Origin of the sequence: Chitinophaga horti (genome assembly GCF_022867795.2) — a bacterium.
Taxonomy (GTDB): Bacteria; Bacteroidota; Bacteroidia; order Chitinophagales; family Chitinophagaceae; genus Chitinophaga; species Chitinophaga horti.
On the sequence record NZ_CP107006.1, the window covers coordinates 2,940,448 to 3,055,790 of the forward strand.

General features: G+C 51.4%; 78 protein-coding genes and 3 tRNA genes (2 of these 81 only partly in view). 33 read left to right on the plus strand and 48 right to left on the minus strand.

What is annotated here, in order from left to right:
- The 6 genes from MKQ68_RS11865 to MKQ68_RS11890 form a co-directional block, all read right to left on the minus strand.
- A protein-coding gene (locus MKQ68_RS11865) for a SusC/RagA family TonB-linked outer membrane protein (RefSeq protein WP_264283479.1) crosses the window boundary here: on the minus strand, positions 1 to 2,940 show its 5' portion. It extends 399 nt beyond the left edge of the window; only the first 2,940 of its 3,339 coding nucleotides appear in the window; it begins with the start codon at positions 2,938 to 2,940; its stop codon lies off the left edge, out of view.
- A 230-nt stretch (positions 2,941 to 3,170) separates the two neighbouring features.
- A complete protein-coding gene (locus tag MKQ68_RS11870) occupies positions 3,171 to 4,316 on the minus strand; it encodes a FecR family protein (RefSeq protein ID WP_244844527.1) in 1,146 nt (381 codons plus the stop codon).
- A gap of 83 nt (positions 4,317 to 4,399) precedes the next feature.
- Positions 4,400 to 4,981, minus strand: coding sequence for an RNA polymerase sigma factor (locus tag MKQ68_RS11875; RefSeq protein WP_264283480.1), 582 nt, complete (start codon positions 4,979 to 4,981; stop codon positions 4,400 to 4,402).
- A gap of 373 nt (positions 4,982 to 5,354) precedes the next feature.
- Positions 5,355 to 6,743, minus strand: a complete 1,389-nt coding sequence (locus tag MKQ68_RS11880) for a TlpA disulfide reductase family protein (protein ID WP_244844523.1) — start codon at positions 6,741 to 6,743, stop codon at positions 5,355 to 5,357.
- 262 nt (positions 6,744 to 7,005) lie between these two features.
- Positions 7,006 to 7,587, minus strand: coding sequence for an RNA polymerase sigma factor (locus MKQ68_RS11885; RefSeq protein ID WP_264283481.1), 582 nt, complete (start codon positions 7,585 to 7,587; stop codon positions 7,006 to 7,008).
- Between the two features lie 348 nt (positions 7,588 to 7,935).
- A tRNA-Lys gene (locus MKQ68_RS11890) sits at positions 7,936 to 8,008 on the minus strand.
- Positions 8,009 to 8,350: 342 nt separating this feature from the next.
- On the opposite strand from MKQ68_RS11890, the gene MKQ68_RS11895 reads away from it, so the two are divergent.
- Together MKQ68_RS11895 and MKQ68_RS11900 are read left to right on the plus strand one after the other, a co-directional pair.
- Positions 8,351 to 8,686, plus strand: coding sequence for a sensor histidine kinase (locus tag MKQ68_RS11895; protein WP_264283482.1), 336 nt, complete (start codon positions 8,351 to 8,353; stop codon positions 8,684 to 8,686).
- Between the two features lie 242 nt (positions 8,687 to 8,928).
- The gene (locus MKQ68_RS11900) at positions 8,929 to 9,819 is read left to right on the plus strand and encodes a LysR family transcriptional regulator (protein ID WP_264283483.1); all 891 of its coding nucleotides are present in this window, start codon (positions 8,929 to 8,931) and stop codon (positions 9,817 to 9,819) included.
- A 70-nt stretch (positions 9,820 to 9,889) separates the two neighbouring features.
- On the opposite strand, the gene MKQ68_RS11905 is transcribed toward MKQ68_RS11900, so the two are convergent.
- A tRNA-Lys gene (locus tag MKQ68_RS11905) sits at positions 9,890 to 9,962 on the minus strand.
- A 227-nt stretch (positions 9,963 to 10,189) separates the two neighbouring features.
- Here MKQ68_RS11905 and MKQ68_RS11910 point away from each other — a divergent pair.
- Complete coding sequence (locus MKQ68_RS11910; RefSeq protein WP_244844512.1) at positions 10,190 to 11,017, plus strand: SAM hydrolase/SAM-dependent halogenase family protein; 828 nt, start codon at positions 10,190 to 10,192, stop codon at positions 11,015 to 11,017.
- Positions 11,018 to 11,021: 4 nt separating this feature from the next.
- Here the strand turns inward: MKQ68_RS11910 and MKQ68_RS11915 are convergent, their stop codons facing one another.
- On the minus strand, positions 11,022 to 12,038 hold the full coding sequence (locus tag MKQ68_RS11915; protein ID WP_264283484.1) for an SDR family NAD(P)-dependent oxidoreductase: 1,017 nt from the start codon (positions 12,036 to 12,038) through the stop codon (positions 11,022 to 11,024).
- 333 nt (positions 12,039 to 12,371) lie between these two features.
- Here MKQ68_RS11915 and MKQ68_RS11920 point away from each other — a divergent pair, with 333 nt between their 5' ends.
- The gene (locus MKQ68_RS11920) at positions 12,372 to 12,671 is read left to right on the plus strand and encodes a putative quinol monooxygenase (RefSeq protein ID WP_264283485.1); all 300 of its coding nucleotides are present in this window, start codon (positions 12,372 to 12,374) and stop codon (positions 12,669 to 12,671) included.
- 108 nt (positions 12,672 to 12,779) lie between these two features.
- The gene (locus MKQ68_RS11925; RefSeq protein ID WP_264283486.1) at positions 12,780 to 16,019 is read left to right on the plus strand and encodes a glycosyltransferase family 117 protein; all 3,240 of its coding nucleotides are present in this window, start codon (positions 12,780 to 12,782) and stop codon (positions 16,017 to 16,019) included.
- 64 nt (positions 16,020 to 16,083) lie between these two features.
- Here the strand turns inward: MKQ68_RS11925 and MKQ68_RS11930 are convergent, their stop codons facing one another.
- Both MKQ68_RS11930 and MKQ68_RS11935 read right to left on the minus strand, forming a co-directional pair.
- Positions 16,084 to 16,503: a putative quinol monooxygenase gene (locus MKQ68_RS11930; RefSeq protein WP_264283487.1), complete on the minus strand. Its 420-nt coding sequence runs from the start codon at positions 16,501 to 16,503 to the stop codon at positions 16,084 to 16,086.
- Positions 16,504 to 16,655: 152 nt separating this feature from the next.
- A complete protein-coding gene (locus tag MKQ68_RS11935) occupies positions 16,656 to 17,498 on the minus strand; it encodes a sugar phosphate isomerase/epimerase family protein (RefSeq protein ID WP_264283488.1) in 843 nt (280 codons plus the stop codon).
- Between the two features lie 177 nt (positions 17,499 to 17,675).
- Here MKQ68_RS11935 and MKQ68_RS11940 point away from each other — a divergent pair, with 177 nt between their 5' ends.
- The 5 genes from MKQ68_RS11940 (at position 17,676) to MKQ68_RS11960 (ending at position 24,990) form a co-directional block, all read left to right on the plus strand.
- On the plus strand, positions 17,676 to 18,770 hold the full coding sequence (locus tag MKQ68_RS11940; protein WP_264283489.1) for a vWA domain-containing protein: 1,095 nt from the start codon (positions 17,676 to 17,678) through the stop codon (positions 18,768 to 18,770).
- A gap of 21 nt (positions 18,771 to 18,791) precedes the next feature.
- Entirely contained in the window at positions 18,792 to 20,300 is a 1,509-nt protein-coding gene (locus MKQ68_RS11945) for a magnesium chelatase ATPase subunit I (protein ID WP_264283490.1), read from the plus strand.
- Between the two features lie 151 nt (positions 20,301 to 20,451).
- Positions 20,452 to 21,750 carry a Gfo/Idh/MocA family protein gene (locus MKQ68_RS11950; protein ID WP_264283491.1) on the plus strand — a complete coding sequence of 433 codons (1,299 nt, stop codon included), beginning with the start codon at positions 20,452 to 20,454 and terminating at the stop codon, positions 21,748 to 21,750.
- Positions 21,751 to 21,848: 98 nt separating this feature from the next.
- Positions 21,849 to 22,511, plus strand: a complete 663-nt coding sequence (locus MKQ68_RS11955) for a 3-keto-disaccharide hydrolase (protein WP_264283492.1) — start codon at positions 21,849 to 21,851, stop codon at positions 22,509 to 22,511.
- Between the two features lie 85 nt (positions 22,512 to 22,596).
- Positions 22,597 to 24,990: an alpha-2-macroglobulin family protein gene (locus tag MKQ68_RS11960; protein WP_264283493.1), complete on the plus strand. Its 2,394-nt coding sequence runs from the start codon at positions 22,597 to 22,599 to the stop codon at positions 24,988 to 24,990.
- A 488-nt stretch (positions 24,991 to 25,478) separates the two neighbouring features.
- Here the strand turns inward: MKQ68_RS11960 and MKQ68_RS11965 are convergent, their stop codons facing one another.
- A complete protein-coding gene (locus MKQ68_RS11965; protein ID WP_264283494.1) occupies positions 25,479 to 26,222 on the minus strand; it encodes a LytR/AlgR family response regulator transcription factor in 744 nt (247 codons plus the stop codon).
- Between the two features lie 7 nt (positions 26,223 to 26,229).
- Positions 26,230 to 29,064, minus strand: a complete 2,835-nt coding sequence (locus MKQ68_RS11970; protein WP_264283642.1) for a sensor histidine kinase — start codon at positions 29,062 to 29,064, stop codon at positions 26,230 to 26,232.
- A 157-nt stretch (positions 29,065 to 29,221) separates the two neighbouring features.
- Between MKQ68_RS11970 and MKQ68_RS11975 the strand changes: the two genes are divergently transcribed.
- The 3 genes from MKQ68_RS11975 (at position 29,222) to MKQ68_RS11985 (ending at position 33,489) form a co-directional block, all read left to right on the plus strand.
- Positions 29,222 to 29,920: a DUF92 domain-containing protein gene (locus tag MKQ68_RS11975; protein ID WP_264283495.1), complete on the plus strand. Its 699-nt coding sequence runs from the start codon at positions 29,222 to 29,224 to the stop codon at positions 29,918 to 29,920.
- Positions 29,917 to 30,747, plus strand: a complete 831-nt coding sequence (locus MKQ68_RS11980; RefSeq protein ID WP_264283496.1) for an SGNH/GDSL hydrolase family protein — start codon at positions 29,917 to 29,919, stop codon at positions 30,745 to 30,747. The genes MKQ68_RS11975 and MKQ68_RS11980 overlap by 4 nt, the downstream gene beginning before the upstream one ends.
- A gap of 153 nt (positions 30,748 to 30,900) precedes the next feature.
- Positions 30,901 to 33,489 (plus strand): tetratricopeptide repeat-containing sensor histidine kinase, encoded by a 2,589-nt coding sequence (locus MKQ68_RS11985; RefSeq protein ID WP_264283497.1) that lies wholly within the window; start codon positions 30,901 to 30,903, stop codon positions 33,487 to 33,489.
- Here MKQ68_RS11985 and MKQ68_RS11990 read toward each other — a convergent pair.
- The 3 genes from MKQ68_RS11990 to MKQ68_RS12000 all read right to left on the minus strand — a co-directional run bounded on the left by MKQ68_RS11990 (position 33,484) and on the right by MKQ68_RS12000 (position 37,986).
- A complete protein-coding gene (locus MKQ68_RS11990; RefSeq protein WP_264283498.1) occupies positions 33,484 to 34,581 on the minus strand; it encodes a Gfo/Idh/MocA family protein in 1,098 nt (365 codons plus the stop codon). The genes MKQ68_RS11985 and MKQ68_RS11990 overlap by 6 nt on opposite strands.
- Before the next feature lie 97 nt (positions 34,582 to 34,678).
- Entirely contained in the window at positions 34,679 to 36,421 is a 1,743-nt protein-coding gene (locus tag MKQ68_RS11995; RefSeq protein WP_264283499.1) for a carboxypeptidase-like regulatory domain-containing protein, read from the minus strand.
- A 35-nt stretch (positions 36,422 to 36,456) separates the two neighbouring features.
- Positions 36,457 to 37,986, minus strand: a complete 1,530-nt coding sequence (locus tag MKQ68_RS12000) for a hypothetical protein (protein WP_264283500.1) — start codon at positions 37,984 to 37,986, stop codon at positions 36,457 to 36,459.
- Between the two features lie 316 nt (positions 37,987 to 38,302).
- Between MKQ68_RS12000 and MKQ68_RS12005 the strand changes: the two genes are divergently transcribed.
- The 5 genes from MKQ68_RS12005 (at position 38,303) to MKQ68_RS12025 (ending at position 46,762) form a co-directional block, all read left to right on the plus strand.
- Positions 38,303 to 40,408 (plus strand): glycoside hydrolase family 43 protein, encoded by a 2,106-nt coding sequence (locus MKQ68_RS12005; protein ID WP_264283501.1) that lies wholly within the window; start codon positions 38,303 to 38,305, stop codon positions 40,406 to 40,408.
- A gap of 13 nt (positions 40,409 to 40,421) precedes the next feature.
- Entirely contained in the window at positions 40,422 to 41,444 is a 1,023-nt protein-coding gene (locus MKQ68_RS12010) for a glycoside hydrolase family 43 protein (RefSeq protein WP_264283502.1), read from the plus strand.
- A 10-nt stretch (positions 41,445 to 41,454) separates the two neighbouring features.
- The gene (locus MKQ68_RS12015; protein ID WP_264283503.1) at positions 41,455 to 44,016 is read left to right on the plus strand and encodes an alpha-L-arabinofuranosidase C-terminal domain-containing protein; all 2,562 of its coding nucleotides are present in this window, start codon (positions 41,455 to 41,457) and stop codon (positions 44,014 to 44,016) included.
- Positions 44,017 to 44,023: 7 nt separating this feature from the next.
- Positions 44,024 to 45,826, plus strand: a complete 1,803-nt coding sequence (locus MKQ68_RS12020) for an NPCBM/NEW2 domain-containing protein (RefSeq protein WP_264283504.1) — start codon at positions 44,024 to 44,026, stop codon at positions 45,824 to 45,826.
- Between the two features lie 336 nt (positions 45,827 to 46,162).
- On the plus strand, positions 46,163 to 46,762 hold the full coding sequence (locus MKQ68_RS12025; protein WP_264283505.1) for a hypothetical protein: 600 nt from the start codon (positions 46,163 to 46,165) through the stop codon (positions 46,760 to 46,762).
- A 63-nt stretch (positions 46,763 to 46,825) separates the two neighbouring features.
- Here MKQ68_RS12025 and MKQ68_RS12030 read toward each other — a convergent pair whose 3' ends face one another.
- The 7 genes from MKQ68_RS12030 to MKQ68_RS12060 form a co-directional block, all read right to left on the minus strand.
- A complete protein-coding gene (locus MKQ68_RS12030; RefSeq protein ID WP_264283506.1) occupies positions 46,826 to 48,112 on the minus strand; it encodes a TCR/Tet family MFS transporter in 1,287 nt (428 codons plus the stop codon).
- A gap of 190 nt (positions 48,113 to 48,302) precedes the next feature.
- Positions 48,303 to 50,120, minus strand: coding sequence for a glycoside hydrolase family 35 protein (locus MKQ68_RS12035; RefSeq protein ID WP_264283507.1), 1,818 nt, complete (start codon positions 50,118 to 50,120; stop codon positions 48,303 to 48,305).
- A gap of 10 nt (positions 50,121 to 50,130) precedes the next feature.
- On the minus strand, positions 50,131 to 51,624 hold the full coding sequence (locus tag MKQ68_RS12040) for a glycoside hydrolase (protein ID WP_264283508.1): 1,494 nt from the start codon (positions 51,622 to 51,624) through the stop codon (positions 50,131 to 50,133).
- Between the two features lie 61 nt (positions 51,625 to 51,685).
- A complete protein-coding gene (locus tag MKQ68_RS12045; protein WP_244844413.1) occupies positions 51,686 to 53,386 on the minus strand; it encodes a RagB/SusD family nutrient uptake outer membrane protein in 1,701 nt (566 codons plus the stop codon).
- Positions 53,387 to 53,403: 17 nt separating this feature from the next.
- The gene (locus MKQ68_RS12050) at positions 53,404 to 56,523 is read right to left on the minus strand and encodes a SusC/RagA family TonB-linked outer membrane protein (protein ID WP_264283509.1); all 3,120 of its coding nucleotides are present in this window, start codon (positions 56,521 to 56,523) and stop codon (positions 53,404 to 53,406) included.
- A 193-nt stretch (positions 56,524 to 56,716) separates the two neighbouring features.
- A complete protein-coding gene (locus tag MKQ68_RS12055; protein WP_264283510.1) occupies positions 56,717 to 60,751 on the minus strand; it encodes a hybrid sensor histidine kinase/response regulator transcription factor in 4,035 nt (1,344 codons plus the stop codon).
- Between the two features lie 81 nt (positions 60,752 to 60,832).
- On the minus strand, positions 60,833 to 61,840 hold the full coding sequence (locus MKQ68_RS12060; protein ID WP_264283511.1) for a sialidase family protein: 1,008 nt from the start codon (positions 61,838 to 61,840) through the stop codon (positions 60,833 to 60,835).
- Between the two features lie 116 nt (positions 61,841 to 61,956).
- Between MKQ68_RS12060 and MKQ68_RS12065 the strand changes: the two genes are divergently transcribed.
- The 3 genes from MKQ68_RS12065 to MKQ68_RS12075 all read left to right on the plus strand — a co-directional run bounded on the left by MKQ68_RS12065 (position 61,957) and on the right by MKQ68_RS12075 (position 63,838).
- Complete coding sequence (locus tag MKQ68_RS12065; RefSeq protein ID WP_264283513.1) at positions 61,957 to 62,433, plus strand: DUF3347 domain-containing protein; 477 nt, start codon at positions 61,957 to 61,959, stop codon at positions 62,431 to 62,433.
- Positions 62,434 to 62,587: 154 nt separating this feature from the next.
- Positions 62,588 to 63,124, plus strand: coding sequence for a GNAT family N-acetyltransferase (locus tag MKQ68_RS12070; protein ID WP_264283514.1), 537 nt, complete (start codon positions 62,588 to 62,590; stop codon positions 63,122 to 63,124).
- Positions 63,125 to 63,127: 3 nt separating this feature from the next.
- Complete coding sequence (locus tag MKQ68_RS12075) at positions 63,128 to 63,838, plus strand: AAA family ATPase (RefSeq protein ID WP_264283515.1); 711 nt, start codon at positions 63,128 to 63,130, stop codon at positions 63,836 to 63,838.
- 431 nt (positions 63,839 to 64,269) lie between these two features.
- On the opposite strand, the gene MKQ68_RS12080 is transcribed toward MKQ68_RS12075, so the two are convergent.
- The 8 genes from MKQ68_RS12080 to MKQ68_RS12115 form a co-directional block, all read right to left on the minus strand.
- Positions 64,270 to 65,334, minus strand: coding sequence for an alpha/beta hydrolase family protein (locus MKQ68_RS12080; protein ID WP_264283516.1), 1,065 nt, complete (start codon positions 65,332 to 65,334; stop codon positions 64,270 to 64,272).
- Positions 65,331 to 67,310 carry a redoxin domain-containing protein gene (locus tag MKQ68_RS12085; protein WP_264283517.1) on the minus strand — a complete coding sequence of 660 codons (1,980 nt, stop codon included), beginning with the start codon at positions 67,308 to 67,310 and terminating at the stop codon, positions 65,331 to 65,333. Before MKQ68_RS12085 ends, MKQ68_RS12080 begins: the two co-directional genes overlap by 4 nt.
- A 32-nt stretch (positions 67,311 to 67,342) precedes the next feature.
- On the minus strand, positions 67,343 to 68,875 hold the full coding sequence (locus MKQ68_RS12090) for a PKD-like family lipoprotein (protein WP_264283518.1): 1,533 nt from the start codon (positions 68,873 to 68,875) through the stop codon (positions 67,343 to 67,345).
- Between the two features lie 27 nt (positions 68,876 to 68,902).
- Positions 68,903 to 69,661: a DUF4843 domain-containing protein gene (locus tag MKQ68_RS12095; RefSeq protein ID WP_244845470.1), complete on the minus strand. Its 759-nt coding sequence runs from the start codon at positions 69,659 to 69,661 to the stop codon at positions 68,903 to 68,905.
- Between the two features lie 25 nt (positions 69,662 to 69,686).
- Entirely contained in the window at positions 69,687 to 71,099 is a 1,413-nt protein-coding gene (locus MKQ68_RS12100; protein ID WP_264283519.1) for a RagB/SusD family nutrient uptake outer membrane protein, read from the minus strand.
- A gap of 11 nt (positions 71,100 to 71,110) precedes the next feature.
- Positions 71,111 to 74,416 (minus strand): SusC/RagA family TonB-linked outer membrane protein, encoded by a 3,306-nt coding sequence (locus MKQ68_RS12105; RefSeq protein ID WP_264283520.1) that lies wholly within the window; start codon positions 74,414 to 74,416, stop codon positions 71,111 to 71,113.
- A 242-nt stretch (positions 74,417 to 74,658) separates the two neighbouring features.
- The gene (locus MKQ68_RS12110; RefSeq protein ID WP_264283521.1) at positions 74,659 to 75,819 is read right to left on the minus strand and encodes a FecR family protein; all 1,161 of its coding nucleotides are present in this window, start codon (positions 75,817 to 75,819) and stop codon (positions 74,659 to 74,661) included.
- 75 nt (positions 75,820 to 75,894) lie between these two features.
- Positions 75,895 to 76,485, minus strand: a complete 591-nt coding sequence (locus MKQ68_RS12115) for an RNA polymerase sigma factor (RefSeq protein ID WP_264283522.1) — start codon at positions 76,483 to 76,485, stop codon at positions 75,895 to 75,897.
- A gap of 127 nt (positions 76,486 to 76,612) precedes the next feature.
- On the opposite strand from MKQ68_RS12115, the gene MKQ68_RS12120 reads away from it, so the two are divergent.
- The 3 genes from MKQ68_RS12120 to MKQ68_RS25825 all read left to right on the plus strand — a co-directional run bounded on the left by MKQ68_RS12120 (position 76,613) and on the right by MKQ68_RS25825 (position 79,643).
- On the plus strand, positions 76,613 to 77,131 hold the full coding sequence (locus MKQ68_RS12120; RefSeq protein ID WP_264283523.1) for a hypothetical protein: 519 nt from the start codon (positions 76,613 to 76,615) through the stop codon (positions 77,129 to 77,131).
- A 114-nt stretch (positions 77,132 to 77,245) separates the two neighbouring features.
- Positions 77,246 to 78,235, plus strand: a complete 990-nt coding sequence (locus tag MKQ68_RS12125; protein ID WP_264283524.1) for an ABC transporter permease — start codon at positions 77,246 to 77,248, stop codon at positions 78,233 to 78,235.
- Positions 78,180 to 79,643: an ABC transporter permease gene (locus MKQ68_RS25825; RefSeq protein ID WP_349773820.1), complete on the plus strand. Its 1,464-nt coding sequence runs from the start codon at positions 78,180 to 78,182 to the stop codon at positions 79,641 to 79,643. Before MKQ68_RS12125 ends, MKQ68_RS25825 begins: the two co-directional genes overlap by 56 nt.
- Here MKQ68_RS25825 and MKQ68_RS12135 read toward each other — a convergent pair whose 3' ends face one another.
- Both MKQ68_RS12135 and MKQ68_RS12140 read right to left on the minus strand, forming a co-directional pair.
- A complete protein-coding gene (locus MKQ68_RS12135) occupies positions 79,644 to 80,477 on the minus strand; it encodes a hypothetical protein (RefSeq protein WP_244845461.1) in 834 nt (277 codons plus the stop codon). It abuts the gene before it with no gap.
- A 56-nt stretch (positions 80,478 to 80,533) separates the two neighbouring features.
- On the minus strand, positions 80,534 to 81,412 hold the full coding sequence (locus MKQ68_RS12140; protein ID WP_264283525.1) for a nucleoside phosphorylase: 879 nt from the start codon (positions 81,410 to 81,412) through the stop codon (positions 80,534 to 80,536).
- A gap of 76 nt (positions 81,413 to 81,488) precedes the next feature.
- On the opposite strand from MKQ68_RS12140, the gene MKQ68_RS12145 reads away from it, so the two are divergent.
- The 8 genes from MKQ68_RS12145 (at position 81,489) to MKQ68_RS12180 (ending at position 94,780) form a co-directional block, all read left to right on the plus strand.
- A tRNA-Cys gene (locus MKQ68_RS12145) sits at positions 81,489 to 81,562 on the plus strand.
- A 241-nt stretch (positions 81,563 to 81,803) separates the two neighbouring features.
- Entirely contained in the window at positions 81,804 to 82,394 is a 591-nt protein-coding gene (locus MKQ68_RS12150) for an RNA polymerase sigma factor (protein WP_244845460.1), read from the plus strand.
- Between the two features lie 84 nt (positions 82,395 to 82,478).
- The gene (locus tag MKQ68_RS12155) at positions 82,479 to 83,639 is read left to right on the plus strand and encodes a FecR family protein (RefSeq protein WP_264283526.1); all 1,161 of its coding nucleotides are present in this window, start codon (positions 82,479 to 82,481) and stop codon (positions 83,637 to 83,639) included.
- A gap of 211 nt (positions 83,640 to 83,850) precedes the next feature.
- On the plus strand, positions 83,851 to 87,294 hold the full coding sequence (locus tag MKQ68_RS12160; RefSeq protein WP_264283527.1) for a TonB-dependent receptor: 3,444 nt from the start codon (positions 83,851 to 83,853) through the stop codon (positions 87,292 to 87,294).
- Between the two features lie 16 nt (positions 87,295 to 87,310).
- The gene (locus tag MKQ68_RS12165; protein WP_264283528.1) at positions 87,311 to 88,987 is read left to right on the plus strand and encodes a RagB/SusD family nutrient uptake outer membrane protein; all 1,677 of its coding nucleotides are present in this window, start codon (positions 87,311 to 87,313) and stop codon (positions 88,985 to 88,987) included.
- A 36-nt stretch (positions 88,988 to 89,023) separates the two neighbouring features.
- The gene (locus tag MKQ68_RS12170; RefSeq protein ID WP_264283529.1) at positions 89,024 to 91,888 is read left to right on the plus strand and encodes a SusC/RagA family TonB-linked outer membrane protein; all 2,865 of its coding nucleotides are present in this window, start codon (positions 89,024 to 89,026) and stop codon (positions 91,886 to 91,888) included.
- An 11-nt stretch (positions 91,889 to 91,899) separates the two neighbouring features.
- Positions 91,900 to 93,561, plus strand: a complete 1,662-nt coding sequence (locus tag MKQ68_RS12175; RefSeq protein WP_264283530.1) for a RagB/SusD family nutrient uptake outer membrane protein — start codon at positions 91,900 to 91,902, stop codon at positions 93,559 to 93,561.
- Between the two features lie 13 nt (positions 93,562 to 93,574).
- Positions 93,575 to 94,780 (plus strand): glucuronyl esterase domain-containing protein, encoded by a 1,206-nt coding sequence (locus tag MKQ68_RS12180; RefSeq protein WP_264283531.1) that lies wholly within the window; start codon positions 93,575 to 93,577, stop codon positions 94,778 to 94,780.
- A 51-nt stretch (positions 94,781 to 94,831) separates the two neighbouring features.
- On the opposite strand, the gene MKQ68_RS12185 is transcribed toward MKQ68_RS12180, so the two are convergent.
- The 8 genes from MKQ68_RS12185 to MKQ68_RS12220 form a co-directional block, all read right to left on the minus strand.
- Complete coding sequence (locus MKQ68_RS12185; RefSeq protein WP_264283532.1) at positions 94,832 to 96,463, minus strand: NTP transferase domain-containing protein; 1,632 nt, start codon at positions 96,461 to 96,463, stop codon at positions 94,832 to 94,834.
- A gap of 10 nt (positions 96,464 to 96,473) precedes the next feature.
- Entirely contained in the window at positions 96,474 to 97,613 is a 1,140-nt protein-coding gene (locus MKQ68_RS12190; protein WP_264283533.1) for a cysteine desulfurase family protein, read from the minus strand.
- Positions 97,613 to 99,826, minus strand: coding sequence for a xanthine dehydrogenase family protein molybdopterin-binding subunit (locus MKQ68_RS12195; protein WP_264283534.1), 2,214 nt, complete (start codon positions 99,824 to 99,826; stop codon positions 97,613 to 97,615). Before MKQ68_RS12195 ends, MKQ68_RS12190 begins: the two co-directional genes overlap by 1 nt.
- 12 nt (positions 99,827 to 99,838) lie before the next feature.
- Positions 99,839 to 100,816 carry an FAD binding domain-containing protein gene (locus tag MKQ68_RS12200; protein WP_264283535.1) on the minus strand — a complete coding sequence of 326 codons (978 nt, stop codon included), beginning with the start codon at positions 100,814 to 100,816 and terminating at the stop codon, positions 99,839 to 99,841.
- Positions 100,813 to 101,403, minus strand: coding sequence for a (2Fe-2S)-binding protein (locus MKQ68_RS12205; protein WP_264283536.1), 591 nt, complete (start codon positions 101,401 to 101,403; stop codon positions 100,813 to 100,815). Before MKQ68_RS12205 ends, MKQ68_RS12200 begins: the two co-directional genes overlap by 4 nt.
- Positions 101,404 to 101,605: 202 nt before the next feature.
- Complete coding sequence (locus MKQ68_RS12210) at positions 101,606 to 101,839, minus strand: thioredoxin family protein (RefSeq protein ID WP_244845442.1); 234 nt, start codon at positions 101,837 to 101,839, stop codon at positions 101,606 to 101,608.
- 5 nt (positions 101,840 to 101,844) lie between these two features.
- Positions 101,845 to 102,729, minus strand: coding sequence for a dihydrodipicolinate synthase family protein (locus tag MKQ68_RS12215; protein ID WP_264283537.1), 885 nt, complete (start codon positions 102,727 to 102,729; stop codon positions 101,845 to 101,847).
- A gap of 16 nt (positions 102,730 to 102,745) precedes the next feature.
- Positions 102,746 to 103,255 (minus strand): cupin domain-containing protein, encoded by a 510-nt coding sequence (locus tag MKQ68_RS12220; RefSeq protein ID WP_264283538.1) that lies wholly within the window; start codon positions 103,253 to 103,255, stop codon positions 102,746 to 102,748.
- Positions 103,256 to 103,358: 103 nt separating this feature from the next.
- Here MKQ68_RS12220 and pdxR point away from each other — a divergent pair, with 103 nt between their 5' ends.
- Positions 103,359 to 104,777 carry a MocR-like pyridoxine biosynthesis transcription factor PdxR gene (gene pdxR / locus MKQ68_RS12225; protein WP_264283539.1) on the plus strand — a complete coding sequence of 473 codons (1,419 nt, stop codon included), beginning with the start codon at positions 103,359 to 103,361 and terminating at the stop codon, positions 104,775 to 104,777.
- Between the two features lie 4 nt (positions 104,778 to 104,781).
- Here the strand turns inward: pdxR and MKQ68_RS12230 are convergent, their stop codons facing one another.
- The 8 genes from MKQ68_RS12230 to MKQ68_RS12265 all read right to left on the minus strand — a co-directional run.
- Positions 104,782 to 105,927 (minus strand): FAD-dependent oxidoreductase, encoded by a 1,146-nt coding sequence (locus MKQ68_RS12230; RefSeq protein WP_264283540.1) that lies wholly within the window; start codon positions 105,925 to 105,927, stop codon positions 104,782 to 104,784.
- Between the two features lie 25 nt (positions 105,928 to 105,952).
- On the minus strand, positions 105,953 to 106,708 hold the full coding sequence (locus tag MKQ68_RS12235) for a helix-turn-helix domain-containing protein (protein ID WP_264283541.1): 756 nt from the start codon (positions 106,706 to 106,708) through the stop codon (positions 105,953 to 105,955).
- Complete coding sequence (locus MKQ68_RS12240) at positions 106,705 to 107,199, minus strand: cupin (RefSeq protein ID WP_264283542.1); 495 nt, start codon at positions 107,197 to 107,199, stop codon at positions 106,705 to 106,707. Before MKQ68_RS12240 ends, MKQ68_RS12235 begins: the two co-directional genes overlap by 4 nt.
- Before the next feature lie 31 nt (positions 107,200 to 107,230).
- Positions 107,231 to 109,132 (minus strand): hypothetical protein, encoded by a 1,902-nt coding sequence (locus MKQ68_RS12245; RefSeq protein ID WP_264283543.1) that lies wholly within the window; start codon positions 109,130 to 109,132, stop codon positions 107,231 to 107,233.
- Between the two features lie 248 nt (positions 109,133 to 109,380).
- On the minus strand, positions 109,381 to 110,028 hold the full coding sequence (locus MKQ68_RS12250) for a hypothetical protein (RefSeq protein WP_264283544.1): 648 nt from the start codon (positions 110,026 to 110,028) through the stop codon (positions 109,381 to 109,383).
- A gap of 172 nt (positions 110,029 to 110,200) precedes the next feature.
- Positions 110,201 to 111,397 carry a purple acid phosphatase family protein gene (locus MKQ68_RS12255; RefSeq protein WP_264283545.1) on the minus strand — a complete coding sequence of 399 codons (1,197 nt, stop codon included), beginning with the start codon at positions 111,395 to 111,397 and terminating at the stop codon, positions 110,201 to 110,203.
- A gap of 10 nt (positions 111,398 to 111,407) precedes the next feature.
- Positions 111,408 to 112,988, minus strand: a complete 1,581-nt coding sequence (locus tag MKQ68_RS12260) for a RagB/SusD family nutrient uptake outer membrane protein (protein ID WP_264283546.1) — start codon at positions 112,986 to 112,988, stop codon at positions 111,408 to 111,410.
- Between the two features lie 11 nt (positions 112,989 to 112,999).
- Positions 113,000 to 115,343, minus strand: the 3' portion of a protein-coding gene (locus tag MKQ68_RS12265) for a SusC/RagA family TonB-linked outer membrane protein (protein ID WP_264283547.1). Its footprint extends 893 nt past the window's final position; only the last 2,344 of its 3,237 coding nucleotides appear in the window; its start codon lies beyond the right edge, outside the window; it ends in the stop codon at positions 113,000 to 113,002.

The following is a 115,343-nucleotide window of genomic DNA, read 5'->3' on the forward strand; positions in this document are numbered from 1 at the left end:
AAAGTTGAAACCAGCCCAAGCTGCGTTAAACCCAAAGTTGCCATTCAGCTTTGGCAGTGCATCGCCGGCTGCGATCTGGTCGGCCGCATTCCAGTCAAATACCGGTTTGCCATCGCGGGAGAGGTACAACTCGCGCCCCGTTGCAGGATCAATACCCAATGACTGCACCGCCCATATAGTGTTTACAGACTGCCCCTCTACAAAACGAACGCGGGGAATGGTCGCATCTTTCAGATTAGTGTTATAGCCCTTACTATCCTGCTCGTCATTAAACGAACGCAGTGAGTTGGAAAGTTGTTTGAGGATGTTTTTGTTATGCGATACGTTAAAGAACACGTTGAATGCGTTGCGCGTTTGCGTATTGTAGTACAACCGGTAGTCGAAACGGACATCGAAACCTTTGTTCTGCAGTTTACCCAGGTTGGCTTTGTAGGTATAAAAACCGCTGGACAAGGGCATGGTAATATCCGTAATAAACCCGTCGGTATTACTTACATAGTAATCTAACCGCATGTTCAAACTTTTAAACAGGCCCAGGTCTATTCCGATGTTATTATCCTGCCGGCGCTGCCAGCCCAGATCGGGATTATCGAGCCCCATTAAATAAGCGCCATTGGCACCGTTATAAGATTTATCGAGGTAATACACATAGGTAGCCATGCTGATGTAAGAACTGAATGACTGCGTACCGGTGTAACCTGTAGAGCCTCTCAGACGGAACTGGTTGATAGCGCCCAGCGATTTGATGAACGCTTCGTGATGCAGGTTCCAACCCACCCCCACAGACCAAAGGTTACCCCAGGGATTGTTGGTGCCCAGTTGAGACGACCGGGTGGCACGGTAGCTGAAGTCGGCGAGGTAACGCTCGTCGTACGAGTAGTTACCCGACACGATAGCACTCAGATCGCGCACGGTGTTTTCAAAACCTGTAGGACGCGAGTCTTTCATGTACTGCAGCGCCATGGTCACCTCATCGAGCCGATCGTTTGGAAAACCTTCCACGATATAAGTAGCCGCATCGTTCTGGCGATTATTCAACTCACCGCCACCGTTTAGGTTCAGCAGATGTTTACCCAGCGATTTGGTATAGGCCAGCAGCACGTTAGCCGTGTAGTAAAACTGCTTACCATTACTGCGGGAATAGCTGCCCTTGCGGAAAGCTTCATCTCCTGCATAAACCGACGAGGTAAAATCAGTATGATCTGCGGGCTTAAACACATCTGCCTGTGTAAGCTGTTTCGTGAGGTTAAAACGGCCGGTGGCACGCAACCCCGGTACGATCGTCCAGTCTACACTAAAGTTATTCGTGATGTCCGTATACGCATTATCGTCGCGCATTTTCAGTGTAGCATTATAAGCAGGATTATATACCGCTGTTACCGTTGTGGCGCCGGCCCCGCCGCCGCCCTGCAGCACACGAAAATTGCTGATCTCTTTCAGGATACGGCCGTTATCGTCGTAAAAAGGCAGGTAAGGGTTCATATAAGCGTACTGGCTGAATGCGCCCCAATTTGAATTATATCCCTTGTTATCGGTGATGGTAAGAATGTTATTGAAGGAGAAAGTCCTGACGCGGTACGACAGATCGATGGCGCCGGAGAGCGTATTCCTGTCCGACCCTTTCATCACCCCCTTCACGTTATTGTACATAAGGTCGATGCCATAGCGGAAGCCAAGGTCGCCACCTTCGAGCCGCAGTGAGTGGCGCTGACCGACGCTGTTACGGAGCGGTTTAGACAACCAGTCGGTATTGATACCACTTTCCACCATCGCCAGTTTAGCGTTATAATCCTGCATCATCAGGTAATTAGACTGAGGTGTGGTACCGGTGTACACACCGCCTGCCAGTTCTACTTCCAGCTTTTCGCGGGCATTGGTAAGGTTGTAGCTGGTGAGGTCGGGTGTTTGTATATTAACGTTGCTGTTATAGGTAAGACGCACTTTCCCTGGTTTAGGCCTTTCCGTTTCTATCACCACCACACCGTTAGCCGCGCGTGATCCATAGATCGCTTTAGAAGCGGCATCTTTAAGCATGGTGATGCTTTTTACACGGTTGATGTCCAGGTCTACCACCTTCTGCAGGGTAGTTTCGAAACCATCCAGAATAAACAGCGGCAGGTTGGGATTGCTCTGGTATTCGCCTTTAATGTCCGGCAGGCCGCTTTGTCCGCGAATCTGGATGTCGGGCAGTGCGTTAGGGTTAGAACCCAGGTCATTGTTATCGATCACCAGCATGGAAGGCTCGAGGTTACGCAGGCTTTGCAGTACGTTTACCGAGCCCACCTTCATCAGGTCGTCTTTACTGAATGTTGTGGTGGCGCCGGTGTAAGTATCGGCTTTACGGGTAAACATCCCCGTTACCACGACATCTTTAATGGCCGTTTCCGATACTGCCATGCGGATGCTCAGCGGACGAGTGTCTGCCACCCTGATTTCGCGTGGCTGGTAACCGAGGAACGTAATCACCAGCACTTCGCCAACGTTTACATCCAGGCTGAATTTACCATCGATGCCTACAGTAGCGCCACGGGAGGTGCCTTTCACCTTTACAGATGCGCCAACAAGCGGACCTTCGGGGCCTGTTACATCTCCCTTCAGCACAAATGGCGGAGGGGGTGACGCAGCAGCAGGAGCGGCAGGCAGCTGCTCTTTTTTGTTGATAAAAATGGTTTTGTTCCTGATCTCATACTCCAGCGGCTGATCGGCCAGCACACTGCTAAGGAAGGCCGGCAGCGGCATAGTGGCGGCCGAGGTGGTTACCGGTTTGGAGAGTTTTAACAAGTCGGCATCATAAAAGAACACGTAACCGGTTTGCTGTTCCACGGCTGAAAATACGCTCTTTAAGGGTACGTTTTTACCGGTAAAGCGGACGTTCTGGGCATGACTGCTGGCCGATACCTGTAGTATAGCAGTTGTAAGCAGTAGTGTCAGTAGTTTCATGGTCCTGATGATTTTGGTTGATAGGCAGGGCTGTCCCCTTCGCATTTGGCACAAAGCGGTGAAATACATAATTTTGATTGATAGTGAATAAATCCGTTTTCCGACGATTTTTCTCTTATGCGGTGATGTTAGCGCATCACCGTTTTTCTTTGTTACGTGTGTTATTTTACAAGCTTTCTGTTACTGGTTGATTTTTAGTGATAAATTCTAGTTATTTAAATAGTTGGTTTTTAAGGCAGCACAATTACTTTTCCACCTTCGATTTTATAATGCACGCTATTTTTCCCGAGATTAGATAATACGTCTTGCAGTGACAGGTCGCGGCCTATTTTGCCTTCAAAGCTCCTTGGCCGTACCAGGCCTTCATACGCGACATCCACATCGTACCAGCGGGAGAGTTCCCGCATTACTTCCTGCAGACTGGCACCGGAGAAATGGAACAGCCCATTTTTCCAGGCCAGCACTTCGCTTACATCAGCTGTTCCGAAAGTTACTTTACCATTTTCCAGCAAAGCCTGCTGCCCGGGCTTCAACACCTGCGAGGTGGTACCGGATATGTAGCGGATGCTGCCCTGCACCAGGGTAGTTCTTTGTATGGGCTCATCTGCATAAGCATTAATGTTAAAACTGGTGCCCAGCACTTCCAGCCGGGGGCCGTTCGTTACCTGCACGCGAAAAGGCTGCCGTACGTTTTCAGCAACCTCCATATAAACTTCACCGCTCACTTGCACCAGCCGCTCGTTACCTTCAAAGGCGGTGGGGAAAGTAATGGAGCTGGCGGCATTCAGCCAAACCTTTGTACCATCTGGCAACTGCAGCCTGAACTGCCCGCCGCGCGGCGTAAACAACGTATGCTGCTGTGCGGCGCCGGAAGCGTCGTAGTGCAGGCTACCGCCCGATTGTTGTGCCGTTACCGGGCCGCTAACGATCTGCCTTTGCGCGGCACTATCCAGCACCACCTTCGAGCCGTCGCCCAACGTGAGCACTGCTTTGGCCCCGCCCGACATCACCGGTGCATTATCGGCTATAGGGGCCAGCACCTTTGGGGGAGCCGGCGGTAGTTGTAGTGCCCAGAAAATTCCTGACGAAGTGGCCACCAGTGCAGCTACTGCTGCGGCCAGCAGGTATGTGCGACGGCGGCGTACCGGTTTTTTACCGGAGGAAAGGATGGCATTTAGAATAGAACCGGCAGCCTGTTCATTCATTTCCACCACAGAAGTATCGGCGAACGAAACAATGTATTCGTCCACCAGGTCACCCAGCTGCGAGGTGTCCTGTGCAGTTTCCAGCCACTCGTAAAAAGCGGCCTTTTCAGCTTCCGTAATATCCTTTTGCGCGTACTTGCGAAATAACTGTTCTCCGCTGGCTCGGTCCATCAGCAAAAATTAAATGGGAAAAAACTCCCGTTAATAGAGACAATCTCAAAAAGCCGTTGGGGGTGTGCGGGATGAAAAAAAATCTAATCAAGCAGAATGCTGATCAGCAGGAAACCCAACAAGTCGAGGTTTGCTTTGCAGTAGGCGCGTATGCTGCGCATAGCGTCGGCGAGGGAGGATTTAACGGTTTCAGGCGATATATTCAGCAAGGCGGCCACTTCTTCACGTTTAAGGCCATCTTCACGCACCAGGCGGTAAACCTGTTGCTGCCTGGCAGGAAGCCGCGTAATAGCCTCCCGCATCACCGTTTCATATTCCTTGCTTAGCAGTGCCTCGTAATTTGTGGTGTCGTAATCAACGGGCAAGGCTAGTTCCCGGGCAATGCGCTCTTCGGTTGCCTTCTTCTTCAGCGCATTAATAACAACGTTTCGTGCCGTGGTAAAGAGATACGCACGAAAATGCGCCACTTCGCCCAGCTGCTTTCTTTTCAACCAAATATTGAGAAAAACGTCCTGTACGATTTCTTCCGCCAGAAAAGCGGAGTCGGTTAGTTCCAGGCCAATGGAGTAGATTTTGTTGCGGTAACGGTGAAAAAGGCTGGTGAAGGCATGTTCATCATCCCTCTCCAGCAGGTGCAGCAAGGCTATATCACTCATTTCCTCCATTCCCTGATATTCAATCCTAATTAACCTTAAAAATATAAAAAAAGGAGAATACTCCTTAAGGCTAAAATATAGCCAGTATATGGTATTATCCTGCCAGATGATCAAAGCCGGATTTTTTGCTGATTATCTGTGCGGATAAATTGGACTATAACGCTTAACATTATACGACCGGCATTATCGAAAGCGCCGGTCGTCAATTGCAATCGTGATTTTCACCTGGCCCCCTTTCTCCACAATTTACTGACAATCATTCGATAGTGACTAGTCGGCGATAGTGCATCACATAGAAAGTCCCGGCAAAAAATGCCAGGACCTCTTCTTCTGATTCATATCAACCATGAGTTTAAACTATCAGCCGCATTTTTCTAATTTATCACGATGGATGCATTTTGGCGAAATCAATCATAGCCGCAACCTCTTCCGATGATGCGTCATCTCCGCCGGAAAAGCCCGTCACTTTAAAACGGATATTCCCTGCGGCATCAATTACGAACTTGGCGGGAATGCCTCTCACACCGAACGCCTCTACTGCCCTCTTTTTGCTACGGTCCACCGGCGCAAGATCCATGTACAATGGAAAAGGATAGTTATTGGCCGTCAGGTATGTTTTTGCGTCCTTCTGTGGGTCTTTTACCCGTTCCATAGTATGGATAAAAAGGAATTTCACTGCCGGGTCCTGCTGATACTTTTCTACCGCCAACTTCATCGCAGGAAAAGACGCTTTGCAGGGGCCGCACCAGGTGGCCCAGAAGTCCAATACGATGATCTTTCCACGAAAATCGGAAAGGACAACCTGCTTACCCGATTCGTCCAGCAATGTGAAAGCTGGTGCAGCCTCCTTTATGGCCAGCTTTTCGATGTCCTTTCGGATATCTGCATTCAGTTCATGTTGAATGGCTGTCACATACGCCTGACCATCTTTTCCGGGATATACTTTCGTATAAGCCGAAGCCAGGGCTGACCGGAAAACCGGATTACCAAGACCGCGCTTCACCAGCGTATCCAGTACAGGGTATGCTTCCTCCAGCAACCCTGCGCTAATGAGCGCATTAGCATAGGATCTGGTGAGGTCATCGCCCGGCTTACGACCATTTTTATAGGCAGCACGCAGGTACTTTATCGCCTCTTTGTTATCGCCGGACTTTTCCAATAACTGAGCATACAGCTCGTATAATTTCAGAGAGGCTTCATCCGTTTTGCCCCCATTATCCAACAGGGCGCCGGATCGGGACAGTTTGGATTGCAGTGCGGTGCGAGCCCCATTATAATCAAACTCCGTTACCATCTTATAAATAGCGCTGAAAAGCTTTGGAAAATATTCAGGAGTATGAAGACTATCGGCGTATTGCAACGCTAAATCCCCCTTTTTCTTCGAAGCTAACTGATAGGCGATCCAGTGATGAATATCGTCATAGTCTGCAGCCGGAAAATCGTGTTTATACGTAGCGAGGAGCTGCTGTTGTTTAAGTGGATCTTCCTCGCGCGAAACCACATCCTTACGTGCTTCTGCCGCCCAACGCCCGCGCGGGAAACGCGAAGCAGCAACCTTAAACAGACTATCCACCTTCTCCGGGTGCGCTTGCCAATGGTAACCGATTAACTGGTCAAACTGCTGCTCCGTGCCCTTACTAAGTTGCTGCAATTGCTGCTGTAGCCGCTGCGGGTTCTTTTCCGCCAATAACGCGGCCACTACAGTATCCTGCTGCTGCCCTCGGGCAAAAGCCGAGAGCAACAGCAGGCATATCGATATGATATACTTCATGTGATGCGTGTTTATTTTTTAGCAGCGGCCCGGTATTTCTCCAACGCCCTCTCATATTCTGTTACTGTGGTGCTGAGGATGGTGCCCAGGTATTTCCCTTCCTTCAGGGCGCTTTTTGCTTCGGCTACCGCCTTTTCTTCGGCACTTATAGCGGCGACTAGCGCGCGAATAGTTCACGAAAGCTGGTTTCGGCCATTTTACAATAATTGTTTTATTAAGGACGAAGCTGAAAAGGAGAAAGTAGGTAGTGTATTCAAAAATATTACGAGAAAATTTTGAGGATGCTCAAAATAGCAACGCCTAAGCCGGCTTTTTGCTTGATATACAGCGTAATAGCGTTTACGGACAGCTGCATATATGATTTTACCGTGGATATGGAAATTCCTAATAATTCCGCTATTTCGGCTTGTTTGAGCCGATCGCGCCGTGCAAGCAGGTAAACCTTTTGCTGTTGTGGCGGCAGGCGGTTAACGGCCTCGTCTATTAATGTATGGTAATCTGGCTCCTGGTCGGCTTCCGTTTGCGCTAAGCCCTGACCGAACGCCTGTTCCCGCGCTACGCGCGAGGCTGCTTTCCGTAACGCATCTACCGCCATATGTTTGGCCATTACCCAGAGGAATGGTTTAAACCGAGTGACGTAGGCCAGCGATTCGCGGCCCATCCATATTTTCAGAAATACCTCCTGCACCACTTCCTCCGCCAGCATCTCGGACCGGGTAACCCGAAGTACCAGAGTGGACAGCAAGGGATACCAGGTGTTAAAAAGGGTGGCGAAAGCGGCTTCATCTCCTCCAGCGATGCGCTGCAGGAGTTCACTTTCACTATTTAGATGGTTGGTGGTCAATATTTCCTACAATTTTAATAGGCAATTGCAAGTTGCGAAAAAAAAGTGAAAGGTAAAGGTAAAATGTTAATGTAAACGGTGCAATTGAAATGACCAAAACTGACATAAACGCATAGGAAGCCTATCATTGGCAGATCTCAGAGCTGATAAATAAAATCGTTCAGGAATGCGATGAGAGGTGTCAGAGACGTAGAATTCTTTCTCTTCAGGCTGAATAAATTGTATGCGTAGACATTCAATCCCTCAACTTTTCAACTTGATCCACATTCAGGTTGAAACGAAACTAGTCTGCCGTCGTTTGCTGAAAGCAGAAAAGCCGCACCAATCTTACGACTTATGCGGCTTTCGTGATTTCGCTGGGACTCGAACCCAGGGCCCATACATTAAAAGTGTATTGCTCTACCAACTGAGCTACGAAATCATTCCCTTTCCTAAAATTGGGATTGCAAAGGTAGGAAAATAGAGATCACTTCCAAATATTTAAGAAACTTTTTTCATTTGCCGCAATAGCGGATGCCAGATGTACACTAAACGTTACGCCCCAAACCCTTTACCAGCCTAATTGCGGTCAAGTATCCACACTCTCGGTTGATGCCCAGATAGATAACATACGTGTTGAAATTAATTAGTACTTTCCCACACGTATGAACTTTCACTTCTCACAGCAACACGGAAACGTACACTTTTTTTCAGGCGACAAAGTGATGTCCGAAATACTTGACGCACACGACTGGCAGGCTCCTCCCCTGGGCGCAATGGAGCAATGGCCGCAGCGCTTACGGCATATTGTAGCAATCCGCCTCAGAAGTCCGGCCCTCCCTGGTATATGCGCTCCAACGAAGACCTGCAGCAATTCGCACATGTGGCCTCGCACGACCTGAAAGAACCGCTGCGGAAGATCAAGTTCTTCATCAATCGTTTACAGAATGACGCGGAGACACACCTTTCCGATAACGGAAATGTGTTTCTTGACAAAGTTATCGCATCGGCACAGCGGATGTCATCGATGATAGAGGGCGTATTATCTTACTCCTCCACCACTTCCACTGAGGTACCGACCAGCCTCGTTAACCTGAATGGCGAAGATTACTTTAAGTGATAATGGCATTGGCTTCGAGCCGCAGTATGCGGCGAGCATCTTCCATACTTTACCCGCCTTATATATCCCACCTCCTATTAAATATTTAATAGCAACGCTCCATATTATATATACCCTCACCCGACACTCCATATTATATATACTACTGTCATTCTACTCATCATAATCAACCATCGGTTATTAACAATCAGTATCTTAATAAATAATGTGGATAACTATTAAAATTTTAATAGTTTTGTAAGGTGATAAATCTGGAATGGTATAGAACTTTTATTGCGATCTATCAGCAGGGCAATCTGACGAGAGCCGCTGAGGAACTGGTGATTTCGCAGCCGAATGTGAGTGTGCATCTCGCAGCACTTGAGCAATACGTGGGTGGGAAGTTGTTCGAGCGACTGCCCCGGCAGATGTTGCCCACCGAAATGGGGAAACAATTGTATACCCAGGTGGTACGGTCTGTAGAAAATTTGGGCGCTGTAGAGAGATCTTTTCAAAAACCAACACGCAGCAAGCGGCCGACTATTCGTTTAGGCGCTCCGTTAGAATTCTTTGATGTAAGGCTTAGCACCCGTATGAAAAAAGTCCCCTCGAGACTGGACGTATCTTTCGGTGTAGGAAAAGAGTTGCTGCAACAGTTATCAGAAGGAGGACTGGACTTCGTGATAGCCAGTCGCAAAGCCACCGACAAGAAACACCTGGTATACGAACCGGTGCTTACAGAGAAGCTGGTGATCGTAGCCAATAAGAAGACAGACCTGAAGGCTTTTCGGCAGCAGGTGCGGAATGAGGACTACGAAGCGATGGAGCAATGGTTATTGGCGCAGGATTGGTTTGCATACAGCAACGACCTGGCGTTGATCAGGCGTTTCTGGTTAACGAACTTTAATAAACGGCCGGTTATTACACCGAAATGTATCATTCCTAATTTGAGTGTGATATTAAAATCGATCAGTGAGGGCAAGGGTTTTAGCGTAGTGCCGGACTTCCTGGCGAAAGACTTTGCAAAGCAGGGTAAGATCACAATTGTGTGGGAAGGGATAGCAGATGCCTGCGATACGTTATACTTATCGTACGACAAGAGCAAAGTATCAGCGGCAAGAATAGAAGAAATGAGAGCGTTGGTAAACCTGTAGAAGCGCTACAGGAAAGGGATACACAGTAAGAGAAAAGCCGCATACATCTTGCGATATATACGGCTTTATGTGATTTCGCTGGGACTCGAACCCAGGGCCCATACATTAAAAGTGTATTGCTCTACCAACTGAGCTACGAAATCTTTCACTTTCGCACCGCTCTTTCTCAGATGCGGAGTGCAAAAGTAGGGATTATATGAATCACTCCAAATAATTTTTTAAGAATTTCCAAATCGTTTAATCCACATCGTTGAAATCTGAATAAAAAAAACACGGCTCAAATGCACGCCATTGCAAGATTTGCACGTTCTTTGCATTCGAATCCCGAATTGGTTTTTTAAGCAGGAAAAAAGGAAAGTAACGCTCGAAAATGTCTGTAGTCACACTCACATCCGATATAGGTTTACAAGATTATCTGGTAGCAGCCATGAAAGGCCAGCTGCTGCAAACCTGTCCGGATACACGTGTGATGGACATTTCACACCGCATCTCCCCTTTCAACCTGCCGCAAGCCGTGTACATTTTCAAAGGTGCATTCGACTACTATCCGGCTGGTACCTTTCACATCGTACTTATTAACCTGTTCGATAAGAAGCACGACCACATGCTGATTGCGCGGTTTAAAGATCAATACATCTGTTGTGCTGATAATGGTTTTATCACAATGATCGCAGGCAACCAGGCGCAGGAAATTATCCGATTGAATCTTGATCCGACGCTTTCGAAGACTACACTCAATGTGAGCGCTGCTTTTGCAGAAGCGATCAAAAGCATGTGTAATGGCGCTGCATTGTCGCAACTGGGGCCGACAGCGGAAGACATCATCGTAAAGAACAACCTGCAACCACTTACCGGTGCAGATTATCTCGAAGGACAAATCATTCACATCGACAATTTCGAAAACGTGATCGTCAACATCACCCGGGAACAGTTTGAAACGCACCGTGCAGGCCGCCGTTTCGCGATCATGTTCCGCAGGAATGAAATGATTACGACCATCAGCGAAACTTATGCGGATGTACCGGAAGGACAGAAAGTCGCCATGTTTAACTCCGCCGGCTACCTCGAAATTGCGGTGAACAAAGGTAATGCTGCCGGCCTCTTTGGTCTGCAGGGCTTCAGTCGTGAGCAACTCGTACAGAGTGCCACCTATCAACAGCTCGCCTACTATCAAACTGTAAGAGTCGCTTTTGAATAGGCGACTATTTCCGCTTATTGCGTTTACGCTCCCGGTTCTCTTGCTTAATCCTTTTCTTCACACCATCGTCAATCCCCCTGCCAGCCTCCATAGGCTTGAATAAAGCGCCCGAGGTATCCGGTGCAGGCGGCGCATCTTTTATCTGATATTTATGTGCAATATTAGCCGATAACCACTCGGTGAAATGAGGCGCCATGTGATGGGAATGATAAGACATGCGTGCTTTCCAGCCCACAGCCAGCTCCTTACGGCGATGCAGCGAAGCATAAATGATCGCGTTCACCACCTTATCTGGCTTATCGGGGGCGGCCATGCGTGGCGTACCGCCACTGTGATTCCCTGCATGTCGCCACCACGGCGTGTCCGCAGCCCAAGGCATAATTGTTACGACACGAATATACCTTTCATTGTTCAGGCGCAACTCCTGGTGAATGGCCTGTCCGAGGCTACGCACGCCTGCTTTCGAAGCGGAATACGAGCTTTGGTAAGCCAGGGGCACCTCGCTATCGATGGAACCAGTGTTAATCAGCGTGCCGAATTTTTGACTGCGAAACAAACGTATAGCCGCGTAACTACCATAAATCACGCCTTTGAGGTTAACGTCGATGAGTCGCGAGTGTTCTGCCAACGGTATTTCCCAGAAGCGACCGATGCTGCCTACTCCCGCATTATTGATCCATACATCCACCTTTTTAAATACAGCGACAGCAGTATCTGTCACCCGTTGAATGTCGTCTTCATTGCTTACATCGGCCGTTACTACCAGCGCTTTACCGCCCGCGGAGTCGATCCGCGCAGCGATTTCCTTTAGCAGCTCGGTACGACGGGCGACCAACACGACGGAGGCCCCGTACGTACCCAACTCTTCCGCTACGCCCCGCCCGAAGCCGCTGGAGGCGCCGGTGACTACGAATACTTTACCTGCTGTTTTACGCTGACCGGACTTACTGAGGTTGGCCGTGGCACAGCTGCCCAGCAAAACGGCCACCAGCACTAATGCGATGGGTGAGATCATTGACATGTTGCATCTTTAAAAGCTAGCATGCGCAAATGTTACACCGCGCTCCTACTCTTCCGCACAGAGTGGCCACAGGCTATCAACGGGCGATTACATGCCTGAACGAATGTCGCAAGAGGCTGCCGGGTAAACGGCGTGTTTTTACCCTATCGGCGGGCAAAGTTTTGCCTGCTCGCCTTCGATCGGCTCATTTGCACAAGTCGTTTCTCTTCCTATCTTACCTGCTCGTTTTACGGGCCTTTGGTGATACCGTTCAGCTGATGCACAAATGGTTACGGCCGGCTTTGACGGAAAAAACGTACTTTGCCGGCCGTAAATCTATAAGCTGAAACCAAAATGATCCTGCGTATCGTTAAAATGACTTTCCAGCCGGAGAGCATCACGACCTTTACCTCCCTGTTCGATAAACAGAAATCTGCCATCCGCCACTTTCCCGGATGTACCCACCTGGAGCTCTGGAACGAACTGGAGGCTCCCCATGTGTTTTTCACGTATAGTCACTGGGAAAACCCCGAAGCGCTTGAAAACTACCGTAATTCGGAACTTTTCAGGGAAACCTGGGCGGCCACCAAAATTTTATTTGCCGGCAAACCGGAAGCCTGGTCTGTCCGCAAAGCCACCGCAGCAGAAGGATAAATCACTCCTCTAATACGAAAAAATATATTTAGAAAAAGTTAAAACTGTAGTCAGGCGTTTCTTAATTGCTTAGTTTTTCTATTTTTGTCCGAATCTTAAATTAACCTTATGAATTTTAACAGGACCAATAACATAGTGGGCTGGATCGTTTGTATCATTGCCTGCGCGGTCTATCTTATGACAATGGAGGCTACCGGCAGTTTGTGGGACTGCGGTGAGTTCATTTCTGCAGCTTACAAAGTACAGGTACCTCACCCACCCGGCGCACCTTTATTCGTGTTGATCGGCCGCCTGTTCACCATCCCGTTCTCCCCTTCTGAAGCAGCCTTGGGCGTAAATATTATGTCGGCCCTCTCCAGCGGCTTCACGATATTGTTCCTGTTCTGGACGATCACCCACTTTGCCCGCCGTATTATGATCAAACCAGGCGAGGTGATCACCGGTGAAAAAATGACTGTAGTAATGGGCGCCGGTATTGTTGGCGCACTTGCTTATACTTTCTCTGATTCTTTCTGGTTCTCCGCTGTGGAAGGCGAGGTGTACGCGATGTCGTCACTCTTTACCGCACTGGTTTTCTGGGCTATCCTGAAATGGGAGCACGAAGCCGACCAGAAGTATGCCGACCGCTGGATCGTGTTCATCGCTTACCTGATGGGCCTCTCCATTGGTGTACACTTATTGAACCTCCTCACCATCCCTGCGATGGTAATGGTATACTACTTCAAACGCGGTAAAGTTACCGGCTGGGGCGCCTTCTGGGCTTTCGTGATCGGCTGTTTGATCACTGGCCTGGTGCAGAAGTTCGTGATCCAGGATACGATCAAAGTATCTGGTATGATGGACGTGTTCTTCGTGAACACCCTTGGTCTGCCGTTCTTCTCCGGTTTCGCGTTCTACTTTGTGGCTATCCTCGCTGTAATGGCGTACGGTTATAAAAACCCCAAGTTCGGTGTGTATGCACCGATTATACTGGTAGCTTCCGTGATCGTGATCCCGGCTTTATCTTCCGGCGATAAAGGTATCGTACGTGTGTTTAGGGTGATACTGACCCTGGGTGTACTGGCCCTGCCTTACATCCTGAATATGTTCAACGTGCAGCTGACGTCCGAAAAGATCAAACATGCGGTTCGACTGACCACTGCTTCGATCATCTTCCTGCTGCTGGGTTACTCTACTTACATTACCACCATGATCCGCTCCACCGCGAATCCGTCTGTGGACATGTATAACGTTGATAACCCGATTTCCCTCGTAGGTTACCTGGGTCGTGAGCAGTATGGCGACTTCCCGCTGGTATATGGCCAGGTGTTTACCGCCAGCCCGACTACCTGGGAAGAGAAAGGCAACATCTACGCCCGTGGCAACGATGGTAAATATGTGGTAGCGGGTACCAAAATGGAGCCGGTATATGCCGCTAAAGATAAAATGCTGTTCCCCCGCGTTTGGGACGCCAGCAACGACCAGGGTCACGCGGAGTACTACCGCGCATTCCTTGGCCTGAAAGAAGGCGAAGCGCCTACATTTGCGGATAACATTACGTTCTTTGTCAAATACCAGGTAAACTTCATGTACCTCCGTTACTTCTTCTGGAACTTCGTAGGTAAACAGAATGATACCCAGGGCTTTGGTAACGTAAGGGACGGTAACTGGATTACGGGCATCGCTCCTATCGACAACTTCCTGTACGGCGACCAGAGCGCTATGCCTGACAGCCTGAAGAACAACAAGGCCCGTAACGCCTTCTTCGCCTTACCGCTTATTCTTGGCCTGATCGGCTTCTTCTATCATTACTCACGTCATCGTAAAGACACACTGGTGGTTTCACTGCTGTTCTTCTTTACCGGCTTCGCGATCGTAATATATCTTAACCAGGCGGGTAACCAGCCGCGTGAGCGCGACTATGCTTACGTGGGGTCCTTCTACGCGTTTGCGGTGTGGATCGGTTTAGGTGTGATGAGCATCTATGAACTGCTCGCCAGCAAAATGAAAGCGGTGAAAGTGGCGGCTCCCCTGGCAGTGGCAGCTTGTCTGCTCGCAGCGCCTGTATTAATGGGTGCTGTAGGCTGGGACGACCACGACCGTTCGCAGAAAGTGCTGGCCCGTGACGTAGCCAAAGATTACCTCGAGTCCTGCGCACCGAACGCGATCCTGTTCACCGTAGGCGATAACGATACTTACCCGCTCTGGTATGCACAGGAAGTAGAAGGCATTCGTCCGGACATCCGCGTGATCAACCTGAGCCTGTTGGGTGTTGACTGGTATATTGAGCAGCAACGTAAAGCAGTGAACCAGAGCCCGGCGATCCCGATGACCTGGGGACCTGAGAAATACCGTGGCGAACGTAATAACTACGTGCGGTTCTATGATGCAGGCATCTTCCCCCAGGATAAGTTCTACAACCTGAAAGAGGTGATCAACTTTATGGGCTCCGACGACGAGCGTTATAAAGCACAACTGCAAAATGGCGAGCGTATCAACTTCCTGCCGACCAAAAACCTGTTCATTCCTGTAGATAGGGAAACCGTGCTTAAAAACGGTACCGTTTCTGCGGCAGACAGCGCGAACATTGAGTCGCAGGTGGGCTTTGTACTGCCTGAACGCAAAAGCATCCTGTACAAAAACGACCTCGCTGTATACGACATCATCGCGACCAACGAATGGAAACGTCCGATCTACTTCACCAGCCCGACTGACCTTGGCCTGGGCGATTACCTTCGTGTAGACGGTCTGACTTACCGCCTGGTGCCGATCCGCAGACAGCCTAACAACGAGCCGCTGCCGGGCCTGAGTGATAATGTAAACATCCCGGTTGCGTACGATAACCTGATGAACAAGTTCGTATTTGGTAACGCCGATAAACCAGGTGTATACTTCGACGAGCCGAACCGTCGTATGCTGCAGGGCATCCGTAACACCTATACGAAAGTAGGTGTGGCGCTGGCAAAAGAGAACGACCGTGAAAGAGCGCTGAAAGTACTGAACCGTTCAGACTCGATGCTTAACTCACCTAACTTCCCTTACGCCATGACGTCTCCGGGCAACGTACACAACATGTACTCCATGGAAGTAGTATACGCTTATTACCTGGCGGGTGATATGAAGAAAGGTAATGAGGTGCATGCACAGATCACGAAAGACCTGCAACAACAGCTCACCTACTACGCCCAGCTGCCTGCCAACCGCATGACCAACGACCTGCAGGACGACGCTCAACGCGCACAGCAGTTCCTGTACATGTTGGATGACATGAAGAAGCAGTTTAGCGGTGATACCACGCGTCAACTCGAGGGCCAGAGCCAGTTCCAGACCGGACCTGGTGCACCTGCGGGAGATTCGGGTAAGCAATAAAACGTATTAATTTAAGATAGCAGAAAGCGAAGGTCGTGAGGCCTTCGCTTTTTTGCTTTCAGGATTACTTCAACTTGCTGAATATTTGCACCATGGCTTGTTTATCGAGCGGGTCCATTTCCACGAGCTTCAATGATTTTACCATTTTTGCAGTAGCCGTTTTATAATGCAGGAAATGAGGTGTTTTCAGATGCGCTTCATAAGCCTTCCTGTTCGCGTAAATCTCAACGATCCTGATCTGGTCAGGCTGCTGTTGTTCTGCCATTGGGAAAATGGCAATGACCCCAGCTTCGATTTTTATGGAAGCTGCGGCTTCTTCCCTGAGGATGTCTTTGTACGTTTCCAGGTGTTCGGGCACTATTTCTATTTCTGCTATGCGCACCATTAGCTGATCATCGGTCGCTGTTTTTTGTGCAATGGCATTTGACAAGCCGAACGATAAGAAAAGCGCTGATATGATCTTTTTGAAAGAAGCTGAGCTCATGTTATTGAAATTTTGACAATTCAAAGGTAGGGCTTATCGGGTTGATGCCGTTGAAGGGAGCGTCGCAACGGCGGGTGAATAGCGGGAAGAAAGCTGACTGCATAAAAAAGCCCCGGCTTCCGCCAGGGCTCTATAAATAAGTTAAGCAACGACTACAGCTTCTTTACGATCGCTCTGAAGTTCTCTACGCTTGCTTTTACTTCGGGCACGCTGTTGTACCAGTTGTGTTCGTACTCGGCGGAGAAAACGCCTTTGAATCCTTGCTTCTTCAGTTCCCTCATCACACCTTCTACGTTGCTTACGCCGGTGCCCCAGATTACGTCGTGGGCTTTGGGCGCTTTTTCGTTCAGGTCTTTAAAGTGCAGGCTGTGGATGTGACCTTCGAGTTTTTGGATGCACTCCACTGGGTCGAGGCCGGAGCGTACCCAGTGGCCGATATCGGCGCAGGCACCCATGAGCGGGCTGCGGCCTTTGATGGCGGCGAGTACGGTATCAGGATGCCAGTAGTGGCTTGGTTTCGGGTGGTCGTGAATCGCGAGTTTGATCTGGTATTTGTCGCAAAGGCCAGATACGATATCGAGGTGCTCTTTACGCGGTTCGGCGGTGATGATGCCAATGCCCATGTCTTTTGCGAACTTGAAGGTTTGCTCCCACTCTTCTGCGTTACGGGCGTTTACTACGCCAAATGCCACCGCCTTGATCTTATGGCTTTTCAGCAGGTCGAGCACTTTCTTTTGCGTGGCAGCGTCCATATCCACCCGCATTTTACCTTCGATGCCACCGCCGAGCGTTTGACCGGGATAACATTCAACGTAGCTGAGTCCGCAGGAATCCAGTTTATTGAGAGCTTCCGCCAGGGTAAAGCGGTTAAATGTGTAAGATTGTGCGCCGAGCTTCCAGCCGAGTTTGGCGGATGCCTTGTCTTGTGCCTTCGACGTGGATGGAACGGCCCACAGAGCGCCGGCCAGCGCCAGGACCATTGTCAGTTTTTTCATACGAAACATCATGTTTAGGCTACCAAAATAACCTGTTTAGGGGACTAATGCAACAAAAAAGCCCGCGCCGTGATGAACGGCAGTATTGTTCACAAAATGGCAGGGAATTGGACCGTCTAAATGCTTTGTATGCTTCCGGAAAATTATTTGTAATTTAGTTAAGATATAGGAGAGATTATGAGAGGAACCGCATTTTTTAAGTTTGATCCGGCAGACGGGGCTAAACCGCCCTTCGAAAGGCTACTAGAAACCTTTACCCAGCTTTTGACTTACACCAGCGGCGACGCTGCCGAGGCATTGCAGTGGCTCACCGCCCTGGATAAAGAATACCAGCTTACCGACAAGAATTACGGAATCGGGGACTTCGTGCAGGACCTGAAGGATAAAGGCTACCTGAAAGAGAATGAGGAGAACGGGGAGATAAAAATCACCTCCAAAGCCGAGCAAACCATCCGCAAGAAGGCACTGGAAGAGATTTTCGGCCGGTTGAAACGCAGTAATACAGGCGACCACAATACCCGCAAATCCGGCTTGGGTGACGAGCAGAATGCAGAAACACGACCTTTCGAATTTGGCGACGGCCTGGAAAAGATCGACGTTACGGCATCTATCCGTAATGCGCAGATCAACCATGGTGTAGACAGCTTCCGCATCCAGCAGGACGACCTGGAGATCCGCGAAACCGACTTCAAGACGCAGACTTCCACCGCGCTGATGATCGACATTTCCCATTCCATGATTTTGTACGGCGAAGACCGCATCACACCAGCCAAAATGGTAGCGATGGCGCTGAGCGAACTGATAACCACGCGGTATCCGAAAGATACGCTGGACATCATCGTTTTTGGTAACGACGCCTGGCAGATCGAGATCAAGGACTTGCCCTACCTGCAGGTGGGACCGTACCACACCAATACCGTGGCCGGCCTCGAAATGGCGATGGACATCCTGCGGCGCAGGCGCAACCCGAATAAGCAAATCTTTATGATCACCGACGGGAAGCCAACCTGTTTGAAAGTAGGCCGGCAGTATTATAAGAACAGCTTCGGGCTGGACCGTAAAATACTGAACCGCACGTTGAACCTGGCGGCGCAATGCAAAAAGCTGAAGATCCCGATCACCACCTTTATGGTGGCCACCGATCCGTGGTTGCAGCAGTTCGTGAAAGAATTTACAGAAACCAATAACGGGAAAGCCTTCTTTTCCGGTACCGATAAACTGGGACAATTCCTCTTCTACGATTTCGAAAACAACAAAAGAAAGCTATTCTAATTAAACACAGGAGAACAAGAGATGGAGCATATCAAAACACTTGGAGCGTTAAGGAAGGCGGGGTACCAACCGAAGAGCGTTAAAGAAGAGATCAGGCAGAACCTGATGTTAAAATTGAAGAAGAAGGAAAGTACATTTCCCGGCATCGTAGGATACGAGGATACCGTAATACCCGATACGGAAAGGGCCTTACTTTCCCGCCACAACATCCTGTTCCTGGGCCTTCGCGGACAGGCGAAAACGCGTATGGCGCGGCAAATGATCGACTTACTGGACGAATATATACCTGTAGTAGCAGGCTCGGAGGTGAACGACAATCCGTTTGAACCCCTCTCCCGCTATGCACGCGACCTGGTGGCCGAAATGGGCGACGATACGCCGATCGAGTGGCTGAGCAGGGACCAGCGCTACGGTGAAAAACTGGCTACACCGGACGTGTCTGTGGCAGACCTTATCGGCGACATTGATCCCATTAAGGCTGCCAACTTAAAACTGAGTTATGCGGATGAAAGAGTGATCCACTTCGGCATCATCCCACGCTCTAACCGCGGCATCTTCGTGATCAACGAGCTGCCCGACTTGCAGGCGCGTATCCAGGTATCGCTGTTTAATATCCTGCAGGAAGGCGACATCCAGTTCCGTGGATTTAAAGTGCGTATGCCGCTCGACATCCTGTTCGTGTTCACCGCTAACCCGGAGGACTACACGAACCGTGGTGCGATCGTAACGCCGTTGAAAGACAGGATCGAAAGCCAGATCATTACCCACTACCCGAAGAATATAGAAAACTCACTCGTTATTACCGAACAGGAAGCGCGTATACATGACGAACAAAAATCGCGTGTAACCATGGCTCCCCTGGTAAAACGCCTGGTGGAACAAGTAGCGTTCGAAGCGCGCAACAGCGAGCTGGTTGATAAAAAGAGCGGCGTATCTGCCCGTTTAACGATTGCTGCATTTGAAAATGCCGTGAGCGCAGCGGAACGTAGAGCCATCATCAACAACGAGAAAAGTACTTATGTACGTGTAACCGACCTGCTGGGCATTGTGCCGGCCATCACCGGTAAAATAGAACTGGTGTACGAAGGCGAGCAGGAAGGTCCGTTACAGGTGGCGTATAACCTGGTTGATAAATCCATCCGCAGTGTATTTGCCCACTACTTCCCGAACCCGGATTCGTTTAAGAAGAAGAAAGGCGGGGCCGACAACAACCCTTATCGCGCTATCGTACAATGGTTCGACGCAGGCAATGCGGTGCACCTCATGCAGGACGCGACCGACAAAAAGTACGAGGAATCGCTGAAAAAAGTAACCGGCTTATCCGAAATGGTATCTTCGGTATTCCCGAAAGCGACCAATAAGGAACTATTATTGTGGATGGAACTGGTGTTGCACGGACTGGCGGCACACAGCCTGCTCAGCAAAAAAACAGTGGAAACGGAAACCCGCTTCTCCGACCTGTTGGGTACGATGATGAATTTTAATACGAGCAACGACCGCGACCTGGACGAAGAGGAAGACCGCTTCTAAAAGGATCGCATTTAACTTATACAACGCCTTTCGTGGTTTACTACTGCGAAAGGCGTTTTAGTTAGATGTGTAGCCTGTTATCAAAATTATTATTCGTGTCAGAAAAACACTATATTGTTTCTTATTCCACATCACTGATAATTGATAAATCATGACACATTCCAGACGACAATTCCTGTCCACAGCCTCCATGCTGATGGCTGGAGCTGCCCTCCCCTCCGCCCTGCATGGCTTTCATCGCGTAGCGGCTGCCGATAAACTGAACGTTGGCGCCATTGGTATTAACGGCATGGGCTGGTCCGACCTCAATTCCATTCTTAAAGTATCCGGCGTAAACTGCATCGGCATTTGCGATGTTGATAAATCCGTCATCGATAAACGCCTGGGCGACCTGGCAAAACAAAACCAAAAGCCGACTGTTTACAGCGACTACCGCAAACTGCTGGAGAATAAAGATATCGATGCCGTGATCATCGGCACACCCGACCACTGGCATTGCCTGCAAATGGCAGACGCTGTTGCCGCCGGCAAACACGTGTATGTAGAAAAGCCGATCGGCAATTCCATCGCAGAATGTAACGTGATGGTCGCTGCACAGGAAAAAAGCGGCAAAGCTGTACAGGTGGGCCAATGGCAACGCAGCCAGAAACACTTTAACGACGCCATCGCGTTCGTGCACAGTGGCAAACTGGGGCAAGTAAGGCTGGTGAAAGTGTGGGCTTACATGGGCTGGATGAAACCGGTGCCTGTGCAACCAGACGGTACGCCTCCTGCAGGTGTAGACTATGCACAATGGCTCGGTCCCGCGGAAAAGAGACCGTTCAACCCGAACCGTTTCCACTTCAACTTCCGCTGGTTCTGGGATTATGCGGGCGGCCTGATGACCGACTGGGGCGTGCACCTGATCGACTATGCACTGTATGGTATGAAAGCAAAATATCCAAAGTCGGTGATGGCTTCCGGTGGCAAGTTTGCTTACCGGGACGATGCAGCGGAAACTCCAGATACCCTCACCACCGTGTACGAGTTCGACGGCTTCAATATGCTGTGGGAACATGCTACCGGTATCGACAACGGTCCGTACGGCCGCACGCACGGCATTGCGTTCGTTGGTAACAACGGCACCCTCGTACTGGATCGTGGTGGCTGGGAAGTGATTCCTGAGAAAGGTAAAATGGAAGCGGTGCCTTACACCAAATCCGTGGACAATGGCCTTGATCTGCATACCAAAAACTTTGTAGACGTGATCAGGTCGGGCAACCTCAACGATTTGAAGACCCCTATCCAAACCGGCGCGTTAGTTGCGGTAAATGCTCAAATGGGCAACATTGCGTATAAAACAGGAAAAAAGGTATATTGGGACGGTCAAAAAGGCCAGTTTACCGATAAAGACGCTAACAAATACTTGTCGGCGGGTTATCATAACGGCTATAAATTACCGAAAGTTTAAATTCTAATAATACCCACATCATGCAGAAAAGATTCCTATTAGGGGCCGCACTGTCCTTGTTTTGCGCAACAAGCTTCGCCCAGGAAAACAAAGCGAAAATGAAACCAGAAGACACAGAGGTTTGGTCACCCGTTCCGAAAAAAGTAACGCCTGGCGCTAACAATACCGCGCCTTCCGACGCGATCGTACTGTTCGACGGTAAAAACCTCGACGCATGGACGAAAGACAATGGCTCACCGGCCCATTGGACCGTTGGCGATGGCGCAATGACCGTTGCGAAAGGCGGCGGTATCAAAACCAAACAACAATTCGGCAGCTTCCAGCTGCATATCGAATGGCGCTCCCCCGCTAAAGTGGTGGGTGAAGGCCAGGGCCGCGGTAACTCCGGCATCTTTATGCAGGAATTGTATGAACTGCAGGTACTGGATAGCTACGAAAGCAAAACCTACTCTAACGGTCAGGCAGGCTCATTTTACAAACAACGCATCCCCCTGGTAAATCCGACCAAGGGCCCGGGGGAGTGGCAAACCTACGACGTAATCTGGACTGCCCCTGTGTTTAATGCAGATGGCATCCTGGTATCGAAAGCCCGTGCTACCGTACTGCTGAACGGCGTTCTGGTACAGAACAACGTGGAACTGGACGGCCCTACAGAATACATTGGTATTCCAAAATACGTGGCGCATGGCAAGAAAAGCATCGCGCTGCAGGACCACGGCAATCCTGTTAGCTTCAGGAATGTATGGATCAGGGAGTTGTAATTTTCTGATGAAAAATATGGAAGGGCTGGTCATAGACCGGCCCTTTTTTTATGCCGGGACATCAACTGATTTATTATCTTTCGGTATGCGACTAACCGCTTATCTCTTTCTCCTATTTACCACGTTGCCCACCATTTGTTTCAGCCAACAGGCAGATGAGCAACTGGAGCAGATCATTCACCGTTTTGGCGAAAAGAGCCGGGTGCGGGCGCTGCCTGCAGTGTACCTGCACCTCGACAAAACCGTGTACGTACGTAATGAACACATCTGGTTTACCGCTTACCTGATCAACGGGGCGCCTGAAACCGCCCATACCTTATATGTTTCCCTCACCGACCCGATGAAAAAGCGCACCGTACTACGCGAGCAATTTGTGCTGAGCAACTTCCTGGCACAGGGTTACCTGATGCTGCCCGACAGCCTGGAAACCGGGGAATATCGCCTCACCGCCTATACGAACAGCTATTTGCAAGACCAGCGACAGGAAGTATTTCAGCAGGCGATCAGTGTAAGGGCACCGGACAAAAGCCGGTTACAGGTGGCGGATATGAGTCAGCCCGGGGATTACGGGCAGCCGTTAAAAGTAAAATATAAAGTCACCAACTACGAACAAAAACCGGCAGATAAAGAAGACTTCGTGTATGCGTTATACATGAATAACCGGATGCTGGATTCCGGCCGTAAAAAGACCGATATATGGGGCGAGGTACCCTTGCAACTAAAGGCGCCGCCGGATACGGTGAGCGAACTTGTGTTGGATGTAAAAGCCTATTACAAAAACGAATCGAAATCTACCCGCCTGCCGGTGGCGATGAATGAACCGCTGCGTATGCGCTGGTTCCCGGAAGGCGGGCAACTGGTAGAAGGCAGAAGAATGCGCGTAGCTTTCGAGATCACCGAGAAAGGCCGGGCGTTGGCGGTTTCAGGCACCTTGTTCGCAGATGGGTTGCCTGTCACCACCTTCACCTCCAATACGGCTGGCCGCGGCTGGATGTATTTTGTACCGTTTGCCGGCAAAAAGTACACCGTACAACTAAACGACCGTAAAACAGCAGTAACGGCCGCGTTACCGGAGATTAAACCCGACGGGTACACGCTGTTCGTTACCACAGGCCTGCCAGGCGATACGCTCACGGCAGAAATCACGGCGCCGAAGGACGAAAACGATTGTTACGTTGTTCTGCACAACTACCACGAAGCCTTCTTTTCCGGCGCGGTAAACCTGCCGCAGGGCGCGGCACGCATCAAAATACCTTTACATGATATGCCGCGCGGCATGGCAAACCTTACCTTGTTCGATAAACAAGGCGAACCGGTGGCAGAACGGGCAGTGATGCTGCAGAACGCGAAACGCCTGAACGTGAGCATCACTACAGATTCTGCTGAGTACCATACCCGATCGAAAGTGAAAACGACAATCAAAGTCACCAACAATAAAGGAGAGCCGGTAAAGGCCGTACTATCAGTGGGCATGGCGCTCGACAAACGCATCGACACCTTACGTTTCCGGAATATTGACCGGTACTATTACTTCGAACAACACCTGCCGGCCGCTACCCTGTTGCCTGCACATCGTTTCTTTGAGAACGAGCAGCAGCTGGAAGAACTTTTGCTCACCAAATGCTGGACGCGCTATCAACCCAAAGCGGAGCCACTGCCAGCACCGCAGGTATACGACGAAAACCTGCATGGACAGGTATTGTTGCGGCAAAAGCCGTTGAGGCGGCCCGCTACGATGTTGTTACTGAGCACCGAAAGCTCTTCGCTCCTGACCACCGATTCGGCCGGACGGTTTCGCATTTCGTACGAGCAGCTGCGCGGGCCGGCAGATACAAAATTCTCCATCACCGCATTGGGCGGCGAGCGGCGTACGGAGCTGCAGGATTATTCAGTAGTGTTGGACAAGAACCCGCTGGACACGCTGAACAGGCAACTCACAGAAGTGTATATTCCCTATCAGCCTTTGAAAGAAGACATCTTATCCGCAGAAGAAAAAATAAAGATGAAGTCGATGCTGAAGGAAGTAGTGGTGAAAGCGCGCAACGAGGACTACTATAACGAGTTTCGCAGCAAGACCTGCAACGACTGGGTATGCATGTACAACGTGCTTAACTGCCGCAATCACCCTTACGGCACCAAACCGGAGAGCGGCATGCAATATAAATATGGCAGCGGCATGGTTACCTATCGCGCCTGCGCGCAGGACAGTGCAGCCGCTACGGCTTTCATGAAAAAGATACACGGCACCTGGTATACGAAAGAGTTTTACCTGGCGGACTACAGCACCTTTAATCCACCCGACCCCGAAATGCATACGACCATCTACTGGAACCATAGTGCGATGACCGACAATAATGGCGAACTGCATTTAAGTTTTTACACCAATGACCTTACCGGGCGTTTCGCCTTTATTGCAGAAGGTTTCAGCGACGAGGGTGTCATGAGCGGGCGGGGATGGATAAGGGTGGTAGATAAATAAACGGAGGCCGTGCCAGAGGGCACAGCCACATTTCTTTTGTGAATTTTTAATTCATTTGAGAGCACTAATAAAATTAACTGGCCTGGCTGAAAAGCGCGGGCCCTAACATAGTCTGTAAGCGAAGATTAAAAAATCTTAAAGTTGTCATATAACATCTAGGTATAGGGAGCAAATACATGTCCTAATCGTCAATTAAAATCTTAATATCATGCCCCCCACCCTGAACTTCAAGCCGTTTAATGCCGGGCGCCGGAGTGCCGGGCCTTAATCCGATTCAAAAAAAACAAGGGGGAGCCGTGATGTAACAAACAACGGTCTCCTGGAGACCGCAGGTCAACATTGGATGCAACTAAACTTCTTCGTATTGATTGACACAGGTACTTCTCTTTAACTACGATGTAAAAATATAGCAGCGATATCCTATTGTATAGTACAAATTGGCAGCTGTAGTGCTTTATTTTATAAGCGCGTCAAAAAAGAGATAGCTGTTATTTTAAGCGGGCAAGAAATTCGGCTTTTTTGCGGACAGATACTTCCAGCACCCGGCCGTCGGTCATTTCTACGCTGCCGCCTTTGCCGTTATGGTATTTCCTTACGTGGTTCAGGTTAACGAGGTGGGAGTCGTGGATGCGGCAAAACGTTTCTGACGGCAGCTGTGCTTCAAATTCCTTGAGGCTGCCAGACACCAGCAGGCTACTGCCCTTCTGGAACCCAAAGCGGGTGTAAGCGCCCTCCGCACTGCAATATAGTATTTCCTCGAACGCATAGAGCGTAAACCCTTCTTTATCGCGCAGCGCGATCTTACCCAGCGGTTTATCGGGCCGCAGCTGGGGGATTAATTCATTCAAACGGTTGCCAATGTCCTGCTCACGGATGCGTTTTTCGGCTTTGCTGACGGCACGGCGCAGATCGTCTATTTCGATGGGTTTGAGGATAAAGTCGAGGGCATTGTATTTAAAGCCTTTTACGGCGTAGTGATCGTGCGCGGTGACAAGTATCACTTCAAAATTTACAGGGCTTAAGCGATCTAACAGATCGAAGGCGTTGCCGGTATGCATTTCTATATCGAGGAACACCAGTTGGGGACGAACGGTGGCAATAACGTCTACCGCCTCATCGAGGGTCTCCGCTTTTCCCGATACGGTAATGTCCGGGCAGTATTGGTTCAGCATCTTCTTTAGCAGCGATAAATTTCTTGGTTCGTCATCTACTAATACGCATTTGATCATCATAACGCCTTTAATTTGTACCTCCAGTGATCAGCGGATAGCGCACTTCTACGCTCGTCCCCTGGCCGTCTGGCAGGTCATTCACTTTAATTCCGATACTGGAAGATATCGATTTATTCATCATACTGATGCGCTCCCTCGTAATTCTGGTACCCCAAGATACATGCCCCGATGGCCGGTCGCGGGTAGTGGCATTGCGCCCTACACCATTGTCGGTCACCATGCAGATGATATTACGCTGCGCCAGTTTAAATACGATCGTTACTTGTCCTTCCTTTTCTTTTAATCCACGAATGCCATGGTGCACGGCATTTTCAACGATCGGTTGCAACACCATGCCCGGCCACATGGCTTCCTCAACGTTAATACCCGCATCTACCGAAATAGAAAAACTAAAACGTTGCTGGAAGCGCATTTGTTCAAGCTCCAGGTAAGTACGCAGGTAACGCACCTCGTCCTGGATGGTGATATTGTGCTGCATACTCATGTCCAGCGTTTGGCGAATGAGGCGTGCAAAGCGGCTCAGGTAGCGGTTTGCGCTCTCCATATCCTGGTCGATAATAAACTCCTGCACGGAATTCAGACAGTTAAAAATAAAGTGCGGGTTCATCTGCGCGCGCAGGGCCTTTTGTTCCAGCTCCTGCAGCTGCCGCGTTACTTCCCTTTCTGCCGTTTCTTTTTTACGGAGGATGCGTAAACGCCAGCTGATAAACAACCATGTTAAACCTATAAGTAGCACGGCGGCGAGCAGCATAAACCAGAGATTCAGCCAGAACGGGCCTTCTACGGCCAGCGGCAGGGTAAGTGTGGCACTTTGCAAGCCGAAACGATTTACGGCGTACAACTCGAGATTGTAACGACCAGGCGGCAGCGAGATCAGGTCCAGCGATGTTTGCCGGATCTGCTTCCAGGAGCTGTCCTGCTCTTTCAGGCGGTAGTAATAAGTGATATCGCCTTCACTTTTGTAAGATAATGCGGCATATTCCAGGTGCACGTTGTTGTTGCGATAGTTCAACATCGGCAGGTTTGCCGGATCTTCCTTTTTACCATTGATGCGCACCATGAGCAAACGCAGGTCGCAGCGGGAATAGGGCGCTCCCATATGCCGGTCGAAGTAAGTGATGCCTTCCTGCGTGCCTGCGTAAATGCGGTCGCCATCCAGCAGGATGCTGTTCACCATATCAGACGCCAGCCCGTCAGCCTGCGTGTAGTGTACAACGTTAGTTCTCCTGCCGCTCAGTACCACATGGTCCAGGCCTTTATCCGTACCGATCCACAGCACCGAATCGTGTGCTTCTATGCAACGTACGTTATTACTGATCAATCCATCTTCTTTCGAGAGGTGCCGCACGATCTTGTTCCCCAGCAGGGCCGTCACACCCTTGTCGGTAGCTACCCATATCCACCCGCTCCCCTCTTTGATGGCGCGTACACTGCCTTTTAACAATTCGCTGGTATCGGAGAAGCGGAACACATCGCCACCTGGTTTAGGCAATAACTCCAGGCCGGTGAGCGCGCCGTAATAGATGCTGTCGTTCCTGTAATAGAGCGCAGACGCTGCGTTGTGGCCTAGCTGTGCGTGTATCTTATTCGGTTTGTCGATCTCCATGAGATGAATACCATCCGGTCCGGCGACAATTACTTCCCGGTCATTTTTAATCGCGAGGCCTTTGATCGGTCCGTAAGATGTTAGGGTATGCGGGGGACGATTACCTTTTTTTACCACGAGCGACTGCCCTAAACTTAACATCAGCAGATCGTTATGCGCGGCCATATGCGTTACCGGGCGACGAACGAATTGATCCTGTTCTACACTAAAGCCATCCTCCGTGGGTTGTAATGTAAAATAGCCAAGATCTGTACCGGAGTGAATTTGTCCGCCGTGTTTCTTCAGGCTGTATACAGACACCTTTTGATTATTCCCGGAAGTTTTGAGCACGTTGCGGAACTGATCGGAACTAATGCGGTATACACCGTCGTTAAGCGTAGCCACCCACACATTCCCTTCCCGGTCGCGCAGTACGTTACTTACATTTTTGTTGGGCAGATACGTGCTTACGACCTTACGCCGGATGATATTGAACACTTCACCGCCCCGGACCGAGTTCATAAGAATGAGCGAATCGTTAAGCCGGCAGGCCGTATTGAGCGCGGGCACATCCATCTCGTAATCGAGCCCGTACTTTGTTGATATAATGCGATAAACGTTAGGTCTGACAATAAAACCGAGCATATCATCCTCCATGATGCACTGCACGCCCGATACCATGGCGGAATGCGGCAGTTCGAATACGTGATGAAACCGGTTGTTTTTATATTCCAGTATGCCCCATCGGTACATGAAGTAATGCCGCCCGGTATGACTGATGCTCATGCTCACCATGCCGGCGCCAGTCATAACGAACCGCGTAGGGTACGATACCTTATCATCCGGCGTGATCTGGAACAGGTTACTTTTATCTATAATACTGATCTGCCGCTGCGCATTTTCAACGATGCCCACGATATAGCCGTTGAGGTACAGCTTATTCAGCATACTATCGTTCCGCTGCGTATGAATGTAGCCGTTTTGGTAATAGCACACGGAATGTTTGTAAGGCGCGAGCCATACCCGTCCTTTCGAATCGCAGAACAGGCGGATGATTTCATTATTGGAGAGGCCATCGGCCGTGGTAAAGTTTTTAAAATGGGTGCCATCGAAGCGGCTGACGCCCGTTTCCGTAGCGAACCACATAAAGCCTTCCTTGTCCTGTACCATGCTGTACACAACCGGGCCGGCAAGGCCATCGCGCTCATTGTAATGCCGATAATTAAACTCCTGACCGGCAGCGGGTTTTACGATCACAACAAGCAAACACAAACAGGATAACAGCAATCTCATTACCATCCAGGTGGATCTGTGGTTAGGTTAGTTTAGGCCGTGAAGATATTAACTGGGTTGTTAAAAAAACGAAAAATTTAGTAGCACGGGTAACAGGCACTTCGTAGCTTCGCTTCCGGTTATGAGAGATTTGCTCCTGTTACTTCCGCTATTGCTCGTTTTCGCACTGGTTGCCGTGCGGGCGGGAAAACTGACGATACCGGCCGCTGTGGCGGCCTGCCTTACCGGTGCACTTGTGTTTATGGGCGCAGGCTGGATAGGGATTGCTTTGCTCGGAGTGTTTTTTGTATTGGGGGTTGGGGCTACGGGACATAAGAAGAAGAAGAAAGCGGAGATGATGATGGGGGCCCGCACCGCCGGACAAGTATTCGCTAATGGCGGATTTGCCGCCATCATGGGCGCCCTTGCCTGGTGGTACGCCCCTACCTGGACGATATTTGATTTGATGCTCGCCGCCAGCCTGGCCGCAGCCACGGCGGACACACTTTCCTCGGAACTGGGCATGGTGTATGGCCGCCGGTTCTTCAACATCCTTAGTTTTAAGAGAGAAATGCCCGGCCCGGACGGCGTCATCAGCCTGGAAGGCACGCTGATCGGCGCAGCCGGGGCAGCCATCATAGCAGGGACGTATAGCCTCGCAGGCACGCCCGATGTGTTCTGGCCTGTATTGCTCGGCGGTGTCGGTGGCAATATCGTAGACTCGCTGCTGGGCGCCAGCCTGGAACGCCGCGGCTGGATCGGGAACAACGTCGTGAACTTTCTTAACACAACTGCGGGCGGCTTGATTGCCTGGGGGCTGTTCACTATATTTATACGATGAAAAAACTGCTGCTCCTCTGCCTGCTGGCCACTCCCCTGCTCTCCTTCGAAGGTAAACCCAAAACGTGGGTCGCCATTGGCGATAGCATTACCTACCTCAATGACCACCTTGACGAGACAGGCAACCGCGTCACCAAAGGTTATCTCACCCTGCTCAGCGAACGTTTTCCCGGACTGCGTTATTTGAACCAGGGGCATAATGGGTGGACCGCCATCCGCATCGCGCAGCAGTTCGATAAGCTGGGCATACAACCCGCCGATGTATACACCGTTTTTCTCGGCACCAACGACTGGTGGTCCGGTCAGCCGATTGGCACCTTTCGCGATTATAAGGACAGCACCGGCAACCATACCGTTTACGGCGCCTTCCGTACGATTATCGGGAAACTGCGGACTATCAGTCCGCAAGCACCTATCATCCTCATGACGCCTATGCAGCGGGTGGATTTCGTGTATATCGCCAATATGAAAAACAACGCATGGGGCTCGTACCGCGATAAAAACGGGCAGCAGCTCGCGCAGGTAGTGGCGGCGATCGACAGTATTGGGGCGTATGAGCATTGCAATGTGGTGGACCTCTACCACCAAAGCGGCCTCGAATTGAAGCAGCTCGTGAAATACAAACGCCTGAAAGACACGACCACCGGCCAGTACAGAAACTATCCTTACCCGAAATTCATCGGCATTCCTTTTCACCCCGAGCGGGACGAATACCCTTATCCCCTTGAAGCGGTGAATGTTACGTATGACGGACTGCATCCATCAGACAAAGGATATCGTATTATTGCGGATGCGCTGGCGAAGGAAATGAAGAAAATATACAAGTAATTCCCGCATATCGGCATCCCCCTCACCCCATGGAAACACCACCCCGTTTGTTTACCTTTGAAGCGGCCAACGCTTTAGAGACGTTTTATGGCCTTTTCGCAACAGCAGCCCCACTATCCCGACCACATGCAGTATCGGGAAAAACAGACGCATATGAAAAGGATTATAGTGAGCATCGTGGTGATACTGGCATGCCTGTGCCGCACTACTGCACAGGAGCAACCGTTACGGGAGCTGCCAGGTAGCAAACACCTGCCTGACAAGGCGGCTGCATTGATCAAACTCGCAGAAGAATACCGCAAGAAGCCCGGAGAGCTGGATAGCGACCTGTCGAAGGCTGCCGACTATGCACGGCAGGCTTTACACCTGGCGGAGCAAACGGACGACGAAACCACTAAAGCCCAGGCACACTCCTCACTCATTCTCACCCTGGGCGAACATAAGCGTTTTAACGAAGCTTACCGGTTACTTCCCTATCTCGACAAACACCCTCGCATCCAGGCCGAAGCAACCTGTGTACTGGGTTGGAATATGGCGTACCTGGAGAATGAGCGTACCGGGGAACTGGACACTGCACGATTGCTGGCACAGCAGACATTGGCCCTCGCCTTTAAGTTGAAGGATGATCACTACGAAGATGAAGCGCAACGCCTGATCGCGCGTAACCTGCTCAAACGAAAAGACCTGGTGGGTGCAAAAGCGCATGTAAAAAACCTGCTCCCCTCCAAACAAGGTGCATTTTTCATAGACATCGCCGAATGTTACGTACCCGAACTTACCAAAGGCAACAACCTCGACAGCGCCCTGGCAAACCTTGAGCGCGCGGTTTACCTGAGTGCCGCTTCGGATAGTTATCGTGACGAACTGCGGGCGATGATCCGTATTACCGATATTTCCTACTTCTATCCGAACGATGCCCGCTTCGACAATGTGCTGGCGAAGATGGAGAACGTCTATAAACGAAAAAAATATCCGCACCTGCACTATGTGTATTCGCGCCTGCGCCAACTCCATAGCGTGAGGGGCAATAAAAATATGCAGTTGTATTATGCAGAGGAGGCTGTGAAGAGCGCACTGAAAAGCAACGAAACTTACCTCACGGGGCAGCTGTTCATAGACCTTGGCACCGCTTACCGGGGCATTGGCGAGCATGAGAAGTCGCTGGAAGCACATCAGAAAGCGCTGCAATACTTTCCTGCCACAGAAGTTACGTACCAGTACATTGTTTACGAAGGCTGGATATTTGCCTTACGTAAACTCAAACGTTACCAGGAAGCCCTCGACATCATTCAACAGGTAGAGCGGAAATCGCCACCTGCGAAACAGCTGGATAAAATCATCCGCGACCGCGTGTACCTGAACGTTTATCGCGACATGGGCGAATACGCCAAAGCGGAGCCTTACGGTAAACGACTGCCTACCCACTATACCACCGACAGCCAGGAACATCTGGTGGCCACTACCAACCTCGCACAACTGTACGTGGAATGGGGCCAGTACGCAAAGGCCAAACCATTACTGGATCATGTATACAGCTTTCCACTGCCGCCAGCGGTAGATGTGCGCGGGCACTTTCATTACCTGATGTTTAAAACAGATTCGGCGCTTGGTCATTACGCATCTGCCATCCAACACCTGGTCATGAACAAAGAGGTAGACGACTCTGTTCTTACCGCCAGTAAAATGCGCCAGGTGCAGGAGTACAAAGTGAAATACGAAACGGAAAAGAAAGACCATGAACTGCTCATGCAGCAACAGGACATCCTGGAACTGCGGCAGCTGGCACTTTTACACCAAAAGAACCTGGACAGTATTAACCTGTGCCTCCTGATAGAAGAAAGCGCGCAAAAACAAACGCAGGCACAGGCTTCGGAAGCAGCGGCTAACCTGCGACTGGCACAGCAAAGCGTAGATTTATTGAAGAAAGATACGGAACTAAAGCAGGCACGCCTGAACCAGGCGAATATCCTCACCAATGCCACCATATCTGCGATTGTATTGTTATTGCTGATACTGGCGTTGATCATCAACTCGTACTTTTCCAAACAACGGAAGAACAGAGAGATCAGCCAGAAAAATGAAAAACTGGAACACCTGGTAAAAGAGAAAGAGTGGCTGCTGCAGGAAGTGCATCACCGGGTAAAAAACAATTTACAAACCGTGGTAAGCCTGCTGGAATCACAGTCGGGCTACCTGAGTAACGAGGCCCTGCGCGCGATTACGGAAAGCCGCAACCGCGTGTATGCCATGTCGCTCATCCACCAGAAATTATATCGTGCTACGCATGTGTCGTCCATCAACATGGCCTCCTATCTGCCGGAACTGATCGAACACCTGCGCAGTAGTTTTACCTCCAACCACATACAGTTCGATGTACAGGTGTCGCCGGTGGAAGTCGACGTGTCGCAGGCAATTCCATTAGGGCTCATCCTGAATGAGACCATTACCAACTCGCTGAAGTATGCCTTCCCGAACAGGAGAAGCAACAACCAGATCAAAGTTTGGCTACAACACCTTAGCAGCGGCGATGTCGAACTCCTGATTGCGGACAACGGCGTGGGCATGCCCTCCGGTGGCGGTAACAAAGGTTTAGGTTTAAAACTGATCACAGGACTGTCCGGCGAAATTGACGGCACGTTAACGATTTCCGGGAACAACGGTATGTGCGTACAGTTGCGGTTTAAACCCACGCTGGCGCTGCAATTGCAGCAACGCAGCGCAATGGCGGAACACGTACTATAACTTCAGCGCTACTTTTTTACCGGTCTTTACAGCCTCGTAGATGGCATCGATAATTTTCAGGTCTTTTAGCCCTTCTTCTCCATCCACCGGCACGATGGGCTGTTTGCCTTCCAGGATAATACCGGCCATTTCCTCCATTTGTATGGTTTGATGCGTGGCATGTGGCTGCGTTAATTCGCCCTTGTGCGTACGTCCTTTGATGGGGCCATAACCTGTGGATGGTTGCATCTCCGCAAAACCTTTATCACCATTCAGGAAGAAGCGATCGAGGTTGTTCATGCTGTACGACGACAGGCAGGAGGCCACTACGCCACTTGGAAAGCCCAGTTGGAACTGGATGGTTTCATCTACCCCTTCTTTAAACTTGACAGGATCCGTCTTCGTTTCCTGCGCGGTTACCCAGGCCGGCTCCTCGCCTACCATGTAACGGGCACCATTGATCGCGTAGATGCCAATATCCATCAACGACCCGCCGCCGGCCAATTGTTTGTTCAGGCGCCACTGCGTAGGATCACCAATGCGGAAGCCGCAGAGTCCCTGGAAGAACAGCACCTTACCGAAGTCACCATTGTTGCGCATGCGGATCACCTCTAACGTCTTAGGCTCGAAGTGCATACGGTAACCAACGAGCAGCTTCACGCCTGCTTTTTTACAGGCAGCGACCATTTCGGCGCCCTCCTTCGCATTCAACGCCATGGGCTTTTCGCAGATCACGTGTTTGCCTGCGGCTGCGGCCTGCAGCACTTGTGAGTGATGCAACGAGTTAGGCGTGGTGATGTACACCGCGTCGATGTCCGGGTTGTTCTTTATAGCAGAGAAGTTGTCGTAGTTGTAGCAATTCCTGGCGGGAATACCGTATTTGCTTTGCCATTCGGTAAGCTTAGCGGGCGTACCGCTGATAGCACCAACGAGTTTGGCTTTCGTGCAGGAACGCATCGCATCCGCCACACGTGTGGCGTAACCGCCCAATCCCATGAGGGCTACCCGCAACACTGGTCCGTCATACGGCTGGCGGGCCATAACCCAGGCTGGCAGGGGCAACAGGATAGCAGAAGCGGTTACTTTTTGCAGAAAATCGCGGCGAGTAGTCATAGTTGTTCTTTTTGCGTGGATAGATGAGGTACTAATACTACAAATTTTCCGCCATAAAAGAAAGAAGGCTGCCCGTGCAGGCAGCCTCCCCTATTCATTAATATCGTCTTACCTTAAAGCTGGCATTAAGCGGCTTCGTGGTCACCGAGTCTGAGGCAGTACCCGTAATCGTGCCTTCTATAAAACCACCCGGGGCGGCATCATAACGGGTTACAGTAATGGCCGGCGAAGCGGTGCTCCAGGTTTTATCCGGCAGCACATAATAGAAACTGCCTCCAAATGTACCTGTAGCGGCTTCCGTCGCATCGAAATAAAATTCCAGCTGGGGAACGGCATTTGCGATGTTGTGCGCAAATACATAAGTCCTGTCCGGATTGGTATATACGCTGATACTATCGTCAGGCAGCGTGAACGAAGTCGTTTGTCCACCAATATTGATGTTGATGAACTGATCCAGCGTTTCGCCGCAGACAATTATTTCTCCTGCGTCCACGTCCTGGCCGGTGACAGCTATATCTTTAGGTTCCGACATCTTTTGCTCGTCGATATCATCGGCGGTGATGGTGGCCATAGCCGCACCATTATTACAACGCGCCACCGCCAGGATGAAGCGGCCTTCATTGATTTTGGCGCGATAAGTAATCGCATCCACTCTCACTAACACGTTACCATTCAGCACCGGCTGACGGGCGCAGTTCAATACCGTACCCTGCACCGTAATCAGCGTAAAGCCGGCCTGCATGGATATTTCTCCCAGGTCTTTGTCAAAAAAGAGTGGGTCGATGGACTGGGTGAATACCAGATCGCCACACTTGTTGTACACGTTCATCGTCAGCTTCTGGTTGGCTGGTACCATGCCTACGAGTATGCCTTCGGCTGTGGTATAACCGCTGCCGGAAATATTGTTATCGCCTACTGCGGTAGTGATTTCCACCCTGGCATTAGCCAGGGGCGCATCCTCCGCAAATAAACGGGCTTTCAGTTTTACGACCTTAAAAGGAGCATCATAGTTCCAGAAAGAGAAGTGTGTAAGCACCCCAATGTATTCGTCGCCAATACGGCTGGCCGTGCCCTCTTCCTTCCACAAACCGGTGGTTTCGTTCAGGCTCCAGAGCGGGATGCTTACCGGCGCTTTATGTTTTAACCCGGTGGGGATGGGCATACGCCAGGTAGCCTTGGCGCCATCTGCCAGTTGCAATTTTTCTCCGTTAGCGGTGTATAATTCCGCCGCCAGCATACCGAAAGACTGTAGACCTACTACGCGGTTATCCAGGCCGATGCCCCTGAGCGTGCCAGGCATTACATCCTGGAAATTCGGTTGTTCGGGATTGATAGGTGCCGCATATACGGTCACCTGACCCTTATAAGGTTGTTTGGTAGTGGCGTTCACGAGCGCGTTAGGTGTAAACGTCAGCGAACCTTCGTTAGCTCCGACGTTGATCACCCCGCCGGCACTGCTTTCGAAGGTGCCGGATACGATCTTTTTTATGAGTTGAAGACTGGTGTTGTTATTATCGCCGGTTTCCAGCATCAGGGTTTTAATACCGGTAAAGTAACCGGCTTTTTCCACCTTGATCATGCCTGCCGTTCTGTCGAGCGACACGTCACTGAAATAGAAGTTACCATCAATGTCTGTTACCTGGCTGGCCGTGCCTGCGCTTACGGCGGCACCGCTTACCGGTACACCATCCACGTCCGTTACACGGCCGCTTACGGATACACGAACAAGATCAACAATATGTTCTCCGGTAGATTCCACGGAAGTTTCTGCTTTGCGGCAGCTGTAGTAGATTACAACCGGCAGTAGGATTAGCAGGGCTAGCATTCTGGACAATCTCATAATATAGGCTTGGCTTGCGCAGCAAAAGTACAATATTATTTGGCTTCTGACGAGTCAAGCAGCACGTCCAGCTGTTTTTGCAGGTTCTCCGGCTGATTAAGTGCGGCCGCATTGCCCAGTAGCACTCGCCCATTGCGGATCAGCAGGTAACGTGGAACAGGCACTTTGGCAGACAGGCCCTCCTGTTCGGGCACCTGCTGACCTTCGGGTACGGGATACCGTTTGGCGAGTGCATCCACCATAGTAGCGGACGCCCAGAAGTGCCGGCCTTCCAGCTTAAAGTGATCGGCCATCTTCCACACACCTAAAGGAGAAGTCTGATCATCAATACACACGAACGCCATTTTGATGCCCTTCGTTTTGAGCACCGACTGCCCCTCTGAAATATAGGCGAGCGCGTTATGACAGGCGGCGTCGTCCGGATTCCAGAAAGTAACGTATACAGTGTCTTTCTTGAACCGGTCCTGCAGATCGGCGATGGAGTACACAGAGTCTACGCCCGCTGGCAAAGCGGGCATCTCGGTTTTGCCGGGCTTGGGCTGTTTGGCCGCCATGGCATTCATGCCCGGCAGCAGCAGCCGGGTGTAGCTGCTTTTCGGATAACGCTCCTGGTAATAATCCCACACTTTTAGCGTGAGTTGTGGCAGTACCTGGCGCTCCGACAAACGAAGCAGCGCCGCAGCCAGTACGTACTCCTGCACCTGTTCGTCTTTAAAGTGCTGCTCCATGGTAACAAATCCTTTCTTCACCGAATGTTCCAGCATGGCATATTCATCCGAAAAACGCAGCGAGTCGCGGCGGACGGTGGTACCCGCGCCGAAGGTTGGGAAGTAATAGGTATTCATCAACCCGCAATAATCGAGGAAATAACGCGACACGCGATTCTTCGCGATGTTCAGGTTACAGAAACCAAGGATTTCCTTCCACTCTTCGCCCACCCGGTATATCTTTTCCTTATCATAGTCGGCGTGTTTGGGATCGAATACCAGCTCTTCAGTCAGCTTCACCTGGATAGCCGTAAGTGCACAGGCGTAATACGAGGTAAACAGGCGGTCCACCGCATCGTAAAATTCGGGGCTGATCTTTTCACTCCGCAGCAGTTTTTTGAATGGCAGCAGGCGTTCGTCACGATCTTCGGTGACTTTCCACTTATAATATTTGAAGTTGCGGTTTTTTGCCAGGTACATGGTAGCTACGTCCCCGGGTGCAGTGCGCAGGAAGCTCTGAAGCAGCTGCTGCCCTTCCACATCTTCGGCGGCCAGCTTAAAGGGCGTGCCCGTATTCAGTTCCAGCCGGTATCGCTTGCCGGGGCGGATATAGAAGTAATACATGCCCCGTGCCGTTTCGACTTCGAAAAAACCCGGAGCAGTCATGCCATCCGTGGATACGATCCATTTACCTTCATCCGGTTTGGCTTCGCGGGTATAATTATTAGGAAAAAAGGTGCCGTCTACCGGCCTTAAAACGATAAGCGGCCGGGTGATGCCGTCCGTCTTTATTTGAATTCCCGCATCCTGTCCAAAAAGGGCGATCGGGAACAACAGGCACAGGTATAACAATCTCATATTTAGTTGGATGCTGCGGATTTTGAGTGCAATTTATAACGTGGAAACGGCATCGGACCGTTGTTTATAATTTATTAACACAAGTTATGAAAAAAAATGGAGCGCGGGCTTACTTCCTTTACTCGAAAAGACGGACTTGGGACGATCGGGCACCGCCATTCAATACATGTTGCCGACGGATAGACTGGAGCGGAAGTTTGCTTCCCTGCGGTCGCAATGACGAGAGGTACATCCACCGTTCCTCATTTTAATTGTCAGATAAACACTTTTTATTTGTATTTTGTCTCTCCCTTAAAACGATAGAACGATTTCCGTTATGAAGAAAAGCTGGATTTACCTGTCATTCCTCCTTGCAGCGAACCTGCCATCACAGGCGCAGCGGAATGCTTACCTGTTCACTTATTTTACAGGCAACGACGAATCGGTGCGGTTTGCGCTGAGCAACGACGGCTATAACTTTAAAGCGCTTAACAACGGGCAGTCGGTACTGGACTCCGACAGCATCAGCGCTACAGGCGGCGTTCGCGACCCGCACATTTTGCGGGGCACGGGCGATAATAAGTTTTACATGGTGGCCACAGATATGCATACTGCTAAGAACGGCTGGGGCCCTAATACAGCGATCGTGTTAATGCGATCGACCGACCTGCTGGACTGGCGTACGCATTCCATCGACATCGCAAAACTGTACCCGCAGTTTGCAGCGGCAGACCGGGTATGGGCGCCGCAAACGATTTATGATGCGGCTAAAAAACAGTACATGGTATACTGGTCGATGCGACTTGGTGCACAGGACAGCGATAAGATCTATTACGCTTATGCAAACAAAGATTTCAGCGCACTGACCACTACTCCCAAAGTATTGTTCACACCACCGGCAGGCACGGTGTGCATTGATGCGGATATTATCCCGAAGGATGGTAAGTTTCACCTGTTTTTCAAACACGCCGGTGGCAGCAAAAATGGCATCAAGAAAGCAATATCCAATAAACTCACCGAAGGTTATGTGTTCCAGGATAAAACACTGGAGCAAACGACGGATGAAGTAGAAGGCTCCGGCATCTTTAAACTGAACAACTCCAACGATTATATCCTGATGTATGATGTGTACCGGAACGGCCGGTACGAATTTGCACGTAGCAGCGACCTGGAACACTTTTCCGCCATCAATGCAGCGGTGACTATGGACTTTAAACCGAGACATGGTACGGTGATGCCTATAACGGACAAAGAGGCCAGCGCACTCGCCGCCAAATGGCTTACACCGCAGCAGGTAATACTTTCTGCAGGCGGAGCAGGTCTGAAGCCGATCAATAGTTACCTGGATTCGGCTGCCAATACGTTACACCTGCAGTTACGTCCAGGTTCGGATGTGAGCAAGTTCAAACCTACGTTCGGCAAGTATCCCGGGGCGAGCATTACATCAGTTGGTGCAGATAAATATACCGTGGCGATCAAAGGTCGTAAGCCGGTCACGTTTATCGTGAAGGCGACTGAAACGCATAACGCTGCACTGGAAGGTTTTTATGCTGATCCGGATGTGCTGTATGCAGAAAAGACCGGTAAGTATTATATCTATCCTACCAGCGATGGTTTTGATAACTGGTCGGGCACGTACTTTAAGGTATTTTCGTCTGACAACCTGGTGAACTGGAAAGACGAGGGCAAGATCCTGCAACTCGGCACCGACGTCACCTGGGCGAACAAGAACGCCTGGGCACCCTGCATCATCGAAAAGAAAGTGAACGGCGCTTACAAATACTACTACTACTTCACCGCCGCCCAAAAGATAGGTGTGGCTGTAGCCGATCATCCCACGGGTCCGTTTAAGGATTCGGGCAAACCATTGATCGACAAACGTCCTGAAGGTATTAAAGGCGGGCAGGAAATTGACCCGGACGTATTTATGGACCCGGCGACCGGCAAGTCTTACCTGTATTGGGGAAACGGCTATATGGCCGTCGCAGAACTGCAGGAAGACATGATCTCTTTAGTTCCCGGATCTACCAAAATAATTACACCTGACAGGACCTTCCGTGAAGGCACCTGCGTGTTTGTCCGTAACGGCAAATATTATTTCACCTGGTCGGAGAATGACACCCGCGACCCGGATTACCGCGTGCGTTATGGTATTGCGGATTCTCCCACCGGTAAGATACAGGTACCGGCCAACAACATGGTACTGAATAAGGATGCGGCAGTGGGGCTTTACGGGACTGGTCACCACAGCATTTTGCAGATACCGGGTAAAGATGAATGGTACATCGTATACCATCGTTTCAACTATCCGAAAGGCATCAACATGGGGCGGGCAGCGGGTTACAACCGCGAGGTGTGTATCGACAAAATGACGTTTGGCAAGGACGGCACCATTATTACGGTTACGCCTACACATAAAGGAATCGATCCCTTATCTAAATAAAATTCCACCTGATATGAAATCTTTTTTCCTGGCACTGACAGGTTTGCTCTTAACGGCCGGCGCCATCGCGCAGCAAAAGAGCGCTTACCTGATGGTGTACTTTAAAGATGATACCCACGGCCTTTACATGGCGCTGAGCAAAGACGGCTACAGTTTTACGGATGTCAACAACGCGAAGCCAATTATTGCCGGTGATACGATTTCCTTCCAGAAAGGCATTCGCGACCCACACCTGTTTCGCGGGCCGGATGGAAGCTTTTATCTAGCCATGACCGACCTGCACATTTTTGCACAACGCTCGGGATACCGCAGCACCGAGTGGGAACGTGAAGGATATGGCTGGGGCAACAATCGCGCATTGGTGCTCATGAAATCGAAAGACCTGATCAACTGGAAACGGACGAACCTGCGGGTTGATCAGTCCTTCCCCGGCCTGGACAGCATCGGCTGCGCCTGGGCGCCTGAAACTACGTACGATCCTGCTAAGAAAAAACTGATGATCTACTTCACCATGCGGTATGGTAACGGCAAGAACGCCTTGTACTATAGCTACGTGGATAATGACTTTACAAAACTGGAAACGTTTCCGCAGCCGTTGTTCCACTACCCCACTCCGGGTAAATCGGCCATTGATGCTGATATTACCTATGCGAACGGCAAGTACCATATGTTTTATGTGGCACAGGATAATGGCAATGGCATTAAACAGGCAGTATCTGACTCGATCAACACCGGTTATATGTATGATCCGAAATGGTATGATCCCGAGCCGAAAGCCTGTGAAGCGCCGAATGTATGGCAGCGCATCGGCACCAAAAAGTATGTGCTGATGTACGACATCTTTGGTATTAAGCCGCACAATTTCGGGTTTAGTGAAACAGAGGATTTCGTAAACTTTACCGACCTGGGGCACTTTAACGAAGGGGTGATGAAAGCCACCAACTTCAGCTCTCCAAAACATGGCGCAGTAGTGCATCTCACGAAAAAAGAGGCACAGCGGCTAGCTAAACACTGGGGTTTAAATATGACATTCTAAGCGCATCAACATGAAGAAATTATTTATACTGATAGGTCTGGCCGTGAGCAGTAATGTTTTCGCCGGCGCCCATAACGAACCGGATTCCGTTTACCTTTTTTCGTATGCTACTACGAAAAACAGCAACCATAATGGCTTACATTTCGCCTGGAGCCGCGATGGTAAACAATGGCAACCCATCGGCAACGAATATCCTTTTGTAAAAAGCGATTACGGCCGCTGGGGCTCTCAAAAACGGATGCTCGACCCGTATGTAGTGCAGTCACCCGACGGGCAGTGGCATGCGGTATGGGCCTTAAACGAGAAAGAACGCCTGTTTGCAGCAGTATCCTCCCCCGACCTGGTATATTGGGGCAGGCAGACGTATCACCTTACAGAACATGGTGAAAACGTACAGAAGCCGGTGCTGGGCTATAACAATGGATTTAGCGTATACTATGCGAGTAACGGTAAATACTACCGTACCGACAGCCGCGATCTGAAGACCTACAGCGCAGTGAAAGAAGTATCAGCAAATGAATACCAATCGCGCAACGTAAGCATTGACTTGCCAGGCGGCAAAGCCACCGGGCAGCAACACAAAGTAGCCTGGAGCGTGGTGGCCAATATGCTGCAAGCCTACGACCTGCGTCAGTTCAAAGACCAGCGTTATGCAGAAAACACCCGCCAGGACGCGCATCGTTTTGCCGATCTGAAGCCGGTGAAAGCGAGCATCGTGGTACAAGCCGAAGCCGCCCGTCCCATCAGCGACCTGCTGTTCGGCGTATTTTTCGAAGACCTGAATTACGCTGCAGACGGCGGCCTGTACGCAGAACTCATTCAAAACCGTGATTTCGAATACGCACTGTCCGATAAAGAAAACCGCGATCCTCACTGGAACAGCAAACATTCCTGGTCAGTACAAGGCACTGGCAGCACCTTCAATATCGACAGCGCACAACCGATTCACCCCAACAATCCACATTACGCCGTGCTGGAAACATCCGCTACGGGTGCATCGCTCGTGAACAGCGGCTTTGACGGTATCGTTGTGCGTAAAGGTGAGAAGTATGTGCTCTCCGCCTTCCTGAAAGGTGCGGGTAAAGTGAAAGTGAACCTGGTAAATGCACAGAGGCAAATACTCGCAAGCGCTGTGTTAGCAGGCGGCGGCAGCTGGAAACAGTCGAAAGCGGTACTGACGGCCAGCGCTGATGCGACCGATGCGAAGCTGGAACTGCAACCATTGCAGACAGGCCGCCTTCAGCTGGATATGATCTCGCTGTTCCCACAAGCCACATTTAAAGGCCATACGAACGGTTTACGGGCCGATCTGGCACAAACTATTGCAGACATGCACCCGCGGTTCGTAAGGTTCCCAGGGGGCTGTGTGGCGCATGGCGACGGGCTGCACAACATCTACCAATGGAAAAATACCGTGGGTCCGCTGGAAGCACGCAAGCCACAGCGTAACCTGTGGGGCTATCACCAGTCGGCCGGACTCGGTTACTACGAATACTTCCGTTACTGTGAAGATATGGGAGCCGAACCTTTACCGGTTATTGCAGCCGGCGTGCCCTGCCAGAACTCCGGCGAAGTAGCCGGTTTAGGTGGCGGTCAGCAGGGCGGCGTGCCTTTCGAACATATGGACGAGTACATACAGGACATTCTCGATCTCGTGGAATATGCAAACGGAACGGCTACAAGCAAGTGGGGCAAGGTGCGTGCAGCTGCCGGTCACCCAAAACCGTTTAACCTGAAATATGTAGGCATCGGTAACGAAGACCTCATCTCCGACGTGTTTGCAGAACGTTATAAAATGATACTGGCGGCGATGAAAAAACATCATCCCGAAATCGTAGTGATCGGCACCGTTGGGCCCTTCTCCGAAGGAACCGATTATGTGGAAGGCTGGAAACTGGCAGACAGCCTGGCGGTACCGATGGTAGACGAGCATTACTATCAGCCCCCGGGATGGTTTATACACAACCAGGATTACTATGACCGTTACGATCGTTCCAAATCGAAAGTATACCTGGGCGAGTACGCCGCGCATTTGCCCGGCAGGCCTAACAACATAGAAACGGCGCTTGCCGAGGCCTTGTACCTAACGACACTGGAGCGCAACGGCGACGTGGTGCACATGTCATCGTACGCACCACTGCTGGCCAAGGAAGGGCATACCCAATGGAACCCGGATCTCATCTACTTTAACAACAGTACCGTGAAGCCAACCGTAGGCTATCATGTGCAGTCGTTGTACGGCCGTAATGCCGGTAACGAATACCTGCCCGGCGTAATGACGCTCGACAACCAACAAGACGCAGTGAAGAAACGTGTAGCCTATTCCGTAGTGCGCGATCAAAAAACGAAAGACGTGATCGTGAAGCTCGTAAACCTGCTGCCCGTTCCGGTCAGCACCAACGTAAACCTGAACAGCATTTCGCCGGCTGGCAGCGCAGTGAAAACCGTACTGCAGGGCCGCCCGGACGATAAGACGGCAGCACCGGTGACGAGCAATATCAATGTTCAAAATGAGTTCAGCAATGAACTGCCACCCTATTCGTTTACCGTGATACGCATCAAAACAAAATAACGTGAGTATGATCAAACATCTGCTGGCCGCGGGTTTGCTGAGCTTCAGCCTGCAAGCCGCCGCCCAAAAGCCTTTCCACCAATGGGCCGCAACGCCACCAATGGGCTGGAACAGCTGGGATTGTTTCGGGCCTACCGTAACGGAAGCCGAAGTGAAAGCGAACGCCGACTACATGGCCAAACATCTGAAATCATCCGGCTGGGACTACGTGGTAGTCGACATCCGCTGGTATGTATCCAACGACAAAGCGCATGGTTACAACGAAACCGATGCGCAATACAACATCGATGAATATGGCCGCTTTACGCCTGCCGTTAACCGCTTCCCCTCTGCGGCCGGCGGTAAAGGTTTTAAGCCTTTGGCAGATTACCTGCACAGCAAAGGCCTGAAGTTCGGCATACACATCATGCGCGGTATTCCCGTAGAAGCAGTGAAACGTAAGCTGCCTGTGAAAGGTACCAACGTAACGGCGGCTGATATTTACAGTCCTGAGGACCAATGCCGCTGGCTACGCGACATGTACACCATCGTTCCGGGTAAGACCGGTTCGCAGGAATACTACAATTCCATCTTCGAGATGTATGCCTCGTGGGGACTGGATTTCGTGAAGATCGACGACCTGTCGTCACCTATCTACTTTACCGAAGAAATAGAAATGATCCGTAAGGCGATTGACCGTACGGGCCGTAAGATCGTGCTGAGCACCTCCCCAGGCGAAACACCCCTGGACCATGCCGCACACGTACAACAACATGCGAACATGTGGCGTACCGTGGGCGACTTCTGGGATAGCTGGGAGCAGCTGAAAGAACACTTCGATGTGTTCGATCGCTGGAATAAATGGCGTACCACCGGCGCCTGGCCCGATGGCGACATGCTGCCCATGGGCCGTATCGGCATTCGTGCGGAGCGTGGCAATCCCAGGATGACTGCTTTTACGAAGGACGAGCAGTATACCATGATGAGCCTCTGGGCCATCTTCCGTTCGCCGATGATGTTTGGCGGTAACCTGCCGGATAATGATGCCTTTACGTTATCGCTGCTCACCAACAAAGGCATGCTGGAGGTATTGAAGCAAAGCCGTAATAACCGGCCGCTCTTCAACAACCCGCAAACCGCCGCCTGGACGGCCGACGGCCCTGGCAACAGTAAATACCTCGCTGTTTTCAACAAAGCCGACCAGGTATTGATCGAAGAGGATCGCGCTGTCTGGAAAAGCCAGCTGATCGACCGTAAAAATCAGTCACAACAGGCAGAAGCGAATATCAGCGGAGCGAAAAAACTGTACCTCGCTGTAACGAAGGGCGGTGACCAGATCGACTGGGACCATGCCGACTGGATACGCCCAACGATCTACAACGGTAAAGACTCGATCCTGCTCACGAAGTGGGTAAAAGCCAGCTCCGGTTGGGGGCGTGTGAGCCTGAATAAAGGCGTATCGGGTAGTCCGCTCGTAGTGAACGGGCAGCGTTACGAGCAAGGTATTGGCGTGCATGCCAACTCCGTAGTGGAGTTCGATATCCCTGAAGGCTACACGACCTTTAAGGCCCTTACCGGCCTTGATAATGCGGCCGCCATGCAAAATACCGGCGGCACCGTGCAGTTCTTCGTGTTTACCGAAAACCCTGCCGGTCCGGCGCCTGCGGAAACGACCAACGTACCTGTAAACCTGGGCGACATCGGCATCCGGGGCAAATACCAGGTGACCGATCTCTGGACGGGCAAAAAAACCGTTCAGACCGGCGGACAGTTCTCGCCCTTGATACCAAGGCATGGTGCGGGATTGTACAAGATTGAAGCGATTAAATAAAGATTTTTTCGGGCGGCGGATTCGTCGCCCGATTTTTTTATGAGTAGCCGAAGCTAATGCGGCTTCGTCCAACTGTCCGTTACACCTAACGTCTTGAGGAACGCCATCGGTCTTAACAACGCCGCCATTCGTAGGCCGATAATAGTAAAGGTATATCCATCGTACATGCTCCCTATACTCCCCGTCACGCCCATGGCGGGTTTTAGCGAATGAGCATATCCACTGGATATAGGATCGACATAGGAACAGCCTATTTGCCCATTATTTTTTCCACTATATGGTCCCCCCGAGCACATTTCGTCGTTTTAGACAGTGAGTAACCCTAACCATATCGCTATGTGTAACCTACTCAGATATACGAACCTACTACTGTTGTGGCTAGCATTGTCTGCTTGTGACGATGAGGTAGTGTTGCCGGAAGGCGGCGAGGGGCCCGATTTTGTGGAGGTAATCCGGCTAAGGGATTACATTCATAACCTGCGGGAATATGCGCCCATGCGGAACCAGATTGGCGGGACGCCACCACCGTCTCCGCCACTGAATCCGATACCGCTGCTGGACAGCCTGGTAGATGCGGCGCTGTTCGCAGATACGATACAGTTCCGGGGGATGGATACTGCTTACTTTTTGCCGCCGGAGCTGAAAGTGCAGCCGAAAGTGGAGGGATCAACGAGTTATCTTGACGTGACGATCCTATGCGATACGGTGACCAACCAGATACGGGGCGCCATTGTGAATATGGGCAAACGCGAATGTTACACGCATTACTTTGATACGGACCTTATCCCCGGGCGGCGGGGAAGCTTCCGGTTTTATATGCAGGAGACGTGGGATTACTCCACCCGTAAATTCAATGATAACGCAGTCGTGTGGGGCCACGTTGGCCAGAATACGATCACTTGTTATGCGATGATCTATACAAATATCTTCTTTTAGACCGATAACATTTGTTTATGAAAAAGGAAGGCCGGTATTGACCGGCCTTCAATTTTTTATTTGTTAATGCACGGGAGTGTTACCAACTCCGGTACTTCCCTCAATCACGCGCTGCAAATCGGGCCGTTCTTTCTTTTCGCGGCTGAATATCTGTTTAATGATCACGATGCTCAGCAACATACAAACCGCTCCTATCACAAAGTGGATGCCCGGGAAGTGGAAGGGGGCTTTTGCAGAAGTAAAATAGCTGAAAGTGCCGTTCATTAACAAAGGACCAAAGATCGTAGAGAGGCTCATCAGGCTGGTAAGGGAACCTTGCAGCTCGCCCTGCTGGTTGGCCGGTACATGACCTGCGATGACCGCCTGTAAGGACGGGCCGCAAATACCACCCAGGCAGTACGGCACCAGGAAGGCGAACATCATCCACCCTTCCGTGGCGACGGCAAACAGTAGCATACCAAGTGCATAAAGGCCCAACCCCAGGTAAATGCTCTTCTCATTACCTATTTTAGGGTTCACCACGCGAGTGAGTCCTCCCTGCACCGCGCCGACCAACACACCTACCACTGCAAGCGAAATCCCCACCATTGAATCGCTCCACTGGAAGCGGTAAATCGTAAAGAAGTTCCAGTTGCCCTGCACGGCCTGTCCGCCTAAGTAAATCAGGAAAAATGCGAAAGCAAGCCCGCCGATTTCGGGGTGTTTGGCCAGGAAGTTCAGCGAACCGATGGGATTGGCCCTTGACCACTCGAATGAACGACGTTTATCCTTCGGCAGCGATTCGGGCAGCAGGAAGTAACCGTACAGGCAGTTGAGCAGGCAAAGTGCCGCAGCCGCATAAAACGGTGCGCGAATGCCCCATACGGCGAGACCGGCACCCAGTGCGGGGCCGAGTGTGAAGCCGAGTCCGAAGGCGGCGCCTACCAACCCGAAGTTCTTGGCGCGGCTTACTTCGTCGGTGCTGATATCCGCGATATACGCAGAGGCCGTCGTGAAACTCGCCCCGGTAATACCAGCGATTACCCGGCCAAGGAATAGCCAGTTATAACTGGGGGCGAGAGCAAGAATCAGGTAATCGAGCCCGAAACCGAGCAGCGACAGCAGTAATACAGGGCGGCGGCCATAGCGGTCGCTCAGGTTACCGATGATCGGGGCGCATGCGAATTGCATCACGGCAAATACAGAGATGAGGTAAGCGCCATACTCAGCGGCCTCATTCACGGCTATCCCTTTCAGTTCGGCGATAAGCGTGGCCATTACGGGGATGATGAGTCCCCAACCCATCATGTCGATCAGCAGGGTGACGAAAACAAATCCTAAAGCAGCTTTCCGGTTCGATTTTAATAACATATGGCGTGTTTTTTAGGGTGCCGGCGCGTTGGCCGGTGTAATTAAGGGAAGCAAACTTACAACGAAATCGGCGAGGTGGAAAGGGGCAATTGAGACAAAAAGGGAGCGGATGGACACAAAAAAGGGAGAAGTAGAAACTTCTCCCGTCATTTAGCAATAGAATTGTATTAAAGTGAATGGATTGACTAGTTTATCTGCGCTCCGTGAGCACATCGAGGACCGGCGTACTGCGGCTGCGCAACACGTCCTGTTCCGGCTTCAGCAGTTCCAGCACCACAACTTCGTTGGCGCCTTTCTTCAGCCACTCTACCGGCACATAAATAGTTTGCTGCGGACCTATCTCCCAATATCTTCCCAGGTGATGCCCGTTGATCCATACACAGCCTTTACCCCAGGACGACATGTCCAGGTAAGTATCGGCAGGCGCATCAACATTAAACACACCACGTTTGATGGAAGGTGCTCCTTCGGCCGGTTTGTCCGGTATGTTCGCCGGGGCCTGTTCGAAAGGCAGCGGGGCCATTTGCCAGCCGGTAAGTTCGCGGCCGCCAAAGGTCACTTTGCCTACGATGCCTTTGTTATTTTTTAGCAGGTTCGGACCGTAGTTGATGCGACCCAGGTTTTCCACCAGGATGTCCAGCTGCACAGTGCCTGCGGGCAGCGTCAACTCCAAACTATCCAGTTTAAGTCTTCTGTCCAGCACGCCCACCCGTTTGCCGTTCACGAACACCAGTCCGTAGTCGCGCAGTTCTTTGACTGACAGCAGCCCGGATTTGCCGCCCTGCACTTTCGTGCGGTACAGTACAAAACCGTAAGGTTGCTTCAGCGCTTCGAACGTTTGCGGGCGTTGCGCGGTGCGCATAGCGGGCAGCATGGAGAACAGGGAAGCTGACTGTGTAAATTTAATATCGGGTAACGCGGTAGCAGGTTTGGCTGCAGGCACCGCTGTGAGTGTTTGCCCGGGTTGCAGGTGTTTGGCGATTACTTCGCGGAACTGCATGAACTTGGGTGTGGCATTGCCGGCTTCGTCCAGCGGTGCGTCGTAATCATAGCTGCTGGTTTGTGGTTCATAGAAGCTGGTATCGTAACAGTTAGCACCGTTCATATAGGCACGTGTGGTGCCACCATGAAACATGTACATGTTAACCGATAGTCCGTTTGCCAACAGGGTATCCAGCTTTTCTGCATACACATCCGCAGGGGACGTATGATGCTTTTCGCCCCACCAGTCGAACCAGGCCGGGTACCATTCCGCTACATAGAACGGGCCTTTGCCATTGTGATATTTACGTACCAGTGATTTTACACGTTCTGGTTTATCCAGCCCGTTTACCGCAGGCAGAAAGCCCGGCAGGTAGCCAGCTTCCACGTCCTTAGCGGGATCGCAGGTATACAGCAGGCAGTCGAAACCCGCCTGCCGGAACATTTGTTCGTTGATGCGCAGGTATTCTTTATCAGACCCATAAGAACCATATTCATTTTCCACCTGTACCATCAGTACATTGCCACCGTGGTTGACCAGGTAAGGCGATAACTGTTTGCCCACCTGGTTAATATAACGGCGGTAAGCAGCGAGGTATTTAGGCTCTGTGCTTCTTACTTTTAATCCGGGTTGATTCTGCAACCAATAAGGATAACCGCCAAACTCCCACTCCGCGCATACGTACGGACTGGGGCGCAGGATCACCCACATACCTTCTTCTTTTGCGATCTTCACAAACTCGGCAATGTCATGATTGCCTTTAAAATCGTATTGCCCTTCCTGTGGTTCGTGTACGTTCCAGAACACGTAGGTACCGATCGTATTCAGGCCCATCGCTTTTGCCATTTGTATGCGGTGACGCCAGGCCTCACGGGGTACGCGCGGGTAGTGTATTTCGCCAGATATCATCTGGAAGGGTTTACCATCCAGTAAAAAATGTTCGTCACTATAGGCGAACGTATGTTGTTGCTGCGCAAAGCCGGATAACTGCCATAACAGCGCCAGCGCTAATAACCATCCTTTCATCTGCCTGAATCTATTTTTTGTTGTTTATAACGAGGGTTACGATACTCTCGGGAGCTACTTCCAACACACTTCCTACATTAGCTTTGGCGAGTGCAGCGTTGGCGCTGGTGGTGTAAGTAACGGCTGCGTTTGTACCGGTATCAATACGCTTCGCGGTTTTACCCGCATTCACAATCACCACGACTGTCTGACGCGCCTTTTTATTTTTCCATGCGGATACGTACAGGTCTTTTTCCGCACCGGGCAGCTGCACGTCGATTCGCTGCATACCCGGACGAACGAAGCGGCTGTAGTTGCCCATGGCCCATAACATGTTACTGCTCTGTAACCAACCTCCGTCTTTCTTCTTTTCTACGTAGATGAGCCCATCTTTGTAATCGTAGGCCGATATGGCCAGCCACCATTGCCAGGCAGTAGCATTCGCTATGGCGAGATCGGTATGTATGGTGCGGGCTACATAAAGTGCCGCGGTAATACCTGTATCTCTTCGACTGCCATTAATATCACCATCATTGTCACCAAGGATGCAATATTCTGACTGCCAGAAGTCGAGCCCTTTCACAGCAGCTACACCTTCTTTCACACGCTGGCGTAGTGCCACGCCTTTCTCATAAGGCGAAGTACTGAAGTAGCTATGTGCAGCAGCCACCCGGGCCACCTGTGGCAGGTAACTTACGTCATTGGCCGATCCGGGTTTAAGAAGGTCGTTTACCTGGTTACCACGGCCGGGTTTATCATCATCTTCCAGTAAATATTTGATATGCCCTGCTTCAGGCACAATTATTTTCGTGTTGAGGCGCTGTTGCTTTAACTGCGCTGCCAGCTGTTTTACCAGGCTGCTGATCTCCCGGTTGGTATAGGGTGAACCTTCTTGTCCCCCATCGCTCCAATCCCATTGCGGTTCGTTTACCGGGCTAATGAAATCGAAACGGATACCTGTTTTGCGTTGCAAGCCTTTCAGCACATCGGTCGTGTAAGTGGCGAAGGCTTTGAACTGGCTGCTGTCGATATTACAAACACCTTTATCGGCAAAGGCTTTATGATTTTTAGTGAGGGTAACGGGCGGACTATTAAAGAACGCCAGGAAGTAAGGCACACCTCTTTGTTTGGCGGCCGTCAGGAACCATTGCTGGGCCGATTGCCTGTTCCAGTTATAACTGCCGTCTGCTTCAAGAAAAGATTCGGCGCGGCGCCATTCATCGCGGATACCGCTCTCACGGCCCTGTTGCGTGCTGCCGGCACCAAGATTCATACGCCACATCGTAAGACCAATACCTTTCGGTTGCCCGTTGGCGGTAGTATCCAGGCTAAACAACCAGTCGGCCATTTGGTTCCGCTGCGCATCCGGCCAATTGCCGGTAAACTGGCATGCCCAGGCGTCGGAAGCGCCGAAGTTATGTATAACCTGGTAAGTTTTGTGCTCATCGATTGTCAGCTTCAGCGGGGTTTGCGCTTTCAGCAACGTGGGTAACAGGCAGGCTGCCAGTATAAAACGGACCATCATTCAAACAATTTTATAAAGATTTTCACCCGCTGCAATTTGCAGCAGCGGGTGAAATCTAATACTAATAGTCTTTATTCTGCTGTAATTTATTCGAAGAGGCCAGAATTTCCGCACGCGGGATCGGCAGCCAGTAATGTTTAGGCTCAAAGCGGCGACCATCCAGTGCCACTTTCGTCGTGTAGGTAAACGTGCTGCCAGTCCTGTTGATAGTGATACCATTGGCAGGCCTGTTCTCCGTTACATCAGCGATCATCCACCTTCTTACGTCATAGAAACGAAACTCTTCGAACGCGAGTTCTACCCTTCTTTCATAACGTACTGCATCACGCAGCTGCGCCTGACCAATACCTGCAGCGAGAGCCGGCATGTTCACACCGGTACGGGCACGCACCGCATTCAGTGCAGCGCGGGCACTCATGGTAGCACCCGTAGGCACAACATCCGGACCGTAAGCTTCGTTGGCCGCTTCTGCATAGTTCAGCAGCACTTCTGCATAACGCATATAGATCCACGGCTGGAAGCCCGCATTACCCCAAGGGTTCTGCAATGGATAGGCATCGTTCATGAACTTGCGGAGATAGTAACCGGTTTTCGAAGTATTCCAGTTGTCCGGACCATCTTTACTGTCTTTACCACCAGGGGTAAATGTTTCAATCGTTGAGCCACGGTAAGAAGCGCCGTTGTACAACACGGTGTAATAGAAACGTGGGTCTCTGCCTACGTACGGGTTGTTCGCATCGTAACCGGAAGTACCGTCAGTAATCGGGCGACCGTTCGCCATTGCGTAATCATCTACGAGGTTCTGCAAAGGCAGGTTACCGCCCCAGCCACCATAGCTGTTCGGACCATTCGCGATCTCGAGGTGTACGTGGTTGGCGTTTCTTGTATACAGGCGGGCGAAGATGATCTCAGGATTGTTGTCGGCCGAGAGGAACATCTTATCATAACCGCCCTGGTAAATGCTGTACTTGTTCAGGGAAATCACTGCTGCAGCTGCAGTAGCGGCATCGGCCCAGGTGCCGGCGTTGTACAACGGACTGGCCGCATACAGGGCGAGGCGCGCTTTCAGGGCGAGTGCAGCGCCTTTGGTGGCGCGGCCCATCGGCCATGCGGTACTGTTATTTTCAGGCAATAATGCTGCGGCCTGGTCTAATTGAGCAATAGTATAATCCAGGCTTTCTTTCAGCGTAGCGCGGGTGAACAGCGAATCGTTCTGCAGGTTGTCGCTTAGCTCCAGTACTTTGTCGCCCATGAGCACTACCCCGCCGTAGTTACGGATCAGGTCATGGTAACGGAAAGCGCGGATAAATTGCAATTCACCTTTCAGCCACTGGCGGTGTGGTTCGCTGATCGTCAGTTGTGGCAAACCGTTCAGCGCGAAGTTACATTCACGGATGCTGCGGTAGCTACGCGGCCAGATGGTCGCCGCCATACCGAGGTTTTCGGGTGCCAGCAAACCTTTCTGGATCAGCCAGGTATTATCATCGTTGTTGTAGATCGATTCATCTGTGATGGAACTCCATAAACTGTACTCGAAACCACGGCCAAAACCAGGATCGGTACCGTCGCCTTCTTTATCCTGCAAACGTGCGCCGATGTAACGATTGCGTACATACGCCTCGAATACGAGCGAGTCTGACAGCAACACACTTTGTTCAAATTTATCCGTAGGCCTTACGTCGAGCAAATCGCGGTTGCAGGACGTGTAGAGTGCGGAGGTGGCCAGTAAGCAGGCCGAATATATGATGGACTTAATTTGCATTTTTCTTCTTTTTTCGGTTAGAAACTCACGTTAACGCCTACGTTAATGATCTTCTGCTGTGGATAGAACTGGCCGCTGCCATTGTTACCTTCCGGATCAAAATCTTTCACTTTCGTGATGGTGAACAGGTTGAAGGCGTTGGCATAGATGCGGGCAGACTGCATACGGAGCATGGAGATCTTTGAAGCCGGCAGGTTATAACCCAGTTCGATGTTCTTCAAACGCAGGAAGGAAGCGTTCTGCAACCAGAAGGTGCTGGGATACAGGCCACCGTTCACAGAGGAAGAAGCACGGGTATCTACACGCGGATAAGAACCATTCGGGTTGCTTGGGCTCCAGCGGTTATCTGCCCATGAGCTATAGAAGTTACCTACAGTGCCGGATTCTGGCAATACGTACTGGCTTACTTTCGCCTGGCCAGCCACTACGATAGACAAATCAAAATCACCGTAACCGATAGAGGCCGTAGCACCATAAGTGATCAAAGGAATGTTGCCATACTCGCTACGCACCTGGTCATCAGCAGTAATGCTGCCATCACCATTGTAATCTTCGTAAATCAGGTCACCAGGCTGTGCGCCGTTCAGGTGAGGCGTTTTATCGATCTCCTCCTGCGTGCGGTAAATTCCTTTCGAACGGTACAGCAGGTAAGTATTTAAGGGATGACCGGTCTGGCGCTGGTGTGCCAACACACCCGGTGCTTCATCTATAAATTCGATGTTGCTTTTCGCATACGTAAAGTTACCTGCTACGCCATAGTTGAACTTACCGGCGCGTTTGGTGTAACCCAGTGTAGCTTCTATACCGGCGCTGCTCACTTTACCAATATTCTCAGAAGGCACCAGCGGATCGGAACCAAAAGGATTCACGATACCAGATACAAATGGAATAGAGGCGTTACGTGTAGCCAGGATATCGGAACGCTGTTGCTTAAACCAGATGAACTCGAAGTTAATACCGTTGAATAGGGCACCTTCGATCGCCAGGTCCGTTTTACGTGCCTGCTCCCAGGTGATCTGGCTGTTAGCAAGTTTAGTAAGATCCAGTCCTGGTACGATAACGAGGCCGTTGCTGGAGTTTACTACGAATTGATTTTTGAGTGCGTAGTTATTGAAGTATTGGAACAGGCCTACGTTATCGTTACCCAGCACACCAAAAGAGGCGCGCAGTTTCAGGTCCTGGATGAACGAAGCGTTCTGCATAAAGCTTTCCTTGGAAATTCTCCAACCCACTGCCGCAGATGGAAAATACCCGTATCGGTTGCCATCTGCAAACGTAGAGGAACCATCGATACGCATCTGCACTTCCGCCAGGTATCTTTCGTCGTAGTCATAAGCCACCTTACCGAAGAAGCTTCTGCGGGTAAAGTTGTAGCTGCTGCCGCTGTTGTTGATATCAGTAGCGGCCGAACCACCCTGTGACAGTTCCGGCGTTAAAATACTGAGGAAGTTGATACGTGATGCCGCAAAGTTCTCCCGGTTGATTTTGCTCTGCTCATAACCGAACAAGCTGTTGATGTGATGCACTCCGAAATCGCGCTGGTAGTTCAGTTTGATGTTGTAAGTGGACTGCGTCATGTTCTGCTGGTTCTGGTTCAGCTGCGCCGCGTTGTTATTACCGCCTACGATACGGGCATCGTAGTTGCCGGTGTTCTTGTTATAAGTATATAACAGGTAAGGCTTGGAGAATGCTTTAGAGAAAGACCATGATTTGTCGAATGCGGCAAAACCGTCGATAGACAAGCCTTTCACGGCCGAAATATTGTAAGCGCCTTTCAGGATACCGTTAAACACCTGCGTAGGATTAACGTTCGTGCCACCAATGTCGGTCGCCATCATGATCGGGTTGCTGCCTTCGATACCGTTGGAGGGCAGGCCATTCGGGTAGCGCGCCACCAGTGTAGGATACGCCCGGTATATCGAACGGAAGATATCACCAGCACCGGCGGTCGGGAACTTACGGTCTTCCTGGCGGCCGGAAAGGTACAGGCTCACCTTAAAGTCTTTCGTTACGTTCGCATCGATGTTAGAGCGGAAGTTGTATTGTTTGTATTTGGTAGCAGCATCGCGGTACAGGCCGTCCTGGGTAAGCATACCGGCAGACATGTAATAGCGTACATTTTCCGTACCACCTGCGATAGACACGTTCGCCTGGTTTTGCAACGCTGTTTTCTTCAGCGTTTCTTCTGTCCAGTCGGTGTTCGGATAATTGATCGGATCACTGCCGTCGCGGAACTTCTGGATTTCCTCCTCCGTATACTGCTGGTTCATGCCACCGGCCTTATTATTATAATAGGCAATTTCGTTGGCGATAGTGGCATACGTTGGCGCGTCTGCCATTTTCGGTAAACGGGTGGGAGAAGAAAAGCCCTGGTTAAAGCTCGCGTTGATCACCGGCTTGCCGGATTTACCGCGTTTGGTGGTCACTAGGATCACCCCGTTCGCTGCACGGCTACCGTAAATCGCGGCAGATGCATCTTTCAGTACCGAAATGCTTTCGATATCGTTCGGGTTCAGCCTTTCCAGGCCGCCCACTTGTCCGGGCACCCCGTCCACCACAATTAATACATCATTATTGCCGGTAGTGGCCAAACCACGGATGGTAAAAGAAGAACCGTCATACCCCGGCTCACCGCCACGGTTGTTAATCACGATACCGGAGAAACGACCTGCGAGGGAGTTAGACACGTTGGCTGCCGGGCTCTTTACAAGGTCGGCACCTTTTACCTGTGAGATAGAACCTGTCACCGTGGCCTTACGCTGCGCGTTATAGCCCACTACTACTACCTCTCCCAGTTTGGCGTCTTCTGTTTCCAGCACAACGTCCATATTAGCGGAGGCAGGTAATTCTTTTGTTACAAAGCCGAGGTACGTAAATACCAAAGTGGCATTCGCCGGCACATTCAGGGTAAACTTACCCGTTTCATTGGTCGTAGTACCGCTGGTGGCACCCTTTACCCCTACAGATACGCCAGGTAACGGCCCTTCTGCCGAACGCACCGTACCGGATACGGATTGCTGGGCAAATGCCGGCAAACATCCTAAGATCAATAAGGGGAGAAAAAGAAGCCGGCGAAATGTCATGCGGCTGAGAATGGCAGCCGACGCATGGCGGACTGGTTGTAATTTTTTCATCATTACACGCGGAATTTGTTTAGTTATACTATTGCACGTTACTGCTGGTTCACTTACAGCAGTGGTTTAGTTCGGTGGCTAAGGTAGCACCGGGAGGGGGGATAAAATGGTGGGCCAGCTATCAAAAAATAGGGGGTAAATTGACTATACCCCTGTTTACCACCTATCACTTAATATTGATAATGAACTACTTAAACTATTTTTCCCCTTCGGGGCGTAAAAGGTTCAGATCGAGATTAAAGGATTGGCGGTACTTTTTAATATAGGCAGATGGCGTGATGCCGAAAAGTTTAACGAACTGTTCGCGGAAGTACCTGGCGTCGGCAATACCTACCTGGAAGGCCGCCTGGTTCACATTCATATTTTCCCGCAGCATTAACACCGCCGCCCTCCGTATCCTGATCGACCGGATGAAGGCATTGGGCGACTGGGCGGATACATGTTTAATTTTTGCATATACGCTGGAACGACTCATGCCCATCTCTTTACAGAACTTCTGTATAGTGAAGTCCTCCGTTTCGAGATTGGCCTCCACAACCTGGATGGCCTGCTGCAAAAATTCCTGGTAGGCAGCCGGCACCTTCACGGTGGATTGTTGCAACGTAATGCTATCGAAGAAAAACTGTTGTACGAGGTTCCGGTTTTTTAGTATCGTTTCTACCCGGGCGAGCAGCAGCTGACTGTCGAAAGGCTTGGTCATATAATCGTCGGCGCCCCCTTCTACCCCTTCGAGCCGGCTGTCGGAGGACGAAGCGGCCGTGAGCAGGATCACAGGGATATGGCCGAGTACCGGCGACGCTTTTACCTGGCGGCATAACTGCACGCCGTCCAGGCCCTCCATATTTACATCGCTTACGATCAGGTCGGGCAGCTGGCTGCTGGCAGTCTGGAATCCCTCCAGTCCGTCGGCGGCCGTCATTACGTGGTATTTATCGCTGAACAGTCGTTGCAGGTACTCACGTATCTCGCGGTCGTCATCGATCACCAGCACCGATTTGCGGTCGGTCACGATCTCCGACGCAACGCGGCCATCCTCCGGGAGGTCGGGTGCCGTCACGGGTGCGGGTGCGTCTTCGGCCAACTCCTGCAACAGCGTGCCGGATTGCGGGGCGTGCACTTCTGCAATCACCTCACCCGCCAGGCGGGGCAACACGATCGTGAAATCGGCCCCTTTGCCCGGCAAACTACGAAGCAGCACGCGGCCCTGGTGACTTTCCACGAAGTGTTTTACCAGGTACAGCCCTATTCCAAAGCCTGTCTTTTGGGTAGATGCACTGCCTGTACGGCTAAACTTAGCGAACACCGACGACTGGTCGGCCTCGGCGATGCCGCAACCGGTATCGCTTACGCGGATGCTGATATGTTCACTCCCCTCCTCTTCCAGCACCAGGCTGATGGCCCCACCGTCCGGCGTGAACTTAAATGCGTTGGACAGCAAATTGAACAAGGCGATCTCTATCTTCTCATAATCCGCCTGCACCGGCACTTCCCGCCCCGGGGAACGGAACTGGTAATCGATCTTACGGGCGGCTGCCTGCTGTATAAAACATTGGTACACCTCGTCGCACAGACCTATAATATTAAACCGCGACACCTTTAATCCGTCGGCCCCCGAATCGGCCTGGCGGAAGAGCAGCAGCTGATCGACCAGGCTTAATAAGCGCCGCGCGTTACGGTATGCGACCGTCAGATCGAGGTCGGGCGCTTTATCCAGGCGGCTGCGCAGCGGGTTAATAATCAGGGACAGCGGCGTTCGGAACTCGTGGGAAATATTGGTAAAAAAGGACAGCTTTCGCTCTGCATGTTCCTTTTCCTTCTGGTTTTCGAGGTGTGCCAGGCGAATTTCGTATTTGAGACGCTCTTGCCTGCGGGTATATTTCACGTAGGCATAAATGCTTCCGAAGATCAGGGCGAGGTAAATCGTGTAGGCCCACCAGCTGCGGTACCAGGGCGGCAGCACGGTTACACGGAGTAACACCGTGTCGGCCGACCAGCCCTTTCCGGGTTGCGATACCTTTACCTTAAACAGGTAATTGCCCTCCTGCAGGCGCGCATAACTGGCCGTGCGGCTTTCTTCCAGGTAATTCCAGCCCTTGTCCCAGCCTTCCAGCAGGCAGGCGTAGCGGATCTTATCGGCACCCGAGTAGTCGAGGGCCACAAAGTCCAGTGACAATACGGCCTGGTTAAAAGGCAGCGTGATATGTTTCACACTTTCGCGGTTACGCTCCGTAATGTATTCAGGATACGCTTCAATGGGACGGTCGCCAACTTTAATATGATTAAGAAATAACGGTGGATGCGTTTCTTCGGAGAATACACTATCCGGGTTAAAGATGTTAAAGCCGTTAATACCACCAAACACAAAACGGCCGGAGCTGAGGGCACAGGCGGCGTTGAAGCTGAATTGGTTGCTTTGCAGACCATCTTCCTGCGAATAATGGTCTACCATTTTGGTCACCGGGTTAAAACGCGCCAGCCCGTTGTAGGTACTGAGCCACAGGTTGCCCTGGCGATCTTCCAGCATCCTTAACACCGTGTTACTGGGCAAGCCGTCCGCAGTGGTGTATTGTTTATATTTACCTGTAGACCGGTCGAACAGCAGCAGCCCGGCGCCCTGGGTGCCCAGCCAAAACTCGCCTTTACGGGTTTCATGAATGGCGCGTACGGGCTGATTGATGGAATAGAACTGGTGTTGTTTCTTTCCGCGGTCGATGCGGATAAGGGCGTTGTAATTGCCGCCCCACAGCACGCCTTTACTGTCTTCGGCAATGCTTTGCAGGTTCATGATAGCTGCGTCGAACAGCTCGAACTTATTTTGAACCGGGTTGTAGCGGTACAGGCAGCCTTCGTTGGTGGCGCCTGCCCAAATCGTTTTGCGGTGGTCCTGGTAAACGGTCCACGTATTGTTTTCTTCGCGGCCGGTGTTCGGATTGAACAGGGTATAACGTTCGAACTGTTTGTTATGATGTTTCAGGCGGCTGATCCCGCCAAACCAGGTAGAGATCCAGATATCGCCCTGGTCGTCTTTTACCAGGTTGGTGATGAAGTTGCTGGAGAGGGCACTGGTATTTTTTGGATCGTAACGATACTCGGTGTACGTATTGTCATCCATGTTCCAGTTGCGCAATCCGGCACCGTCGGTACCGATGTACAGGCTATTGCCATCCTGGCAAAAAGAAAGAATAAAGTTCTCTACGATCCTGCCGGTTTTGCCTTCGTACCGCACCCATTCAAACGGGATAGGCCGGGGTTCGATGATATTGAGCCCGCCCCTTAAAGTACCTATCCACATGCGATCGTCGCGGTCTGCGTAAACGGCGTATACGGCATTGCTGTTAATTGGTCCGGTAGCGCCTTCGCCACGAAAGGCAATGGCCTGTTTCGCACCTGGCGCCAGCTTGTAAGCTCCGGCGCCATCGCAGCCTATCCACAGTACATTTTTTCTATCGAAACACAAACCTATCACCGGGCTTTTCACTGGCATAAAATCGTGCGTCACCACGTTACGTGCGGGATCATATAGTGCCAGGTCAGCCTCCGTACCGATCCATAAGTTCCCTGCGGGATCGGCCTTCATGCAGTTGGCGCGGCGGATATTATTGGAGGCGAGTGTGAGACGGTGGGTGGCTGCATCGTAGGTATAGAGGCCATAGTTTTGTACGAACACCCATATCTTATTTCGCTGCCTGTCGTACTCAATAGCATGTACATGATAACTGCCTTCGCCGCCGGGCAACGCGATCTGCCTGCCCTTGCCATCTTTACCAAACACTACTAAGCCGCTGCGCTGCGAGCCTGCTAACAGTAGATTGTCATTAATCGTCTTAAGTGCGGATATCTCACCAAATAAAGGTTGTTGTTTGACTTTCAGCGATTGAAATACAGGCATGGAAAAATGACCTGTACGCGGATCAAATACATTCAGCCCGTTTTGTGTGCCCACCCAGGTACGGCGCATGCTATCACCTTCGAGGCAATACACATTATTGGTGGATAAGGAAGTACTGTCGCCGATTACATTACGATAAATACGGAAGTTGTAGCCATCATAGCGGTTAAGTCCATCGTAAGTGCCTATCCACATAAACCCATGCGCATCCTGGTAAATAGTGGTAATGGCGTTATTGGACAAACCCTGCTGAATGCCCAAATAACGAACGGGAAGCTCGCCTGCCACGGACAGCATCACATAAACAAAGAATAACGTGGCGGTAAGAACAATTTTACGCATTACAGGTATTTGTCTGTACAAAATCAAACTCTCGCCGAAAAATTAGGACTTTTTGAGGGATTGAACAAAAACGAGTGAACGCTACCGTGCCTTCAGCACCACGTAACGAATGTTTTTGCGATCGTAAGTATAGGTGATATGCACCTTTCCATCCTTCGTTTGTATTACTGCCGGATAACTAAATTCACCCTTCGACTGATTTTCCAGCACCGCTACATCCTGCCACTCGTTGCCATTTTGCGACACCGCTACGCGTAGTTTTGTACGCCCTTCACTCCATTCTTTACCGGGAATGTCGGGGTTATACACGATGAGCTGCCAGCCGTTTTTAAGCGTAACGGCATCCGTACCCGAATTGGGATTGAGTAAAGAGGTGGGTGTAACGGCGCTCCAGGTAAGACCGGCATCGTTTGACCATGATTGCATCACCTTCCCTTGTTTACTGCGGCACAGCAGTTGCAGGCGGCCGTCGGCGTATTGTAGTATACTGGGTTGAATGATGTCATATTTGCCGGCCGTATCTACCGGGATGGACGTCCAGCTATTGCCGCCGTCTGTTGAACGTTCGATATAAGCACGCCATGCCTGGCTGGTTTCTTTGCTTGTCGGGCTTAATATCACGCCATTAGCCAGTTGCACCGGTTTGTTTTTGATAGGCCCGAGCAGCCCGTCCGCAAAGCGTTTCGGGGCAGACCAGGACTTGCCATTATCTGCGGATGTGATCTCCATACCCCACCAACCCATTGGATTTGGACCTACTTTATAATAGAGATGTAACAGGTTACTTTGATCCTTGAACAGCACCGGGTTCCAGCAGGGATAAGTGCTGTCGGCTGCGACCACTTTGGGGGCAGACCACTTGCCTTTTGCCGAAGTGCTAAGCCATATTTTCACGTCCTTATTGCCTTCGTGACTACCCGCGAACCAGGCAGCCATTAACAAGCCAGGCCTATATTCCACGATAGTAGATGCATGACATTGTGCAAAAGGCACTTTGTCGAACAACATTCCGGCGGAAAGCTGTTTCCAGGAAGTTTGCCCGAAGCCTGCCAGCGGAATAACGAGTAATAGCAAAAGCAATTTCTTCATCCCGGCAAGATAAGCAAAATGCAGCGCGCTGCAACAGATCCGATGATCGGGCCAACAGTCGGACAACTGATTTTTCCGTACCTTCGGGCGGCAATTTAAAATCAAACCGAATCGATATGAGAAGTGTGCTGCTGTTATTGGCATTTATTCCGTTTACAACATTGTCGGCCCAGCAAAAAAGCCTTTCCGGGGCCTACCTGACCGTTAAAGACAACCTGGTGGCCAACGACTCTGTGTCCACTAAAAAGTCTGCCACCGCGCTGGTAGAAGCTATTGGCAACATGAAAATGAAAGGCGTGGCGAAAGATTCTGCCAAAGTATTTGCGGCTGCGAAAGCTAAGATGCTCGACTTTGCTACAAAAATGAGCGCTACCCAGAATGTGAACCGCCAGCGGGAATTTTTCTCCGGCCTGTCACAATCCTTCTGGAAAGTAGCCAGCCTGGCGGCTATGCCAGCCGACTTGTACTACCAGCGTTGCCCGATGACCGGCGTAACCTGGGTAAGTAACGAAAAAGCGATCAAGAATCCTTATTATCCGAAAAACATGCTCACCTGCGGGGAAGTGATCGGGGAAAAAGGTGCGACCTTATAAAGATGCGACGCCGGGCCAGTTGCCCGGCGTTGTTGTTTGCAGGCATTTACAACGAACACAGATTTAGCGCAGCTTACTTGCAGATGTGTTACTTCCGCTAATTCGATCACCTGTAAGCAGCTCACATCCCGTAATTTTATATAAAACATCAGCGATGCCCCCATTTTCCATACAGACACCCTTAGAAAACGACAAAGCACTATTACTGCCATTACAGGATAGCGATTTCGAAGCCCTTTACGCAGTAGCCTCTGACCCGGCAGTGTGGGCGCAACATCCTAACAAAGATCGCTGGCAGCGGGAAGTATTCGCCAACTTCTTCGATGGCGCTATGAAGAGCGGCGGTGCCTTCAGGATCATTGATAAAGCCACCGGAGAAGTAGCCGGTAGCAGTCGTTTTTACGATTACGACGAGGCTGAGAACACCATCCTGATCGGTTATACCTTCTATGGTACGCGCTTCTGGGGCAAAGGACTTAATCCTTCTGTCAAGAAACTCATGCTCGACTATATTTTCCAGTTCGTGGATAAGGTACAGTTCCATATCGGTTCGCATAACCTCCGGTCACAGATCGCTATTACGCGCCTGGGCGCAGAGAAAGTGGGTGAGCTGGAAGTGGCCTACTACGGGGAACCCTCCAAGCTCAATTTCGTGTACGAATTGCGTAACTTTGCCGCGCATAAGGCATAAAAGATGAATGTAACCAACCTTACCATCCGGGACCAGGAGAAGATTTCGCTGGACGATATACAGTTCAGTCGTGAGAACAGGGAGATCCTGGACCAGGTGCTTCGCGAACACCGGCATGTAGCGGAATTGAAGAAATACAACCTCCCGGTAGATAATAAGATACTATTGCACGGCCACTCCGGCTGCGGCAAAACCACCACCGCCAAGGCAATTGCCACCGCCCTCGGCAAGAACATTGTGATCGTTAACCTTAGCACCCTGGTATCGTCAAGATTAGGTGAAACCGCGCAGAACATGCAGCTGGTCTTCGAAAAGGCGATGCGTGAAAAATCGGTATTATTCCTCGACGAATTTGACCACATCGGCAAGATGCGCGTCACCGACGATAAAGACTCCGGCGAAATCCGCCGCCTGGTGAACTCTCTCATCCAACAAATCGACTATCTCCCCGCAGATACTTTACTTATCGCCGCCACTAACTATCCTGAACTGATCGACGGCGCGTTGCTACGTCGTTTCCAGTTAAAACTGAAGTACGAGATGCCTGGCGTTACGGAGCTGGATGCCTATTACGATAAACGACTGGCTGTATTTCCCGCCCATCTGACGAATATAGAGCGGCAGTATGGTATTTCTTATGCGGAAGCGAGGGACTATGTGAATACGGCGATGAAGGCGAGGATTATCGAGGAATTGGAGAATGGGGAGATGTAGAAGATCGCGGAGACTGATGCGGAGGTTTGCTTCCCTGCGGTCGCAATGACGGGATGGGACTGATACGGAGGTTTGCTTCCCTGCGGTCGCAATGACGGGATTGGACTGATACGGATGTTTGCTTCCCTGCGGTCGCAATGACGGGATGGGACAATCGGATGGGACTGATGCGGAGGTTTGCTTCCCTGTGGTGGCAATGACGGGATGGGACAAGCGGATGGGACTGGTGCGGAGGTTTGCTTCCCTGCGGTCGCAATGACGATACGGAGAGAGGCATTTCTTAAAACGTCATTGCGAATGAAATGAAGCAAACTTCGTGTGTAGTCTTCGCGTGAAGACTGGTGCGGAAGTTTACTTTCCTTCGGTCGCAATGACGAATTTTAATTGCTTCCTCAGCGTTTGCAAACATATGATGACGGGGACGAAAAAAACTACAAAAATCGCTTCAGCCAATTACGCATCTCCCCCCACGCTTCCGGCGCAAACGTTTCTTTCAGGCTTGCACTTTCTTCGCGGGTGCACGTCACGCAATGCTGAAACAGGTGATTGAGGCCTGGCATCACTTTCACCGTGGCCTGTTTGCCGCCGTACTTACGAACGGTTTCCAGGTTCTCTTTATACGGCACCATCACATCTTTATCACCATTCAGTGCCAGGATGGGTACTTTTATCTTCTTTAATAGCGGCACCGGATCGTAGCGCAGGTGGTATTGGTACCATGCGCCGGTGGCCTGGTTTACGTAGGAGTAAATCGGGAAACGCATGTGATCGTGTTCGCCCGGTTTGTCTTTAGCGAAGGCACTGTCGTCTGCATGCTTCCAGGCGTTATAGGTGGCGTTCAGCTTTTCGGCCAGCTGCGGTGTATAGGCATAGCGGTAGGCTGTGTCGTACATCCGCAAGTTGATGTCTTTATGGCGCGCCTTATCGTAATCAGGTATCTTGGCGGCTTCGATCAGACCGATGTTTTGCAGGCGTAATGCCTGTAACCCACTTGTCGCCAGTCCGGCCAGGGTAACGATGAAATCTACCTCCTTTGACTTGGCTGCGGCGATGAAAGCAGCGGCGCCGCCTTCGCTGTGGCCTATCAACCCAACTTTATCTACGCCCTTCTGTTGTTTCAGGTAAGCAATGGCAGCCAGGGCATCATCTGCAAAGTCGCCGGTAGTGGCGGTTTCGTATACACCGTTGGTTTGTCCAGTACCGCGATCGTCTACCCGTAGAACAGCGAAACCTAAGCGGGACAAAGAATCAGCCAGTACAGCGAACATCGGGTGGCCGGCCATTGTACCGTTGCGGTCTTGTTTGCCGGAGCCGGATACCAGCACCACACCGGGGAATGATTTTTTCCCCTGTGGCAACGTGAGCGTGGCGCCAAAGCGGATGCTGTCGCGCGTAAAGAACACAGCGTCGCAGCGGGAAGAAAGTACCTGGCTAAACGCGCCAGGTACCAGGGTATATAAACACAAAAACACGAGAATACAAGGTTTCATCATCATCCTTCCTTCTTTAATAATTCAATTACGTAGCTGATTTCGTCTGCCAGCGCGCTCGGGCTGCCCATATAACCATTGGAAGCCCAGCGGATCTGGCCTTTACCATCAATAATGATCTTGGCGGGAATGCCGGAGAACTTAAGCGTCTTGGCGTATTTGCTGTACGTATCGTCCAGGCGGCCGTTGGTATTTTTACCGTCGTACAGAACGTTTAGGTTGTAATTATTTTCCTTCAGGAACGCCTTGATCTGTTCTTTATAGTCAGGCTTCGTTTCCTGTGTAGCGATGAAGTAGAAGTTTACATTTTTGTCGTTCGCGTACTTGTTCACTGCCATCTGCATGCCTGGTAATGCTGCTTTACAAGGGCCGCACCAGGTTGCCCAGAAGTCGATCACGATGATATTACCTTTCTGTTTGGCAAGATCCGCGTAACCGCCTTTCAGTTGCTCCAGTTTGAACATCGGCGCTTCTTTACGCAGCATTTGCTCGCGCAGGTGAGCCTGTTGTTCGGACAATGTTTCTGCACTCTTAAGGCTGTTGAAATAAGCATCAAAGCCTTTGTCGCTCTTATTCTTCTTAACATACTCCTTTTTCAGCAGATCGATGATTTCAGGCGTTGCTTTGTTCATGGCTACGGCGTTCTCCACCAGCTGCATCGCTTCGTTGTGGCGACCGTTGCTTTCGAGCAGGGTTGCGTAAAGACCCATAAATTCTGCACTGTTGGCACGTTTAAAGTCTTTTACCTTTTCCATCCACACCAGTGCGGTTTTATCGTCGCCCTTGCGATGCAGGTATGAAGCGTGCCCCAGGTAGGCAGGTAATGCATATTCCAGCACATGCTGTTCCCATTGCGATTCGCTCAGGTATTTGCTCGCCAGTCCTCTTTTATTCTTACTTAACTTTTCGATTTCCTCCACCAGCATTTTTGAGTACGGGAAGATGAAATCAAGCGTTACTTCACCATGACTTTCAGCGCCCATCACCAGCAGGCGATGAAACTCCGTAAGTGCGTTCAATGGCGCAACCGGGGCCATCTCGTACAGGATGTTGTAGTTCTTTTTGCCCACTTGTTCGTAGACTGCCGCGCGGAAGGCTTTGTCGTACCACAGGCGATCTTCCTCGCTATCTACGTACTGGAATTTCTCGTAAGGAAATTTAGCGATAAAAGCCTTCCACTGCGTGATCGTTTTTTGACCAGCCGGCGCCATATAAAAAGCCCTTAATGCTTTATCGCGGGCAACAACGCCGTCGGGAAATTTCGATATGATCACCTTATCCACAGAATCTGCCTTGGCGCGGTTGCCAGCCAGTTCGCGATAGGCGCTGCTTACAGCGCGCAGTTCATCTTCCGTAACGTCGGGCAGGGTGCCGATATAGTTCGCTTCTCTCACCAGGATTGTATCCATCTTAGCCGGATCAAATGCTTTTAAAATCTTCATCGTAGGCAGGAAGATGGTGCGACGGCTCATCGGGAAATTACGCAGCTCCTGGTTCATCCAGAAACGACCTACTTCGTTGGTGATAACCGCGCTATCGCTTGTAATGGGCGGCATTTCACGTCTTAACGCTTCGGTACGCAACATACCCCAGGCGGCGTAAGAAGTAGGCATCTGCTGGCCTTGTTTGTTGGATAACAGGTAGGCATACGTTGGCCTGCCACCCTTATCCGTCTTGCCATTAGCGCTGAAGTTGTTCACCATCAGCACAGCGTCTGCAGGTACCAGGAAGCGGCTGACCCAGCCACTGTCGGTCATACGCATGGTAATATCGCGCGCTTCCCAATCATTGTTACGATAGTAGTATACTACGCCTGTAACCGGCGCGAGGCCTTTCAGGATGGTGGATTCCGGGTTATAAAACACAGTCACGGAATCTCCGGCTACCGGATGGTCCGGGTATACTGCGTAGGGCTTCTGGGCGACTGCCAGGCCCGTTGAGAGGGCCAGCAGTCCCGAGAAGGCAATGCCTTTCATGTTCATCTGGTGTATATTTTTAGGTTTCCTTTTGTAGATTAATAAGCGCCGGAGCCACGATTTTTAGCGGTGATATCATACACCTGTCCGTAGCCGGTAGATACGTTTTTAGCCGGGAGGGTCACATCGCCGCTCACGCCGTTGAGCGCAAATTCGTATACACGGCCCTGTGTACCGTCCCAGGTGGCAATGTATAACAGGCGGCCTTCGGCAGTAGTTACACTAAAGTTGGGACGAGGCTTGTATATCTTCATGCAGGTAATAGTTTCGCCGGCAGGCAAGCCATCAAACACCACTTTCGAGGTATTGGCGCCGAAATAATCATAAGCATACACTTTACGATCGGTCGCGTAGAAGTCCACATATCCCAGCTCGCTCGCCTGGAAATATTTCGCAGCAGCGATTTCGGGCAGATTAGTCATGTTGTAAGCTGCCACCGCCATATTGCCATCATCTGCTTTATTGAAATTGCATACGTACAGCCAGTAACCAACGCCGGTGCGATCTTTAAAGAACGCATGCGTATTGCCGGAAAAGCCACGGTCCATGTACAGCATATCCTTTCCGATATTGCGCAAGTCGAACGGTGCCACGCCTGTTGGTGCTTTAAAGTCGATCATGCTGCCTGCGACAGAAGCCGGGTGAATAAACTTGCCGAACTTTTTATCGTACACCGCCGCCAGCAAGCTGGAAGACGTAGCATGCGTGAAATAAGGCGCCAGGTCGTAATCACCTGGAACGGCACCGCTAAACACGGCATCCAGCTCATAAGTTGAGTTGTACATATGTAACTTACCACCGTTAATGAGCGCACCGTAACCGCTGTTCAGGTACATGAACGCCTCGGGAGCCAGCACTGTTTCCGGACGACGGAAGTAGCGCAGATCTTCACGCAGCAGGGAGAAGTCCTGCCCTTTCATGCGCGAAATGTGTCGGTTACTGCCCACTACGATCCAGTTAGGTTCGTTGGTATTGCTGACCCTTCTTTCCTGCGCCACGAAGCGGGGAATGCCGGCCAGTTTTGCACCGGTAGCACCGGCGTACAGGCCACGCAGCCTGCGCGGAACCACACCGCTTACAGGCACCGCATCTGCCGTAATCAGAAAATCTACATCGGAAGAATCGTTGTTACCATGCAACACCATCACCCCATATTCCAATCCCACGGATACGGTAACCGGGAAGATTACGTTCGCTTTCAAACCATTTACGCTGTCCGTAACGATCAGTTCCAGGCGGTATTCTCCTACGCGTTCGATCACCGGAGACGCCAGGTGCAGCGACTGCGACATTACACGTGGTGGTTCTGTGGGAGGCGTACTGCCGGTTACGTGCGGATAAATGATCCAGCGGTAAGTCAGCGCTGCTGTGTCGCCACCCGCATAGTTGATACGCGGATTGATGTCCATCACACCATAACGTTCGATGAACCTTGCGCCACCGATGCCCGCTGTATCGATCGCGGGAATATTTACCGTGGTGTAATCGTAATTGCCCTTGTCTTTTTTACAGGCATTCAGGGCGAGGGCCGCCGCAAATGCCGGAATAATATAGCTTAACTTAAGTTTCATGTTTACTGCTTAAAAGTGAAGGAAAACCTACAGCGGGAATGTTACCAGCTGCCCACGTTCATCCGTTAAATCCGGATCATTGGCGTTGTTGTAAGCCTTAAGCGCCTGTTTCAGCACGGCGTTCAGGTCGAGCATGCCGGCATTGGTATACTCTCCTTCTTTCGGTGGTATCCTTCCGCTTTGCTGTAAAGGGAAATTATCTTTACCGGTAACGGAGATGATAAAACGCCATTTCGCTGCGCTGTAGGTACCGAAGTAGTACGACAAACCGATCAGCGCATCCCAGTTCGCGGGCTTCACCACGTTATCGCTCCAGGTAAGGGTAATGGAACTATCCTCCCCTACTCCCTGTTTAAAATCCGCCGTAGCAGCCACACCCAGGTTGAGGGTCACCGAGGTGTCCTTAATATCTTCCGTACGATGCAGCACCACCGGAATATAACCGATCACCGTGCCAGCTGGTACAATACCGTCTATGAAATCGTAATGTTTACCTTCAGCGGCGGTTGTTCCGGTAGCAATGGCACGGCCTCTCACGATACGGTCGCGGGAAGCGGTATCGCCCATCACTTTTACTTTTACGAGAAAAGTATCGCGGGTAATACCCAGCGGCAGGGTTACGAAAGAGAAGGATTTAAAAGTGATACGGGTTTGGGTAAGGTCAGTAGCACGTTCGAAGAAGTATACGCGCGGCTCGTCCTTATACGCCGCGATGTCTTTTTCGCAGGCTGCTGCCAGCAGCGTAAACGCGAACAGTAAAACGATCTTTATATGTTGCAGTTTCATTTTTCTTCTTTTTAAGTTGACAGGATTACTTGCCGTTTCCATATTCCACTTCACTGTCGGGCAGCGGCAGAACGTAAATCGTATTGTTCGCATTCACCGCACCGATCTGCGGAAGGTTCAGCCGCTTGTAGTAGTAAAACAGCTGTCCTTCCAGGTAAAGATCTTTGCGGTATTCCTTGAAGATTTCGTTCTGGAGCTGGGCTTCGGTTAAACCGGCAGACAAATCCGCGGTGATGTTGCGCGCTCTTCTCACAATGTTCAGGTATTCGACAGCCGCAGCAGGATCAGTCGTTTTTAAACACTCGGCAGCGATGTAATACATTTCGGATACGCGAATGATGGGCAGTTTACGCAGATAAGCTGCACTGGTGCCGGCCGACTGCTGCAGTTTGGTGCTCAAACGCAGCAGTGAGGAAGAGTCCTGCAGTTCGGTGATACGAACGTACCGGTAGTCGTTGGTACCTTCGTACACTTCCTTAAACTCATTGTCGCTGTTTTTCGTGAGCAGGCTGTTACCACCCGGTGTAAAGTAATTGGTTGTAATAGCCGCCATATCCGCCTTGAAGAAGGTGAATACCAGCTCCTGGGTAAATACATTGTTACCACTACGCATTTCCGGCTCGGGCGTAAATGTAAACACGCCTGATCCGATCACTTCACGGGCTGCGGCCAGTGCATTCACTTTATCGCCTGCGTAGAGGTATACACGTGCCTGCAAAGCTTTTACGGCGTAGTAGTTTACTTTGTAATAGCGCTCGCGCAGATAGGTGGATGTGGGGGCCACGCTGCCTGTCACAATTGGATCAGCTGTTTTAAGCGCAGCCGCAGCGATCGTCAGGTCGGCCTGTATACGGGTAAGTACTTCCGCCACGGTTAAGCGGGGCAATGCATCCACCGTCAACACATCCATATAAGGAATAGCCTTCGTTGCGCCACCACCCGGTGCCGCCGGGGACGGACCAAACAGCCGCAGCAGGTCGAAGTGCATGAACGCTCTCAATGCATGTGCTTCCCCGTTGATGATCGCGTAGTTAGAGTCGCGGAACATGCGGCGGTTGACGGTTGCGAGGTTCGCGATCAGGTTGTTATCGTTTGCCAGTGTTTTATACATGGCTTTATAGATGCCATCTGTTTTCCTGCGCACGCTATCGTTCGTGTAGCGGTAAAAAGAAGCGTCATAGTATTCATGAAAAGTACTTACGAAACGGGTGTGTTGCTGTCCGAGTACGTCCAGCAGGCCGTAGGAAAGCTCTTTACCGTACAGAGCGTCTACACTCATGTTGAGATATACGCCGGTGAGCGCATCCATGAAGCCCTGCTCGTCGTCGAACGCAACATCTGCGTCGATCTGTGTTTTCGGCTTTACATCCAGGAAGTCTTTGCAGGAGGCCAGCATCACTACCGGTAAAGCCCATATCAATATGCGATTAAATCTCATTGTGTTTGCTGTTAAAAGGTCACTTGTAAAGAACCGGAAATCGTTCTGGCATAAGGATAATCCAGGCCGCGTTCTGTTTTAACGGTGCTGATACGCGCCAGGTCATTCAGGTTCAGCAGGAAGCTTACCCGGCTGGCATGTATCTTTTCTAACCACCTGGCGGTACCGAAATCGTAGCCCAGGCTCACGGAAGAGAACAACAACTCGTTCATATCCTGCAGGAAGCGGGATGTAGGACGGGTATCGGTCCTGTCGGCAATGTCCTTGAATAGTGACTTGTCGCCCGGTTGCCTCCAGCGTTCTGTCAACGCCCTCACGTCTACGTTATAATTGAAATCCGCATTCTCCACGCGGCTTACCAGTGTAGTATTGTATTGCTGTCCGCCTGCTCTGAAGGCGAAGGCGAAGTTGGCGGTAATGCCCTTGTGCAGCACGTTCACTCCAAATGTGCCATTGTACAGCGGGTTGCTGTCGCCACCCACGATATAGTCGTCTGTAGACCATACATACGTAAGCGTGCCATCTCTCTTTACAAAGATTTCCTTACCATTCGCCGGATCGATGCCGCGGCTGGGCACTACCCAAATGGCAGACATTGATTGTCCGGGTACGAAACGGGTAGACGGCCTGCGGTTAGCCGCATTGCCAGTGCTCGTACCTCCTTTATCGTTATCCGCTTCCTGGTTCAGCTGTTCCAAGGAGTTGGATACTTTGCGGATGCGGTTCGTGTTGTGCGCTACGTTAGCAAACACATTCACCGAAGTGCGTGTATTGCTGTTATTGAACACACGCATGTTAACGCCCGCCTGGAAGCCCTTGTTGCGAGATTCGCCAATGTTCGACTTATACGTCTCGAAACCATTGGAAGGCGCGATCACCATGTCGCTCAGCAGGTTCTTGGTATCGCGGATATAGTAGTCGAAACGGATGCTCAGCAAATTGAACAAAAACAGGTCGGCGCCAATGTTATTGTCTTTTACCTGCTGCCATTGCAAGTAGGGGTTTGGCAGCGCGAGCAGGTCGAGGCCCATATCGCCGTTGTACGTACGGTCTACGATATATTGGTAAGTAGCGATCGACTGGTAGGAGTTGAAGTTCTGCGTACCGGTTGTACCCACACTCCCTCTCAGCTTAAACATGTTGACGAACTTCAGGTCCTGCATAAACTTCTCTTTGTGCAGGTTCCAGCCGGCACCTACCGACCAGAAGAGGCCCCAACGTTTATCGGCACCAAACTGAGAGCTGGCGTTGCCACGGTAGGAGAAGTCGGCCAGGTATTTCTCATCATAAGAATAGCTGACGGCAGAAGTGATGGCCACCGAGCGGCTGGTATTTTCCGTACCGGCGGCTTTCGTACCATCTTTATAACGGCGACCAAAAGAGATGTCGTCCATCTTATCATTCGGGAAACCCACCATCGTCATACCATTGGTAGATGTATTCGCCTGTGTGATCGTGTAAGCGCCGTTCAGGTATACGTTGTGTTTGCCGATGTTGAAGTAATAGTTCGCCAGCAGGTCGCCATTGATATTGTTCTGCTTTCCGTTCTGAATGCTGTATTCACCACGATCGAGATACGCATCGGTATTCGGCTGTATGGTTGCATACATCGAGTGGCTGGCAGGCGTGAACTTCTGCAGGTCGTTGTCCTGTTTAGTAATACCCACACGGGCGGTTACACGCAGGTTACGGGCAATGTCCCAGTCTGCATAGAAATTCTCGATGATCTGGAAATACGTCGTAAAGTCTTTCGAGTTCAGCGAGCCGTCGTACATCGGGTTACCGGCAGCGCCGTTGTTGTAACTTACGATGTAGTTGCCGTTCGCATCTTTCATACGCCAGTACGGGTTCATACGCGCCACATTGGTGAAGCTGCCGTACGGTGAGTTGTCTGACCGGTTTTTATCTACCGTCAGACTGTTCCTGAACTGGAAATTATTTTTACGGTAGATGAGGTTAATGCCGCCAGACACCGTATTTCTGTCCGAGCCTTGCATCACACCTACCACATTGTTATAGTTCATGTTGGCCGAGTAACGGAAACCATCGTTACCACCTTCGAGGTTGAGGCCGTGGCGCTGACCGATACCATTGCGCAGCGGCTGCGACAACCAGTAAGTATTCACCCCTTCCAGCGCTGCCTGCAGGTTCGTGCTGTACTCTCTCAGCAACTGCGCTTCCGTGGCTGGGTAAGGCGAGGAATATTTGCCGGACAGTACTTCTGCCTGTACTTTCTGCATGCTGTTGGTGAGCTTGTAACTTGTGAGGTCCGGCGCCATTACGTCCATACTGCCCGTGTAAGAGAGGCGCAGTTGTCCGGACGCGGGGGCCTTTGTTTCGATAACTACCACCCCGTTACCCGCTTTAGAACCCCAGATCGCTTTAGCAGAAGCATCTTTAAGGATCGTAATGCTTTGCACGAGGTTCATGTTCATATCGTTCACCTTTTCCAGTGTGGTTTCGAAACCATCGAGGATAAAGAGCGGCAGGTTAGGGTTGGTCGTATAGTCGCCCTTCAGGTCCGGGAAGCCCGTTTGGCCGCGCAGCTGTATGTCCGGCAACCTGTTCGGGTTGGAGCCTGCATCGAGGTTATCCATGATCTGGAAAGACGGGTCGAGAATGGCCAGTGCTTTCAGCACGTTCTGGTTAGTCACTGTGCGCAGTTCTTCTTTTGTAAAGGTGGATACGGCCCCTGTAAAGCTTTCGCGTTTACGGTTAAACATACCCGTGCTGATCACCACCTCGTTCATTTTGGTGGCTTCGGCCTCCATCACGATCGTGAGGTTATCGCTGTTCTTTACTTTTACCGCTTTCAGTTTGAAACCGATGCCTGTAATACTCAGCTCCACCGGCCCTTCTTTGGCCGCGCGGATCGAGAACATGCCCGAAGCGTTGGTCACCACACCGATTTTGGTGCCGATAATCATCACCGTCATGCCTGGCAGCGGTTCGCCTTTTTCGTTAGTTACCTTACCGGTAATTTCCAGCGGTGGCGCAGCCGGCTGTGGCTCGGGCGAAGTGTTTTCTTTTTTCTTAATGATCACCACCTTATCCACGATCGAATAAGTGAGTGATTTCTCTCTCAACAAAGCTTCCAATGCCGCAGCCAGTGGCTGAGCGTTGATGTTTACGTCTAACTTTCCGGCGGCTGCCAGGTCGTCATCCGTATAAAAGAAATTGAACCCCGTCTGTTTTTTCATTTCAGAAAACACATCTTTCAAAGGCATTCCTTTTCCCTTCAGACTCACGTTTTGCGCAGATATACTGGCAGTTACGTGCATGGCCGTAGTTAGTACAAGAATAAAGGATAATTTCATGATCCTCCAGATTTTGGCTGGCATGGCAGGCCCATGCTCTTTGTTTTTGCACAAAGCAGTGAAATACATAAATTTGTTCTGGTTGAAGAATTGTGAAAACAACGATAACGTTCATCATCCAAACAAACCGGGGTGTTCGCTGCACTTCCGGTTTATTTTTTTACAGATGAAACTAACCGGCATTAACTCGTAAACATTGCATAATAGGCCGTTTTAAAAGGTGAGTAATACAATTTGGTTGATTATTGATCTACAGTTATTTTATTTCCTTCTATCTTAAAATGTACGTTCCCTGTTAACTCCAGTATTTCAAACACCTGCGATACATTCACATTGCGTGGAATGGTACCGCTGAATTTCTTTTCCGGCACGCGTTTATAGTTCACTTCTACATCGTACCAGCGGGCGAGCTGCCGCATAATAGTGCGGATGTCAGCACCGTCGAAGTGGAAGTTGCCATTCTTCCAGGCCATTACCTGCTCCTGGTCTGCTTCGGCCAAATTCACGCGGCCTGTACTCCGCTGCAGGCTTGCCTGTTGGCCCGGGCGTAACACCACGGAAGCCACCTGCACTTTACCGCTGAGCAATGTGGTATGCACCGCGGCTTCATCGGCATAAGCATTCACGTTGAAGTTTGTACCTAACACCCTTATTTCCGGCCCGCCGGTTACCTGCACAAAAACCGGTTGCTGTGCCTGTTCGCGGATCTCGAAATACACCTCACCACTTACCTCTACCCTGCGTTCGTTGCTATTGAAGGCCACCGGGTAGCGGAGGGAGGAGGCAGCATTCAGCCAGGCCCTTGAGCCGTCCGGCAGCAATACACTGTACTGGCGGCCCTTGGGTGTAGTGATCGTATTATATTGAGCCGCTCCTCCTTCGGAGGTGGCAGCATCGTAAACAAGTTGCCCGTTCTGCACGCTCACCTGTGTACCGTTTTGAGCGGCCAGTTGTACGTTGCCCAAACTATCCAATACTACCTGCTGACCATTCGCCAGGGTGAGAATAGCTCCTTCTTTGCCCGGCAACGCGTCGTTGGCGGGCGCTTTCGTAACGATCGCCACCGTAGTGCGCGACGATGGTTGCAGGAAGAAGTAGCCTGCCGTGCCGACAGCCGCTATGATGGCCGCAGCTGCCCACCAACGGGCAGTATGCAGGCGACGCACTTTGCCGGTACGCTCCTGCGGCATGGCGGTAATGTCGCTGAACATCGCATCCGCAGCGGCCTGGCTTTGTAATATACCCGGTACATCCTCGCCAAAACGACCGTCCATCAACGCTTTTACGGCGTCCTCGTTGGCAGGATCAGTCAACAACCGCCACAGCTCCTGCCTTTCGGCAGCAGTCAGCTCATAGTTGTCCATATAAGCCGTATATAAATCTTCCAGTCGGTTACCGGTCATATCAATATTTTTTCGCAGGGTGGTTATAAGATAGACGCACGAAAAAGGAAGTCAAGTAGTGCGATTTGAGAAAAATCATGAAAAAATAACCCACACGCCCAACAGGAGCGCATATAAATTATTTCCTAATACGTCACGGAGATGGGCCAGTACCTTCTTCAGGTGATAGTTTACCGTGTATTCGGTGATGCCGAGCGCGGCGGCAATATCTTTATACTGCATGTTTTCCTCGCGGCTCATACGGAATATGGTGCGTTGCTGGTCGGTGAGCGACGCGAGTGCATTGTGTAACAGGCGGCGTACTTCGCCGTAATCGAGGTCCTGACTGGTGGTATCCAGTCCTTCTTCGGGCAGGGCCGAAGCGTAGCCATCCAGCAGATCGCGCTGCTGTTTTACTTTCCGGAAATAAGAGTAGGTAAGATTTCTCGTAACAGTGCGTAACCAGGGTTCGAAAGACTGGATGTCGGTGAGTTTGTCGCCCGCGATCCATATTTTGATGAATACTTCCTGGGTAATTTCGTCGGCGAGCGCCTCCGTACGTAAGTGGGTGTAAGCAAACCCAAAAACCAGCTGCCGGTATTGATCAAACAGATGCCGGAACGCCACACCATCACCTGCCGCAATCCTTCGCAGCAGTTCCCGTTCACTTGTCAATGCATCTTTCAAGAATAAATACCCGGTTGTTACGGCGATAAAAGTACATAAAACTTACCAGCTACCCACCATTGTTAATTTATCTCCCGTCTGTAACTTTTATAAACGACTGCCGTTCCAAAAGGTTAAAACCCACTAGATGAGACTCACACTCCCGTTATTGATCCTGGTATTGTTTGCCGGCCTGCCGGGCGGCTGTAGCAAAGAGGACATTGCCCATGAATCTGCCTATCAGCAAAGTTTTAAGGCCTGGCAAACATTTAAAAAGGCCAGCGATAACTCCTATCGTTTTATGGTGAAATCCGGATCATGGAACGGCTACGGATCTGAAACGACTTTCACCATTGAAAAAGGAGTGGTTACCGGCCGTCATCATAAGTCGACCATTATGGACGGAGGCACTGGCGCGGTCACTGTCCGCAATGAATGGACGGAAGATGCCAGCACCTTAAACACTCATGACGGCGCGTTGGAACCTATGACGCTTGACGATGTTTACCACCAGGCTAAGACAGACCTTTTGACCAAACGCAGCAAGACTACGCCATATTTTGAAGCCAAGAACGACGGCCTTATTTCCACTGTGGGATATACAATGGAGGAGTGTGTGGACGACTGCTTCGTCGGACTACGCATCGTTTCCATCACCAAACTTTAACAAGAGCATCCGTTTCCGGACGTCCATTATCCGGAAACGGACACCTCACCTTCCTTAATCTATTCATTTACAATACCTTTATGCCGTGGCACCTTTTTGGCAGCCCGGCATCACATGATTACCTATTACTTCAAAATTGCCGCGCGCAATCTTTGGAAAAACAAAAGCTTTTCCGCCATCACGATCTTTGGTCTCGCCATTGGTCTGGCCACCTGCATATTGATTACGCTGTTCGTTACCGATGAACTGTCGTACGACAAGTTTCACCGCAATTACGATCGCATTTATCGTATTAACGCAGATTTCCTCGTGAACGGCAATACCTTCCGCGAAAGGCACTCCCCTGCGCTGTTTGGTGAAGTATTACAGCACGATTATCCACAGATAGAAAAATATTGCCGCATTACACTGCAAGGCGGCGTACTCGTAACACGCGGTCAGGAAACGATCGCAGAGCAGCATGCCTGCTTTGGCGATTCATCGCTGTTCGATGTGTTTACTTTGCCCATGCTGGCGGGAGATGCGAAAACAGCGTTACGCGAACCGAGTGGACTGGTCATCTCCGAGAAAATAGCAAAGAAATACTTTAATAGTATCGACGTAGTGGGCAAGACCCTGCGGCTGGATAACCAGAGTGATTATATCGTTACCGGCGTTATCAAAGACGTGCCGGCACAATCGCACGTACATTTCGACTTTATAAGAGCCATGGCCGGCGTGCCCGAAAGCCGCCAGGACCAATGGATGGCAGACAACTTCACCACTTATGTACGAGTCCGCCCGGGAACGACGAAAGCCCAGCTGGACGGCTTCCTCGCCACTGCCACGGAACGTTATATGGACGAGCCGCTGCGTAAGATGGTCGGTTCTTCTATCGCTGATTTAAAGGCTAAAGGAGAACACTTCGGCTACAATGCCATTCGCATCGATCAGATACATTTTACATTCCGACCTGGCCAACGAAGCCGAGCCTTCGGGCAACATCCAGTATGTATACATCTTTACCGCGGCAGGCATTATTATCCTGCTCGTCGCCTGTGTGAATTTCATGAACCTTTCCACCGCACGTTCCGCCTCCCGCGCGAAAGAAGTCGGCATGCGTAAAGTGTTGGGGTCGCATCGCGGCGTGTTGATCGGGCAATTCCTGGCAGAGTCGCTGCTCACTACCTTTGGGGCGATGCTGCTGGCCGCCATGCTGGCCGTGGTATTGCTACCGTACCTGAATGAGCTGTCGGGCAAAAGTTTGCAGCTAACTGCGCGGCACATCCTCTGGCTGGCACCGGCCGTTGTGGTGACAGGCTTACTGGCAGGCAGTTATCCTGCGTTCTTCCTTTCTTCTTTTGAACCGATAAAAGTATTGAAAGGACGTTTAGCCGGTGGCTTCAGAAGCAGCTGGTTACGGAATGGACTGGTTACCTTCCAGTTTGCGACCGCCATCCTGTTAATGATCGGCACATTTGTGATTTACAGGCAGCTGGGATACATCCGCAATAAACAACTTGGCTACAACCGTGAACAGGTGCTCGTCATCAATAATACCCGTCCGCTGGGGGCGCAGGCTAAAGGTTTTAAGCAGGAAGTGATGCAGATGAGCGGCGTGCAAGGCGGTACGATGACGGCATCGCTGCCGGTCAGAACAGACAATAGCACTAATATTTTTTCTAAGGATGCGACCAATAGTCCGGGCCAGGTAGTGGGGATAGACGAGTGGTTCGTAGACGCAGATTACATCCCCGTGATGGGTATGAAGATCGCCAGTGGCCGTAACTTTTCGGCGGCGTTACCGACCGACGCGCAATCGATCATTATCAATGAAACAGCTGCCCGACTACTTAGCTTTACGGATATTACCGGCAAGAAATTATACACTGGCGGGCAGCCCCGGCCGATCATTGGCGTAGTGAAGGATTTTAACGCCGGCTCGCTGCATAACAAGATCGCTCCCATGGTGTTTTCCTACTGCGACTGCCTCGACAACATGGCCTTCCGTATTGATCCGCGGCAGGCACAGGCCACCATCGCCTCCATCGAAAAAGCATACGAGTCGAGGGAAGGAATGACGGGCCAACCCTTCTCCTATTACTTCCTGGACGAAGCGTTTAATAGCCTGTATCAATCAGAAATGCGTACCGCGCAGATCTTTATCGGCTTCGCGGTATTGGCGGTGCTGATCGCCTGCCTGGGTGTGTTCGGGCTGATTACCTATGCGGCGGAACAGCGCATGCGGGAAATCGGCATCCAAAAGGTGTTAGGCGCATCGGTGACGAGTATTGTAGCCATGTTGTCGGCCAACTTCCTGAAGCTGGCACTGTTTGCCGCGGTTATCGCCACGCCGCTCGCCTGGTACCTCGTAAACAAGTGGCTGAACAACTTCGCTTACCGTATGGAAATCGGCTGGGGCATATTTGCCTGGTCGGTCTTACTCATGGTATTGATCACATTGATAACGGTGAGCTTCCGCGCTGTACGCGCAGCACTCGCCAACCCGGTAAAGAGCCTGAAAGCAGAATAATTAATTCACCCAACGTTTATTGCCGAAAGCGTAAGAAAGAGAGATAGACGGACCATTGTATTTCCAGTCCACATCACCTAACAGGCCGTCACGCTGACCGTCCAGGTTCAGGTGCATCATAGAATAGCCGGCAGTGGCACTTAAACCGCTGAAGATGCCGAGTTTAACCTGTACGCCGCCAGTGAGAATACGGCCGTGCAGATCATTTACACTCAGCGACATGTAGGAAATATCTCCCGTTACCGCCAGGCGGCCTGTGATAGCATAACCCGCCCAGATGCCCGCATTAGGCAGCGGGGCCGTTACGTCAAAGTCGTCTTTCACATCCACACCTGCACCGGCACCTGTTACCGCAATGCCCATCTGCGACTTGATCACGTGCGCACCGACCATAATACCGGCTTCGTAACTCAAGCCTTGTAAGATGGCATAGCCATAAGATGCCCGGAAAATGTCTGTATCAAAGTAGGAATCCGTTAGGGCGTTCACGTTATACGTGTTGTCGCCGAACTGAATTGTTTTTTGTAACTGGTGAACGGACGAGCGGTGCAGTCGTGTGTAACTGAAGTCGATCCGTGAACGGTTAGAGGCCCGCCATTCGAAGCCCGCGAGGAAGGTGTTTACCTTGTCGTCAAAACCAAGATCGTTCTCGAGGTTAACGGCAGTGCCGAGGAACTCATTGTTGCTGACCTTCACATTAGTGTTGTTGTCAGCCATAAAATAACCGCCGGTAATCTTAAAACGTTCTACGAACCAGGGAGCAACGGGTGTAGCTTTTTGCGCAGTAGCGGCCAGGGAGGTAAACAGGCAGCCTATCAGTAACAGGTGTTTCATAAGGTGATGGTTTAATCGCTATGAACTTCCCGAACAAATAGGCTGCCAGAAATAATTTAAGGCAATACGGCGATCACTCTCAGGGCATGATCGATGAGTCTTTCCACCGCGGCTGCCCCGTCCTTACTAAACTCTTTTGCAATCCGGTTGGCCACGATCGCGCTGATGGACAGGCAATGATGCCCGAACACCCTGCCCATTCCGTAAATCCCCGAGGTCTCCATCTCGAAGTTCGTGATGCGGTGGTTATCGTAACCGAAAGTAGTAAGATCATCAATGAGCTGCGGGTTCGCCAATGCTCCACGCAGTACGCGGCCCTGCGGCGCGTAAAAGCCCGGACAAGTAACCGTGATGCCTTTAAAGAAACCGTTGGTAAACTCAGCCGCCAGCTTCTCCGACGCGCTCACCAGGTATGGGTTCGCGGAGCCTTCGACTAAGGCCACGTCGGTATTAAAGGCTTCCAGCAAATTACCTTCCTCCTGCGTATTCTCGTACACATAAAAAGGCAGCAGGTTGTCCAGCCCCAGGCCGTGTGTGGATACCACGAAGCTATCCACGGGAATATCGGCCTGCAGGCTGCCCGAGGTGCCGAGGCGAATAATATCCAGGCTCACCGGGTTTGCTTTAATCGTGCGGGTGGCAAGGTCGATGTTGGCCAGCGCGTCCAGTTCGTTAAATACGATATCGATATTATCGGTACCGATGCCAGTGGATACAACCGAGATACGTTTGTTCCCGATATAGCCAGTATGCGTCACAAACTCGCGGTGCTGCCGCAGCAGTTCCACCTTATCGAAGTGTTTACTCACCGTGCGCACCCGTTCCGGGTCGCCCACGGTAATAATTGTAGAGGCCAGTTCTTCCGGTAACAAGTCGAGGTGATAGAGGGCGCCCCGGCTATTGAGTATCAATTCTGATTCAGCGATCTGTTCCATATTTTTCGATTTATTTCCAATTAGATTTGGCAAATATCTAAAATTTGCTACTTTTGCAATCCCAACAAAAACAAATGGTTCGATGGCCGAGTGGCTAGGCAGAGCTCTGCAAAAGCTCGTACAGCGGTTCGAATCCGCTTCGAACCTCCAAAATGTTTTTGACAAAGCCGCTCTAGTAGCGGCTTTTGTTTTTCCATGACGTTTTCAGCCGTCCTCCACAACATACAGCTCGTATGTCAAACACTTTTTGGACAAATTTGTTTTGCCCTGTTTTAACAAAATACGTAAAAGATGGCGCATACGATTAATAAGGTATTCAAAAACATCCACCACAACCACCCTTTTAAATCTGAACAGTTTTTTTTAGCTTAGCACGACAACCAAAACTAACATGATCTCTCGGCGCCTTCCCCATGAAAAGACGTTGCTGGCTAAAATTGCCGGGGGTGACCGCGTTGCGTTCAAAGAAATCTACGACCACTACCACCCGATCATTTATAACTTCGCTTTTCGCTTATTGCAGTCACGCGCGACGGCACAGGAAGTATTGCAGGAAACGATGCTGAAGATCTGGCAGCAGGGCGAACGATTGCATCATATCGATAACCTCGATGCTTATCTGCACCGGATGGTGAGGCACCATGCGATCGATTTGCTGCGCAAAAGTGAACTATCTGTCCGGGTACAAGCCGACATTCGTTACATGCTGGACGAGCGGCATAACGAAACGGAAGAAGGCATCCTCCTGAAAGAAACCCGTAAAATACTGGAGGAAGGCATTCGTAAACTGCCCAGGCAACAACACCTGGTTTACCAGCTTTGCCAGCAGCAGGGCCTCAAGTACGAAGAGGCGGCGGCACAACTGAATATTTCCCACGGTACAGTGCAAACGCACATGAAACTGGCGCTTAAGTTTCTGCGCCGTTATATGGCGGAACATACAGACGTGGCGGTCCTGCTCATCATCTGCCGGCTGCTCTAAAAAATTTCAATTCCCATTACCTCGACTTCCCGAATGGTTCGTCTTATTCATTAGGCAGCCTATGTAAGCTGACTACCAGATCTAATGAACAAAGACAGACTTCGCTACCTTTTTCAACAATACCAGCGCCGTTCGCAGAGCTCTGTGGAGCGTGAAGAATGGCTTTCTGCCCTGTCGGACCACGGTTTGGAGACGATGCTGCATGAGGTGATGGGAGAAGAATGGGGTAAAGACGTTGCGCCGGAAGATGCGATCACTCCCGCAGCCGCCGCCGACACGTATGAACATATTGTACAACAACCGCAACCGGCCAAAGTGCGGAGGTTATGGCCACGGATAGCCGTAGCGGCCTCGATCCTTCTTTGCTGCACAGCTGGTGCCTATCTGTGGCGCGAGAACAGTAAGCCGATTTTAACCGGGCCTGCAGTTGCACAGGACGTAGCCCCAGGCACCAGCCGCGCCACACTCACCCTGGCAAACGGACAAAAAATTGTACTCTCCGACGACCTGGACGGCGAGATCGCCAAACAGGCCGGGGTGCAGATCAACAAGTCAAAAAATGGGGTGCTGGTTTACACGGTGGCCGAAAACAGCGACCAACCCGCTAATGCACTTAATACATTATCCACCGCCAAGGGCGAAACGTATAAGATCATCCTGCCCGACAAAACCGAGGTATGGCTCAATGCCGCATCTTCACTTACCTACCCCGCGCGCTTTACTGGTCCGGACAGACAGGTAACGCTTACCGGTGAAGGCTATTTCGCGGTGGCAAAGGACAAGCAACATCCCTTTAAAGTAAATACAGATCAGCAGCAGGTAACCGTGGTAGGCACCGAGTTCAACGTGAATGCCTACGCCAATGAACAGGCCACCCGCACGACCTTGCTGGAAGGTAGCGTGAAAGTTAATGCCGGCCCGTCGGATATCCTTATTAAACCCGGACAGCAATCGACGCTGCGCAATGGCAGCTTCCGCGTACAGGAAGTAGACCTGGACCAGGCCGTCGCCTGGAAGGACAACGAATTCGTATTCGACGGCGACGACATCCGGTACATTATGCGCATGGTTGAACGATGGTACAATGTGGAGGTGATCTACCAGGGCGCTATTTCCAGAGAGAAGTTTTACGGAGGCATATCCCGCTACGAAAACGTTTCAGAAGTATTGAAGTCACTCGAATCCACACAAAAAATCAAGTTCAGGATAGAAGGAAAGGTAATATATGTATCCACTAACCTGTAAACCAAAAGCATGAAGTAACACTTTAAACTCCACCGTTATGATGAAAAAAGTTCCATGTTAAGTAACCGCGACTGAGCTTAAAATGAAGCCAGGAGTGCGGACACACCCCTGGCGCTCGCCGGCTTTTCCACAGTATTATTACTTATACCACGTTAATCGCAGATCGCCTTTGCTTCGACACGGGGGCGGCTGCTAAAACCGAACAAAACAAATGTATAGAATTTCTACCAGGGAACTCGGCATACCCGTGCCGATACGTCCGCATTTTGCAAAATTCTTCCTGATGATGCGTCTTATTACTTTCATCATGCTAGCCACGCTCATGCAGGTCAGTGCCAGAAGCATTGCTCAAAAGGTGAGCCTGAATGCCAACAACGCCTCTCTAAAGGCGGTGCTGAAAGACATTGGAAAGCAGTGTGGCTACAACTTTGTGATTACCGAATCAAGCTTAAGGGAGTCCAGGCCCGTGAATATACAGGTAACCAACGTCGATCTGGCGGATGCATTAGACCGGATATTCAGCACACAGGTGTTAACCTATAGCATCAACAAAACCACTATCGTGGTGAAAGAGAAGGAATTCTCTTTACCCCTCGGCTTCCCCATTGTAACGCCGGCTGTGATCGATGAAGTACGCGGACGCGTAACCGACGACAACAGCACCCCACTTCCCGGCGTAAGCGTGAAGATAAAGGGCACCGCTATCGGCACGCAAACCAACGACCGCGGTGAGTTTTCCATCCATGCAGACCGTGGTGTAACGCTTGTGCTCTCCTACATCGGCTTCGAATCAAAGGAAGTCATCGTGGCCGGCAACAACTTAAATATCACGCTCGTTTCCAAACAAAGCGCCATCGATATGGTGGTCGTGAACGGTTATACCTCGCAGCGACGTTCGGACGTAACGGCGGCCATCAGCACCGTGTCTGGCAAAGACATCCTCCGGGCCCCCGTAACGAATGTGAACAACGCACTGGCAGGCCTCGTACCCGGACTGGTCGTGCAACAGACTTCGGGCCGGCCGGGTATTAACTCGGCAGCGCTGTACATCCGTGGACAGGTATCGTCCAATGCCACGGCGCTGATCATAGTTGATGGCGTGGAACGTACCACCTTTGGCGACATCGATCCGAATGAGATCGAGAGTATTAATATCCTGAAGGATGCGTCTTCTACCGCGTTATACGGCCTGAAAGGTGCAAACGGGGTATTCGTGATCACGACAAAAAAAGGCAAGGAAGGCCCGGCCCGGGTAACGTTTACTAATAATATTGCGATCGTAAGCCCAACCAGGCGGCCCGACATTCTCGGTGCCTATGAAAGCGCGATGCTGCTCACCGAAGGACAAATCAACGTCGGTGAGCCGCGTACGTTTACCGACGAAGATTTACAGATCTTTAAAGATGGAACGGGTGAAAAACTGTTGTACCCGGATGTAAACTGGTATGAAGAACTGGTAAAAGACCAATGGTCGCAGAACCAGCAAAACCTCACCATTTCGGGCGGTACGCAATCAATTAAATACTTTACTTCTTTTGGTCACCAGTTTGAAAATGGTCACTTTAAAGAGTTTAAAACGCCGCTGGATTACTCCACCACGCCCAGCTACCAACGTTACAACTTTAGGGCAAGGGTGAGTATGGATGTAACGAAAACGACCAACTTCGAGGTGAACCTGGCTGGCCGCAACGAGCATCGCTATTCCCCCGCCGGTTTCACGGAACATAACGACCCGGCTGGCGCAGTGAGCAACGGCATTGAGGGCGTTGTCGGACGGGCGCTGAAAATGCCATCCTGGGGCTCGCCGTTCTTTAAAGAATACATCAATTCCGACGACCCGGCCATTATCGGCCTGGACGGTACCTATAACCACATTGTGAACTACAACCTTACAGGTGTGAACTCCGTGAACCCGTACGCATTGCTTACCTATGGCGGCTATGCGTTCACCGATAACAATGTGGCAGAATCTGTTTTCACCCTGAACCAGAAGCTGGACTTCCTTACCAAAGGCTTGTCCGTAAAAGCGCAATTCGGGTACGACGCCACTCAGATGTCGGGCAAGCTGCAACGTGGCAGCATCGGGTATTATAACCTGGACAGATCCACCAAACAACTTTCATTGCTGGCTGGGTCGTACAACGACTTTTTCGGTGCACCGGCCTATACGAGAAGTGGTTTTACGAAGACCAACCTGCAGGTGTTTATCAACTACACCCGCACGTTCGATAAGCACAACGTAAGCGCTAACCTGATCGGTCAACGGGAACTGCAGGGCGCCACCTCCGCGGCGGCACCATTTGCTAACCAGGGCGTCATTTCACAGCTGACATACAACTACGCAAACCGCTACTTCATGACGGCCAGCGCCACCTACAACGGCTCTGAAAACTACGCCAGCGGCTATCGTTACGGCTTCTTCCCTTCTGCATCTTTAGGATACAACCTGGCCAACGAACACTTTATGAAGCGATACGACTGGATCAACATGCTGAAAGTGCGTGGCTCCGTTGGCCGGGTGGGTATTCCGAGCCCGGGTACGGGGCGCTTTTACTACCAGAACAGGTTTGGTGCCGGTTCGAACGTACCTTTCGGCAACCCGAACAGTAACTTCAGCGCGCCTACTTATATCCAGACGCAATACGGCAATCCGTTCGTAACATTTGAAGTATCGCTGAAAAAGAACCTTGGGCTGGATGTATCCCTGTTCCGTGACCGCCTGAACATCCAGGCCGACATCTTTGACGATACGCGCTCTAACATTCTCACTACCCGTTCGGGTACCAGCTTTGCGACATACGGCGCTACGGTTCCGAGCACGAACTATGCACGTAACTACAACCGTGGTTACGAGTTGTCTGTCACCTACCGTAGCGAAGTGAAAGACTTTGTGTACTCCGTGACGGGCAACCTGAGCTACGCACATAACGAGCGGCAGATTATGGACGAGGCGCCCGGACTTGCCGCAAACCTGAAAGCTACCGGCACATCGCTTGGTACTTACTTCGGCTATCATGTGCTGGGCTTTTATGCCGACCAGGGCGATATCGATAAAAGCCCGGTGAACAAGGTAACAGCTTATCCGTCCATCCCCGGTGACTTTAAGTACCAGGATATCAATGGTGACGGGATTATTAATAACCAGGACGTAATGCCGATTGGTCACCCAAACATCCCGGAATACAATGCCAGCATGAACTTCCAATTCGGTTACAAAGGCTTTCAACTGTCGCTGTTGTTCAATGGCGTAACGAATGTAAGCTCGAACGTGATCTTCCAGAGTAATTCGCTGGCGCAATATTATGCGCCCATGTTAGGCAGGTGGACGCCCGACAATCCCAATCCTACCTGGCCCGCTACACGCCCCGGTTTGAACGCGAACCCGAACGAAAGCCTGAACGATTTCATCTTACAGGACGCATCTTACATTAAACTGCGAAATGTGCAACTCACCTATTCTTTACCAAGAAGATGGATATCGAGACTGCGCCTGCAAAACCTCACATTAGTGGCCAGCGGTCAGAACCTGATTACCTGGACTAAATTCTACGGCCTTGATCCGGAGAATACCATGTCGGGTAATGCATATGCGCCCGCCACTACTACGATACCGACCACCAAGGTGATCAACTTCGGCCTGAACGTTTCCTTATAACCAAAGATTACCAGTCATGAAAAAGTGCATATATCTATTAGGTTTGGTTATCACGGTAACCGCCCTCTCCTGCCAGAAAGACTTCCTGCAACGTGATGTGGGCATACAGACTGACCTGGAGCAAGTGTTTAAAGATCCGCTGCAGGCCTCACGCTTCGGCGACTTCTCCTATACCTTTTCTATTAATGATTACGGAAGACTGAGCGGCTATAAAGGTATGACCTCCCAGTTCACCGACGAATCGATTTCCAACAACGCGCAAATTGAAGTAGCGACGATGAACTCGGGCCAACTGCTGGAAGGCGGTGCGTCGGACGTAACGGGCATTTATTCGCAAATGTACCGGGGCATCCGTAATGCGAACATCATGCTCAAGCTGATGGATACAACGCCATGGACGCCTGAATACAACCCGACCTACATCCGCGGTGAGCAATTGTACCTGCGGGCTTACTTCTACTTCGAACTGTTAAGACGTTTCGGAGGTGTGGTGATATTGACAGAAGCGCTGGATTTTACAGAAGCGGCCACCGATAAGGCGCGCAGCACTTATGAAGAAACGCTTGCCCTGATATTAAAAGACCTCGAAGAAGCCATCCCGCTGTTACCCTTAACCAACGCCGACTGGCCCAACCCGGCAGCGCAGGCCAACCGGGCTACCGGTGCCGCCGCCATGGCATTGAAGGCACGCGTATTACTGCTGGATGCCAGTCCGTTAAAGAACCCGTCTAACGACCTCGCGAAATGGGAGAAAGCAGCGGCAGCATCAAAGGATATTATCGACCTGGGCAAATACTCACTCGAAACCAATTACGCCAATGTACTCACCATGGCCAACTCTACGGAGTATATCCGTATATGGCCACGCGGCGGCAGAAGTTTCATCGGCACTTACCTGAGCGACTTCCTCATCCCCACCAGCATGGGCGGTGCGCAATCGAACCTGTCGCCGGTACAAAACCACGTGGACCTGTACGAGATGAAAAATGGTAAGCCCATTACCGATCCTACGTCCGGCTACGACCCGCAAAACCCTTACCTGAACCGCGATCCGCGGTTTTATGTAAACATCCTGTACAACAACGTGACCTGGCAAGGACGCGCGATACAAACGTGGCAAAGTGAACCGAATGCACAGGGCGTTGTGACCTATGGCACCGATCATGGTACGGCGCTGAACGTTACCAAAACAAGCTACTACCTGAAACGCCTGTGGCCCGAAGCCTCCCGCTCCGGCTCCACCGCCAGCGCTTTGCTCAACTATGTATTCTACCGTTATGCAGAAGTGCTCATTAATTATGCGGAAGCGACGAACGAAGCCAGTGGCCCTACTACAGAGGTATACAACGCCGTAAACGCCATCCGCAAAAGAGCAGGCATGCCTGATTTACCGGAAGGCCTTACCCAGGAAGAAATGCGCGCACGCATCCGTAACGAAAGAGCGATCGAGTTTGCGTTCGAAGATATGCGCTGGTGGGATATTCTCCGCTGGAAGCAGGGAGCAGCGATCGTTGCACAGCCAATGAACGCCATGAAAGTGATCAAGAATACCAACGGCACCTTCAGCTACAGCGTGATGGAGCTACCAACATACAGGAAGGTATTTAACGACAACATGTACCTCTACCCTATTCCACGGGCGGAGATGAACAAGACCTCGGGCGCTTTGAAGCAGAACCCGGGATGGGAGTAACATTCATGTTGTATTAATCAATTAACGAGCATCAAGATGACAAAATATATCACATTAACGGGCGCGCTGATTTGCCTGCTCAACCTTGCCGCATCCGCGCAGCTCGCGTCCACAGCCAAGGTGACAACCAACCGCAACAGCACCGTTAACAACGGCGATTCTCTTACGCAAACACCCAACACAAACACTACACCGCAAATAGATTTCGGCTCGCAGGAAGTTGCCATTCCTTTCGCCACCCGTACGCGGGCGGAACTGAACTACGCAATCAGCTCACTGAATGCAGATCAATTGCCCAAATTGCCACTGAGTAACTTATCTGGCTTGCTGGCGGGACGTTTGAGTGGTTATCTTTTTAACTGGACGGGCAACCTGCCCGGCGGCGGCAACCTGAGTTACCAGGTGCGCGGCAGATCATCCTATGCAAACGGTTCTGCGCCTATGCTGCTCGTAGACGGAGTGGTGCGCGATTTCGAGGATATGGACATTAACGAAATCGAAAGTGTATCTGTGCTGAAAGATGCGGGTGCCTTAAACTGGTACGGCTTCGGCGGCGGCAACGGTGCCGTGCTGGTAACGACCAGACACGGCACCGCTAATCAAAGGCTGATTGCGGTGGATGCGCAGGGCGGTTTCCAGGTGGCGTCAAACCTGATTAAGCCACTCAACTCGTACCAGTTTGCCACGCTGTATAACCAGGCACTTACCAATGTAGGACAGGCACCGGCTTACAATGATGCGGCACTGGAAGCATACAAAAACCACAGTGACCCCTATCTCTACCCGGATAACAACTACCTCGACCGCTTTCTGAAAAAGGGCGCTCCGACGCAGCGTTATTCTATATCTTTCAGCGGCGGCAGTGATCGTATCAGGTATTTTACGACGATCAGCTACTTTAACCAGCAAGGCTTGTTTAAGGAAACGAAAAACGATAATTACAATTCAAACTATGGTTACCAGCGTTACAACTTCCGTATCAACCTGGATTATGACGTAAGCAAAACGCTTTCCATCACCCTGCTATCAGGTTTGAGAAGCGAAATAAGAAATGATGTAGGCGATGGTGCTTCCGCAGTGCTTAACAACCTGTATAACCTGCCACCAAATGCGTTCCCGCTGCTGAACGATGATGGCACTTATGGTGGCACTTCGCAGTTCCAGAACAATCCGCTCGGTCAGTTGCAGGCCACCGGGTATTCCCGTACAACAACGAATGTGCTGCTCGCGAGCATCATGGCGAAGCAAAAGCTCGACTTCCTTACGAAGGGCTTATCTGCCAATATTTTTTTCTCTTACGACGGATATGGCAACTATGGTGATGGGCTCTCCCAAAACTATTCGGTGACCAATAAAACGGTAACGCCGGCTCAAACCTACCGCACACCGGCCGCGATTGCCTATCGCAGCGCCGCATTCCAGACGAATACCAAAAACAATGAGTTGTGGATGGGGTTTGACTACGATCGCACCTTTTCGGCCAACCATAAAGTGAGCGCCTCTGTACGCGCCCAGCAATACATCAGTGCGGCCGTAGATCGCCTCGACTACCGCGAACGTATGCTCGTAGGCCGTGCCGACTATGCTTACAAAGGCCGCTATATGGCAGGCTTCACCGGCAGTTACGCCGGCTCGGAAAACTATGCACCCGGTCGCCGCTTCGGCTTCTTCCCCGCCATATCCGCAGGATGGCTCGCTTCCAACGAACGTTTCATGAGCAATGCGAAATCCGTCGGCTACCTGAAGTTCCGTGCATCGGCAGGCCGCTCGGGCAATGTAGGCCCCACTTACGATGCGAATGGCAACGTGGTGCGACTGCCCTACCGGACTTTATTCACCAGGGGAGCAGGGCCGTTACTCGGTTCGTCGTTCTCCACCTCTACCACGGCTTATCTCGTAAACCCGGCCGGCAATCCATTAACTACCTGGGAAACGATAGAGCGGCTGAACGTTGGTGCAGACGTTACCCTGCTGAATAACGCATTATCGGTGTCTGTCGATTACTTCAACGAAACGCGGCACGATATTATGGGTCCGCCCAATCTGCCAGGCATCCTGGGTATGTCTATCGCGCAGGTGAACTCGGGTAAGGTTAGCAGCAAGGGTGCTGACTTCTCCGGCAACTATACCAGGCAGTGGGGAGACTTACAGCTGGCATTGAACGGCAACTTTACCTATGCGAAAAACACCGTACTGGAGCGCACGATCACCAACGGGTTGGATAACCAGTCGCAGGAAGGTCGTTACGTAAACAGCGGGCATTATTACATTGCAGAAGGCCTTTTCCAGAGCCAGGAGGAAATAGACGCCAGTCCGAAACAAAGTTTGTCGGGCGTAATAAGGCCCGGCGACATAAAATACCGCGATGTCAACAAAGACAATGTGATCGATGCGAAAGACGACGTAGCGACTGACTATACGGACATTCCGAAGATCTATTACGGCTTCGGCATTAACCTCCGGTATAAACAATTTGACCTCAGCAGCCAGTTCCAGGGTGTAGAGGGCCGTACCATTAACCTGAACAGCATTCTGCGCGGCGGCCCGAACGGCCTGAACCAGCTGATGCTCGACGCCTGGACGCCCGAAACCGCTGCCACTGCAAAGTATTCACGCCTCGGTTTAACAGATAACGGGAACAATACCGCCAACTCCACGTTCTGGCTACGCTCCGGCGACTTCCTGAAAATGCGCACTGCCGAAATCGGCTATTCCACCCCCGAAAAGCTGAACCAGAAATACCGTTTCAAAGGTGCAAGGATCTTCATCGGTGGCTACAATCTGCTGACGTTCTCGAAACTGAACGAGCTGGACATCGACCCTGAGACGCCGGGGGCAGGCAGGGGCACGAGCTTCCCGTATGTTAAAACCTATTCGATCGGTATCAATGTTAAAATTTAACCTGGACGAACATGAACAAGAGCTTTTTCAGAATATATAGTGCGGCGCTGTTGATGATCACCATCTGCAGCGGGTGCGGCAAAGACTTTTTTGCACCGGAATACACAGAAGGGCCAATCTCCGAAGACGCTATCTGGACCACCGACCGCCGTGTGCGTGAATACCTCAATAACGGGTATACGTATATGCTGTCACGTTACAACATCGACAATGGCGGCGCATTGCTGGCAAGTGGCAGCGACGAAGCCGTTAACTCGAACCTGAACAGCAATGTCAACTACTTTAACAACGGCACCTGGAGCAGCTTACGCACCTTTGACGAGCAGTACACCAACCTGTACACAGGGTTGTGGGTGGTAAATACCTTCCTGCAAAAATCGCCTACCGCCGTCGTGTACCCCGCCACTGATATTGCAGGCTTAAGAGGCGAAGCGTTCTTTATAAGGGCCATGCTACACTTCGAATTATTTAAACGGTATGGCGCCATCGTGATTGCCGATAAACCTTTCACTACACAGGATGACCTTAACCTGCCGCGCAATACGGTGGACGAGGTGATCCAATTCATCGTGACGGATTGCGACTCTGCTATTAACCAGATCGTACCTGCCTGGACCCGTGAATGGGATGCGGCGAACTACGGGCGGGCGACCAAAGCGGCCGGCATGGCGCTGAAAGCGAAGGCGCTGCTCTATTATGCAAGTCCGCTCCACAACACCGGCAACGATTTAAACCGCTGGCAGGCGGCAGCCGATGCCGCAAAAGCACTGATCGACCAGAACAAACACGGTTTGCTGAGTAAGACGGAATTCCCGGGACTGTGGGACTATACTGCTTCCGCCACCACCTACAATAAAGAAGTGATCTTCGCGACCTCCGCCAGCAACATCAACACGATCGAATCGAATAACGCGCCGGTAGGGTTTACGGGTGGTTTGGGCCGGACCAATCCCACACAGGATCTGGTGGATGCTTTTGAAATGGCAAATGGGTTACCGATCGGTGCGCCGGGCTCGGGTTATAATCCGCAGAGCCCGTACGCGGGGCGCGATCCGCGGTTGAACCAGTTCATCATTTACAATGGCGCGACGTTTAAGACAGGGAGTCTGTCCCGCCCGGTAGAAACCTTTGATGGCGGACTCGATAACGTGCAGACCAACGTAAACAGCACTAAATCCGGCTACTATATGCGGAAATTCCTGAGCAGTAACGCGACCTATAATGTGACCAGTATTACCAACGTGCGCAGGCCGTGGGTACTATTCCGATATGCGGATATACTTCTCGCGTATGCAGAAGCGTTAAACGAAGCAGTGGGGCCGACGACCGACGTGCACACCGCCGTGAATGCTGTGCGTAACAGGGTGAGCATGCCATCTCTGCCGGCTGGACTTACGAAAGAAGAAATGCGCGAGCGGATCAAAAACGAACGCCGGGTAGAACTGTGTTTTGAAGACCAGCGCTTCTTCGACGTACGCCGGTGGAAAGAGGGAGAAACCTATTTTGATGCGGCAGTACATGGCATGAAGATTACGAAGACCGGCACTGCGCTTACGTATACTCCCTTTGTGATCGAAACGCGTGTATTCGGACCGAAAAACTACTTCTATCCTTTCCAGCAAAGTGAGATCAATAAAGCAAAAAAACTGCAACAGAACCCGGGTTATGAATAAAAGCGCTAGTCAAATGAAGCATTACATCCTTTTAGGAACACTACTTTTCAGCTGCGGGATCAGCAGTACGTCCGCACAGAAAACGGATAAATTCATGGGCGAGATCGTCAATTACGACGAAACGACCGTGCCCGCCTATGTATTACCGGAAGTGCTGAAAACAGCAAAAACCACATTCGCCTGGGAAAAGAAACGCAGGCCGGAAATACTGCAACTCTTCGCAGAACATGTGTACGGCCATACGCCAAAGCGTTTCGACAGCATCCGGTACAACATTACCAACGACAAGCCGAACGCGATGAATGGCCGCGCGCACCTGAAAGAAATTGCGATCACCGTCTGGAATAAAGGAAAATCTGTCACCATCCCGGTGGTGCTGTTCACGCCAAACGGCCGACAACAGCCGGCCCCTGCGTTCCTGCTCATCAACAACCGTCCGAAACGCAATACCGACCCCACCCGCGAGGTCAAAAGTACCTTCTGGCCGGCGGAAATGCTGATTGACAGTGGTTATGCGATTGCAGCGTTCAATGTGAACGATGCGGCACCCGATAAGCCCGGCACCTATCAGCATGGGGTACTCGATCAGCTGTTTCCTGAAGAACTGCAGAAGCCAAATGGCATGAAGGCGATCGGTGCATGGGCCTGGGCAGCCAGCCGGGTGATGGATTATTTTAAAACAGATAAGGATATCGACTTCAAAAGGGTGGCCATCGTAGGCCACTCCCGCGGTGGCAAAACGGCACTTTGGGCAGGTGCGCAGGACGAACGTTTCGCGATGATCGTGAGCAGTTGTTCCGGCAGTTCCGGCGCATCGCTGGCCAGGCGTAAGTATGGTGAGACGGTCAGCCTGATTAACAAACAGTTTGGATACTGGTTTAACGATAATTACAAAAAGTACAGTAACAATGTGGAGCAACTGCCGGTGGACCAGCATATGTTGTTTGCGCTGCTGGCACCCCGACCCGTATATTCCACCAACGCTGTAGAAGACCGATGGGCCGACCCACGTGGCTCTTACCTGTCGCTGGTAAATGCCCTGCCGGCCTACCAGCTGTACGACAAACGAGTGACCTTACCAGCGGAACCGCCGGCCGTCAATAGCCCTGTTATCCGATCAAAGCTGGGCTATCATTTCCGGGAAGGGAAACACGATCTGAATGTATATGATTGGGAAAAAGTAATCATGTTTGCGAATTACCATTACAGTAAGAAATAACGAAGACCCCGTGCTGCCGGGGGCTTCGCCCCCCGCTCACGGTGTTTGGTCTTACACCAAACGCTTGTAAGCCTCCTCCGTATCCACATCTATTGCCCCTTCCGGGAACGGCACCACTACTACTCCATCGCCCAAAGTAGCAATCAAATGTTTCGCCCCCGTATCTCCCTTTAAAGCCAGCAACTGCGGGAACAAACTGCGATGAAACAATGCAGGCACCCCTTTACGCCCCGCATAAAAGCTGGCGGCCACCGGGCTGGATGATGCCTGTTGCGCAGCAATTAACGCCTGCAAATGCGCCGTATTCACATAAGGTTGATCACATACCATAACCATTACATATTGTAACGTCGGATGCGCATCCAGCAGATAACGCACACCCGTACGAATAGAACTGGCCATGCCCTCGGCGGCATCGGCGTTATGTACAATGGCAACGGGCAAATCAGACAACTGTGCATCGTCATCACTAGTGACGACTACAGTGTGAGCGCCGGTACCCAGTGCGCTGCGAACGGCGTTCCGCAACAGGGTATCGCCTTCGTACACCAGTTGCTGCTTCGGCTGCCCGAGACGGCTCGATTTGCCAGCCGCTAAGAGCACAATGCCATAGTCCTGCATCGGCGGTACGATCTGCGTTTGACGGGTGTGTATATGTCCGTTAATATCCCGCAGCGATCCGCCTTTACGTTGCGCGAATACGGCTTTTATTTCCCCGATGACCGATAAGGCAATTTCCTCGGGCGTTTCTGCGCCGATATCAAGGCCTGTGGGGCCGTAAAGGCGAGTGGTGTCGATTGATAATTCTTCTACAAGCCGCACTTTCTTTTTATGTGGGCCAAGCAAACCGATATAACGGGCTGCCGTATCTATTGCCGCAGCCAGTATTGCTTTATCGTATTCATAGTTGTGCGACGTCAATACGATCGCGGTTTGTGCATCGATCTGTAGTTGACCAAGCGCCTCTTCGGGTTTCGAGATCAACAACTGGCATCCGGGAAAACGTTGCGTATTCGCATATGCCGGCCGCCCGTCCACCAACGTCACCGGCCAGCCAAGGATGGCGGCCATCTGCACGAGCGGCATCACGTCATTACCGGCACCGGCGATGACCAGGTGAGGCAAAGGGGCGATGTATTCGATGAAGGCAGTAAGATCGTTTGAATATTGTACAAAGGCGGATGTACCGCTCGCCATCGTGCGGGCGATATCTGCTTCCAAATCTGCGGGGGCAGACGTGCCGTTATCGCGATATACCAGGCGTGTACCCTGGTCAACACGTTTCTTATCTTTCAGCGAGAAATAAGTAACAAGAATAGCCGGCTCACGGCCCGTTACAGCTTGCTGCAAAAGCTGTAATACTTTTGCGGACATGGGCTCCAGCAGGATGCGAATGATGCCGTTACAACCAAGACTTACACCGATAACGGCGTCTTCTTCGTCGGAGGTGTCATAGGTAACGAGGAGCGGTTTATCTTCCGACATCACGAGTAAAGCTTTACGTAACACATCGCCTTCCAGGCAGCCACCACTCACAGCACCGGTAAGGGTACCATCTTCCAGTATCAGCATACGCGCGCCGGGAGCCCGGTAGGCCGAGCCTTCGATATGTACCACCGTCGCCAGCACCGCGCGTTTGCGGGCGGCTTCGTATGCCTGTATAATCTGCCTGATCTCTTTCATTCCGTTTCTTTTACATGGCGGGAACGGCCGAACGAACAGCGTTTACAAGATGCTGCACCGCCTCTTCCACTTCGTCCTGTTGCGAAAACCTGCCCAGGCTGATGCGGACCGACTGCGCCGCTGCCGTTTTGCTCAAACCCATGGCCTGCAATACGTGTGAAGGCTTTTGTACCAGTCCTGCACAGGCACTGCCACGACTCACCGCCAGCTGCGAAGATAAGGACAGCAACAATTGCTCCACATCCGGGTACGGCAATAACAGGTTCGTTACGTGAGCCAGCCGCTCTCCGCCGCCGTTTACTTTGCTGCCGGGCAGCTGTTGCAGTATCGTTTGTTCAAGCTGATCACGGAGCGCTTGCAAACGCGACGCATCTGTCGCCATTTCCTGCTTCGCTATTTCCGCCGCTTTACCCAAACCGATGATCGCCGGTGTATTGAGTGTACCGCTTCTTAATCCGCCCTCGTGCTGGCCGCCATGCAATTGCGGCAGCAAACCAAGGCGTTTACTGCGCACGTATAACACGCCTGCCCCTTTCGGCCCGAACATCTTGTGTGCGGAAAAGGCCAGCAAATCAATCCCATCAGCTTCCACATCCACCGGTATTTTACCAACAGCCTGCGTGGCATCGCAAAAGAAAGGAATATCGTGCTGCCGCGCGATCTGTGCAAAGGCTTTTACAGGATGCACTACGCCGGTTTCATTATTGGCATACATCAACGCGATGCAAACCGTATCGGGACGAATAGCGGCCTCCAAAACAGCAGGCGACAAGGCCCCGCTGGTATCGGTATCTAACCGGGTCACTGCGAAACCCTTTGTTTCCAGGTAGGCGCAGGTATCCAGTACGGCTTTGTGTTCTGTTTTACAAGTGATTATATGCCCGGCAGTCGCCTGTTCGGCCAGCCCCTTCAGCGCGAGGTTAATCGCTTCTGTTGCTCCAGAAGTAAAGATGATTTGCCTGGGTGAGGCGCCAATCAGGTCAGCTACCTGCGAACGGGCATCATCCACTGCTTCGCGCGCCTGCCAGCCATAGGCATGATCGGCACTCGCGGCGTTACCGAATTGATGCAGAAAGTAAGGCAACATCGCTTCCACCACCCGCGGGTCGCAGGGGGTGGTGGCGTTATTGTCCAGGTATACAGGTGCCACTACATTAATATTTTATCGGGCGTGATGGGCAGATCGCGCAGCCTTTTGCCGGTAGCGTTATAGATCGCGTTGGCAATGGCCGCTGCAGACCCGATAATGCCCACTTCACCAAGACCTTTCGCCCCACTCGGATTAATATTCGGATCGGGTTTGTTTACGAAGGCAACTTCCAAAATAGGCGCATCCGCATTTACCGCGAAGTGATATCCCGCCAGGTCGTTGCCCACCAGGTTACCCAGCTTTTTATCCGCATGTATTTCTTCCATCAGTGCCATACCAATACCGCCTACGATCGCGCCCGACACCTGGTTGGCCGCTGGTTTCTCGTTTACAATACGGCCGCCATCGGCCACACACACGGCTTTCTCTATCTTCACTTTACCGGTCTTGATGTTCACCCCCACTTTCGCGAAGTGAGCGGCCGATACGCAGAACGAATACTGCTGCCGCTCCTGCCCCGGTCCGGAACTGGCTTCCACATCCAGCTCCGTAAGCTGATGTTTCTCCCAGAGCGCCGGCCATGCGATGAACTGGTTGTTCGCCGATTGGAAGGCAATGCCTTTATCCGACAGCAACACATCTGCGACTTTCGCATCTTTATATGCCGGCTTTATGTCAGCCGCATAACCCGCCAACTTCAGCTTCAACGCATCACACACGGCGGATACCGCACCACTGATGGAAGACAGGCCGGTACTGCCACCCTGACTACCCGCAGTCGGCAAGTCGGAGTGGCCCACCGCTACCTTTATCTTATTCTTAGAAATGCCGGTAAACGTATGCACCATGTTATGCATCGCCGTGCCGGTACCCGTACCGATATCCGTCATCGCGGTCTTGATCGTCACCACGCCATCTTTGTTCATCGTAATGCCTGCGCTGGCCGTACCACGGCCTGCACTCCACATCCCGATGCCTACGCCATAGCCGATCTTCCAATCGCCCTCCGTGATCGCGCCGGGTTGTGACTTACGCGCACTCCAGCCGATCATTTCCGCTCCTTTACGAATGCCCTCATCCACGAAGTTGGTGGAATAAGGTTTACCGTTCTCCGGGTCATTACGCAACGCGAAGTTTTTCAACCGCAGCTCCACCGGATCTATGTTCAGTTTATAACTCAATTCATCAATCGCACTTTCCAGCGCAAAAGCGCCCGTACACTCACCCGGACCGCGCATCCAGGTGGGCGTTCCCAGGTTGAGCGGAACGGCGATCTGTTCGGTCTTCAGGTTATCGAATTTATAAGTGATACGGGAGATGCGGGTAATTCCTTCGCTGAAGTTTTCGTACACAGACGAGCCGTTCTTTGCCTGGTGCACCAGTCCCTGGAACACACCATTGGCATCTGCGCCCAATTTTATCTTCTGCCAGGATGCCGGGCGGTAACCGGTTAACGAGAACATCTGCGGTCGTGTCAACATCAGTTTCACCGGCCTTTTCACCTGTAAAGCAGCCATGATCGCTGCGAGTGCATTAGACCATACGCGCAAACCGGAACCGAAACCACCACCTACAAACTCACTATGAACGGTGATGTTTGCGGCAGGGATGTTGAACAAGCCGGCGAAAGTGCGCTGCACGTTCATTACACCCTGGTTCTTATCATACAGCACCAGTTTGTCTGCGGCCGTCCAATGTGCTATGGTGGCATGCATTTCCATAGGGTTATGCACTTCGGTGGCAATGTTGTATTCCTGCTCGATGATCGCAGCAGCGTTATTCCAGGCGGCTTCACTGCCTCTTTCGCGGCCGGCGGATTTGAGTTCCACTGACTTGCGCGCTTCATCGAAATCTACCTTCGCAGGTGCTTCATTATAGGTTACTTCAACTAACGACGCGGCGTAGTTCGCATCCTCCAGCGTTTTGGCAATCACCATGGCTACTGGCTGGCCGCGGAAGAATATTTTGTCGGTATGAAATACAGGCAGCCCAAACCTTGACTGCTTGATTTTTTCTTCGTCTGCCAGTCCGGGTACGAGTGGTTTATGCAGATGCGTTACAATGTCAAGCACCCCATCTGCCTGTTGCGCGGCGCTTACATCAATACTTTTGATCGTGCCTGCCGCCACGGTGCTGCTCACCAGAACGGCATGGCAAACATTGGGCACCTCGTATTCCGCAGCATATTTGCCCGAGCCGGTCACCTTGGCTACCCCTTCTACGCGCCCGTCCACCGGCGGCTTTGCTTTTCTTTTATAATCAAAAAGACCCATGGTAGTGTTGAATTAGGCGGTTAAAGAATTTTGCAGGGCCGTTTCGATGGCACCTCTTAACATCACTTTTTTAAATAAGTTGCCTGGTAACGGCTTCACATCCTCCAGCGCCACATCTGCAGCCGCACCGAAGTTAGCCGGCGTGGCCTCTTTCCCTTTCAGGAACTGCTCCGCCTTTTCCCAGCGCCAGGGTTTATGCGCCACACCACCGGAAGCCAGTCGCGCTTCCGTAATGCGGTTGCCCTGCAACTTTAACGCCGCTGCCACTGACACCAGCGCAAATGCATACGATTCACGGTCGCGCAGTTTCACGTACGCGTAGTTTTTATTGAAACCTTCGTCCGGCACATCGATCGACATGATCAGTGCATTTTCGGGAAGGGTGTTATCAAGCTGCGGTGAATTACCGGGCAGCTTATGAAACTGCCGGAACGGAATGACCGAACGTTGTTCGCCCTTCGTTAAGATGTTCACCTTTGCATCCAGTGCTACCAGCGCCACACAGAGGTCGGAAGGATGCACGGCCACACACTGTTCGTTATAGCCTATCACCGCACTCATACGCTGACTGCCTTCGAGGGCGCTGCAGCCGGAGCCCGGTTTGCGTTTATTACAAGGCGTGCTTACATCGTAGAAGTACGGGCAGCGCGTGCGTTGTAACAGGTTGCCCCCGGTAGAGGCCATGTTCCTGATCTGCGGCGAAGCGCCGGCCAGTACGGCTTTGGCGACGAGCGGACTTTTCGACAACACCATCGGATCATTCGCTATCACGCTGTTGCGCACCATGGCACCGATTCGGATGCCACCGTTCACGGCTTCAACTTTATTGGAAAGCGTTGCATTAATATCGATCAATTCGTCAGGCGTAGCAATATGCTTCTTCATCAGGTCGACCAGGTTGGTACCGCCTGCGAGGAACTGTGCGCCGTCCTTCTTTGCTGCCAGGGCTTTGCTGGCATTGTCCCGTTTACCGAAAGAGAATGGCTTCATTTTGCTACTTTTTGAATGGATTCAACAATACCGTTATAAGCACCGCAGCGGCAAAGGTTACCGCTCATGAACTCCTTGATCTCTTCCACCGAATGCGTATGCCCTTCTTTCACACAAGCCACCGCCGACATGATTTGTCCGGGTGTGCAGTACCCGCACTGGAAGCCGTCGCATTCGATGAACGCCTGTTGCATCGGGTGTAACTTATCGCCATCACTCAAACCTTCGATGGTCGTCACTTCTTTGCCGGGCAAGGTGGCGGCCAGCGTCAGGCAGCTTAATACCCGTTGCCCGTCTACGTGTACCGTACAAGCTCCACACTGCCCGTGGTCACAGCCCTTTTTAGTGCCGGTGAGCTGCAGGTTTTCGCGCAGCAGGTCCAGCAAAGTGGTGCGGGTATCCACCGATAACTTATACGCCTTTTTGTTGATGGAAACGGGTAGCGGCACGGTTTGTTTACGTGCGACGAGTAGTTTCCTGGCATCGAGGTAAAATGACTTTACGGACGCAGGAATGGCCGCCAATGCAGCCAGCGCCCCGGAGGTTTTCAGAAAAAACCGCCTGCTGTAGAATTGTTTCTTGCTCATGAAAGCAATGTTTTATGTTGATAAGCTTCCTAATTGACCTGGTAATACCGCAAATATAGTTCCACTGCGATGGATTTCACGCTAAAGCATATTACCGAAATTCCGGAACATTACCAACAAACCACACTGCCACCTATCACAATAACCCCACACAGGCCACCGAATGCCTATGTGGGGTATCCCTATTCCTATGCGACTACAATCAACCTTTCACATCTGCCATGGAAGCGCCGAAGTTAATGTGCAACACATTGCCGTTCGGCGTAACCAAAGCGGGTACGGATGTCACACCCGCAGTTTCCGCTTCTGCAATACGGCTGCGTACTTCGCCGATGTTCACCACTTCCACATTTTCTTCACCTATCAGGGTGATGATGTCTTGTTCTGCGCTTACACAAACGGGGCAGCCCGCGTGATAGAATACTGATTTTGCCATTGTTGTTAGTTTTTAATTTGAGTTAAGATGTTTCTTAGTTCTGTGATCTCTTCGTCTGTCAAAGGTTTCAGGGGACTTCTTAAATATCCGCCCTCTTCGCCGAGGATGTTGAGACCTGCTTTGATTGCCCGGGGCAATCCTTTTACGACGATGAACTTCAGGAGTTCCAGCTGTTCGTAAAACACGCGCTGCGCCTTTGCCAGGTCGTTCGCTTCCACCGCTTCGCACAAGGCGAGGTTGAGCGAGGGGATAAGATTCGGCGCCGCCGTACACCAACCCGTAGCACCGGCCGAAAAGGCGGCCAGGGCCAGTGGATTGGAACCGTTATAGAAAGCCACGTCCTCTCCCAGCTCCCGGCGCAGGTGGTGCATCCGCTGCACGTCGCCGGTGCTTTCTTTGATCATGGTCACGTTCGGGATTTCCAGCAGGCGTTTTAATAAGGCGGGCGACATATCCACCCCACCCGTTGCCGGGTTGTTATACGCCATGATGGGAATAGAAATCTTCGAAGCCACCGCATCGTAGTGCGCTACAATCTCATCGTCGGTTAGTTTCCAATAACTCATCGGGATGATCATGACTGCCGTGGCGCCTGCCTTTTCGGCAAACTGCGCGTGGTAGATGGTCTTCTCCGTGGTGAGGTTCGATACCCCAACTAGTACGGGTACACGACCTGCTACCTGGAGTAGTGTCGCCTCCGTCACCGCTTCTTTTTCCTCATCGCTGAGGTAAGGCAGTACACCTGTGCTGCCGAGCGGCGCGATGCCGTGCGAGCCGTTAGCCACCAGCCTTTCTACCAGCCTGCGAAACAGGGGCACGTCTACTTTCTCCCCGGCATCGAAGGGTGTGATGGGATAGGCGATGACGCCTTTAAATGGAATTTTGTTCATCCGGTAATGGTTAAGGTTAAAGATCTCTTCCTTCTTCTTCGCGGAGCGCTACGCCGAGGTTTTGCAGCTGCGGCGCATTTTCACAGGCGATGTATTTGGCCGGTTCGGTATCGCTCACGTTCTGGTGGCGGTGCCATGCCCAGGAAGGAATGTATACCGCGTCGCCGGCTTCCCACTCGATACGCTCGTTCTCTATTTCGGTCCAGCCCTTACCGGAAATCACGTACAATACGGTTTCGTAGGTGTGGCGGTGACGATTGGTCAGTTGTCCCGGCAGCAGTCCGCCAATGGTCATACTTACATTTTTGCTGGGCAGGTTGACGAAAAATACCGGGTGTTTACGTTCTGCCGAAAACTGGTTGTGTACGCCGGCCTGCTCCACGTTTTTATGAACGAGATGTGAAGGTCTTACAAACTGAGGCCTGGCGAAGGTCTGGTGAAAGTCCTTTGAGCTGAACTGCTTCTGCTCTTCGTGAATCGCTGTTACGATCTCTGTACCTGGTTTAACTGTTTCTAGCTTTGCCATATCTGATCACTGATTTAAACGTTATCTGCATGATTGCGATACAAAATTACCCTACCTTTGGACCAGTTACATGATACAGTTTTAACAAAACAAGGTAGTCCAGATGCTCAGACCATGGAAACTGAAAATCCAGCTCGACCCGCAATCAGAAAAGGCCATTTATCTTCAACTGGCCGATGCGATTATCGCAGACATCCGCTCCGGCCGGCTGAAAGGCGGCACGGCATTACCGGGCAGCAGGGCGCTGGCGAATGAGTTACAGCTCAATCGTAATACGATCGTAGAAGCCTTAAATGTGTTACTGAACGAAGAGTGGATCATATCGCGCGAGCGGAAGGGCACCTTTGTGGCGGAGGAATTACCAATACTCTCGAAACGCCGTAGTGGTTCTTCGGAAGATAAGCCCAGAGAAGAAAAGGCCCCGCTGTTCCACATCATATTCGACGACGGCGCGCCCGATAGTAAGATCGCCCCGATCGATGAACTGGTGCGGGCTTACCGGCAGATTTTCAAACAGAAAGGAAGATGGCAGATGATGGGCTACGGCTGCGAGTACGGCGAAGTGGAATTTCGTGGCGCACTGGCCCAAATGCTCAATCACCAACGTGGCATGCAGGTAGATGCCGACAAGATATGCGTCACCCGCGGCAGCCAGATGGCCATGTACCTTACTGCACATTGCCTGCTTACCAAAGGCGACGCCATCCTCATAGAAACACCCGGTTACAAACCCGCCTGGAAAGCCTTTGAAGCAACAGGCGCCACATTGTTGCCCGTGCGGGTCGATAAAGACGGATTATTGATCAGCGACGTGGAAACGCACCTGCAATCGGGTAAACGCATCAAGGCATTATACACAACGCCACATCATCAATATCCCACCACCGTTACCCTTAGTCTGCAACGCCGGCTGGAGCTGGTGCGCCTTTCGAACGAACATGGGTTTACAATTATCGAAGACGATTACGATAACGAGTTTCACTTCGGGTACCGGCCCGTACTGCCGATATGCAGCTTCGAGGGAATGAAAAACTTCGTGTACATCGGCACCATGAGTAAAGTAGTGGCCCCCGCACTCCGCATCGGCTACCTCGTATGCGGCCGCCCCGCGTTGCTGGACAAAGCCGCTGATCTGAGAAAGATCATCGATGTGCAGGGCGATACCATTATGGAGCAGGCCGTGTTACAACTGATCAATGACGGCACCATCAAACGCCACCTGAAACGGGCCACAGGCTATTACAGATCGAAACGTGACTTTACGGCGGGTTTGCTACAAACACATCTTGCAGAGAAAGCGTTATTCGATACGCCCGACGGTGGCCTGGCGTTCTGGGTACTACCGAACAAAAAGACCGACTGGCCGTCCGTGTCAAAAAAACTACAGGCGAAAGGGATTAAGATCATTACGCCGGAACAGTATAGTTTTGGCAAGATGGAGAACGGCATCCGGCTGAGTTACGGCTCGTTGTCGGAGAAGCAGTTGGAGGAAGGGATAGCGGCGTTGGGGAGGTTGTTGTAAGGCATTAGTGCTCCCCGCTAAACACCTCCCCTATCCACTTCACGCCATCCCGTGAATGTAAGCCTTCGGTTGACTCCAGCGTAATGCGGGTCACCTCCGCTGCCCGTTGCAGCATCGCACGCTCGTAAGCGGCCAGCGCTTCGGGGATGCTTGCACCTACAGATAAATATTCCGACAACTCCAGCGCATCCTGCAAAGCCATATTCACGCCTTCACCCGCGTATGGCGGCATACGATGCGCGGCGTCACCAAGCATGGTTACGTTCGGATGGGTGATCCACGATTGATCTAAAGGAAAATGATATTGAGGACGAGGCACGAACCACATGTCGTCACTATCGAACAGCTCCTGCCAGCCTACGTGCCAGGCGGCGAAGGCGGTTTTGAACCATGCAAAGACATCTCGTTTGCTGGTGAAGTTGATGCCGCTGTTGGAGGCCCAGGCTTCTTCGACTTTACAGCCGGTGTAGAAAGACAGGCTGCCGTCGCCTTTCGCGCTGAGGATGATAGATTGTTCATGACCGAGTGCAAATATCTTTCCTCCGGAGACGAGCTGCCAGAGGTTTGGGGCGTTCTTTTCTGCGTGATAGATATTGCCTTCTACTATCGTGATACCGGAATACACTGGCTGTATGTCCGTCATGTAGGGCCGCAGCTTCGAATTGGCACCGTCTGCGGCGATCACTAAGTCGGCGTAACCGGGTGGCTGGTTCCTGAAGTGGATCGTCCAGCCCGTATTCTGGGGAGTCATGGCGGAGAATTGATGATCCCAGTGAACGGTGTCGGGCTTTAAAGATGCGAGCAACATTTCGCGGAGGTCGGCACGGTCTATTTCCGGGCGGCTATCCGCCAGCTGCTGATCGGCGGCATGGTCATCGATATGCACCTGCATGTCGGGCGACAAAACCTTCAGTAGTCCGGCTCCTGGGCGGTGACGGGCATAGAATTCATCGAGTAATCCGGCTTTACGAATAGCAGCCAGTCCCGACTCCTCGTGCAGATCAAGCGTGGCGCCCTGGGAGCGGATTTGCTGGTCGGTATCACGTTCGTACACGGCCACCTGTACGTCGTTCAATTGTAATAACCTGGCGAGCATTAATCCACCTGGGCCACCACCTACAATGGCTACCCGTTTATTGCGTAATAACATATCGTATTGTATTTACGATACAAAATTAGCGCCGCCCGAGGGTGGAAAATTGTATAAATCGGTCGTTCGGGTTCTGCTTTAATTCCTTGGGCAAAACACCTGCCAGCTTCTTTACTTCTTTGATGAAATGCGACTGGTCGGCGAAGTTTTCTCCGGGGAACAGCTTCCCTTCTTTGATGCCTTTGAATGATGCGCGAAAGCGGAGGATGTTGCAATACACCTTCAACGGAAGGCCTAAGTACTGCTGAAAATACCGGTTGATCTGCCGGCTGCTCCAGTATACCCGGTCCGACAGTTCTTTTACGGTGATAGCACCATTGGAGGCGAATATCAACTCAAATAATTGTTGCTTGCGGTTATCTATGTCGCCTTCCAACGCTGCCTGTATTTGCCGTGCTGCCTTCTCGCAGAAAACGTCAAAGTTTTGCATATCCGTTGCCTCGAAACCCCAGAAGCCGGCAGGCTGCCTGGTAGCGCTGTTTACGAGGTGGCTGACCGGTGTATGCAAAACGTATTCCGCAGCGAGTGGTTTAAAGCTGATCGCAAACGTAAGCCTGCCGGGAGGAATACTCGCCTGTTCCGGCTGCGTACCGATACCGAGCAGCGTGGCCGTAAAGCCCTGCCCTTCGGTGACCGAAAAGAACAAGTCGATACGCCCATCGGGCAGAATCACCACCTCTTTGCTGGTTGCAGCACGGTTGTGCAGCAGCCAGTAGCTTTCTACGTAAGGCGCCAGCGAGGCGTCGGGTGATTTTATTTGGTAAGCGATATCGTCGTTCATGTCCAGTACGTCAATGGTTGCCCCGTAATGGGGTCGGTGGAAGGCACCGGCACAGCAGCTATCTTTACCCGGGCCGACGGCAGCTCACGCGGCGTGCCGTAATTCATATCATAATTGCGCCCATCCGGGTAACCGCCGATGCAAATGACGTCATTCTCGCCACCCAGGTTCTTATGCGCTACACCGGCGGGGATCACCAGTACGTCGAACTTCTGAAGCCGTAACACCGGCCCGCTGATGCCGCCTAACTGCAAAGACGTGCGGCCTTCGATGAAACCTATTACTTCATGGGCGGTACTATGGTAATGATGATAGGTGAAGATGCCGGACCGCCAGTTATTGCGCCACCCGTTTTTACGGAATAGCTGCCGTACGTAACGGCCGGAGAAGAAACGCGGCAACGTGAGTGCCTGCGGATAGTACAGTACCGGCAAATGACTGTTCGGAAAATTACCCTCCGGGGGTACATGTATGGATTGAGGCGTTGTCATGATGAATAAACATACCACAGTTTGCATGCCATTATTGGCGGTCCCTCACGCTAAATTGAAAAGATGTAGTACCCAGTTCGCCGTGATCACTCATCCCTTCTACTATCGCAATGAACCGGCCACGGATATCCGAACAGGGAAAACGCAACTCTACATCGCCCTGCTCATTGGTCACGACCGCAGGCGCCCAGTAGAGGGTATTACGATTGTCCGGCAGGGCCTTATCTTCCGGCAGTTCGAATGTACGCTCTGTGTAGAAGCCTTTTGTCATCACCATCTTGAATTTCTTTAAGAGTTCTTCTTCGGTATACTTAGGATAGTGATACGGCTGCCTGCGCACTTCATCTGCCGTAAACCGGAACGGGTGCGACACCACCTGGTTACGCCGGGGCGAAATAAACTCTGAGTAGGTTACACCCTCTACCGGCTTTTTGCCGCTGTTGCAGGCCGGACAATTCAGCATTCCACAGGCACCTACGTAATCCATATTCCCTTCGAACCTGGCAATGCTGTCGAGGTAGCCGAGGTACTTATCTCCAAACGCCCTGCCCTTTCCCTGCACTGTAAACTCTTTTAATGTTCGGCCATATTGCAGCAAACCCGGATCGACCGGCTTTTCCGCTGCTATAATATCCTTTGTACCCAGTGCATATATTGGTTTGATGCGGCTGATCGCATTGAACGGGTCTTCGATATCTACCTTAAATTCCTTCTCGGAGAAGTACTTTACAAAGAAACGCCGGCCTGTAAACAATTGCTCCGGCGTAAGATAAAACCGCCCATCTTCCCCCACCGTAGTCATATTCGTGATGCTCTTATTGTAGTTGAACAGCATCACGGAGGAAGGCATCTTGCCTTTCCCCGCTAACTGCCCCCGGATGCTATCGGGCAATAGCGGCTTTGCCGAGTTGCCATTCCATTGGTACGAAGCAACACTACTTGTGCGTAACAGCTGCTCCATAGCGGCGCTATCCGAATAAGCAGCTACATCATACACATCCTGCTTCAACTGCGTTGACACGTGGTAGTAATTGTCGATATCCCGTACATTCCGCGCATCTGCAAACAACTGATCCATCACGCGAACATTAAGTATCGCCTGTACCGGCTTGCCACCATAACCGGTCGTTTTAATCTTTAGCACGACTTCTTCCTTTGGCGCATACAACTCCTTCACCTCGCTGAACTGTATTTGCAATTTTCGCCCCTGGTGCAGGAAAACCAGTCTGCCTGTAACCGGTTTTAATTGTTCATCGAACAACATAACCTCCGCAATACCACGCGGCATGTGTGCTATCGGCACTTTCACGGTCGCACTGTCTTGCACCGGTACGGCTGCGATAGACTGTAACACGCCACGCGTCTGCATCCGCAGGTAAACGGTTTTCTTGTGGTTATAACGCGGACGAATACGAAAGGTGATCGTATCGCGATGATTGGCTATTAACTGTAAAGTATCTTCCGGTTTGAGTAATGTATCGCTCCTGCTTTGATATACCCTTCGCTTAATCGCCTGTGGCTCCTTCACTACCTGTATTCGGGAAGCCGCGTAAAAAACGGGGCTTGCGAAATAGGAATGGGCAGAATAGGCCTGTAATAAATAGTCGCCGGCTGTTAAGGTATCTGGCAGGTACACGTGGCCCTGCGACAAGCCGTTCGTAATCGGGTACATCTCTTTCCACATCACCGAATCACCATGAGAGAGTTGCAGGTATAAGATCTTGTCCTGCGCAGACAGCATCAGCTTTTGCGCGTCCAGCGACCAGGCCGAAAACCAGAGGTCTTCGCCAGCGATGTAAATATCCTTATTCGTGCGGAGATACAGGGAGGTTTGAGGCGGCAGTTCGCCCATCTGCGCGGCCAGTGAGTCCAGCTTTTGAGCAGAGAGGTGTTGAACAGATAGTAAGCAAACAATGCAGATGAGCCATTTCATGCTGTTACGTAAGTTTTAAGCGCCGATACACGGAAGATACGAAAAACGAAAATAAAAGGCAGGAGGAAACAAGCCCCCTGCCCGTAAAACGTATACGGAGCAGCGTTAGACTTCTTTTTCCAGTATGTCAAAGAACTTGTCAAGGTAACTCGCCATGAAAGCATCTTACGACGGTAAGCATGACGTAGCACACGGGCGAACCTTTTGTCCGCCTGCATTGCTTCCTTTTTTTACAGCACCAAACACGCTTAGCCACTCGTGTAGACGGGCATTCGCGAATTGCCAGTTTTTTTACAAATTGCGTGTGCCTCCGTGTCCGCAACCCGACACTTCACACATGCGACTACCTGCAATTCCGTGGTCTCTATAGCTAACTCACTCCTGCACTCATTCCCCGGCAAATCCCTCGCAATCACCACCACCCTGCCCCCTACCGGCATCTCCGCAGGCACATAACCAAACCAATCACCTCCCTCACTATCTGCCACACCCGCCTCCAGCAGCTGCCCATCCGCCCCGTACACCTCCACTACTACTTCCGCCACACGGAAGTTATCCGTCGCATGTACCCTCACACGCCCTTTCTCCACGAGTACCTCATGTACTTCAGGCGCTACCAGAAAGTCGGCAATCGCCAGGTTATGCACGTTCAACGCCTTGCTGAGGCCTGCTTTATACAATGCTTTTAAACCGGCGTTACCACGCACCCGGGCCGACCATTCCGCTGCTTTCTTAAAATCGGCTTTCGTGCGCTCCTGGTCAGGCGTGCCCAGACCGGGACGTTTACGCGGGGCCTTGGCGATAATCTCTTCGCCATAACGGGTGTATATGACTACCTGCTTGCCGAACATGCCGCGCGCACCGCTGGATATGGCGTTAAAATGTTTCCGTTTCATGTGCTGTTTTTGGGCAAAGGTGGGGCATCCGGGGGGAGGTACATGACGCACTTTCGTGCAAAAAAAGGGACACTTTCGGGCAAATTTGGGATCGGATGGTTCAGTGATGGTTGGGTGAGGGTTGGGCAGGCCTGTCGGAAAGAAAAATCCCGGGGATTGCCCGGGACTTTCGTCATCGTGTTGCCTTTACTTCATACTGCCCTACTTCGGTGCCGTCGTCACCCAGCATCCTTAACTGCAGTTTTCGCCGGTCGGCGGTCACTTTAATGAGGGTGCGCCGCCCTTCCTTCGGACCGCCGCCGATCACGATCGGGTAGTGGTGGGTGGCGGGGTCGGCGGGGTGAACGCCGTAGCGGTGGGTATGGCCGCAAATCATCAGGTCGATGCCGGCTTTATTGAAGAGTGGATGAAATAGCTGCCTGCAATGCATAGACCCATGCCCCTCGCCGGAATGAAACACCGGGATGTGCATCATTACCACGCGGAATGGCGCTTTAAGGAACTCAGGGCGCTGTAAAGCCTGCTCCAGCCAGTGGGCCTGCCGCTCGCGGTAGTCGTCGAAGGCGACGAGCTGGCTGTACTCGGCATGATCATCTGCCTTATCTTCCCCGGTATCCAGCACAATGAAATGTACCGGGCCCCGGGTGAAGGAAAAGTAGTACTGGTTGCCCGGATTATTGAAATATTCCGGCAGTTGACGGGCGTATTTACCGCGTGTTTCATGATTACCGCGGGCCAGCATGAACGGTGTTTGCGAGGCAAACAACGAGGTGACCGGCGTAAGCAAGTGATCAATCAACTGTTGTTCGTCGGTCTGAAAGTCGAACATATCGCCGTTCAGGAACACGAAGTCGTACGGGTCTTTACCGTTATGTTGCATGAGGTGCGCAAAGGATGCCGGGCGATCGTGAATGTCGTTCAGCACGATCCACGACACTTCACCGGCCCCGATAGCCGGCGTGGTAAAATGAAACACTTCGCTGTTCGCGGTGTCGCCCCAGGTCATCAGGTAAGGTTGAAAATCCACGATCTGCTTTGAGCATACGCGGTAAGCGTAGCGGGTGCCGGGTTGCAGGCCTTTCAGCACTACCTGGTGTACACGGGTGTTTGCGGCCAGCAGGCCCAGTTCCGCTTCCGGCAGGGCTTTGCGATCGGTGGTGCTTTCCCCGTACTCGACCCAGCTGCTCGCAGGTGCATCGGTTATCCAGCGGATGATGACGCTGTCGTTGGTGAGGCATTGCAGGTACGGCGGCGTCAGGAACCGGATGCCTGCAGGTGCTTTCACATATTCGTGTTTCAGGGTCGAAGGCATCAGGCCGATAAGGCCTGCTTTTGCGATGTCCCCAAGAAAGTTTCTCCTGTTGTGCATGATGATAAGCTTACTGCCTGTAACCTAAATGTTGATTCAGCTTCGGATTAAGAATGATTTCTGACGCGGGGATCGGGTATACACGGCGGTATTCGTCCTTATTGGTTTTATAGCCCCAGCTGTCTTCATACTTACCAAAACGGATGAGGTCATTTCTTCTCCAGGCTTCCCAGCTCAGTTCGCGGGCACGTTCTGGCAGTAACTCTTCCAGCGTAATGCTGTTAAATGGTGTGGCCTTACGGATGGTGCGTAACTGGTTCACCAATCCCAGCGCACTTTCGCCTCTGGTGGCAGCAGCACCACGCAGGATGGCTTCGGCTTTCATGAGCAGGATATCGGCGTATCGGAATACCGGCACATCGTTGCTGGCATCGCGGGTTACGGCGCTTACATCCGGCGAATACTTAATGCTGCGATAACCTTTCGCTTTACCCAGTTCATCGCCACCTACTTCAAACAGGTTGGGATTGGTGAGGGTCACGTTCGGCGTAAATTCCAGGTGGTAGTCGATCGGCGTGGTGCCGTCGGCACCGGTATAACTGGCGTCCATACCGCGTTTAGTGGTTTTTATGAGGATAGGCTGACCATCATTATCATACTGTTTACCGGTTAACCAGGCCTGCGTACGTACGTCGTTCGGCTCGTTAAAGTTCTCGTAGTATTCCGGCAAAGTGCTCACCGGGCCGTCGATCAGGTAGGCCAGTCCGTACTTCTTCTGCAAAGCATAATGCAGCCCGAACCAGGTATACTGTTGTCCTTTACCTTGCGACCAATCAAACGGGATGGCAAAGATGATCTCTTTAATATGCGGACCGTTATTCGCAGCGAAGATGGATTTAAAGTCTTCGGTGAGCGCAAATTTACCGCTGGCGATAATTGTATCACACATCGCCACCGCATCGTCATAACGGTTTTCGCCCGCATACACCTGTGCATTCAGATACATCTTGGCGAGTATCGCCGCAGCCCCGAATTTTGTCATACGGCCATAAGTATCCGTATTTACATCTGCACTTAACAGCGGCATCACTGCTTTCAGTTCCTGTTCGATGAAGGCGAATACTTCTTTACGCGGCCGCTGCGTTGGCAAAGCAGTATCACCAAAAGAAGTGTTTACCGGGATATCGCCAAACAAATCCATCATATGAAAGAAGCTGAGCGCGCGCAATGCACGTACTTCGGCGGCGATCTTTTCTTTGGAAGGGCTTTCCGGTGCCTGTTGGAAGAGCGACAACAACTGGTTACAGTTACTGATGATCCCGAAGCCCCAGCGCCAGGCGGAGCCGATATGCGAATGGGTCTGGTTCCAGGTATGCAGGTGCTCCTGCTGAAAACGCGCGCCATCATACCAGTTACCGGCACGGGCAGGCAGAATGGCTTCGTCGGTTACCAGCGTTTGCAGGTACCACCAATGCACGCAATAAGAGGGACGTAGTTTGCTGTAAGCCGAGCCGGTAGCCAACACCAGCTGCTCTTCCGTTTTTGGAAAGTTATCGGGCGTTAATTCATTTTCTACGGGCAGGTCCAGGTCGGTACAGGCGCTGGTCAGTGCCAGTGCTGCAAATGCTATTAATTTATGATACAGTTTCATGGTCGATTCGCTTAAAAGGTGACGTTAAGCCCCAGCATCAAAGTGCGGGTGCGTGGATAATAGTTGCGGTTGTCGATACCGGGTGTTAATCCACCCAGGTTCACTTCCGGGTCAATACCCTTGTATTTCGTCAATACGGCAATATTGTTACCGGTTACGTATAAACGGAAATTGGACAAACCGCGCACGTTCCTGAAGGTGTAACCCAGGCTGGCATTGTCCAGGCGCAGGTAAGAGGCATCTTCGATGTAACGGTCCGACTGGCGGAAGGCGTTGCCATCTTCCGGGCTTTCATCCGATAAGGATACCGGCATATTGTAGTTCTCTGCTTCGTTCGGGTGGTTCAGGCTCGCCAGGGTGGAGTTGAATACTTTGTTACCGAAGGAACCACGCAGGAATATATTCAGGTCGAAGTTGTGATACGTAAAGCTGTTGCTCCAGCCCAGTAACAACTTAGGCTGCGCGTTGCCGGCATAGAAGTAATCCTGGTGATCAACGGGATCGGTCGTTACACCGCCTTTTTTGCTATAGAACTGCGATACGCCATTCGCATCTTTCCCTGCATAACGGAAGGTGAAGAACTGCCCAACGGGATAACCCGCTTTCAGCAACTGCACCGGCAGGTTACTTTGTCCCTGACCGTTCGGGAAGCCCTGTGGGATAGAGTCTGACGAGAAGCTGCTATTGGAGAGCGATTCGAGTTTATTGCGGTTGTGTGCGATGTTGAGGCTCGTTTTCCAGGTGAAGTTTTTGTTCACCACCGGCGTTGCATCTACCGTTAACTCATATCCTTTGTTAGAAATATCGCCTACGTTCGCGGTATACCTGTTTACAAAATATTGTACGGTGGATACGGTATACTCCCAGATGAGATCTGTGGTTTTCTTATCATAATACTCAGCGGTGATGTTCAGGCGGCCTTTCAGCAGGCTTGCATCCACCGCGAGGTTTACCATGGCTGTTTTCTCCCAACGTAAGTCCGGATTGGCGTTCTGCGTCGCGAACACGGCGGTGGTGAAGTTACCGTTGTAGTAGAACGTGCCGGCAGCACCGTAACGGATCTTAGAGATCAACGGATTAAAGCCGAGTGAGTTGCCCGTAACGCCATACCCTACACGTAATTTCAGGTCGTCGAACAGGTGTTGCCCGCGCATAAAATCTTCCTCTGTAATACGCCAGGCCACAGAGCCTGCAGGGAAGGTACCCCAGCGATTGTTCTTACCGAAAGCGGAGGAACCATCCCGACGGAGCGACAACTGTGCGATATACTTGCCTTTGTAGTCGTAGTTCGCCCTGCCGTAAAACGAGATCAGGCGCAGTTTTTCATAGATGTTGGTGCCCCAGTCGGTACGAAAGTTGCCGACCGGACTACCCAGCCCGATGTTACTATACCCGAGATCATCGCTCGGGAAGTTGCGGTTATTGGCCTGGAAGCCATCGCCGTTTACATCCTGCTGCCAGCTGTAACCTGCGAGCAGTTTGATGTTGTGCGACTGCAAACGTTTATCGTACGTGAAGTACGACTCCAGCATGTTACGGGTGTTTTCGTAAGACGAGCGGTATGCTTCGCCATTGAGGCCGAGCTTCAGCGTATAATCGCTATTGAAGTACTGACCGCGGTTGGCGATCTCTTTCTGAGTGCTGACGCTCAAATTATATTTCAGATCGAACGGCAGCTTTACCTGTGCGGATGCGTTTAACAGGAAGACGTTCGTCTTCAGTTCTTCTTTTGCTTTTTCCTGCAGGGATACCGGGTTGTAATACAGCTGGCGGGTCAGGTCTTCATTGAATTCACCGGACGCGTTTTTCACCGATACCGTAGGCACATAACGTTGTGCATTGTACAGGATGAGGTCCTGGTCGGGACTTTTTGCCGCTACACTCGAAGAGTTGCTGAGCGTAAGACCCAGTGTAAGGTGATCGTTCAGCGCCTTCTGGCTTAAGTTGAGGCGACCGATAATACGACTGAGGTCACTGCCCTTTAGGATGCCCTTATGCTGGAAATAGTTAACACTGGCGGAATACATCGTTTGCTCTGTACCACCGCTCAGGTTCACGTTATGGTTCTGCACGAAGCCCGTACGTGTAACTTCCTCCTGCCAGTCAGTATCCGCCCCTTGTTCGTCGGCCGGTTTGGCAGACTTACCCATCTTCGCGAGATAAGCGGCACGTTCGGAGGCGTCCATCATTTCGAGCAGACCAGTAGCCTGATCTACACCGGCATAGCCACTATACGTCACCACCGTTTTGCCCTTCGCACCCCGGCGCGTGGTGATTATGATCACACCATTCGCCGCGCGGGTGCCGTAAATCGCAGTAGCAGAGGCGTCTTTCAACACATCGATGCTTTCGATA

Bases quoted from the DNA above. Each gene is read 5' to 3' on its own strand.
- MKQ68_RS12085 (WP_264283517.1), bottom strand. From the start codon at position 67,310: ATGAACATGAAAGGCATTGCCTTCTCGGGACTGCTGGCCCTCTCAACG.
- MKQ68_RS12020 (WP_264283504.1), top strand. From the start codon at position 44,024: ATGATCAAACATCTGCTGGCCGCGGGTTTGCTGAGCTTCAGCCTGCAA.
- MKQ68_RS12060 (WP_264283511.1), bottom strand. From the start codon at position 61,840: ATGAAGAAATTGCTTTTGCTATTACTCGTTATTCCGCTGGCAGGCTTC.
- MKQ68_RS11930 (WP_264283487.1), bottom strand. From the start codon at position 16,503: ATGAGCTCAGCTTCTTTCAAAAAGATCATATCAGCGCTTTTCTTATCG.
- MKQ68_RS11915 (WP_264283484.1), bottom strand. From the start codon at position 12,038: ATGTCAATGATCTCACCCATCGCATTAGTGCTGGTGGCCGTTTTGCTG.
- MKQ68_RS11965 (WP_264283494.1), bottom strand. From the start codon at position 26,222: ATGATGATCAAATGCGTATTAGTAGATGACGAACCAAGAAATTTATCG.
- MKQ68_RS12005 (WP_264283501.1), top strand. From the start codon at position 38,303: ATGAAGAAAAGCTGGATTTACCTGTCATTCCTCCTTGCAGCGAACCTG.
- MKQ68_RS12175 (WP_264283530.1), top strand. From the start codon at position 91,900: ATGAACAAGAGCTTTTTCAGAATATATAGTGCGGCGCTGTTGATGATC.
- MKQ68_RS12030 (WP_264283506.1), bottom strand. From the start codon at position 48,112: ATGTTATTAAAATCGAACCGGAAAGCTGCTTTAGGATTTGTTTTCGTC.
- MKQ68_RS11935 (WP_264283488.1), bottom strand. From the start codon at position 17,498: ATGAAAAAACTGACAATGGTCCTGGCGCTGGCCGGCGCTCTGTGGGCC.
- MKQ68_RS11950 (WP_264283491.1), top strand. From the start codon at position 20,452: ATGACACATTCCAGACGACAATTCCTGTCCACAGCCTCCATGCTGATG.
- MKQ68_RS12080 (WP_264283516.1), bottom strand. From the start codon at position 65,334: ATGATGATGAAACCTTGTATTCTCGTGTTTTTGTGTTTATATACCCTG.
- MKQ68_RS12160 (WP_264283527.1), top strand. From the start codon at position 83,851: ATGTATAGAATTTCTACCAGGGAACTCGGCATACCCGTGCCGATACGT.
- MKQ68_RS12170 (WP_264283529.1), top strand. From the start codon at position 89,024: ATGACAAAATATATCACATTAACGGGCGCGCTGATTTGCCTGCTCAAC.
- MKQ68_RS12150 (WP_244845460.1), top strand. From the start codon at position 81,804: ATGATCTCTCGGCGCCTTCCCCATGAAAAGACGTTGCTGGCTAAAATT.
- MKQ68_RS12045 (WP_244844413.1), bottom strand. From the start codon at position 53,386: ATGCAAATTAAGTCCATCATATATTCGGCCTGCTTACTGGCCACCTCC.
- MKQ68_RS12035 (WP_264283507.1), bottom strand. From the start codon at position 50,120: ATGAAAGGATGGTTATTAGCGCTGGCGCTGTTATGGCAGTTATCCGGC.
- MKQ68_RS11945 (WP_264283490.1), top strand. From the start codon at position 18,792: ATGGAGCATATCAAAACACTTGGAGCGTTAAGGAAGGCGGGGTACCAA.
- MKQ68_RS11995 (WP_264283499.1), bottom strand. From the start codon at position 36,421: ATGAGATTGTCCAGAATGCTAGCCCTGCTAATCCTACTGCCGGTTGTA.
- MKQ68_RS12070 (WP_264283514.1), top strand. From the start codon at position 62,588: ATGCCCCCATTTTCCATACAGACACCCTTAGAAAACGACAAAGCACTA.
- MKQ68_RS12000 (WP_264283500.1), bottom strand. From the start codon at position 37,986: ATGAGATTGTTATACCTGTGCCTGTTGTTCCCGATCGCCCTTTTTGGA.
- MKQ68_RS12095 (WP_244845470.1), bottom strand. From the start codon at position 69,661: ATGAAACTGCAACATATAAAGATCGTTTTACTGTTCGCGTTTACGCTG.
- MKQ68_RS12015 (WP_264283503.1), top strand. From the start codon at position 41,455: ATGAAGAAATTATTTATACTGATAGGTCTGGCCGTGAGCAGTAATGTT.
- MKQ68_RS11955 (WP_264283492.1), top strand. From the start codon at position 21,849: ATGAAACCAGAAGACACAGAGGTTTGGTCACCCGTTCCGAAAAAAGTA.
- MKQ68_RS12185 (WP_264283532.1), bottom strand. From the start codon at position 96,463: ATGAAAGAGATCAGGCAGATTATACAGGCATACGAAGCCGCCCGCAAA.
- MKQ68_RS12255 (WP_264283545.1), bottom strand. From the start codon at position 111,397: ATGCACAACAGGAGAAACTTTCTTGGGGACATCGCAAAAGCAGGCCTT.
- MKQ68_RS11990 (WP_264283498.1), bottom strand. From the start codon at position 34,581: ATGACTACTCGCCGCGATTTTCTGCAAAAAGTAACCGCTTCTGCTATC.
- MKQ68_RS12200 (WP_264283535.1), bottom strand. From the start codon at position 100,816: ATGAAGCCATTCTCTTTCGGTAAACGGGACAATGCCAGCAAAGCCCTG.
- MKQ68_RS12195 (WP_264283534.1), bottom strand. From the start codon at position 99,826: ATGGGTCTTTTTGATTATAAAAGAAAAGCAAAGCCGCCGGTGGACGGG.
- MKQ68_RS12135 (WP_244845461.1), bottom strand. From the start codon at position 80,477: ATGAAACACCTGTTACTGATAGGCTGCCTGTTTACCTCCCTGGCCGCT.
- MKQ68_RS11870 (WP_244844527.1), bottom strand. From the start codon at position 4,316: ATGGACCGAGCCAGCGGAGAACAGTTATTTCGCAAGTACGCGCAAAAG.
- MKQ68_RS11895 (WP_264283482.1), top strand. From the start codon at position 8,351: ATGGCCGCAGCGCTTACGGCATATTGTAGCAATCCGCCTCAGAAGTCC.
- MKQ68_RS12025 (WP_264283505.1), top strand. From the start codon at position 46,163: ATGTGTAACCTACTCAGATATACGAACCTACTACTGTTGTGGCTAGCA.
- MKQ68_RS12250 (WP_264283544.1), bottom strand. From the start codon at position 110,028: ATGAAACGGAAACATTTTAACGCCATATCCAGCGGTGCGCGCGGCATG.
- MKQ68_RS12215 (WP_264283537.1), bottom strand. From the start codon at position 102,729: ATGAACAAAATTCCATTTAAAGGCGTCATCGCCTATCCCATCACACCC.
- MKQ68_RS12165 (WP_264283528.1), top strand. From the start codon at position 87,311: ATGAAAAAGTGCATATATCTATTAGGTTTGGTTATCACGGTAACCGCC.
- MKQ68_RS12075 (WP_264283515.1), top strand. From the start codon at position 63,128: ATGAATGTAACCAACCTTACCATCCGGGACCAGGAGAAGATTTCGCTG.
- MKQ68_RS12100 (WP_264283519.1), bottom strand. From the start codon at position 71,099: ATGAGATTTAATCGCATATTGATATGGGCTTTACCGGTAGTGATGCTG.
- MKQ68_RS11925 (WP_264283486.1), top strand. From the start codon at position 12,780: ATGAATTTTAACAGGACCAATAACATAGTGGGCTGGATCGTTTGTATC.
- MKQ68_RS12065 (WP_264283513.1), top strand. From the start codon at position 61,957: ATGAGAAGTGTGCTGCTGTTATTGGCATTTATTCCGTTTACAACATTG.
- MKQ68_RS12125 (WP_264283524.1), top strand. From the start codon at position 77,246: ATGATTACCTATTACTTCAAAATTGCCGCGCGCAATCTTTGGAAAAAC.
- MKQ68_RS12110 (WP_264283521.1), bottom strand. From the start codon at position 75,819: ATGACCGGTAACCGACTGGAAGATTTATATACGGCTTATATGGACAAC.
- MKQ68_RS11880 (WP_244844523.1), bottom strand. From the start codon at position 6,743: ATGAAGTATATCATATCGATATGCCTGCTGTTGCTCTCGGCTTTTGCC.
- MKQ68_RS12245 (WP_264283543.1), bottom strand. From the start codon at position 109,132: ATGAAATGGCTCATCTGCATTGTTTGCTTACTATCTGTTCAACACCTC.
- MKQ68_RS12205 (WP_264283536.1), bottom strand. From the start codon at position 101,403: ATGAGCAAGAAACAATTCTACAGCAGGCGGTTTTTTCTGAAAACCTCC.
- MKQ68_RS12230 (WP_264283540.1), bottom strand. From the start codon at position 105,927: ATGTTATTACGCAATAAACGGGTAGCCATTGTAGGTGGTGGCCCAGGT.
- MKQ68_RS11960 (WP_264283493.1), top strand. From the start codon at position 22,597: ATGCGACTAACCGCTTATCTCTTTCTCCTATTTACCACGTTGCCCACC.
- MKQ68_RS12260 (WP_264283546.1), bottom strand. From the start codon at position 112,988: ATGAAACTGTATCATAAATTAATAGCATTTGCAGCACTGGCACTGACC.
- MKQ68_RS12105 (WP_264283520.1), bottom strand. From the start codon at position 74,416: ATGAAATTATCCTTTATTCTTGTACTAACTACGGCCATGCACGTAACT.
- MKQ68_RS12210 (WP_244845442.1), bottom strand. From the start codon at position 101,839: ATGGCAAAATCAGTATTCTATCACGCGGGCTGCCCCGTTTGTGTAAGC.
- MKQ68_RS12040 (WP_264283508.1), bottom strand. From the start codon at position 51,624: ATGATGGTCCGTTTTATACTGGCAGCCTGCCTGTTACCCACGTTGCTG.
- MKQ68_RS11910 (WP_244844512.1), top strand. From the start codon at position 10,190: ATGTCTGTAGTCACACTCACATCCGATATAGGTTTACAAGATTATCTG.
- MKQ68_RS11985 (WP_264283497.1), top strand. From the start codon at position 30,901: ATGAAAAGGATTATAGTGAGCATCGTGGTGATACTGGCATGCCTGTGC.
- MKQ68_RS25825 (WP_349773820.1), top strand. From the start codon at position 78,180: ATGAACCTTTCCACCGCACGTTCCGCCTCCCGCGCGAAAGAAGTCGGC.
- pdxR (WP_264283539.1), top strand. From the start codon at position 103,359: ATGCTCAGACCATGGAAACTGAAAATCCAGCTCGACCCGCAATCAGAA.
- MKQ68_RS12220 (WP_264283538.1), bottom strand. From the start codon at position 103,255: ATGGCAAAGCTAGAAACAGTTAAACCAGGTACAGAGATCGTAACAGCG.
- MKQ68_RS11980 (WP_264283496.1), top strand. From the start codon at position 29,917: ATGAAAAAACTGCTGCTCCTCTGCCTGCTGGCCACTCCCCTGCTCTCC.
- MKQ68_RS11920 (WP_264283485.1), top strand. From the start codon at position 12,372: ATGATCCTGCGTATCGTTAAAATGACTTTCCAGCCGGAGAGCATCACG.
- MKQ68_RS12010 (WP_264283502.1), top strand. From the start codon at position 40,422: ATGAAATCTTTTTTCCTGGCACTGACAGGTTTGCTCTTAACGGCCGGC.
- MKQ68_RS11975 (WP_264283495.1), top strand. From the start codon at position 29,222: ATGAGAGATTTGCTCCTGTTACTTCCGCTATTGCTCGTTTTCGCACTG.
- MKQ68_RS12180 (WP_264283531.1), top strand. From the start codon at position 93,575: ATGAAGCATTACATCCTTTTAGGAACACTACTTTTCAGCTGCGGGATC.
- MKQ68_RS11940 (WP_264283489.1), top strand. From the start codon at position 17,676: ATGAGAGGAACCGCATTTTTTAAGTTTGATCCGGCAGACGGGGCTAAA.
- MKQ68_RS12120 (WP_264283523.1), top strand. From the start codon at position 76,613: ATGAGACTCACACTCCCGTTATTGATCCTGGTATTGTTTGCCGGCCTG.
- MKQ68_RS12140 (WP_264283525.1), bottom strand. From the start codon at position 81,412: ATGGAACAGATCGCTGAATCAGAATTGATACTCAATAGCCGGGGCGCC.
- MKQ68_RS12090 (WP_264283518.1), bottom strand. From the start codon at position 68,875: ATGAAACTTAAGTTAAGCTATATTATTCCGGCATTTGCGGCGGCCCTC.
- MKQ68_RS12055 (WP_264283510.1), bottom strand. From the start codon at position 60,751: ATGCGTAAAATTGTTCTTACCGCCACGTTATTCTTTGTTTATGTGATG.
- MKQ68_RS12050 (WP_264283509.1), bottom strand. From the start codon at position 56,523: ATGATGAAAAAATTACAACCAGTCCGCCATGCGTCGGCTGCCATTCTC.
- MKQ68_RS11875 (WP_264283480.1), bottom strand. From the start codon at position 4,981: ATGGAGGAAATGAGTGATATAGCCTTGCTGCACCTGCTGGAGAGGGAT.
- MKQ68_RS12235 (WP_264283541.1), bottom strand. From the start codon at position 106,708: ATGAACGACGATATCGCTTACCAAATAAAATCACCCGACGCCTCGCTG.
- MKQ68_RS12240 (WP_264283542.1), bottom strand. From the start codon at position 107,199: ATGACAACGCCTCAATCCATACATGTACCCCCGGAGGGTAATTTTCCG.
- MKQ68_RS12155 (WP_264283526.1), top strand. From the start codon at position 82,479: ATGAACAAAGACAGACTTCGCTACCTTTTTCAACAATACCAGCGCCGT.